This window comes from Leifsonia psychrotolerans, from assembly GCF_013410665.1.
GTDB classification, from domain to species: domain Bacteria; phylum Actinomycetota; class Actinomycetes; order Actinomycetales; family Microbacteriaceae; genus Cryobacterium; species Cryobacterium psychrotolerans_A.
In genome coordinates this window covers 170,349-285,691 of sequence record NZ_JACCFM010000001.1, presented here as the reverse complement: position 1 = coordinate 285,691, position 115,343 = coordinate 170,349, and the positions used below count along the sequence as shown (strand labels likewise).

The 115,343-nt window shown below is 64.6% G+C and carries 98 protein-coding genes and 3 rRNA genes (2 of these 101 cut by a window edge); 19 read left to right on the top strand and 82 right to left on the bottom strand.

Annotated features, from left to right (window positions below):
• Both HNR05_RS01320 and HNR05_RS01315 read left to right on the top strand, forming a co-directional pair.
• A protein-coding gene (locus HNR05_RS01320; protein WP_179577377.1) for a hypothetical protein crosses the window boundary here: on the top strand, window positions 1–671 show its 3' portion. 430 nt of this gene lie to the left of the window's left edge; only the last 671 of its 1,101 coding nucleotides appear in the window; the start codon falls outside the window, past its left edge; its stop codon occupies window positions 669–671.
• A 24-nt stretch (window positions 672–695) separates the two neighbouring features.
• Entirely contained in the window at window positions 696–881 is a 186-nt protein-coding gene (locus tag HNR05_RS01315; protein ID WP_179577376.1) for a hypothetical protein, read from the top strand.
• A gap of 177 nt (window positions 882–1,058) precedes the next feature.
• On the opposite strand, the gene der is transcribed toward HNR05_RS01315, so the two are convergent.
• From der to HNR05_RS01210, 21 genes are all read right to left on the bottom strand, one after another.
• On the bottom strand, window positions 1,059–2,573 hold the full coding sequence (der, locus tag HNR05_RS01310) for a ribosome biogenesis GTPase Der (RefSeq protein WP_179577374.1): 1,515 nt from the start codon (window positions 2,571–2,573) through the stop codon (window positions 1,059–1,061).
• Complete coding sequence (cmk, locus tag HNR05_RS01305) at window positions 2,566–3,288, bottom strand: (d)CMP kinase (protein WP_179577373.1); 723 nt, start codon at window positions 3,286–3,288, stop codon at window positions 2,566–2,568. Before cmk ends, der begins: the two co-directional genes overlap by 8 nt.
• Window positions 3,289–3,292: 4 nt before the next feature.
• Window positions 3,293–4,441, bottom strand: a complete 1,149-nt coding sequence (locus HNR05_RS01300) for a prephenate dehydrogenase (protein ID WP_179577372.1) — start codon at window positions 4,439–4,441, stop codon at window positions 3,293–3,295.
• A 10-nt stretch (window positions 4,442–4,451) separates the two neighbouring features.
• Window positions 4,452–5,279, bottom strand: coding sequence for a pseudouridine synthase (locus HNR05_RS01295; RefSeq protein WP_179577371.1), 828 nt, complete (start codon window positions 5,277–5,279; stop codon window positions 4,452–4,454).
• Window positions 5,276–5,956, bottom strand: coding sequence for an SMC-Scp complex subunit ScpB (gene scpB / locus HNR05_RS01290; RefSeq protein WP_179577370.1), 681 nt, complete (start codon window positions 5,954–5,956; stop codon window positions 5,276–5,278). Before scpB ends, HNR05_RS01295 begins: the two co-directional genes overlap by 4 nt.
• Window positions 5,946–6,767, bottom strand: coding sequence for a segregation/condensation protein A (locus HNR05_RS01285; RefSeq protein WP_179577369.1), 822 nt, complete (start codon window positions 6,765–6,767; stop codon window positions 5,946–5,948). Before HNR05_RS01285 ends, scpB begins: the two co-directional genes overlap by 11 nt.
• Window positions 6,751–7,638, bottom strand: a complete 888-nt coding sequence (locus HNR05_RS01280) for a ParA family protein (RefSeq protein ID WP_343062416.1) — start codon at window positions 7,636–7,638, stop codon at window positions 6,751–6,753. Before HNR05_RS01280 ends, HNR05_RS01285 begins: the two co-directional genes overlap by 17 nt.
• Before the next feature lie 247 nt (window positions 7,639–7,885).
• Complete coding sequence (gene xerD / locus HNR05_RS01275; RefSeq protein ID WP_179580428.1) at window positions 7,886–8,791, bottom strand: site-specific tyrosine recombinase XerD; 906 nt, start codon at window positions 8,789–8,791, stop codon at window positions 7,886–7,888.
• Window positions 8,788–9,426 carry an NUDIX domain-containing protein gene (locus tag HNR05_RS01270; RefSeq protein ID WP_179577367.1) on the bottom strand — a complete coding sequence of 213 codons (639 nt, stop codon included), beginning with the start codon at window positions 9,424–9,426 and terminating at the stop codon, window positions 8,788–8,790. Before HNR05_RS01270 ends, xerD begins: the two co-directional genes overlap by 4 nt.
• The gene (gene pyrG, locus HNR05_RS01265) at window positions 9,419–11,110 is read right to left on the bottom strand and encodes a CTP synthase (RefSeq protein WP_343062415.1); all 1,692 of its coding nucleotides are present in this window, start codon (window positions 11,108–11,110) and stop codon (window positions 9,419–9,421) included. The genes HNR05_RS01270 and pyrG overlap by 8 nt, the downstream gene beginning before the upstream one ends.
• Window positions 11,111–11,215: 105 nt before the next feature.
• Window positions 11,216–14,581, bottom strand: a complete 3,366-nt coding sequence (locus HNR05_RS01260) for a lamin tail domain-containing protein (RefSeq protein ID WP_179577366.1) — start codon at window positions 14,579–14,581, stop codon at window positions 11,216–11,218.
• A gap of 144 nt (window positions 14,582–14,725) precedes the next feature.
• Window positions 14,726–16,420 (bottom strand): DNA repair protein RecN, encoded by a 1,695-nt coding sequence (gene recN, locus HNR05_RS01255; RefSeq protein WP_179577365.1) that lies wholly within the window; start codon window positions 16,418–16,420, stop codon window positions 14,726–14,728.
• Between the two features lie 117 nt (window positions 16,421–16,537).
• The gene (locus HNR05_RS01250) at window positions 16,538–17,458 is read right to left on the bottom strand and encodes an NAD kinase (RefSeq protein ID WP_179577364.1); all 921 of its coding nucleotides are present in this window, start codon (window positions 17,456–17,458) and stop codon (window positions 16,538–16,540) included.
• A 4-nt stretch (window positions 17,459–17,462) separates the two neighbouring features.
• Window positions 17,463–18,260: a TlyA family RNA methyltransferase gene (locus HNR05_RS01245; protein ID WP_343062671.1), complete on the bottom strand. Its 798-nt coding sequence runs from the start codon at window positions 18,258–18,260 to the stop codon at window positions 17,463–17,465.
• Window positions 18,261–18,334: 74 nt separating this feature from the next.
• Window positions 18,335–18,496 (bottom strand): hypothetical protein, encoded by a 162-nt coding sequence (locus tag HNR05_RS01240; protein ID WP_179577362.1) that lies wholly within the window; start codon window positions 18,494–18,496, stop codon window positions 18,335–18,337.
• Between the two features lie 10 nt (window positions 18,497–18,506).
• Entirely contained in the window at window positions 18,507–19,541 is a 1,035-nt protein-coding gene (locus HNR05_RS01235) for an HAD-IIA family hydrolase (RefSeq protein ID WP_179577361.1), read from the bottom strand.
• Window positions 19,542–19,552: 11 nt separating this feature from the next.
• The gene (locus HNR05_RS17435) at window positions 19,553–21,517 is read right to left on the bottom strand and encodes a primosomal protein (protein WP_246318320.1); all 1,965 of its coding nucleotides are present in this window, start codon (window positions 21,515–21,517) and stop codon (window positions 19,553–19,555) included.
• 107 nt (window positions 21,518–21,624) lie between these two features.
• Window positions 21,625–21,741: ribosomal RNA gene (gene rrf, locus HNR05_RS01225) — 5S ribosomal RNA — on the bottom strand.
• Between the two features lie 168 nt (window positions 21,742–21,909).
• A 23S ribosomal RNA gene (locus HNR05_RS01220) occupies window positions 21,910–25,038 on the bottom strand.
• 473 nt (window positions 25,039–25,511) lie between these two features.
• Window positions 25,512–27,034, bottom strand: a 16S ribosomal RNA gene (locus HNR05_RS01215).
• The 16S, 23S and 5S rRNA genes sit together here, the layout of an rRNA operon.
• Before the next feature lie 592 nt (window positions 27,035–27,626).
• Window positions 27,627–29,594 (bottom strand): ABC1 kinase family protein, encoded by a 1,968-nt coding sequence (locus HNR05_RS01210; protein ID WP_179577360.1) that lies wholly within the window; start codon window positions 29,592–29,594, stop codon window positions 27,627–27,629.
• A gap of 161 nt (window positions 29,595–29,755) precedes the next feature.
• On the opposite strand from HNR05_RS01210, the gene HNR05_RS01205 reads away from it, so the two are divergent.
• The gene (locus HNR05_RS01205; protein WP_179577359.1) at window positions 29,756–31,876 is read left to right on the top strand and encodes an MMPL family transporter; all 2,121 of its coding nucleotides are present in this window, start codon (window positions 29,756–29,758) and stop codon (window positions 31,874–31,876) included.
• 358 nt (window positions 31,877–32,234) lie between these two features.
• On the opposite strand, the gene tyrS is transcribed toward HNR05_RS01205, so the two are convergent.
• Window positions 32,235–33,536 (bottom strand): tyrosine--tRNA ligase, encoded by a 1,302-nt coding sequence (tyrS, locus tag HNR05_RS01200; RefSeq protein ID WP_179577358.1) that lies wholly within the window; start codon window positions 33,534–33,536, stop codon window positions 32,235–32,237.
• Window positions 33,537–33,672: 136 nt separating this feature from the next.
• On the opposite strand from tyrS, the gene HNR05_RS01195 reads away from it, so the two are divergent.
• Both HNR05_RS01195 and HNR05_RS01190 read left to right on the top strand, forming a co-directional pair.
• Window positions 33,673–34,326 (top strand): DNA-binding protein, encoded by a 654-nt coding sequence (locus HNR05_RS01195; protein ID WP_343062670.1) that lies wholly within the window; start codon window positions 33,673–33,675, stop codon window positions 34,324–34,326.
• Window positions 34,323–34,943 (top strand): hypothetical protein, encoded by a 621-nt coding sequence (locus tag HNR05_RS01190; RefSeq protein WP_179577356.1) that lies wholly within the window; start codon window positions 34,323–34,325, stop codon window positions 34,941–34,943. Before HNR05_RS01195 ends, HNR05_RS01190 begins: the two co-directional genes overlap by 4 nt.
• A 176-nt stretch (window positions 34,944–35,119) precedes the next feature.
• On the opposite strand, the gene HNR05_RS01185 is transcribed toward HNR05_RS01190, so the two are convergent.
• The 15 genes from HNR05_RS01185 to infC form a co-directional block, all read right to left on the bottom strand.
• Complete coding sequence (locus HNR05_RS01185) at window positions 35,120–35,716, bottom strand: DNA-3-methyladenine glycosylase (RefSeq protein ID WP_343062414.1); 597 nt, start codon at window positions 35,714–35,716, stop codon at window positions 35,120–35,122.
• A 24-nt stretch (window positions 35,717–35,740) separates the two neighbouring features.
• Complete coding sequence (gene argH / locus HNR05_RS01180) at window positions 35,741–37,177, bottom strand: argininosuccinate lyase (RefSeq protein ID WP_179577355.1); 1,437 nt, start codon at window positions 37,175–37,177, stop codon at window positions 35,741–35,743.
• Window positions 37,178–37,183: 6 nt separating this feature from the next.
• Entirely contained in the window at window positions 37,184–38,383 is a 1,200-nt protein-coding gene (locus HNR05_RS01175; protein ID WP_179577354.1) for an argininosuccinate synthase, read from the bottom strand.
• Window positions 38,384–38,483: 100 nt separating this feature from the next.
• Window positions 38,484–38,912: a hypothetical protein gene (locus HNR05_RS01170; RefSeq protein WP_179577353.1), complete on the bottom strand. Its 429-nt coding sequence runs from the start codon at window positions 38,910–38,912 to the stop codon at window positions 38,484–38,486.
• Complete coding sequence (gene argF, locus HNR05_RS01165) at window positions 38,864–39,814, bottom strand: ornithine carbamoyltransferase (protein WP_179580418.1); 951 nt, start codon at window positions 39,812–39,814, stop codon at window positions 38,864–38,866. The genes HNR05_RS01170 and argF overlap by 49 nt, the downstream gene beginning before the upstream one ends.
• A gap of 59 nt (window positions 39,815–39,873) precedes the next feature.
• Entirely contained in the window at window positions 39,874–41,088 is a 1,215-nt protein-coding gene (locus tag HNR05_RS01160; protein ID WP_179577352.1) for an acetylornithine transaminase, read from the bottom strand.
• Window positions 41,085–42,005, bottom strand: coding sequence for an acetylglutamate kinase (gene argB, locus HNR05_RS01155; RefSeq protein ID WP_179577351.1), 921 nt, complete (start codon window positions 42,003–42,005; stop codon window positions 41,085–41,087). Before argB ends, HNR05_RS01160 begins: the two co-directional genes overlap by 4 nt.
• The gene (gene argJ / locus HNR05_RS01150; protein WP_179577350.1) at window positions 42,005–43,186 is read right to left on the bottom strand and encodes a bifunctional glutamate N-acetyltransferase/amino-acid acetyltransferase ArgJ; all 1,182 of its coding nucleotides are present in this window, start codon (window positions 43,184–43,186) and stop codon (window positions 42,005–42,007) included. The genes argB and argJ overlap by 1 nt, the downstream gene beginning before the upstream one ends.
• Window positions 43,183–44,238: an N-acetyl-gamma-glutamyl-phosphate reductase gene (argC, locus tag HNR05_RS01145; protein WP_179577349.1), complete on the bottom strand. Its 1,056-nt coding sequence runs from the start codon at window positions 44,236–44,238 to the stop codon at window positions 43,183–43,185. The genes argJ and argC overlap by 4 nt, the downstream gene beginning before the upstream one ends.
• A 530-nt stretch (window positions 44,239–44,768) precedes the next feature.
• Window positions 44,769–47,318: a phenylalanine--tRNA ligase subunit beta gene (gene pheT, locus HNR05_RS01140; RefSeq protein WP_179577348.1), complete on the bottom strand. Its 2,550-nt coding sequence runs from the start codon at window positions 47,316–47,318 to the stop codon at window positions 44,769–44,771.
• Window positions 47,318–48,361 (bottom strand): phenylalanine--tRNA ligase subunit alpha, encoded by a 1,044-nt coding sequence (gene pheS / locus HNR05_RS01135; RefSeq protein ID WP_179580417.1) that lies wholly within the window; start codon window positions 48,359–48,361, stop codon window positions 47,318–47,320. The genes pheT and pheS overlap by 1 nt, the downstream gene beginning before the upstream one ends.
• Before the next feature lie 101 nt (window positions 48,362–48,462).
• On the bottom strand, window positions 48,463–49,263 hold the full coding sequence (locus HNR05_RS01130; RefSeq protein WP_179577347.1) for a TrmH family RNA methyltransferase: 801 nt from the start codon (window positions 49,261–49,263) through the stop codon (window positions 48,463–48,465).
• A 106-nt stretch (window positions 49,264–49,369) separates the two neighbouring features.
• The gene (gene rplT, locus HNR05_RS01125) at window positions 49,370–49,756 is read right to left on the bottom strand and encodes a 50S ribosomal protein L20 (RefSeq protein ID WP_179577346.1); all 387 of its coding nucleotides are present in this window, start codon (window positions 49,754–49,756) and stop codon (window positions 49,370–49,372) included.
• A gap of 32 nt (window positions 49,757–49,788) precedes the next feature.
• Window positions 49,789–49,983: a 50S ribosomal protein L35 gene (gene rpmI / locus HNR05_RS01120; protein ID WP_179577345.1), complete on the bottom strand. Its 195-nt coding sequence runs from the start codon at window positions 49,981–49,983 to the stop codon at window positions 49,789–49,791.
• Window positions 49,976–50,560 carry a translation initiation factor IF-3 gene (gene infC / locus HNR05_RS01115; RefSeq protein WP_179580416.1) on the bottom strand — a complete coding sequence of 195 codons (585 nt, stop codon included), beginning with the start codon at window positions 50,558–50,560 and terminating at the stop codon, window positions 49,976–49,978. The genes rpmI and infC overlap by 8 nt, the downstream gene beginning before the upstream one ends.
• A 267-nt stretch (window positions 50,561–50,827) precedes the next feature.
• On the opposite strand from infC, the gene HNR05_RS01110 reads away from it, so the two are divergent.
• Window positions 50,828–51,184 (top strand): DUF1844 domain-containing protein, encoded by a 357-nt coding sequence (locus HNR05_RS01110; RefSeq protein ID WP_179577344.1) that lies wholly within the window; start codon window positions 50,828–50,830, stop codon window positions 51,182–51,184.
• 455 nt (window positions 51,185–51,639) lie between these two features.
• On the opposite strand, the gene HNR05_RS01105 is transcribed toward HNR05_RS01110, so the two are convergent.
• The 6 genes from HNR05_RS01105 to HNR05_RS01080 all read right to left on the bottom strand — a co-directional run bounded on the left by HNR05_RS01105 (window position 51,640) and on the right by HNR05_RS01080 (window position 56,045).
• Window positions 51,640–52,440, bottom strand: coding sequence for an SseB family protein (locus HNR05_RS01105; protein ID WP_179577343.1), 801 nt, complete (start codon window positions 52,438–52,440; stop codon window positions 51,640–51,642).
• A complete protein-coding gene (gene priA, locus HNR05_RS01100) occupies window positions 52,424–53,170 on the bottom strand; it encodes a bifunctional 1-(5-phosphoribosyl)-5-((5-phosphoribosylamino)methylideneamino)imidazole-4-carboxamide isomerase/phosphoribosylanthranilate isomerase PriA (protein ID WP_179577342.1) in 747 nt (248 codons plus the stop codon). Before priA ends, HNR05_RS01105 begins: the two co-directional genes overlap by 17 nt.
• Before the next feature lie 55 nt (window positions 53,171–53,225).
• Complete coding sequence (hisH, locus tag HNR05_RS01095; protein ID WP_179577341.1) at window positions 53,226–53,858, bottom strand: imidazole glycerol phosphate synthase subunit HisH; 633 nt, start codon at window positions 53,856–53,858, stop codon at window positions 53,226–53,228.
• The gene (gene hisB / locus HNR05_RS01090; protein ID WP_179577340.1) at window positions 53,855–54,478 is read right to left on the bottom strand and encodes an imidazoleglycerol-phosphate dehydratase HisB; all 624 of its coding nucleotides are present in this window, start codon (window positions 54,476–54,478) and stop codon (window positions 53,855–53,857) included. The genes hisH and hisB overlap by 4 nt, the downstream gene beginning before the upstream one ends.
• Window positions 54,479–54,487: 9 nt before the next feature.
• Window positions 54,488–55,585, bottom strand: coding sequence for a histidinol-phosphate transaminase (locus HNR05_RS01085; protein ID WP_179577339.1), 1,098 nt, complete (start codon window positions 55,583–55,585; stop codon window positions 54,488–54,490).
• A 118-nt stretch (window positions 55,586–55,703) separates the two neighbouring features.
• Complete coding sequence (locus HNR05_RS01080; RefSeq protein WP_179577338.1) at window positions 55,704–56,045, bottom strand: LysM peptidoglycan-binding domain-containing protein; 342 nt, start codon at window positions 56,043–56,045, stop codon at window positions 55,704–55,706.
• Window positions 56,046–56,350: 305 nt separating this feature from the next.
• On the opposite strand from HNR05_RS01080, the gene lexA reads away from it, so the two are divergent.
• Window positions 56,351–57,061 (top strand): transcriptional repressor LexA, encoded by a 711-nt coding sequence (gene lexA / locus HNR05_RS01075; RefSeq protein ID WP_179577337.1) that lies wholly within the window; start codon window positions 56,351–56,353, stop codon window positions 57,059–57,061.
• Window positions 57,062–57,151: 90 nt separating this feature from the next.
• Here the strand turns inward: lexA and metE are convergent, their stop codons facing one another.
• The 3 genes from metE to hflX form a co-directional block, all read right to left on the bottom strand.
• The gene (metE, locus tag HNR05_RS01070) at window positions 57,152–59,473 is read right to left on the bottom strand and encodes a 5-methyltetrahydropteroyltriglutamate--homocysteine S-methyltransferase (RefSeq protein WP_179577336.1); all 2,322 of its coding nucleotides are present in this window, start codon (window positions 59,471–59,473) and stop codon (window positions 57,152–57,154) included.
• Window positions 59,470–60,456, bottom strand: coding sequence for a methylenetetrahydrofolate reductase (locus HNR05_RS01065; RefSeq protein ID WP_179577335.1), 987 nt, complete (start codon window positions 60,454–60,456; stop codon window positions 59,470–59,472). The genes metE and HNR05_RS01065 overlap by 4 nt, the downstream gene beginning before the upstream one ends.
• 215 nt (window positions 60,457–60,671) lie before the next feature.
• Entirely contained in the window at window positions 60,672–62,198 is a 1,527-nt protein-coding gene (gene hflX / locus HNR05_RS01060; protein WP_179577334.1) for a GTPase HflX, read from the bottom strand.
• Between the two features lie 41 nt (window positions 62,199–62,239).
• On the opposite strand from hflX, the gene HNR05_RS01055 reads away from it, so the two are divergent.
• Window positions 62,240–62,851, top strand: a complete 612-nt coding sequence (locus HNR05_RS01055; protein WP_179577333.1) for a class I SAM-dependent methyltransferase — start codon at window positions 62,240–62,242, stop codon at window positions 62,849–62,851.
• 3 nt (window positions 62,852–62,854) lie between these two features.
• On the opposite strand, the gene dapF is transcribed toward HNR05_RS01055, so the two are convergent.
• The 16 genes from dapF to dapA form a co-directional block, all read right to left on the bottom strand.
• Window positions 62,855–63,730: a diaminopimelate epimerase gene (dapF, locus tag HNR05_RS01050; protein ID WP_425485066.1), complete on the bottom strand. Its 876-nt coding sequence runs from the start codon at window positions 63,728–63,730 to the stop codon at window positions 62,855–62,857.
• Between the two features lie 10 nt (window positions 63,731–63,740).
• Complete coding sequence (gene miaA, locus HNR05_RS01045) at window positions 63,741–64,670, bottom strand: tRNA (adenosine(37)-N6)-dimethylallyltransferase MiaA (RefSeq protein ID WP_218868939.1); 930 nt, start codon at window positions 64,668–64,670, stop codon at window positions 63,741–63,743.
• 4 nt (window positions 64,671–64,674) lie between these two features.
• Window positions 64,675–66,279, bottom strand: coding sequence for a tRNA (N6-isopentenyl adenosine(37)-C2)-methylthiotransferase MiaB (gene miaB / locus HNR05_RS01040; protein WP_179577330.1), 1,605 nt, complete (start codon window positions 66,277–66,279; stop codon window positions 64,675–64,677).
• Window positions 66,280–66,299: 20 nt separating this feature from the next.
• Window positions 66,300–67,211, bottom strand: coding sequence for a regulatory protein RecX (locus HNR05_RS01035; protein ID WP_179577329.1), 912 nt, complete (start codon window positions 67,209–67,211; stop codon window positions 66,300–66,302).
• A 106-nt stretch (window positions 67,212–67,317) separates the two neighbouring features.
• A complete protein-coding gene (gene recA / locus HNR05_RS01030) occupies window positions 67,318–68,445 on the bottom strand; it encodes a recombinase RecA (RefSeq protein ID WP_179577328.1) in 1,128 nt (375 codons plus the stop codon).
• 276 nt (window positions 68,446–68,721) lie between these two features.
• Window positions 68,722–68,946, bottom strand: a complete 225-nt coding sequence (locus HNR05_RS01025; protein WP_179577327.1) for a DUF3046 domain-containing protein — start codon at window positions 68,944–68,946, stop codon at window positions 68,722–68,724.
• 84 nt (window positions 68,947–69,030) lie between these two features.
• Entirely contained in the window at window positions 69,031–69,339 is a 309-nt protein-coding gene (locus HNR05_RS01020; protein ID WP_179577326.1) for a helix-turn-helix domain-containing protein, read from the bottom strand.
• Window positions 69,340–69,485: 146 nt separating this feature from the next.
• Window positions 69,486–70,019, bottom strand: a complete 534-nt coding sequence (locus HNR05_RS01015; protein WP_179577325.1) for a CinA family protein — start codon at window positions 70,017–70,019, stop codon at window positions 69,486–69,488.
• The gene (gene pgsA, locus HNR05_RS01010; protein WP_179577324.1) at window positions 70,012–70,617 is read right to left on the bottom strand and encodes a CDP-diacylglycerol--glycerol-3-phosphate 3-phosphatidyltransferase; all 606 of its coding nucleotides are present in this window, start codon (window positions 70,615–70,617) and stop codon (window positions 70,012–70,014) included. The genes HNR05_RS01015 and pgsA overlap by 8 nt, the downstream gene beginning before the upstream one ends.
• A 4-nt stretch (window positions 70,618–70,621) precedes the next feature.
• The gene (locus HNR05_RS01005; RefSeq protein ID WP_179577323.1) at window positions 70,622–73,492 is read right to left on the bottom strand and encodes an FtsK/SpoIIIE family DNA translocase; all 2,871 of its coding nucleotides are present in this window, start codon (window positions 73,490–73,492) and stop codon (window positions 70,622–70,624) included.
• Between the two features lie 58 nt (window positions 73,493–73,550).
• Window positions 73,551–75,179 carry an MFS transporter gene (locus HNR05_RS01000; RefSeq protein WP_179577322.1) on the bottom strand — a complete coding sequence of 543 codons (1,629 nt, stop codon included), beginning with the start codon at window positions 75,177–75,179 and terminating at the stop codon, window positions 73,551–73,553.
• Window positions 75,180–75,251: 72 nt separating this feature from the next.
• Entirely contained in the window at window positions 75,252–76,535 is a 1,284-nt protein-coding gene (locus HNR05_RS00995) for an ABC transporter permease (protein WP_179577321.1), read from the bottom strand.
• Window positions 76,532–77,239, bottom strand: a complete 708-nt coding sequence (locus tag HNR05_RS00990) for an ABC transporter ATP-binding protein (RefSeq protein WP_179577320.1) — start codon at window positions 77,237–77,239, stop codon at window positions 76,532–76,534. Before HNR05_RS00990 ends, HNR05_RS00995 begins: the two co-directional genes overlap by 4 nt.
• Window positions 77,236–78,285 (bottom strand): efflux RND transporter periplasmic adaptor subunit, encoded by a 1,050-nt coding sequence (locus tag HNR05_RS00985; protein ID WP_179577319.1) that lies wholly within the window; start codon window positions 78,283–78,285, stop codon window positions 77,236–77,238. Before HNR05_RS00985 ends, HNR05_RS00990 begins: the two co-directional genes overlap by 4 nt.
• Window positions 78,286–78,441: 156 nt before the next feature.
• Window positions 78,442–80,118 (bottom strand): ribonuclease J, encoded by a 1,677-nt coding sequence (locus HNR05_RS00980; RefSeq protein ID WP_179577318.1) that lies wholly within the window; start codon window positions 80,116–80,118, stop codon window positions 78,442–78,444.
• 29 nt (window positions 80,119–80,147) lie between these two features.
• Window positions 80,148–81,125: a 4-hydroxy-tetrahydrodipicolinate synthase gene (gene dapA, locus HNR05_RS00975; protein ID WP_179577317.1), complete on the bottom strand. Its 978-nt coding sequence runs from the start codon at window positions 81,123–81,125 to the stop codon at window positions 80,148–80,150.
• Window positions 81,126–81,192: 67 nt separating this feature from the next.
• On the opposite strand from dapA, the gene HNR05_RS00970 reads away from it, so the two are divergent.
• Window positions 81,193–83,415, top strand: a complete 2,223-nt coding sequence (locus tag HNR05_RS00970; RefSeq protein ID WP_179577316.1) for a S9 family peptidase — start codon at window positions 81,193–81,195, stop codon at window positions 83,413–83,415.
• 95 nt (window positions 83,416–83,510) lie between these two features.
• Here HNR05_RS00970 and mgrA read toward each other — a convergent pair whose 3' ends face one another.
• Window positions 83,511–84,539 (bottom strand): L-glyceraldehyde 3-phosphate reductase, encoded by a 1,029-nt coding sequence (mgrA, locus tag HNR05_RS00965; RefSeq protein ID WP_179577315.1) that lies wholly within the window; start codon window positions 84,537–84,539, stop codon window positions 83,511–83,513.
• Between the two features lie 81 nt (window positions 84,540–84,620).
• On the opposite strand from mgrA, the gene HNR05_RS00960 reads away from it, so the two are divergent.
• Window positions 84,621–87,758: a DEAD/DEAH box helicase gene (locus HNR05_RS00960; RefSeq protein ID WP_179577314.1), complete on the top strand. Its 3,138-nt coding sequence runs from the start codon at window positions 84,621–84,623 to the stop codon at window positions 87,756–87,758.
• On the opposite strand, the gene HNR05_RS00955 is transcribed toward HNR05_RS00960, so the two are convergent.
• Together HNR05_RS00955 and HNR05_RS00950 are read right to left on the bottom strand one after the other, a co-directional pair.
• Entirely contained in the window at window positions 87,759–88,565 is an 807-nt protein-coding gene (locus HNR05_RS00955) for a DarT ssDNA thymidine ADP-ribosyltransferase family protein (protein ID WP_218868778.1), read from the bottom strand. It lies immediately after the preceding gene.
• Window positions 88,566–88,794: 229 nt separating this feature from the next.
• A complete protein-coding gene (locus HNR05_RS00950) occupies window positions 88,795–92,310 on the bottom strand; it encodes a TM0106 family RecB-like putative nuclease (protein WP_179577312.1) in 3,516 nt (1,171 codons plus the stop codon).
• A 195-nt stretch (window positions 92,311–92,505) separates the two neighbouring features.
• On the opposite strand from HNR05_RS00950, the gene HNR05_RS00945 reads away from it, so the two are divergent.
• Window positions 92,506–92,790 carry a GNAT family N-acetyltransferase gene (locus HNR05_RS00945; protein WP_179577311.1) on the top strand — a complete coding sequence of 95 codons (285 nt, stop codon included), beginning with the start codon at window positions 92,506–92,508 and terminating at the stop codon, window positions 92,788–92,790.
• Window positions 92,791–92,857: 67 nt separating this feature from the next.
• Here HNR05_RS00945 and HNR05_RS00940 read toward each other — a convergent pair whose 3' ends face one another.
• A complete protein-coding gene (locus tag HNR05_RS00940) occupies window positions 92,858–93,220 on the bottom strand; it encodes a TM2 domain-containing protein (RefSeq protein WP_179577310.1) in 363 nt (120 codons plus the stop codon).
• 181 nt (window positions 93,221–93,401) lie between these two features.
• On the opposite strand from HNR05_RS00940, the gene HNR05_RS00935 reads away from it, so the two are divergent.
• The gene (locus HNR05_RS00935) at window positions 93,402–94,088 is read left to right on the top strand and encodes a DedA family protein (RefSeq protein WP_218868777.1); all 687 of its coding nucleotides are present in this window, start codon (window positions 93,402–93,404) and stop codon (window positions 94,086–94,088) included.
• A 233-nt stretch (window positions 94,089–94,321) separates the two neighbouring features.
• On the opposite strand, the gene HNR05_RS00930 is transcribed toward HNR05_RS00935, so the two are convergent.
• The 6 genes from HNR05_RS00930 to HNR05_RS00905 form a co-directional block, all read right to left on the bottom strand.
• Window positions 94,322–96,031 carry an HNH endonuclease signature motif containing protein gene (locus HNR05_RS00930; RefSeq protein WP_179577309.1) on the bottom strand — a complete coding sequence of 570 codons (1,710 nt, stop codon included), beginning with the start codon at window positions 96,029–96,031 and terminating at the stop codon, window positions 94,322–94,324.
• Between the two features lie 358 nt (window positions 96,032–96,389).
• Window positions 96,390–96,566, bottom strand: a complete 177-nt coding sequence (locus HNR05_RS00925) for a hypothetical protein (protein WP_179577308.1) — start codon at window positions 96,564–96,566, stop codon at window positions 96,390–96,392.
• On the bottom strand, window positions 96,563–96,739 hold the full coding sequence (locus HNR05_RS00920; RefSeq protein ID WP_179577307.1) for a hypothetical protein: 177 nt from the start codon (window positions 96,737–96,739) through the stop codon (window positions 96,563–96,565). Before HNR05_RS00920 ends, HNR05_RS00925 begins: the two co-directional genes overlap by 4 nt.
• A gap of 219 nt (window positions 96,740–96,958) precedes the next feature.
• Window positions 96,959–97,810: an amidohydrolase family protein gene (locus tag HNR05_RS00915; RefSeq protein WP_218868776.1), complete on the bottom strand. Its 852-nt coding sequence runs from the start codon at window positions 97,808–97,810 to the stop codon at window positions 96,959–96,961.
• Window positions 97,811–97,904: 94 nt separating this feature from the next.
• A complete protein-coding gene (locus HNR05_RS00910; protein ID WP_179577305.1) occupies window positions 97,905–98,672 on the bottom strand; it encodes an SDR family NAD(P)-dependent oxidoreductase in 768 nt (255 codons plus the stop codon).
• Window positions 98,669–99,856, bottom strand: a complete 1,188-nt coding sequence (locus tag HNR05_RS00905; RefSeq protein ID WP_179577304.1) for an ROK family transcriptional regulator — start codon at window positions 99,854–99,856, stop codon at window positions 98,669–98,671. The genes HNR05_RS00910 and HNR05_RS00905 overlap by 4 nt, the downstream gene beginning before the upstream one ends.
• A gap of 153 nt (window positions 99,857–100,009) precedes the next feature.
• On the opposite strand from HNR05_RS00905, the gene HNR05_RS00900 reads away from it, so the two are divergent.
• The 5 genes from HNR05_RS00900 (at window position 100,010) to HNR05_RS00880 (ending at window position 104,322) form a co-directional block, all read left to right on the top strand.
• A complete protein-coding gene (locus tag HNR05_RS00900) occupies window positions 100,010–100,798 on the top strand; it encodes an amino acid ABC transporter ATP-binding protein (RefSeq protein ID WP_281369776.1) in 789 nt (262 codons plus the stop codon).
• A 74-nt stretch (window positions 100,799–100,872) separates the two neighbouring features.
• A complete protein-coding gene (locus HNR05_RS00895) occupies window positions 100,873–101,829 on the top strand; it encodes a glutamate ABC transporter substrate-binding protein (protein ID WP_179577303.1) in 957 nt (318 codons plus the stop codon).
• Window positions 101,830–101,859: 30 nt separating this feature from the next.
• A complete protein-coding gene (locus HNR05_RS00890; RefSeq protein WP_179577302.1) occupies window positions 101,860–102,507 on the top strand; it encodes an amino acid ABC transporter permease in 648 nt (215 codons plus the stop codon).
• On the top strand, window positions 102,504–103,388 hold the full coding sequence (locus HNR05_RS00885; protein WP_179577301.1) for an amino acid ABC transporter permease: 885 nt from the start codon (window positions 102,504–102,506) through the stop codon (window positions 103,386–103,388). The genes HNR05_RS00890 and HNR05_RS00885 overlap by 4 nt, the downstream gene beginning before the upstream one ends.
• Window positions 103,381–104,322: an ROK family protein gene (locus HNR05_RS00880; RefSeq protein WP_179577300.1), complete on the top strand. Its 942-nt coding sequence runs from the start codon at window positions 103,381–103,383 to the stop codon at window positions 104,320–104,322. The genes HNR05_RS00885 and HNR05_RS00880 overlap by 8 nt, the downstream gene beginning before the upstream one ends.
• Before the next feature lie 8 nt (window positions 104,323–104,330).
• On the opposite strand, the gene HNR05_RS00875 is transcribed toward HNR05_RS00880, so the two are convergent.
• The 7 genes from HNR05_RS00875 to HNR05_RS00845 form a co-directional block, all read right to left on the bottom strand.
• Window positions 104,331–105,218 (bottom strand): carbohydrate ABC transporter permease, encoded by an 888-nt coding sequence (locus tag HNR05_RS00875; RefSeq protein ID WP_343062413.1) that lies wholly within the window; start codon window positions 105,216–105,218, stop codon window positions 104,331–104,333.
• On the bottom strand, window positions 105,215–106,096 hold the full coding sequence (locus HNR05_RS00870; RefSeq protein WP_179577299.1) for a carbohydrate ABC transporter permease: 882 nt from the start codon (window positions 106,094–106,096) through the stop codon (window positions 105,215–105,217). Before HNR05_RS00870 ends, HNR05_RS00875 begins: the two co-directional genes overlap by 4 nt.
• A gap of 61 nt (window positions 106,097–106,157) precedes the next feature.
• Window positions 106,158–107,426: an ABC transporter substrate-binding protein gene (locus HNR05_RS00865; RefSeq protein ID WP_179577298.1), complete on the bottom strand. Its 1,269-nt coding sequence runs from the start codon at window positions 107,424–107,426 to the stop codon at window positions 106,158–106,160.
• Complete coding sequence (locus tag HNR05_RS00860) at window positions 107,423–108,784, bottom strand: protein O-GlcNAcase (protein WP_179577297.1); 1,362 nt, start codon at window positions 108,782–108,784, stop codon at window positions 107,423–107,425. Before HNR05_RS00860 ends, HNR05_RS00865 begins: the two co-directional genes overlap by 4 nt.
• Window positions 108,785–108,801: 17 nt before the next feature.
• Complete coding sequence (locus HNR05_RS00855) at window positions 108,802–109,542, bottom strand: SIS domain-containing protein (RefSeq protein ID WP_179577296.1); 741 nt, start codon at window positions 109,540–109,542, stop codon at window positions 108,802–108,804.
• The gene (locus tag HNR05_RS00850; protein ID WP_179577295.1) at window positions 109,539–110,462 is read right to left on the bottom strand and encodes a BadF/BadG/BcrA/BcrD ATPase family protein; all 924 of its coding nucleotides are present in this window, start codon (window positions 110,460–110,462) and stop codon (window positions 109,539–109,541) included. The genes HNR05_RS00855 and HNR05_RS00850 overlap by 4 nt, the downstream gene beginning before the upstream one ends.
• A complete protein-coding gene (locus HNR05_RS00845; RefSeq protein WP_343062412.1) occupies window positions 110,459–111,205 on the bottom strand; it encodes a GntR family transcriptional regulator in 747 nt (248 codons plus the stop codon). The genes HNR05_RS00850 and HNR05_RS00845 overlap by 4 nt, the downstream gene beginning before the upstream one ends.
• A gap of 213 nt (window positions 111,206–111,418) precedes the next feature.
• Here HNR05_RS00845 and HNR05_RS00840 point away from each other — a divergent pair, with 213 nt between their 5' ends.
• A complete protein-coding gene (locus HNR05_RS00840; RefSeq protein WP_179577294.1) occupies window positions 111,419–112,012 on the top strand; it encodes a GNAT family N-acetyltransferase in 594 nt (197 codons plus the stop codon).
• Complete coding sequence (locus HNR05_RS00835) at window positions 112,009–113,031, top strand: Gfo/Idh/MocA family oxidoreductase (RefSeq protein ID WP_179577293.1); 1,023 nt, start codon at window positions 112,009–112,011, stop codon at window positions 113,029–113,031. The genes HNR05_RS00840 and HNR05_RS00835 overlap by 4 nt, the downstream gene beginning before the upstream one ends.
• A 6-nt stretch (window positions 113,032–113,037) precedes the next feature.
• Here HNR05_RS00835 and sufU read toward each other — a convergent pair whose 3' ends face one another.
• The 3 genes from sufU to HNR05_RS00820 form a co-directional block, all read right to left on the bottom strand.
• A complete protein-coding gene (gene sufU, locus HNR05_RS00830) occupies window positions 113,038–113,490 on the bottom strand; it encodes a Fe-S cluster assembly sulfur transfer protein SufU (RefSeq protein ID WP_179580407.1) in 453 nt (150 codons plus the stop codon).
• Entirely contained in the window at window positions 113,490–114,794 is a 1,305-nt protein-coding gene (locus HNR05_RS00825) for an aminotransferase class V-fold PLP-dependent enzyme (protein ID WP_179580405.1), read from the bottom strand. The genes sufU and HNR05_RS00825 overlap by 1 nt, the downstream gene beginning before the upstream one ends.
• 145 nt (window positions 114,795–114,939) lie before the next feature.
• A protein-coding gene (locus HNR05_RS00820) for a hypothetical protein (RefSeq protein ID WP_179577292.1) crosses the window boundary here: on the bottom strand, window positions 114,940–115,343 show its end. It continues 685 nt past the right edge of the window; the window shows 404 of its 1,089 coding nt (coding positions 686–1,089); its start codon lies beyond the right edge, outside the window; the stop codon is at window positions 114,940–114,942.

Here is a 115,343-nt window from a genome sequence, read left to right as displayed (position 1 = left end):
GCCAAGTGGCGAAGCTTGTGCTCCATGCTGCGGGAGCTGGCGGAGTCGATCACGCGCGATCCATCGCCAACGGCGCCGTCGGAGTGGCGCTCCCCACTGGCTGGGGCGAGGTACTCACTCAGCAGCTTCCCGACTCTGCACTCGCCCCCATCGCGACTGTCATCGCCCGCGAGGCGCTGAAGAACAGTGCAAAATTTGGAGCCGGAACTCTGGGCAAAGCGATCCCGTTCGGCCTAGGCGCGGTAGTCGGTGGGGTCGGAAGTTTCACATTCGGGCGTGACGTCGTCAAAGCCGCACACGTTGCCTTCCCTCTCGCCCCCACCGGCTTCCCCGAGTCACTCGTGGACTTCTTGAAGCCGGAGCCAGAACTCTTGGAGCCTTCACGGGCCGCACGGGCATTCCACTCTGCCGCCGAGAATGTGTCGGACTTCGGCGAGGCTGTCTGGGGCAAGACGACCGACGTTGTCGATGTCTTCCGTTCGGTGGACATCGACGGCGACGGCATACCTGACGAAGCTCGGGCGTTCACTGCGGCGAAGCACGCCGGAACTGCGATCAAGGGTGCCGCAGCCGGTACTGCCGGTGCAGTTGGGTCATTCTTCAAACGGAAGGGCGATGAGAGCGCTGCCAACGTCGATCTCGGCCCCAGCAACGAGCCTGCGAGCCCCTGACGAGCTTCGCACTCGACGGGTGCGATGAGCTCGAGACACGGTCGCGGGATCTCGACGAGCTCGATCAACGGTGGGTGGTCGATCAACGGTGGGTGGTCGATCAACGGTGGGTGGTCGTTCAACGGTGGGTTGTCGATCAACGGTGGGTGGTCGATCAGCGGAGGGGCACGATCCACAGGCCCGCTGGTCGAGCTTGTCGAGACCCCGTGAGACGACCCGTGGAACCCGACCCCGCGCATCCGTTCTGCAGATTGGCTCACGAGGTTTCGAGACGCGGTCGACTCCGTCGACGACTCCTCAACCAACGGAGGGGCGGGGCGAGGCCGACTCCGGCACACGGGCACAAAAGAGCCCGCCACGACCAGGTCGTGACGGGCTCTACACCGGCTACTTGCCGCGTACGCGCTTCTCGCGCACCCGCATGCTGATGTTGATCGGGGTTCCGATGAAGCTGTAGATCTCGCGCAGACGACGCGTGATGTAGCGACGGTACCCCGGGTCCAGGAACCCGGTGGTGAAGATCACGAATGTCGGCGGACGGCTCGACGCCTGCGTGCCGAACAGGATGCGCGGCTGCTTGCCACCGCGCACGGGGTGCGGGTGCGCCGCAGCGAGCTCGGCCAGGAAGGCGTTGAACTTGCCGGTGGCGATGCGGGTGTCCCACGACTCAAGGGCAACCTCAAGCGCCGGAACCAGCTTCTCCATGTGGCGACCGGTGCGCGCCGAGATGTTCACGCGCGGAGCCCAGGCGACGTGCGCCAGGTCCTGCTCGATCTCACGCTCGAGGTAGCGGCGACGGTCGTCGTCGATCATGTCCCACTTGTTGAACGCGAGCACGAGCGCACGGCCCGACTCGAGCACCAGGTCGATGATGCGCACGTCCTGCTCGCTGATGACCTCGGTCACATCGATCAGCACGACAGCCACTTCGGCCTTCTCGAGAGCCGCGCTGGTGCGCAGCGAGGCGTAGAAGTCGGCACCCTGCGAGAGGTGCACCCGACGACGGATGCCGGCGGTGTCAACGAACCGCCACACCTTGCCACCGAGCTCAACCTGCTCGTCAACCGGGTCACGAGTCGTGCCGGCCATCTCGTTGACGACCACGCGCTCCTCACCGACAACCTTGTTGAGCAGGCTGGACTTGCCGACGTTCGGGCGTCCGAGCAGGGCGACGCGACGCGGGCCGCCGACTTCCTGCTTAGCAACGTTCGAGATCTCAGGCAGCTCGAGCAGGATCGCGTCAAGCAGGTCGGCGACGCCACGACCGTGCACGGCCGAAACCGGCCACGGCTGACCGAGACCGAGCGACCAGAGGGCCGCGGCTTCGGGCTCCTGGCGAATGTCGTCAACCTTGTTGGCGACGAGGAAAATCGGCTTGCCGCTCTTGCGCAGCAGCTTCACGACGGCCTCATCGGTCGAGGTGGGGCCCACGTTGGAGTCCACGACGAACATGACCAGGTCGGAGAGGTCGATCGCGATCTCGGCCTGAGCGGCAACGGAGGCGTCGATGCCCTTGGCATCCGGCTCCCAGCCGCCGGTGTCGACCAGGCTGAAGCGGCGTTCGTTCCACTCCCCCTTGTAGGTGACGCGGTCACGCGTCACACCGGGGGTGTCCTCGACGACGGCCTCACGGCGGCCGAGGATACGGTTCACCAGCGCCGACTTGCCCACGTTCGGGCGGCCGACGATGGCGATGACCGGCAGAGCCGGCAGGTACTGGATGGCGTCGGGGTCTTCCGTAACCAGGCTGAGCACGTCGAAGTCTTCTTCGTCGAGCTCGTAGGCGTCTAGGCCGGTGCGCAGTGCAGCGGCACGGGCTGTCGCCAGGTCTTCGTCGAGGTTGGCCATTCGCTCGGCCAGCTCGGTGTCGACATCGGGGATGTCGTCGAATTCGTTAGTCATGCGAGTTCCTCGCGGTGCGTGTGGTGATGACGTCGATGACCGCGTCAATGGTCTGCTCGAAGTCGAGATGGGTGGAGTCGACGGTGGTCACACCGTCTGCGGCGCTCATGAACTCGACAACCTTCGAGTCAGCCGCGTCTCTCGATCGCAGCTGTTCTGCCACTGTTTCGGCCGATTGGGTCGAAATTTCTAGAGAGCGCCTAGCCATTCTAGCCTCCTCCGAGGCGGTGAGTAGAATGCGCACCTCCGCCTCCGGCTCCACGACCGTGGTAATGTCGCGGCCTTCCACCACGATGCCGGGCAACGGCTGCTCCCTGGCAATGCTCCGGAAGAGTGCCGTCAGGAACGCTCGCACCTCCGGAACGCGGGCGACGGCGCTCACCGTGGCCGAGATGCGGGGGTCGCGAATCGCTTCCGTCACGTCGGTGTCGCCGACCAGCACGGCGTATCCGTCGGGGTCGGTGCCGATGGTGTAATCGAAGTACGGCAGGGTCGCGGTGACCGCTTCGGCCTCGCTCGTGTCGACGCCGCGCTCGAGCGCGAACCAGGCGAATGCCCGGTAGGCGGCGCCCGTGTCAAGAAAACCGTAGCCGAGGCGGCGCGCGACCGCCTTGCTCACACTGGACTTGCCGCTGCCGGCCGGTCCGTCGATCGCCACGATGAGGGGAACCTGTGGCGACTCGGATGCCGCGGGGCTGGGCTCAGAAAAGGTCATCGGGTTACCCGGCAATCCGCCAGCCGCGGGCGGCCAGCTCTTCGGTGAGGCGAGAAACCACCTCGGGGAGAACAGAAATCTCAACCAGGCCGATCTGGGCGCCCGGCGAGTGCTCGAGCCGGAGGTCTTCGAGGTTCACCCCGATCTCGCCGATCTCGTGCAGCAGACGCGCCAGCTGGCCGGGAGTGTCATCGATCATCACGATCATCGAGGCGAACGTGCGATCCTGACCGTGTTTGCCGGGCAGCCGGGCCACGCCGGCGTTGCCGCCGATCATCTCCTCGGCCAGCTTGCGGCGAGCGCCGGGTGCCGTCGGCTCGGCGAGCGCGTCGATGAACCGGTCGAGATCCTCGCGGTAGGCCACGAGAATCTCCCGCACCGGCGCGGCGTTCGCCCCGAGGATTTGCACCCACAGATCCGGGTCGCTGGCGGCCAGACGGGTCATGTCCCGCACCCCCTGACCGGCCAGGTTCAGCGACGCGTTCGCGGCATTGGACAGCTGACGGCCGAGGATGGTCGAGATGACCTGCGGCACGTGGGAGACGAGGGCGACGCCACGATCGTGATCCTCCGGTGTCATCTCCACGAGCACGGCGCCCAGGTCGAGAATCAGATCGTCGATGGCGTTGGCCTTCTGGTAGCTGATGCCGCCGTGCGCGGCCACCACCCAGGGACGCCCGATGAACAGGTCGGCGCGCCCGGCGAGCGGGCCGCCCTTTTCGCGCCCGGCCATCGGGTGGGAGCCGATGTAGCGCGACACGTCGGCGCCGCGCTCGCGCAGCTCGGCCAACGGGGCCAACTTGACGCTGGCGACATCCGTCACGATCGCGTCGGGGAACGCCTCGAGTTCGCGGGCGACGATCTCGGCGGTCACGTCGGGTGGCACACAGACCACGATCAGCTGGGGGGCGTCGCCGGGAAGCGCGGCCCGCCCGGCGCCGTAGTCGATCGCAATGCTCAGGTTGGTCGGCGACGCATCGGCCAGGATCGTCTCGATGCCTCGGTTGCGCAGGCCCAGGCCCACACTCGTGCCGAGCAGACCCACACCCACGATGCGCACCGGCCCAACCAATCGGCTTTCCACCACTCGCGTTCTCCTGACTTCTTCGTTCTCACAACTGGGGGGGGGCACGGATGCCACGGGTGGCGGCATCCGTGCGGGTTTACGTCGTGTGGGGCTGGGCGTCAGGCTTCGTGTCGGCCTGTGCCGGACGCTCGTTGCGTGACACGGTCAGCAGCGCGCCGAGCTCCTCACGGGTCAACTCGCGCACGGCGCCGGCGCGCAGGGTGCCGAGGTGCAACGGGCCGAACTGACGACGCACGAGTTCGACGACCGGATGGCCGACGGCATCCATCATGCGGCGCACGATGCGGTTGCGGCCCGAGTGCAGGGTGATCTCGACCAGGCTGAACGCCTGACCGGACTGGTCGGTCAACACGCGTGCCTTGTCGGCCTTGATCGGGCCGTCGTCGAGCTCGATACCGCTCTGCAACAGGGCGACGGTCTTCGCCGTGACGCGGCCTTCAACCTTGGCGATGTAGGTCTTCGAAACGCCGAACGACGGGTGGGCGAGCACGTGTGCCAGGTCGCCGTCGTTGGTGAGCACGAGCAGTCCGCTGGTCATCGCGTCGAGACGCCCCACGTTGAACAGTCGCTCGTCGAACCTGTCGGTGAATTCGCGCAGGTCGGGGCGGCCGCTCTCGTCCTGCATCGACGAGACCACGCCAACGGGCTTGTTGAGCATGAGGTAACGCCGGCTGGTGTCCAGCTGCACGGCGATGTTGTCGACGGCGATTTCGTCGGTCTCCGGGTGGATGCGCCGGCCCGCCTCGGTGACGACCGTGCCATTCACGCGCACCCGGCCGGCGGCGATCATCTCTTCGGAGACCCGGCGGGAGGCGACACCGGCCGAAGCCATCACCTTCTGCAGGCGCACACCGTCGACTGCGGCTTCGGGGTTGCCGGCGTCGGGAGCAAAATCGCTGGTCATCGTAGATCCTCAAATCCTTCTGCGCCGTCGGTGAGCAACGGCGATATGTGGGGTAACTCGTCGAGCGAGTTGATTCCGAGCTGACTGAGCAGCAAGTCTGTGGTGGCGTAGTTGACAGCGCCCGTCTCACTGTCGGCGAAGGCCTCGGTGATCAGGCCGCGTCCGAGCAGGGTGCGCACAACGGAGTCGACGTTGACGGCCCTGATCGAGGCTACCGCCCCGCGGCTGATCGGTTGCTTATAGGCGATCACGGCGAGGGTTTCCAGGGCCGCCTGCGAGAGCCGGCTCGGGTTCTGGGTGACCACGAAATCGGCGACCAGTTCGTCGTGGCTGGCCCGCACGTAGATGCGCCAACCGCCGGCGACCTCGCGCAGCTCGAAGCCGCGACGCACCGAGCGCGTCACCCCGTCGCCACTGGTCAGCTCACCATCGAAATCTGCGACCAGCCGGGCGATGCCCGCGCGCACGTCCGGCAGGGGCGCGCCGAGCGCCGAGGCCAGGTGCATCAGACTCTGCGGCTCGTCGGCGATGATCAGGATGGCCTCGAGAGCGCGATCGAGAGCGGATGCGGCGGATGCGGCATCCGTCTCGGCATCCGTCTGGGCGCCCTGCCCGATGTCCCGCTCGACATCCTGCTCGACGTCCTGCTGCGTGGCGTTCAGCGTGTCAGGTGTCATAGTCAGCTCCGAGGGTGTCGAGGGTGTCGTCTGACCAGTTCTGCTCACCGTCGTCGGCGATCCAGCGCAGAATCAACTCGCCCAGCGGTTCGATCTGTTCGAACGAGAGCGCACCGCGCCGGTAGAGCTCGAGCACGGCCAGAAACCGGGCGATCACGACGCCCTTCTGCTCGGCGCCCGCGATAAGCTCGCGAAAGGTGAGCGTGTCGCCGCCGCGCAGCATGGCCACCACGTAGGCGGCCTGCTCCCGGATGCTCACCAGCGGCGCATGCAGGTGCTCGAGCCCGACGACGGGGATGTCCTTCGGCGTCAGGGCGAGGGTGGCCAGGGCGGCGAAGTCGGCGGGGGTCAGCGTCCAGACCAGCTCGGGGGTCTGCTGGCGGAACTTCTCTTCGAGCCGCACCGAGCGCACATGCCGGGCCGACTCGGTTTCGAGCGTGGCCTGAAACCAGGCCGAGGCCTCTTTGAAGGCGCGGTATTGCAGCAGCCGGGCGAACAGCAGGTCGCGGGCCTCGAGCAGCGCAACGCTCTCGGCGTCGACGAGCTCACCCTGCGGCAGCAGACCGGCCACCTTGAGGTCGAGCAGCGTTGCCGCAACGACGAGAAACTCGGTCGCCTGATCGAGGTTGTCGGCCGAGTCGAGCCCGCGCAGATAGCCGATGAACTCGTCGGTGACCTTACTCAGGGAGATGTCGGTGATGTCGAGTTCGTGCGTGCCGATGAGTGAGAGCAGCAGGTCGAACGGCCCCTCGAAGTTTCCGAGGGCAACGGTGAAGGCGGGAGCTGCGACCCCGTTAGGCGACAGCGCCACGCTGGATCAGTTCCCGCGCCATCTGACGGTAGGCCTTGGCAGCCGCGTGCTCCGGCGCAAAATCGGTGATCGGCACCCCGGCGACACTGGCGTCGGGAAACTTCACGGTGCGGCCGATGACTGTTTCGAGCACATCCGTGCCGAAGGCGTCGACAACACGCTCGAGCACCTCACGCGAGTGCAGCGTGCGGGAGTCGTACATTGTCGCCAGGATGCCGTCGAGCTGGATGGCCGGGTTCAGGCGGTCGCGCACCTTGTCGATGGTCTCGATCAGCAGGGCGACACCGCGCAGAGCGAAGAACTCGCACTCGAGCGGGATGAGCACGCCGTGGCTGGCCGTGAGGGCATTGACGGTGAGAATGCCCAGCGACGGCTGGCAGTCGATCAGGATCACGTCGTAGTCGGCCGAGACCTTGCGCAGCACGCGGGCCAGAATCTGTTCGCGGGCGACCTCGTTGACCAGGTGCACTTCGGCTGCCGACAGGTCGATGTTGGCCGGAATCAGGTCGAGGTTCGGCACGGCGGTGTGCTGAATCGCCTCACTGGGGTCTTTTGAACCGCTGAGCAGCAGGTCGTAGATGGTGGTGACGTCGTGCGTGGGAACACCGAGGCCGGCCGACAGGGCGCCCTGCGGGTCGAAGTCAATGGCGAGAACGCGGCGGCCGTAGCCGGCCAGCGCCGCACCCAGGTTGATGGTCGTCGTGGTCTTGCCCACGCCGCCCTTCTGATTGCAGAGCGAAATGATGCGGGCAGGCCCGTGCATCTTCAGCGGGCGGGGGTCCGGGAACGGCCTGGCGGGTCGACCGGTCGGCCCGTACTGGATTGATTCCAGTCCGTCGAGCTCGGTTACGTTATCCTGCTTACGCGCCACTGAGAGACCCTCTATCCGTTCTGCACCCATACACTCGCTCGATTCTAGCGAAGCGACACGCGCTCACCTTCGCGCATCGCCGTATTTCGGCGGGTCGGTGTGCGAATTGGCCGGGCGTGGCCACAACAGGCCCGATCAACGGTGCACGTGCACTCCGGCCTGTTCGAGCGACGGATGCTCGATTCCTCCTGTTTTCGCACCGCCCGCAGGCCGGCCCGCGCGGTTTCGACGGGGTGGACGGACGGCGTTAACGGGCGCGCGGATGCGCCGTCGTGTACATGTCCCGCAGGGTGTCTGCTGTCACGAGCGTGTAGATCTGCGTGGTCGCCACCGACGAGTGCCCGAGCAGCTCCTGCACCACGCGCACATCCGCTCCCCCAGCCAGCAGGTGGGTCGCAAACGAATGCCGCAGTGTGTGCGGCGACACGTCAACCGTCAGCTCGGCCCGCTCGGCAGCCGCCTTGATGATCAGCCAGGCGTTCTGCCGGCTCACCCGCGCGCCGCGCAGCCCCAGAAACAGTGCGGGCGTGGCGCTGCCCCGCACCGACAGAAGCGGGCGTGCGCGCACCAGATAGGAGTCGATCGCCGCGCGCGCGTAGCTTCCCAGCGGCACGATCCGCTGCTTGTCGCCCTTACCGGTCAGCCGCACCACGTCTTCTTCGAACACGTCGTCGACGTTGAGGTTCACCACCTCGGAGACACGCGCGCCCGTGGCATAGAGCAACTCGAGCAGCGCCTTGTCGCGCACCTGTTGCACGCTGTCGCCGTCGGTCGCCGCCAGCAACGCCCCCACCTCGTCGATCGTGATCGCCTTCGGCAGCCTCGAGGCCAGCTTGGGCGGTTTGGTGTCGTGCGCGACATCCGTATCGACGAGGGATTCCTCGAGCAGAAAGCGGTGGAACCCGCGCACGCTCGACAGCACCCGCGCGATCGACGACGCCGTCAGCGGCGATTCCTCCCGTGAGCCCAGCGAGCGCACGAACTCCGAGATGTTCGCTGCGGACACCGCGCCGAGCGCCGTCAGACCGTTCGCGTCAAGCCAGGCGGTGTAGATGCCCAGGTCCCGCCGGTACGCGGCCACCGTGTTGGCCGCCAGCCCGCGCTCAATCGAGACGTGCCGCAGATAGGAGTCCACGGCCGCCCCCACGCTCATCGGCTTGTTTTCCAGTGCGACGGATGCCGCGGCCACGGCTCATCCCCCGCCCCGAGCGTCGCCCAGCCGCGCGCCCGTGCGGCCTGCGCCGCCAGCACGCCGATGACGAGCGACGGGTTCTGCACGCGACGCTCCAGAACCGCGTCGACACAGTCGTCGAGTGACTCCCACCGAATCTCGATGTCGGCCTCTTCGTCGGTACGGTCAAACGCCTCAGGCAGCTCGCTCAAACCGCGGGCCAAATAGATACGAATCGCTTCATCGCTGCCACCCGGCGACGTGTAGAACTCACCGAGCACGTTCCATTCGCTGGCCGCCACGTCGGCCTCTTCGGCCAACTCACGCTTGGCCCCGTCGAGCGGCGATTCGCCGATCTCGTCGAGCAGGCCGGCCGGCAGCTCCCAGTCGCGCACGCGCACCGGATGCCGGTACTGCTTGATCAGCAGCACCCGGTCGTGCTCGTCGAGGGCCAGGATTGCGACGGCACCAGGGTGGTCGAGATACTCGCGCACGATCGTCGAGTCGCCGTAGGCGAATCCCTCGCGTCGCACATCCCAGACCTTGCCCGCAAAGACGAGCTCACTGTCGACCACGTGGGCCGGAGCGAGCTCGTCCTGCAGAGGAACGTTAGGCATCGACCTTCACTTCGAACAGACGGCTGGACTGCTGACGCTCCAGCGCCGCACCCATCAGGCCCGTGAACAACGGGTTGGCGCGGCTGGGGCGTGAACGCAGCTCGGGGTGTGCCTGCGTGCCCACGTAGAACGGGTGCACCGCGCGCGGCAGCTCGACGTATTCGACCAGCTGACCGTCGGGTGACGTGCCCGAGAACCAGAGGCCGGCCTCGGCGATCTGATCGCGGTACCGGTTGTTGACCTCATAGCGGTGACGGTGACGCTCGGATGCCTCGGGCGCACCATACATTTCGGCGACGAGTGAGCCGTCGGCGAGCGTGGCCGGGTAGAGGCCGAGGCGCATGGTGCCGCCCAGGTCGCCGCCGGCGATGATCTCAACCTGCTCCTCCATCGTGGCAATCACGGGGAACTCGGTGTTGTCGTCAAACTCACTCGATGAGGCGCCGGGCAGGTTCGCCTTGTTACGGGCGTATTCGATGACCATGCACTGCAGGCCGAGGCACAGCCCCAGCGTGGGGATGCCGTTCTCGCGAGCGAAGCGCAGGGCGCCCAGCTTGCCTTCGATGCCGCGCACGCCGAATCCGCCGGGAACACAGATGCCGTCGAGGTCGGCCAGCAGACGGGCCGCGCCCTCTTCGGTCTCGCACTCGTCGGAGGGGATCCAGTGGATCTTGACCTTGCTCTGGTGCGCGAACCCTCCGGCACGCAGTGCCTCGGTGACCGAGAGATAGGCATCAGGCAGGTCGATGTACTTGCCGACCAGACCGATGTTGAGCTCGAACTTGGGCTCGTGCACGGCGTCGAGCACCGGCTGCCAGCCGGCCCAGTTCACCGTGGATTCCGGCAGTCCGAGTGCGTCGATGATGTACGCGTCGAGGCCCTGATCGTGCAGCATGGTCGGAATGTCGTAGATCGACGGCACGTCGACGGCGTTCACGACGGCATCTTCGTCGACGTCGCACATGAGCGCGATCTTGCGCTTGTTCGAGTCGGAGACCGGGCGGTCGCTGCGCAGCACGAGGGCGTCGGGCTGGATGCCGAGTGAGCGCAGGGCGGCCACCGAGTGCTGGGTGGGCTTAGTCTTCTGCTCACCCGAGGCGTTCATATACGGCACGAGTGACACGTGAACGAAGAACACGTTGGTCCGGCCGAGTTCATGGCGCACCTGACGGGCCGATTCAATGAATGGCTGCGACTCGATGTCGCCGACCGTGCCACCGATCTCGGTGATGATCACGTCGGGACGCACGTCGTCGCTGGCCTGCAGGCGCATACGACGCTTGATCTCGTCGGTGATGTGCGGGATGACCTGCACGGTATCGCCGAGGTATTCGCCGCGGCGCTCTTTCGCGATCACCTGCGAGTAGATCTGGCCCGTCGTGACGTTGGCCGACTGGCCCAGGTTGATGTCGAGGAACCGCTCGTAGTGCCCGATGTCGAGGTCGGTCTCCGCGCCGTCGTCGGTTACAAACACCTCGCCGTGCTGGAACGGGTTCATCGTTCCCGGGTCGACGTTCAAGTAAGGGTCGAGTTTCTGCATCACGACACGCAGTCCGCGCGCGGTCAGAAGGTTTCCGAGGCTTGCTGCCGTGAGGCCCTTGCCCAATGAAGAAACGACACCACCGGTCACAAAAATGTGCTTGGTAATGCCGTCTGAGTTGTCCGCGTTTTTATTGTTCACCACGGGCCTCGATCCTATCAGTCGTGACCCTGAAGATGACCAGTGTGCGCGGAATCGGTTCGGTGCGGCGCCGCGCCGCACCGAACCGATTCCCTCGTCGGTGAGTTCTCAGCGGGTGACACCGGCCCACAGATCATCGAAAGTCACGACGATCGGCGTGGGCCGAGCACTCGAACTCAGGTAGCTGTACAGGCCGACCGAACCCCCCGTTTGCAGGGCTGCGGTGGTATCGGTCACACTCACCTGCCACCCTGTCGGTTCGGCGGAACCCGTCTTCCACGCCTTCGCGCGCACCATCGTCGGCGACGTTCCGAACGTCTGCACCTTCAGGTTCAGCGTGTCGCCGGTAGCGAAGGTGACCCCCCCCACTGTCGCAGCACCGAGGATGATGTCGGTGTTGCGTTGAGCCTGCAGCAACACCGATCCCGTCGCACTCACGACGACGCGGGCACCATAATTCGAGGTGCCGACCTGGCGTGAGATCACACCGGCATACAGACTGCTGGTGGTCTGACGCGGGAATGCGATCGCCGTGCGCATCTCGGTGTCGCTCGACTTCACCCCGTTCAGATAGATCCTGCGGTTGGCGCCGGAGGGCACCGTGACTTTCGCGGCGGTGCCGTCCACGGCGAAGGCCGACGCCGGATCCGACGTCGTCCAGACTCCCCCGGCATCCGCCGTGCCGAACCCGCCGGTGATCGTGCGCGTGAACGAGTCAGCAGCCCAGACTCCGGAGGGCGCGGTGACCGTGACGGCCCGGCTGGCGGTGCCGGTGGCGCCACGGTTGTCGGTCACCGTCAGGCTGATCGTGTACGTGCCGGCTGCCGCGTAGCTGTGGCTGGCGCTGACCCCACTGCCGGTGCTGTTATCGCCGAAATTCCACGCATACGAGCGGATGCTGCCGTCGGGATCCCGGGACGTCGAGCCGTCAACCACGACCGCGAGCCCGGTGACGGTCGCGGTCATCGCGGCGATCGGTGCCGCATTCGCCGGTCCGTCGGGGGTGTTCGCCAGCCCCGGGGTTCCCTGACTGGTCGACGCGGCGCGCCAGCTGGCAGGGTCCGCGTTGTCAGCCGTGGGCGAGACCAATTCGAGTGAGGGCCCGGTCCCGTCGGCGGCAACCGGCCACGGGGCCATATTCGAATAGGTCACCGCGTCAACGATGCGGGCGCCATCCGCCAGCACCACGGCCTCCCCGCCGTCGTCGAGCGTGCCGCTGAACTGCCCGCCGACAAAGCGGTTGGCTCCGGTATACGCCGCACGGAAGGCTTTGTCGTTGGCGACGAACACCACGCGCCCTCCGGCCGGAATCACAGTGCCCGCCTGAATGCTCAGGCCGACGGCAGCAATGCTCCAGCCAGAAATGTCGACGGCCGTCGCACTCGGGTTCGCGAGTTCGATGTACTCACCGCCGGTGCCGGACGGGTGGTACTGGATTTCGTTGATCACGACGGCGGCATTCGCCGATTGAGAAACCGGAACCAGCTTGCCGGCACCGGTGTTTCCGATGATCGCGGCACGGCGATCGGCCAGACCGGCCAGAAACGCGGTGCGAGCCGTATCAGCCGAGTAACCGCCCCATTTGGCCTTGTCCAGCTTCCAGTCCGGCGTGGTCTTCGCCGAGATCGCATCCCACTGCGCTTCAAACTTTCCCGGCGTGAGGAACTGATCCGACAGCGAACTCAACCGTCGGTAGTACATCTCACGAATCTCCGGGTAGCCGAGCATGGCCGTGGTGAACCGGTTTTGGGTATCGGGTGTGAGAAAGAGTCCCTTCCCGTCAGAGGACGGCACGGTGAAGGTCCAGTTGAGATCCCACTGCCACATGTCCCACCGGCCGGTACCGTCGGTGTCCCGGGCGAGCCACCAGTTGTACCATCCGCTGTCGGTGTGCCGGATGACCGAGTTGATGGCCATATAGTTCACCAGCTCAGGAATGTTCACGTTCTGGTAGATCCACGCTTGCTGAGCGGCCGAGGCCGGCGCGTCGACCGTGTTCCCCAGGGTGAACACATCGGAGTAGTCCTCGTCTTTGCGTGTTTTTTTGTTCAGCCATTCCTTTGAGACGAGATCGGCAACCGAAGACCTGCGGGCGACGGCTCCGCCGTCTCCCTTATAGATGGCCCAGTTGCTCACCCCTTGATCGGAACGCCATCTTTTATCCTCGGTCTCTTGAATTCGACCGAGGCTCCAGAAAGCACCGTTCCGCTGCGTTCGCACCGGAATGATGTTCAGCGCACGGTTGCCGGCGGCCTTGACCGTCGCCCAGCTCACATCGGTGAAGTTGTAGGCGTAGTTCTGCAGGGCGAACTCGTCGAGCGGGTACGGGAGCGCACCTCCGAGCGTGAACGTGTATCCGGCCGGCAACTCAACCTTCCAGTTGACCTTCGCTTCGGCCCGCGACGCATGCCCACGGATGTTCATGCGCACGTTGTCGTAGACGTCGCCGTTATAGGACCACACCGCAGCACCCTGCACATCGTCTTCCCGGTGGTGAGCCAGAAGATCGTTGTAGACAGCATCGTCCATGAACCATTCGATGACCGGCAGCTGGGTGACGACGCTCGAATTCACAACCACCACGCCTCGATAACGCATCGAGTCGCCGCTCGCCGGCTCGGAGTAAGCCACGCTCCCGGCTACGGCATCGATGCGATAGCGGATCAGTTTTCCGGCAGACTGACCGGGAATCGAGCCCGCATACACGCCGTCACCCGCTCCACCGGGGCTGGCCGCATTATCCACAAACGGAATGACAACGTCGGCGCCGAACATCACGGTGTACGTCAACGTCGCAGTTGAACCGACCTGCAGGCGAGCGCTGACGCTGACGGCCTGGTTGGCTGCGGGTCGTGCCGGCGTCGCTGTCGCTTCGGTGACCACGGGCCCAACACCGGTGCCTGCAATCGAGTTGACTGCTTTCGGCGTGCCGCCCACGGGGATGCTGGCGCCCCAGTTCTCGGCAAGCGAGTTGTCGGAGAGCAGGTCACGCAGCTCTAGTGAGGGGCCGGTTCCGTCCGGGGCGGTCGGCCACGGGGCAGTATCGGCATAGCTGACCGTGTCGATCACGGCAAGCGAGCCATCGACCAGGGTGACGGTTTCACCACTGTTGCTGAGATTTCCGCCATAGATCGCATCCGGTGCGAAGCCATGGCTGAGCTCGAACTGAGCCGCGTCTTTTCCGACGACGATGAAGCCGTTCGCGGGAACGATCAGGCCGGCCGGAAACGTGCCGGTGACGCCGGCGCTGAACGACCACCCTGACACGTCGATGTCCACGGCCGAGGTATTCGCCAGTTCCAGAAAATCGTCACCATCGAGGTCGGATCCGGCATGGTAGTTCAGCTCGGAGAGCACGATGCCACCGGGATCGGCAGAGGCTGGCACACCGGGCGAGACGATCAATGCCCCGATTCCTGTGGCCAGCGCGAGCGCGAGGGCGAGTGGGCGGATGCGGGCACGAGGAATCGCCATTGATTCGTCTCTTTCGTGAGAAAACGTGAGCATCGACGGTCGGGTTCCGTCAGCTCGCGCCGATCGGGTAAGCGGCGCTGCGGATACTTTGGCAGCACCATTCCCGCAGCGCCACCCCCGAACGGGGGTAGAAATCCGGCCCGCTTAGGGCGTGTGCGCCAGGGCGATCAGCTCGCGTGCATGCTCCAGACCGCTTTTCGAGTCGGGCAGACCCGAGAGCAGCCGTGCCATTTCGGCGGCACGTTCGTCACCGTGCAGCTGGCGAACGCTCGAGGCGGTCACCGCGCCGTCACTATCTTTCACGACCGTCAGGTGGTTGCCGGCGAACGCGGCGACCTGCGCCAGGTGAGTCACTACGATGACCTGTGCGGTTTCGGCGAGTCGCGCCAACCGACGCCCGATCTCAATCGCGGCCGCGCCTCCGACTCCCGCGTCAACCTCGTCGAAGACGAAGGTCGGCACCGGGTCCATGGCGTTGATCACGACCTCGATCGCCAGCATCACCCGCGAGAGCTCTCCGCCGGATGCGCCCTTGGCCAAGGCGCGCGGTTCGGCGCCGGCGTGCGGTTGCAACAGAATCTTCACGCCGTCCCGGCCGGTCACGGTCGGCTCTTCGCGACTGTCGATCTCGACAATCAGGCGTGCGTTCGGCATGGCCAGTGCGGCCAGCTCGGCGGTCACCGCCGCGCCGAGGGCGACACCGGCGCTCTCGCGCAGCAGGGTGATCACGCCCGCCCGCTCGTTGACCTGCTGCTCGCCTCGTTCGGTGTCGGCGCTGAGCTGATCGATACGCTCCGAGTCACTGTCGAGTTCGAGCAGCCGAGCGCTGCCGGTGTCGAGAAAATCGATGGCTTCGTCGAGGCCGCCGACATACTTGCGGGCTACGATCGCGAGCGCGGCCCGGCGCTCCTGCACGATTTCAAGCTCGCGGGCGCCGTCGGCATCGAGTTCGGCCAGGTAGCTCGACAGTTGCGCGGCAATGTCAGCGATCAGGAATCCGGCGTTGGCGATGGCGTCGACGATCGGGGGCAGTGCCGAGTCGTGGGTGGCCGCCCGTTCGAGTTGGCGACGGGCGCCGTCGAGCAGAGCCGTGGCATCCGGGAGGTCATCGGTCGAGTCTTCGGCCGAGAGCAGTTCGCGGGCCTGGGCCGCGGCCAGACGCAGCTCTTCGAGGTTGCCGAGACGTTCGGCGCGTTCGGCGAGCTCGGCGTCTTCGCCGCGCAGCGGTGCAACGTCTTCGACCTCGGCGATGGCGATGCGCAGGCTTTCGGCCTCGCGCGCGCGCGCATCGCGCTCTTGGGTGAGGCGGTCAAGCTCGGAGCGGTTGGCGTGCCAGTCATGGAACACCTGCTGGTAGTCGGCAAGGGCCGCGGCCAACTCGGGGCCGGCAAATCGGTCGAGAGCGTCGCGTTGCGCCACAGCCGAGCGCAGGCGCACCTGGTCGGATTGGCCGTGCACGACCACGAGCGCACCGCCGAGATCGCCCAGAACGGATGCCGGAGCGCTGCGTCCACCCACGATGGCCCGACTGCGCCCCTCGGCCGAGACCGAACGGCCGAGGATGAGTTCTGCGCCGTCGAGGTCTCCCCCGGCGTCACGCACACGATCGGCCACGGCACCGGCCGGATCGACGAGCCAGCGCCCCTCCACCCAACTCTGCGCCTGCCCCTGTCGCACGGTGCCGGCATCCGCTCGCTCACCAAGCAGCAGCCCGAGCGCCGTGACGACCATGGTCTTGCCGGCACCGGTCTCGCCCGTGACCGCGGTGAATCCGGGCCCGAGCGGGAGCGTTGCTTCGGCGATGACGCCGAGATCCCGAATCGACAGTTCTTCGATCATGCCCGTGCACCGGTTTCTCTGACGTGCCCACTCATACTGACGTGCCTACTCGCGCTGACGTGCCCACTCGCGCTGACGTACCCACTCGCGCTGACGTACCCACTCGCGCTGACGTGCCTACTCGCGACCAATGGGCCCCCTCCAGCCCGTGACGGGCAGGTTGAATTTGTTCACGAGACGGTCGGTGAAGGGGCCGGAGTGCAGGCGGGCCAGACGCACCGGCACGCTCGAGCGGCGGGCCACGACGCGGGCGCCGGGCGGGAGATCGTGGGCCCGACGACCATCGGCCCAGAGCACGCCGGAACCGCCACCGCGCGCCAGAATCTCGACGGCCAGCGACGAGTCGGGGCCGACAACGAGAGGGCGGGCAAAGAGTGCGTGGGCGCTGAGCGGCACGAGCAATAGTGCGTCGAGACTGGGCCAGACGACGGGGCCACCGGCCGAGAACGAGTAGGCGGTCGACCCGGTGGGCGTCGACATGACCACGCCGTCGCAACCGAAGGAGGAGAGCGGACGGCCGTCGACCTCGACGACGACCTCGAGCATGCGTTCGCGGCTGGCTTTCTCGACCGTTGCCTCGTTGAGCGCCCAGGTTTCATAGACAACCTCGCTGCCCACCTTGACGCGCACCGCGAGCGTCATGCGCTCCTCGACGGCATAGTCGCGATCCAGCACACGGCGCACGGCCTCACCGAGATCGTCGCGCTCGCTTTCGGCCAGGAAGCCCACATGGCCGAGGTTGATTCCGAGCAGCGGAGCGGAGCATCCGCGCACGAGTTCGGCGGCACGCAAAATGGTGCCATCGCCGCCGAGCACGATGACGAGTTCGAGCTCGGTGCTCGCGACCTGCTCGCCGAGGACCTCGAGCCGGTTCGCCAGTTGAGGCGCTGCGGCCAGCAGGTCGGCGCGTTCGACACTGTCGAGCACCGGGATCGCGCCGGCGGCCAACAACTGCTCGCAGACGGTGACGGCAGCCTCGAGCGAGTCGCTGCGTCCCGTGTGCGCGACGACGAGAATGTAGCGTGCTGTATCTGTCATATCGTCACACTCCCACGAGCTGCTTGATCCGGTCGATCCATTCTGTCGGATTACTGCCGCGCTCGGTGCTCATCCAGCAGAGATACTCGTGATTGCCTGCCGCACCCAAGATCGGCGAGGCGATCAGGCCGTTCGTGTGCAGACCCAGATCCCAGCCCGCCCAGAGAACGCCGGCGACGGCATCCGCTCGCAGGGCCAGATCATGCACGACACCCTCACGGATGCCGCCCCGCCCCACCTCGAACTGCGGCTTGATCAGCAGCACGAAGTCCGCGCCCGGCGCGGCCGACGCCACGAGGGCCGGCAGCACTGTGGGGAGTGAGATGAAGGAGAGGTCGGCCACGACGAGCGTGGGCCGGGTGCTGATTCCGGATGCCGCGGCCAACGATTCTGCGCTCGCGTAACGCACGTTGAATCCTTCAACCAGAACCAAGCGCGGCTCGAGAGCGAGTTCGGGCGCCAACTGCCCGTGGCCCACGTCAACGGCGATCACCTGACTGGCGCCGCGTTCGAGCAAGACTTGGCTGAAGCCACCGGTGGAAGCGCCGGCGTCGAGGGCGGTGCGCCCCGCGACGCTCAGCTCGAATGCGTCAAGCGCGGCGAGGAGTTTGTGGGCCCCGCGGCTCACATAATGATCGGTCGGGGCGACTTCGATGAGCTGGTTCGCGCGCACCTTGGCCGCCGCCTTGACGGCGGTCTGGCCGGCCACACTGACCAGCCCGGCCGCGATGAGCTTGGCCGCGATGGTTCGGGAGCGCACCAAACCACGCTCGACAAGTGCCGAGTCAAGCCTGGATTCCACCGGCAGGTCTGGTTGGCCGACTGGTTGGCCAACGGCGTCGCCGTCGACCGTAGCATCCGTCGGCACATCGCCGGTCATCGTTCGGTCACGACCGGCACGTCGCCGCCCTCGAGAATGTCACGCAGCGCATCGTGGAGCTGCGTGTACGCCGCGGCGCGCTCCTCGAGCGGCTGGCCATCGATCGCTGCAATCTGCGCGACGAGGCCGTCGTCAAGCGGAACTTCCTGCGCATCCATGGTTTCTAGGTTACCTGTCGAGATACAGTCGCTCGGGAACGTTCAGCCCGTAGATCGGTCGCCCCGACGCCCAGATCGCCGCGCAGGCGGCCCGCAGCAGGTTGATGCCGTTGTCGCCCTCGGCACTGACTTCGACGTCATTTCCGCGGATGCGCACGGTGGCGCCGGCGACGGTCGCGCTGCTTCCGTCTTTGCTCATGACCGTCTCGGGGTACGGCTCGTGCAGCTGACGCAGGTCGTCAAGAATGAACTGTGGACGCGAGGCCGCATCGGCGGCCAGAACCTGTTTCGCCTTGTCGATGCCGGTCAGTACGAGAACCGAGGGGATGCCCGCCCGGTTGGCTCCGAGAATGTCGGTGTCGAGTCGGTCACCGATGAACAGCGCCTGACTGGCACCGAACCGGTTCGTCGCCTCGGTGAAGATGGCGACCTCCGGCTTGCCCGCAACGATCGGCAACCGTCCGACGGCGGTATGCACGGCCGACACGAGGGTGCCGTTGCCCGGGGCGATGCCGCGCGCCACCGGAATCGTCCAGTCGGTGTTGGTGGCGATCCAGGGAATCTCGGCTCCGTCCGCCGCCGCATTGTTTAGAGCGAAGGAGGCCTCGGCCAGGTGCGCCCACCCCACGTCGGGGGCGAAGCCCTGAATGACGGCGGCCGGTTTGTCGTCGGCCGAGCGCGTGACGAGAAAACCTGCTTTCTCGACCTCGTTGACCAGCCCGTCCCCGCCGATCACCAGGATGAGCGCGCCGGGCGCGACCTGATCGGCCAGAAGTCGAACGGCGGCCTGGGGTGAGGTGACGACATCCGCTGCGGCCACAGCCAACCCGAGTTCGGTCAGATGGTCGGCCACCGACTGATCGGTGCGCGAGGCGTTGTTCGTGATGTAGCCGACGCGGAGCGTCTCAGCCGCACGATTCAGCGCATCGACGGCGAACGGAATCGCCGACGGACCAGCGTAGACGACTCCGTCGAGGTCGGCCAGAACAACGTCGACGCCGTCAAGCGGCGTCGACGTCACAGTCTTACGACCAAACTTCAGCAAATCTGCTCCTTCTACTCGGCCGAGGTGTCAGCGGCGCTGGCTGCGGCGGCCTTGGCTGCACGGGCGGCCCGCGCCTTTTCGTTTTTGGCGAGACGGGCGGCTTCGACCTTCGCAGCCTGGGCGGCCTCGACGGCCTGGGCCCCGTCGACGACGTCGTCATCGTCGGACGGGGCCGTCTCAGTTTCCGCAGACTCAACAGGCTCAATGGGCTCGGGCTCGACAGACTTCGGCTCAACGGCATCCGACTGGTCGTGCACGATCAACGCATCATCGGCCGCAAAGATGTCATCAGCGTCAAGGTCGTACTGCTCTTCTTCGTCGATCTCGATGATCTCCATCGTCTCGTCGTCAGCCTCGCCGAATGCGGCATCGGCCCGAGCCGCGAGAATCGTCCACTTCTCAGCGTCGGCGTCGCGGCCCAGCTCAGCCAGAACATCCGCGTAGGTGGCGAACAGCTCAGCGCTGTAGGAGAACGCCGTCTTTGTGTTGAGCTGGGGAATTTCGAGCTCGCGCAGAGCCGCTTCGGTCTCGCCGAGGTCGAGGCGCGCGCCGCACATGGCGATCGCCAGCGACACCTGCACGGATGCCGGCAGGGTTGCCCGGTCGACCGAACGCCCGAGTTCCAGCGCCCGGTCGGGGCGACCGACGCCGCGTTCGCTGTCGACCATCAGAGCCAGCTGGTCGTTGGATCCGGAGATGCGACGGTAGGTACGCAGTTCCCGCAGCGCCAGAGCGAAGTCGCCGATCGCGTAGGCGGTGATCGCAAGACTTTCACGCACGATCGCAATGCGACCAGCGCGACGAGCGGCGGAGACCACATGGGCGTGGGCTGCTTCGGGGTCGCTGTCGATCAGTCGCGCGGCCATGGCGAGGTGCTTGGCCACCCATTCGGCGTTGTCTTTGGTCAGGGTCTTGAGCTCGTTGCGCGCGAGGCGGTCGAGGTCTTTGTCTGAAACGTCGTCGGGCAGAATGGGGTCATCGTGCCGCGAACGCACGGGGCGGAGCTCGCGCTGCATACGCTGCTCGACGGTCTCCTCCTCCGCAATGTACTGGGCGTCACGGGCTTCACGGTCGTTCCGGGCTGGAGCTCCATCGCGGGTCCACAGCTTCTTGTCACCGTCGCGCGAGTCTGAATCGCGGCGCGGACGATCGCGTGAACCATCCTTGTCCCACGGCTTCTTGTCTCCGTGGTGTGCCGGACGGTCCGCACCGCCGCGATACGCGGGACGCTCGGAGCGTGCGCCATCGCGTGCCGGTCGATCGGAACGCTCGCCGCTCTTCTCCCACGGCTTACGCTCACCATCACGAGCCGGACGCTCGGAGTTGCCGCGGTACGGCGGACGCTCGCCGTCACGGGCCGGACGGTCCGAGTTGCCGCGGTAGGCAGGACGCTCGCCGCTCTTCTCCCACGGCTTACGCTCACCATCACGGGCCGGACGATCGGAGTTGCCACGGTACGGCGGACGCTCACCATCACGAGCCGGACGATCGGAGTTGCCACGGTACGGCGCACGCTCGCCCGAACCAGACGGACGATCGGAGTTGCCGCGGTAGGCAGGACGCTCGCCGCTCTTCTCCCACGGCTTACGCTCACCATCACGAGCCGGACGATCGGAGTTGCCACGGTACGGCGCACGCTCACCATCACGAGCCGGACGGTCCGAGTTGCCACGGTACGGCGCACGCTCGCCCGAACCCGACGGACGATCGGAGTTGCCGCGGTAGGCAGGACGCTCGCCGCTCTTCTCCCACGGCTTACGCTCACCATCACGGGCCGGACGCTCCGAGTTGCCACGGTACGGCGGACGCTCGCCGTCCCGAGCGGGCCGGTCCGAGTTGCCGCGGTACGGCGCCCCGCCGGAGCGGGAGGAGTTACCCTGTGATCCCTTCGAACGGTCGTCTCGGCCTGCGCCGGATGACCGATCGTCCCGGCTTCCGCCGCGTGGGTCGTTGCCATTGGATCCTGAAGGGCTCACTGTATCTCCTGTGTAATTTGATTCGCTGCGCATGGCACTCTGACCAGCGTACGCGTTAACGCAAAATGGCCACCCGACGGGTGGCCATTTTGGTGTTTCTAAGTTAAGTCCGGCGGTGTCCTACTCTCCCACAGGGTCCCCCCTGCAGTACCATCGGCGCTGAGAGCCTTAGCTTCCGGGTTCGGAATGTGACCGGGCGTTTCCCTCTCGCTATAGCCGCCGAAACATCTTGTGATGAACCACCAGGGTGGTCGTCAAGTTGTTTCAACATCTTGCGTGTACCGACTCGAAAGACGGCACTATTCAATTGTTGTTTGCCTATGAAGGCGGTTGTTCTCGACCGTACATCGAGAACCACATAGTGGACGCATAGCAGCTTATTCAAACTGAGTGTTATCAAATTATCGGCTTATTAGTACCGGTCAGCTCCATGAGTCTTTAGTCCTCACTTCCACATCCGGCCTATCAACGCAGTAGTCTAGCTGCGAGCCTCTCCCCCTAAGGGATGGAAATCTCATCTCGAAGCCGGCTTCCCGCTTAGATGCTTTCAGCGGTTATCCGTTCCGAACGTAGCTAATCAGCGGTGCTCCTGGCGGAACAACTGACACACCAGAGGTTCGTCCATCCCGGTCCTCTCGTACTAGGGATAGATCTTCTCAAATTTCCTGCGCGCGCAGCGGATAGGGACCGAACTGTCTCACGACGTTCTAAACCCAGCTCGCGTACCGCTTTAATGGGCGAACAGCCCAACCCTTGGGACCTACTCCAGCCCCAGGATGCGACGAGCCGACATCGAGGTGCCAAACCATGCCGTCGATATGGACTCTTGGGCAAGATCAGCCTGTTATCCCCGAGGTACCTTTTATCCGTTGAGCGACAGCGCTTCCACAAGCCACTGCCGGATCACTAGTCCCGACTTTCGTCCCTGCTCGACTTGTCAGTCTCACAGTCAAGCTCCCTTGTGCACTTACACTCGACACCTGATTGCCAACCAGGTTGAGGGAACCTTTGGGCGCCTCCGTTACTTTTTAGGAGGCAACCGCCCCAGTTAAACTACCCACCAGGCACTGTCCCTGAACCGGATCACGGTTCGAAGTTAGATATCCAATATGACCAGAGTGGTATTTCAACGATGACTCCACCTGAACTAGCGTCCAAGCTTCAAAGTCTCCCACCTATCCTACACAAGCCACACCGAACACCAATACCAAGCTGTAGTAAAGGTCACGGGGTCTTTCCGTCCTGCTGCGCGTAACGAGCATCTTTACTCGTAATGCAATTTCGCCGAGTTCGCGGTTGAGACAGCTGGGAAGTCGTTACGCCATTCGTGCAGGTCGGAACTTACCCGACAAGGAATTTCGCTACCTTAGGATGGTTATAGTTACCACCGCCGTTTACTGGGGCTTAAATTCTCAGCTTCGCCTTACGGCTAACCGTTCCTCTTAACCTTCCAGCACCGGGCAGGCGTCAGTCCGTATACATCGTCTTGCGACTTGGCACGGACCTGTGTTTTTAGTAAACAGTCGCTTCCCACTGGTCTCTGCGGCCTTCAAACGCTTCGGAAGTAAATTCCTACACGCCTCAGGCCCCCCTTCTCCCGAAGTTACGGGGGCATTTTGCCGAGTTCCTTAACCACGATTCTCTCGATCTCCTTAGTATTCTCTACCTGATCACCTGAGTCGGTTTGGGGTACGGGTGACTAAAACCTCGCGTCGATGCTTTTCTTGGCAGCATAGGATCACTGATTTCGCCCATACGGGCTACCCATCGGGTCTCAACCTTATATGAGAGACGGATTTGCCTATCTCTCGGCCTACATCCTTAGACCGGGACAACCATCGCCCGGCTCAGCTACCTTCCTGCGTCACACCTGTTAATACGCTAACCGCACCAGCATAGGGTCGTGTGCTAGGCCCAACGCCTCACCCCGAAGGGATCAGTCAGTGGGATTCAGACACTTAGCATCACTGGATTAGTTTGGGCGGTTTTTCGCCAGTACGGGAATATCAACCCGTTGTCCATCGACTACGCCTGTCGGCCTCGCCTTAGGTCCCGACTTACCCAGGGCGGATTAACCTGGCCCTGGAACCCTTGATCTTTCGGAGGACGGGTTTCTCACCCGTCTTTCGCTACTCATGCCTGCATTCTCACTCGTGTAGCCTCCACGGCTGGTTTACACCGCCGCTTCGCTGGCCACACGACGCTCTCCTACCCATCAACACGGCTGAACCAACACCACAAGGGTGCGGCTTACCAAAAATATCAATGCCACAACTTCGGTGGCGTGCTTGAGCCCCGTTACATTGTCGGCGCGGAATCACTTGACCAGTGAGCTATTACGCACTCTTTCAAGGGTGGCTGCTTCTAAGCCAACCTCCTGGTTGTCTGTGCAACTCCACATCCTTTCCCACTTAGCACGCGCTTTGGGACCTTAGTTGGTGGTCTGGGTTGTTTCCCTCTCGACGATGAAGCTTATCCCCCACCGTCTCACTGCTGCGCTCTCACTTACCGGCATTCGGAGTTTGGCTAACGTCAGTAACCTTTTAGGGCCCATCGGCTATCCAGTAGCTCTACCTCCGGCAAGAAACACGCAACGCTGCACCTAAATGCATTTCGGAGAGAACCAGCTATCACGAAGTTTGATTGGCCTTTCACCCCTATCCACAGCTCATCCCCTCCATTTTCAACTGAAGTGGGTTCGGTCCTCCACGACGTCTTACCGTCGCTTCAACCTGGCCATGGATAGATCACTTCGCTTCGGGTCTAGGACATGCGACTGAATCGCCCTATTCAGACTCGCTTTCGCTACGCATTCCCCTCTCGGGTTAAGCTCGCCACATATCACTAACTCGCAGGCTCATTCTTCAAAAGGCACGCTGTCACCAGAATCAGACTGGCTCCAACGGTTTGTAAGCAAACGGTTTCAGGTACTATTTCACTCCCCTCCCGGGGTACTTTTCACCTTTCCCTCACGGTACTTGTTCACTATCGGTCATGTAGGAGTATTTAGGCTTATCAGGTGGTCCTGACAGATTCACACGGGATTTCTCGGGCCCCGTGCTACTTGGGATACTCTTCGCGCCATTGCTGCATTTCGACTACGGGGTTCGCACCCTCTATGACCAGGCTTTCAATCCTGTTCGTCTATACAACGTTGTAACGCTCACTGTTCGGCAGAATCAGCAGAAAAGTCCCGCAACCCCGACCATGCAACGCCTGCCGGCTATCACACATGATCGGTTTAGCCTCATCCGGTTTCGCTCGCCACTACTAACGGAATCACTGTTGTTTTCTCTTCCTGTGGGTACTGAGATGTTTCACTTCCCCACGTTCCCTCTACCCGCCCTATATATTCAGGCGGGAGTCACCAGGTCACCTTACGGGCCTGGCGGGGTTTCCCCATTCGGAAATCCTCGGATCAAAGTTCGTTTATCAACTCCCCGAGGCTTATCGCAGATTACTACGTCCTTCTTCGGCTCTACATGCCAAGGCATTCACCGTTTGCTCTTAAAAATTTGAAATCACATGAGTTTGAATCGATTAAGTATCACGAATAAATTCGCGATCGAAATTGACCAATGATCTATGCACACTCACCCCAAAGGGCTCATGTGCTTTTGATCTTTGTAATCTATGCCCGAAGGCACAAATTTAAGATGCTCGCGTCCACTGTGTAGTTCTCAAAGTACGGGCGGTATCCCCTCCCATCCGCGGCTGCAAAACAGCTCGACTGCGAATGAAAAAAGATCCAGAGGAAAGGTTCATCAGCCCAAAGGCTCATGTTCCGGTCCCTCAGGACCCAACAGCGTGCGTCATGCAAACCCTCAAAAACCAAACCTTTCCAACCCCGCAAGGGAGCGTACTGAGTTCAACTTCATCCTGTTTGCATCAATGTCAATGTTCCACCCATGAGCGCCATCCAACCCGAACAGGTTGGTATGACTGTCAGCTGTTATCTCCCTGTATACAGAGGAGAGCTGAACGTGCTCCTTAGAAAGGAGGTGATCCAGCCGCACCTTCCGGTACGGCTACCTTGTTACGACTTAGTCCTAATCACCGATCCCACCTTCGACAGCTCCTCCCCTTGCGGGTTAGGCCACTGGCTTCGGGTGTTACCGACTTTCATGACTTGACGGGCGGTGTGTACAAGGCCCGGGAACGTATTCACCGCAGCGTTGCTGATCTGCGATTACTAGCGACTCCGACTTCATGAGGTCGAGTTGCAGACCTCAATCCGAACTGAGACCGGCTTTTTGGGATTCGCTCCACCTTACGGTATTGCAGCCCTTTGTACCGGCCATTGTAGCATGCGTGAAGCCCAAGACATAAGGGGCATGATGATTTGACGTCATCCCCACCTTCCTCCGAGTTGACCCCGGCAGTATCCCATGAGTTCCCACCATTACGTGCTGGCAACATAGGACGAGGGTTGCGCTCGTTGCGGGACTTAACCCAACATCTCACGACACGAGCTGACGACAACCATGCACCACCTGTTTACGAGTGTCCAAAGAGTTGACCATTTCTGGCCCGTTCTCGTATATGTCAAGCCTTGGTAAGGTTCTTCGCGTTGCATCGAATTAATCCGCATGCTCCGCCGCTTGTGCGGGCCCCCGTCAATTCCTTTGAGTTTTAGCCTTGCGGCCGTACTCCCCAGGCGGGGAACTTAATGCGTTAGCTGCGTCACGGAGACCGTGGAATGGCCCCCACAACTAGTTCCCAACGTTTACGGCATGGACTACCAGGGTATCTAATCCTGTTCGCTCCCCATGCTTTCGCTCCTCAGCGTCAGTTACGGCCCAGAGATCTGCCTTCGCCATCGGTGTTCCTCCTGATATCTGCGCATTCCACCGCTACACCAGGAATTCCAATCTCCCCTACCGCACTCTAGTCTGCCCGTACCCACTGCAGGCCCGAGGTTGAGCCTCGGGTTTTCACAGCAGACGCGACAAACCGCCTACGAGCTCTTTACGCCCAATAATTCCGGACAACGCTTGCACCCTACGTATTACCGCGGCTGCTGGCACGTAGTTAGCCGGTGCTTTTTCTGCAGGTACCGTCACTTTCGCTTCTTCCCTACTAAAAGAGGTTTACAACCCGAAGGCCGTCGTCCCTCACGCGGCGTTGCTGCATCAGGCTTTCGCCCATTGTGCAATATTCCCCACTGCTGCCTCCCGTAGGAGTCTGGGCCGTGTCTCAGTCCCAGTGTGGCCGGTCACCCTCTCAGGCCGGCTACCCGTCGTCGCCTTGGTGAGCTATTACCTCACCAACAAGCTGATAGGCCGCGAGTCCATCCTTGACCGAAATTCTTTCCACCCCCTGGAGATGCCTCCGAGGGTCGTATCCGGTATTAGACGTCGTTTCCAACGCTTATCCCAGAGTCAAGGGCAGGTTACTCACGTGTTACTCACCCGTTCGCCACTGATCCAAAGAGCAAGCTCTTCTTCACCGTTCGACTTGCATGTGTTAAGCACGCCGCCAGCGTTCGTCCTGAGCCAGGATCAAACTCTCCGTAAATGTTTGATTGCCAAGCCACCGAAGCGACCGGCACATCTAGTGTGTTCCACCACCGGAATAGGCGGGAAGAACACAAGTTTGAAACTGACAGAACAAATCATTACTGACTTGCTTTGTTGTTATAAATGTTTTCCAAAGGAATCTCCTACGCGGTACCCCCTAGAAAGGGACCCTACGTACGAGGTTTTTGGCATTTGACATTGTGCACGCTGTTGAGTTCTCAAGGATCGGACGCACCCAACTTCAGGCCACTGAAACAGTGACTTTCGCTCTGGGGCAACGATGCTAAAACAATTTCGCCCCACCTCCCGAAGAAGATGAAACTCATCAAACAAAGAATGAACGAACAAGTCCGTTTTGTTTTGCTTGGGATTGGTCCCGCTTGAGGCCGGCGAGCGTTTCGCTTTCCGAACCTGTGGGGTGACAAGAGAAAACAATACGCGGATCCACACACCCCCGCAAACCAGCCCGCCACCCGGGCGTGTCGGAATCCGACCCCGAAAGGACTCCCCCTCGCGGGCCCACGCATCCGTTCAAACGCACCGTCCCGCGCATCCGTTCAAACGCCTCCGCCCCGCGGCCCGCGAGGAGACTACTCGGTTCGTTGCAGGCGGAAAACGTCGAAAAGCACACGCAGGGTGAGCAGCCCCGAAAGAACAACGAGTAGGTATCCGAATACTTGGAACAGGCTCAGCGTGGGCGTGACCACCGGTCCCCCATCGCTGATCAAAAGCATCGCGGCCATGATGCCGAAGGTTCCGGCCATGAATGCCACAACGACCAGGTTGACGAGACTGCGCACGAGCGTGCGATCTCGTCGATCGGCGAAGAGTCGCACATTGACGCTGAACCGACCATCGACGAGGGCGCCGGTGATGCGATCGATCCGCGTCGGCAACCGTCGGATCAGCGGGGCGAGCGACAAGAACTCATCGCGGACGCCCGTGAACGCCGCACCCGGCGTGAAGCTGCGCTTGATGCGATCTTGGGCGAAGGCGCCGGCCGCACTGAGCATGTCGAAGCCGGGACTGAGGTGACGCAGCGTGCCTTCGACGGTGGCGACAGCCCGGAAGGCCGTCGCCAGTTCAGACGGGACCGCAATGCGATTCTCGGTGAGCATCCGCACCATCTCGGTGAAGACTGTCACGTCGAGCGAAGCGCCGGGCCCCAAACGGGTGGCGACGAAGACTCCGATCTGACGCCGCAATGACGTTTCGTCGATTTCGTCGGGCAGCTCGACGAAGGCGAGAAGAGCATCTGTGAATGCGCCCGCGTCTCCTCGGTAGAAGGCCAGAAGCACCGCACCGATCTGAGCGCGAAGTTGGGAATCGAGCCGCCCGACGGAACCGAAGTCGAGCAGTACGATCTCTCCGTCGGGGCGCAGAATGATGTTCCCGGGGTGAAGGTCCGCGTGAAAGACACCGTCATCGATGATCTGCGTGAGAGTCGAACGCAGCAACCGGCCGGCTTGCTCGTCACGCTCGGCCGCCGAATGCACCAGAAAGGCCCGTGGGTCGCTGAGAGTGTCGCCATCGACGAGTTCCATGACAAGAACCTTGCTCGTGCAAAGTTGCGCGAAATGGCGAGGGATGCCAACTCTCTCGTCGTCGTTGTGCTTGGCCTGGGTGAGCGCCATCGCGGCCATATTGCCGGCTTCGATACGATAGTCCACCTCGTCGCGCAGGCTGGCAGCGAAGGTCTCAGCCAAACCCTGCACGCCAAGATCCTTCCCCCATGCGGTGGTGCGTTCAAACTGTGTGGCGAGCCTGATCATGATGTCGATATCGCGATCGATCAGCGGGATGATGCCGGGGCGCTGAACCTTCACCGCCACCCGCTCCCCCGTTTTGAGCGTCGCGCGGTGTACCTGCCCGATGGAAGCCGCCGCAAGCGGAGTCTCGTCAAACGATGAAAAGTGTTCCTCGACGGAACCGGCGAGCTCCGCTTCGAGAAGCGCACGAACGTCAGTCCACTTCGCTGGCGGCACCCGTTGCTGCAACTGGGAAAGCTCGGCGAGGAATTCGACAGGAAGAATGTCGGTGCGGGTAGAAAGTAGTTGGCCGAGTTTCACGAAGGCACCGCCCGCACTTTCCAGCGCGCCGCGCAGCGCCCGCGCCTGACGCGTGCGTTCCGCGCTGCCGGCTGCGGTCGGCTCCGTGTTCAACCGGAATGGCACCAAGCCCTGACGCAGTGCGATCCGGGAGATCTCGGCATAGCGACGCGTGCGTTCAAACCGAGAGGTGAGCGACGGAAGCCACTGGTCGGGGCGTGGGATCGACCCGGGCGGAACCAAAATCTCGGCGAGAACCAGAAAGGCCACCGCAACAAACAGGATGATGCCGAACTGCAAGGGCAGCAGCGCAAGCGAGTATTGCTGCTTGCCCCAGACAAACTGGGATTCGAAGCCCACCTCGGCGCCGAGTCCAAGGACTCCAGCGATGACCAGTCGAATCAGACCAATTCGAACGCCGAGAAATCGCCGCGCGAATCCCGCGAGAACCATCATGAACACAATCGTGATGATGCCGACGAGCAGCAGCTCCCAAATTATGGCACCCATAAAAACCTCCATTGTTCACGTTCCTGCGGGTCACGCTAGTCCCTTCATCGGCTGAAACAGCGCCTGATCTGACCCGAGCGTGGGACTTCATACTTTTGATTGAGCCACGGGTCAACCACTTGCGCGATTCGCAGGCGAGGCTGCGCTGCTGGACTGGGTCCATGGCTACTTCTTCTCGCAGATCGTCGCTCGCAACGCGGCTCAGTTCGCGGCGCGGCGCGCGAATTTCATTGGTACTTTCGCTGCTTGGCATTGTGGCGCTGTTCGGTTTGCTGAGCGGAGCGCAAGCGCCCGCAGGCAACGACACCGCCCCGCCCAGCTCTGAATCGGCACAGGTTCAGGCCGTGCTGTCGGAGTTCCCCGGCAGCGACGAACAATCGGTCATGGTCGTCGTGACCCGAGACGACGGCGGCGCACTCACCGCGGCGGACCGCACCTCGATCGATGCGCTCGCCCCCGTGCTGGGTTCCCAGACCGGGCACGACGCGTCGCCGACGCTCGTGAGCGACGACGGCCAGGCCGCCGTCGTGCAAGTTCCGCTCACGGTGACCGACGACACCGCCGCGACCGCAGAGCAGGTGAAAGCGCTGCGCGCCACGATCGCCGATTCGTCGCTTCCAGGGATGACGGCTCAGGTCACCGGCGGCCCGGCCTTTGGCGCCGACATCACTGCCGCCTTCGACGGTGCAGACATCACCCTGCTCATGGTCACCATCGGCATCGTGGCCATTTTGCTGCTGCTCACCTATCGCTCACCGATTCTGTGGCTTATCCCCCTCGCCGTTGTCGCCATCGCCGATCGGATCGCGGGAATGGTCACCAACACCGTCGGCACCGCGCTGTCGTTGCAGTTCGACTCGGGCATCATCAGCGTGCTCGTCTTCGGTGCCGGCACCAACTACGCCCTTCTGCTCATCTCCCGCTACCGCGAAGAGTTGCTGCAGACCGAAAACCACCGCGACGCTCTCGCGACTGCCTGGAAGAAGACGGCTCCGGCCATTTTGGCCTCCAACCTCACCGTGGTGCTGGCCCTGCTGACTCTGATGTTTGCGGTCATCCCCGGCACCCGCGGCCTCGGAATCGCCTCGGCCGTCGGCCTGCTCGTTGCTCTGGCCGCTGTGCTCCTGGTGCTGCCGCCGCTGCTCGCCGTGTGCGGTCGCCGGATCTTCTGGCCATTCGTTCCGCGCCCCGGCCAGAACAAGAAGGTCGGCCGCGTGTGGGGCGCCGTCGCACAGAAGGTGGTGCAACGCCCGGTCACGGCCTTCGTCTCGGGAATTCTGCTGCTCGCCGTCATGGCCACGGGAATCATCGGCACCAGTGTCGGACTCACCCAGGTGGAGAAGTTCCGGGTCGCCTCCGAATCGGGAACCGGCCTCACCACCCTCGGCGAGCACTTCCCAGCCGGTGAGGCACAACCGATGTTCATCGTGACACATTCAGACGGGGCGGATGCCGTGTCGAGGGCGGCCGAGGGCGTGCCGGGAGTCGTGCGCGCCACATCCGTCGGTACGGCTACTGTCGACGGCGTCGAACTGACCAAGATCATGGTGACCGGAACGCCCGCGCCGGGAACCGACGCGAGTCTCGCGTTGGTCGCCGATCTGCGCGATACCGTGCACGCGGTGCCCGGGGCTGACGCTCGCGTGGGCGGAGCGGTCGCGACCGATGTCGATGCCCGAGCGGGCGCCCAACACGATCTGTTGCTCATCGCACCGCTCGTGCTCGCCGTCAGTTTCATCGTGCTCGTGCTGTTGCTGCGTTCGCTCGTCGCACCGGTCGTACTGCTAGCCATCAACCTGGCCAGTGCGGTCGCTGCCATCGGCGCGGGTGCCTGGCTGAGCCGGGTGCTCTTCGACCAGGCCGCCCTGGATCTGCAGGTTCCGTTGCTCGCGTTCCTGTTCCTCGTCGCGCTCGGCATCGACTACACGATCTTCCTCGTGCACCGGGCAAAGCATGAAGCCGTCGCGCACGGCACCAAGCAGGGCATGGCGCGTGCCGTCGCTTCCACCGGTGGCGTCATCACGAGTGCCGGAATCGTGCTGGCCGCGGTCTTTGCGGCGCTCGGTGTACTGCCGCTCGTCACGCTGGGTCAGCTCGGTCTGATCGTCGGACTCGGCGTGATCGTCGACACGCTCGTGGTGCGCACCATAATCGTGCCGGCTGTGTTCAGTCTGCTCGGCGACAAGATCTGGTGGCCGGGCACCGCTCCGGCGGACCGTCTCGACCACGGTCACCTCGACCACGGTCGCCTCGGCCGGGCTCGGCCGACCCGCCGCGCCTAACGCACGCCGCGCCGAACGCACGCCGCGCCGAATGCACGCCGCGCCGAACGCACGCCGCGCCGAACGCACGCCGCGCCTAACGCACGCCGCGCCTAACGCACGCCGCGCCTAACGCACGCTGGCCCCCGACGTTTCGTCGGGGGGCCAGCGTGCGTTCGGGCTCTCAAACCCCCGCGAGTGAGCAGTTGTTGTTGCCTCAGCGGAGCTGAGGCAACAACAACTGCTCACTCGCGGGGTGGGCGGGACCGACACCAGGCGGGACCGACACCAGGCGGGACCGACACCAGGCGGGGCCGACGCCGGGCGGGGCCGACGCCGGGCGGGGCCGGGGCCCACTCGACGGGCGGAGCGGAGGGTGTTACTCGACGAAGATTCCCGCAAGGGTCTTCTTGCCGCGGCGCAAGACCGCGACGCCGGTCGGCAACACCGACCCGGCGATCGTCGTCTCTTCGTCGGCGACCTTCACGTTGTTCAGGTACACCCCGCCCTGGGCAACGGCGCGACGGGCCTCACCGAGGCTCTTGGTGAGTCCGGTGTCGACGAGCAGCTGCGTGACCAGCGCGTTCGGCGCAGTCGTGGTGTTCGGCAGTTCGCGCAGAGCGGCCTCGAGCGTTGCCGGGTCGAGGTCGGCCAATTCGCCCAGGCCGAACAGGGCCTGCGCGGCGTTGATCGCGGCATCCGTCGCCGCTACCCCGTGTACCAAGGAGGTGACCTGATAGGCCAGCGTGCGCTGGGCTTCACGTTTGAACGGCTCGGTGGCAACGGCCTGCTCGAGACGCTCGATCTCGGCACGGTCCAGGAAGGTGAAGACCTTGAGGCGACCGATCACGTCGGCATCGTCGGTATTGAGCCAGAACTGGTAGAAGGCGTACGGGCTGGTCAGCGCGGGGTCGAGCCAGATGGCGTTCCCCTCGCTCTTGCCAAACTTGGTTCCATCGCTGTTGGTGATCAGCGGCGTACCGATCGCGTGAACGCTGGCGCCCTCCGCCTTTCGGATGAGGTCGGTGCCGCTCGTGAGGTTGCCCCACTGATCGCTGCCGCCGGTCTGCAGAACGCAATTGTGACTGCGGTACAGCTCGAGGAAGTCCAGGCCCTGCAGCACCTGGTAGCTGAACTCGGTGTAGCTGATGCCCTCGTCGCTGTTGAGGCGCGTGCTGACGGCATCCTTCTTGAGCATGGTGCCGACACGGAAGTACTTGCCGATGTCGCGCAAAAAGTCGATGGCCGAGAGCGGCTGGGTCCAGTCGAGGTTGTTCACCAGGGTCATGGCGTTCGAGCCCTCGGCACTCAGAAAACGGGAGACCTGCGCTTGCAGGTAACCCACCCACTCCGCGACGGTGTCTTTCGTGTTGAGCGTGCGCTCGGCGGTCGGTCGCGGGTCGCCAACGAGACCGGTTGAACCGCCCACGAGACCGAGCGGGTGATGGCCGGCCAGCTGCAAACGGCGCATGAGCAACAATTGCACGAGGTTCCCGAGGTGCAGGCTGGGCGCCGTCGGGTCGAACCCGCAGTAATAGGTGATCGGATCGCCCGCGAGGAGCTCGCGCAGTTCAGTCGCGTCGGTGGAGACGTGCACGAGGCCGCGCCACGTGATCTCCTCCCAGACGTTGTCGAAAGAGGGGTCGTTGGCCTGTTGGGCGAGAATACTGGGGTCTGACACGTTGCCCAGAATATCAGGGCTGCGGCGTCGGCCGTCGCCTCACCCCTGCACAATCACGTCAGGGGCACGCCGATGCTTGATTAAGCCTATAGCCTTGAATATACTAAGTTCAGGATGGAGGCTTAATAAGTTGTATGTGATCACCGCCGACCAGATCAACAGCCGTGCCGATATTGACCGAGCCGGCGCCCTTCTTCAGCTGCTCATTTCGCGCTTCGGCCCGTCCTTCGAGCTTGCACCCGATCAAACCGCCGGCGACGAAGTTCAGATGATGACCACGGATGCCGCCGTCGCACTCGAAGCGACTCTCGCCATTCATCGCACCGGTCGGTGGAGTGTCGGACTCGGGCTCGGCCCAGTGCGCACTCCCCTGCCGGCTGCCACTCGTCAGGCGGCAGGGCCGGCTTTCATCGCCGCTCGCGCCGGCGTCACGCGGGCAAAACGAACCGACACCCATTTCGCGCTCGAGAGCGCACAAGAACGTAGATCCGCCCCGACCTCGCTCGACGGCTCCGACGAAGACATGAGTGCAGCCGAGGTGGAGGCTCTGATCGGCATCGTGCTCTTGCTGCGCCAACGCCGCACGCCCGAGGGGTGGGAAGCGATCGACCTGCTGCACTTGGGATTCACCCAGGGAGATGCCGCGGAGCGCCTCGGAATTTCGACGGCCGCGATCAGCCAACGCCTGAAGACCGCGGCCTGGCGGGCCGAAACGGCGGCACGCCCCGCACTCGTTAGGCTTCTAGAACATCTTCACCGCCAGACGATTGAGACGGGCCCCTCCGCATGACGCACACCCCTGCCTTCGATGTGTTGGCTTCGCTATATTGGCTCCTCCTGGTGCTGGCCATCGTCGGTTCCCTGGTGTTGGCCGCGCTCGCCTTCAAATTGAAGAAGCAGGTGTTCGCAATAGCGTCGGCAGGCGGCCTCGCGTTCGCGTTGCTGGTGGCCGCGGCCCCGGCGCCTGCCGGACCGGCGTCATACGGCAGCCTGCTCGGCGTGTTGGCCCTCGCGTTGGCTGTGATCGGCGGCGCCCCCATTGCGACTCTTGCGCTCACGCTCTCAACCCGCAATTCGGTGGCTCCGGGTGCGCACGGCGGAATCCTCGTCGACCGTGCCGCCGGAATGGTGGCAGCGGATGCCGCCGCGTTCGCTTCTCCCGGCACCGCGATGCACGAGGTATTGCGCGGCGGGCTGGCCATTGGCCTACTTGAGCGTTTCGCTGTGGCCGGTGCGATCCTCGCTGGTTTCCCTGAGGCCATCGCCGTAGTCGTTGCGATCAAGGGCGTCGGTCGGTTCACCGAATTGGCGGCGGCCGAGGCCCGCGAGCGTTTCATCATCGGCACGCTCGCCAGCTTGATCTGGGCCTGCACCTGCGCCGCGCTGGTGCCCCTCGCCGTCGTGTAACGGGTCCACCCGTGGTCCCAGCACAGTAAATCAACTCATCGGACGCGATCGCAGAGCGCACCCAGCTCGTAACTCCTGCTTTTCGCCACCGGCCGCACTTCACCTCGTGTCGCCGTGGGCTTCTGACGCGGCCGCTCTGAAATTTGCAGGAGTTATGCGCCGAGCAGCGGGACTTTCTAATCGGCCTGTTTCGGGTGGCGTTTATAGGGCGACACGGATGCCTCCCCCGGCATCCAAAACCGCCACGGGAAGCGCTCTCCCCCGCCCTCGCCGCTGACACCGGTGCGCGGACCGGTGAGGTACTCGACCGGCTGGGCGGGCAGCACGAGGCTGAACGGCGGCTCGAACAGGTCGGCGCCGTCGTCGCCGAGCGTGATTCCGAGCGCCACCGTGAGTCGGGCCGGCCCCTGCGCCAGGTCCCGATCCCCGCGGGACGTCGTACGCCGTGCACGCGCCAGTTCCAGGCCGTCGATCACCGCGCCGGCCCGCAGCAGCAGCCCGGATGCCTGCCCCACCGGCGAGCAGACCACATTCGCGCAGACATGAAGGCCATAGCTGAAGTAGGCATAGAGGTGCCCGGGCGGGCCAAACATGCTGGCGTTTCGGGCCGTCTGGCCTCGAAACGCATGGGAGCTCGGGTCAACCCCGCCACCCTGGTAGGCCTCTACCTCGGTCACGCGCACCGAAACCCCACCGTGGCGCAGCACACTTCCCAGCAGAAAAGGAGCGACCTCGACCGCCGGCTGTTGGAACAGCGTGCGGTCGAGGCCCACGATTGACTCCCGAAAAGTGTCGAACTACGCCGTGAGTGCCGATGCCAGGGTACGCACGCGCTCCATCAGGTGGGCACGCTGCTCGGCAACGCGCACCGGTGCGGTACCGCCCTGGCCGTCACGGCTTTCGACGGAACCGCGAATGGTCAGAACCTCACGCACCGCAGGCACGAGATGTTCCGAGATCGACTGCAGCGCGGCATCGTCGACCTCATGCAGCTCGAGGTCGTGCTCTTCGGCGTATTTCACCAGCGAACCGGTGATCTCGTGCGCATCACGGAACGTGACGTGACGCTTCACGAGCCACTCGGCGACATCCGTGGCCAAGGAGAAGCCCTGCGGCGCCAGTTCGGCCATGCGGTCGGTGTGAAAACGCAGGGTCGCCACCATGCCGGTGAAGGCAGGCAGCAGAACCTCGAGCGTCTCGATCGAGTCAAAAACCGGCTCTTTGTCTTCTTGCAGGTCACGGTTATATGCGAGCGGCAGTCCCTTGAGCGTGGTCAGTAGCCCGGTCAGGTTGCCGATCAACCGGCCCGACTTACCGCGCGCAAGCTCGGCGATGTCGGGATTCTTCTTCTGCGGCATGATCGACGACCCGGTGGAATAGGCGTCGTCGAGGGTGACGAAACCGAATTCCTTGGTGTTCCAGAGAATGATCTCTTCGGCCAAACGCGACAGGTCGATGCCGATCTGCGCCGTGATATAGGCGAACTCCGCAACCAGGTCGCGGCTCGCGGTGCCATCGATCGAATTTTCGACGACAGCCCCGAACCCGAGATCGGTCGCGACCAGTCGCGCGTCGAGGCCGAGGGTGTTGCCCGCGAGGGCCCCCGAGCCGTACGGAGAGAAGTCGGCGCGTCGACCCCAATCCGCGAACCGCTCGAGATCGCGCACGATCGGCCAGCAGTGCGCCAGCAGGTGGTGTGCGAGCAGCACCGGCTGAGCATGCTGCAGGTGGGTCCGGCCCGGCATAATCGCGTCGGCGTGCACCTCGGCTTGCGCCGCCAAGGCGTCGATGAGCTCGATCAGAAGCTGCGACAGCGTCGCCGCGTGGTCGCGCAACAGCAGACGGATGAGCGTGGCGATCTGGTCATTGCGGCTGCGGCCGGCGCGCAGCTTGCCGCCCAGTTCGACGCCGGTCAGGTCGATCAGCCCGCGCTCGAGCGCGGAGTGCACGTCTTCGTCGCTCTCGGCCGGCAAGAACCGTCCGGTCACAACGGCCGCTTCGAGAGCGTCCAGGGCGGTAACCATGCCCACGAGCTCGTCGCTCGTCAGATAGCCCGCCGCGGCCAGGGCACGCGCGTGAGCACGGGATCCGCGGATGTCGTACTCGGCCAACTGCCAGTCGAAATGAGTCGACTTGCTTAGCCGAGCCAGTTCGGGCGACGGACCGCCGGCGAAGCGGCCACCCCAGAGGGCGCCTGCTTCACCGGCACGGTTTGCGCTGTCGTCGACGGCCATGGTCGCCTACTGGCCGGCGAGATCGCGGCGAGCCGAGATCTTGCTCGGCAGCGACCACAGGTCGATGAAGCCCTTGGCCAGCGACTGGTCGAAGGTGTCACCGGTGTCGTAGGTGGCGAGGCTGAAGTCGTACAGGCTCTGCTCCGACTTGCGGCCGGTGACGACGGCGGTGCCGCCCTGCAGCTTCAGACGGATGTCGCCCGAGACGTACTTCTGGGTGTGGTCGATGAACGCGTCGAGCGAACGCTTGAGACCCGAGAACCAGAGTCCGTCATAGACGAGCTCCGACCACGTGGACTCGATGGTGCGCTTGTAACGGTTCTGGTCGCGTTCGAGGGTGAGGTTTTCGAGCTCTTCGTGCGCGGCGATCAAGGCGATGCCGGCCGGAGCCTCGTAGACCTCACGGCTCTTGATGCCGACGAGACGGTCTTCGACCATGTCGAGGCGTCCGACGCCGTGCTTGCCGGCGAGGGCGTTCATGGCCACCACCATCTCGAGCGGGGTGTGCGGCACGCCATCGATGGCGATCGGTACGCCCTGGTCGAACGTGATGACGACCTCATCGGCCTCGCGGTGCACGCTCGGGTCTTGGGTGTACTCATAGAGGTCTTCGATCGGAGCGTTCCATGGGTCTTCCAGGAATCCGGTCTCGACAGCGCGGCCCCAGACGTTCTTGTCAATGGAGTACGGGTTCTTCTTCGACTGCTGGATCGGCAGGTTGTGCTGCTCGGCGTAGATGATGGCCTTGTCGCGGGTGAGCGCGAGGTCGCGCACGGGGGCGATGCTGGTCAAGTCGGGTGCGAGGGCAGCCACGGCCGCCTCGAAACGCACCTGGTCGTTGCCCTTGCCGGTGCAGCCGTGCGCGACGGAGTCTGCGCCGAGGTCTTTGGCGGTCGAGGCGAGATACTTGGCGATCAGCGGGCGGCTGAGCGCCGACACCAGCGGGTAACGCTTCTGGTAGAGGGCGTTGGCCTTGAGCGCGGGAACGATGTAATCGTTGGCGAACTCGTCTTTCGCGTCGACGACGATCGATTCGACGGCACCGCAGTCAAGGGCACGCTGACGAATGTCATCCATGTTCTCGCCGCCCTGCCCCACGTCGACGGCGAGGGCGACGACCTCCTTGCCGGTCGCATCCTTGAGCCAGCCGATGCCGACAGAGGTGTCGAGTCCGCCCGAATAGGCAAGGACGATACGTTCAGCCATGGTTCTCCTTCAGAAAAGTGATCAGTTTGAGTTTACGCAGGTTACGGACGAATGCCGGTCCTGGAGGCCTGGCCCAGGCCGGGTGGTACGGACGGCCTCGTCAGTCGTGGTCTGACGCGTCGTCGAGGTCTGCGAGGTCGGCGAGCAGGTCGTGCACGTCGGCTTCGAGTTCGATCAGCGCTGTGGTGAGTACGGTGCGCAATGCCCGGGGTGCGGCGGTGTCGGATGCTGTGGCGCCAGCATCCGCGCCGCCGATTCGGTCTCGCAGCCGGCCGAGTTCGAGCAGATCGCTCTCGTCGATCACGCCGCTGCGCGCAGCCGGACTCACCTGCGCGATGGCGTCGAGCGCCGCAGCGAGTTCGGGGGCGACCGCGGCGAGGACCGCCTCATCGTCGGTGTCGGCCTGATTCAGGATGCCGTCGATCCGGTCGAGGTGATCGGCTGCGGTATCCAAGGAAGCCCGGTCTGTTGCCGCCACGATCAGGCCGCGTTCGAGGAGGTGTTCTGCGAGTTCTGCGCCAGCAGCCACACGAGTAGCGCCTTCTGAGCGTGCAGACGATTCTCGGCCTCGTCCCAAATGATGCTCTGTGCGCCGTCGATCACGTCGGCGGTGACCTCGAAGCCGCGGTCGGCCGGGAGGCAGTGCATGAAGTGGGCGTCAGGCTTCGCGTGTGCCATCAGCGCAGCGTCGACGCGGTAGGCGCCGAGGTCGGCCAGACGGGCAGCCTTCTCTTCTTCTTTACCCATCGACACCCAGGTGTCGGTGATGACGATGTCGACACCCGTGACGGCGGCGACGGGGTCAGTGAACAGCTCGACGGAGCCGCCGGTCTGCGCGGCGATGGATGCGGCATCCGCCACGACCTGCGCGTTCGGCGTGTACCCCGCTGGCGAGGCGATACGCACGTGCATGCCGGCGGTCGCGCCGGCGAGCAGGTAGGACTGGGCCATGTTGCAGGCGCCATCGCCGAGGAAGACCAATGTTTGGCCGGCCAGGTCGCCGCGGTGCTCACGCATGGTGAGCAGGTCGGCGAGCAGCTGGCACGGGTGAAAGTCGTCAGAAAGCGCGTTGACGACGGGGACGGTGGTGCCCCGAGCCATTTCTTCGAGTCCGGCCTGGCCGTAGGTGCGCCAGACGATGGCCGAGACCATGCGTTCGAGCACGCGGGCGGTATCGGACGGGGTCTCTTTGCCACCCAGCTGACTGTTGGCGGTCGAGATGATCAGCGGGCTGCCGCCGAGATCGGCGATACCCACGGCGAACGACACGCGCGTGCGGGTCGATGACTTGTCAAAGATCACCGCGACGGTCTGCGGCCCGGCGAGCGGCTGCACCGCGAATCGGTCTCGTTTCAGTTCCACGGCCAGGTCGAGAATCTCGGCCTGTTCGGCCGGAGAGAGGTCATCGTCACGCAGGAAGTGGCGGGTCACGGGATCACTTTCGGTCATGTCTTGCTGCTCACACGGCAGACGGCGGGGATCAATCAACTCTAGAGGCTGGCGAGTGCAGCCCGGAATCGTCGCTCGAACTCGGCCAGCTCGGCGTCGTCGACGATCAGCGGCGGGGCCAGCCTGATGGTCGAGTCGTTCGGGGCGTTCACGATCAGGCCGTGGGCCTGGGCCGCGGCGGCGAGCTCGGCCGCGACCGGGCGTGCCAGTCCCAGGCCCAGCAACAGTCCGCGTCCGCGCACCTCGGTGATGAGGGGTGAGTCGATCGCGGCAATGATGCCGCGCAACTGTTCGCCACGTTTCGTTGCGTTCGCGACGAGGTCGTCGTTTTCGATCACGGTGAGCACCGCGTTCGCCGCCGCCGTTGCGAGCGGATTACCGCCGAAGGTCGAGCCGTGCTGGCCGCGCGCGAACAGGTCGGATGCGGCACCGAACGTGACGAGCGCACCGATCGGCACACCGCCGCCGAGACCCTTGGCCAGAGTGAGGGCATCGGGAAGGATGCCATCGCGCTGGTAGGCAAACCAGTCGCCCGTGCGGGCGATACCGGTCTGGATCTCGTCGAGAATGAGCAGCACGCCGTGCTCGGTGCAGAGTTCCCGAGCGCGCGCAAGGAAGCCGTCGGGTAGATCAAGCACACCGGCTTCGCCCTGCACGGGTTCGAGCACGAGTGCGCAGACCGTGCCGTCGATGGCGGCTTCGAGAGCCTCCAGCGTGCGTTCGATGTGGTCGACACCGGCCGGAACCGGCAGGAACGGCTCGCGCATGGCGGGCTTGCCCGAGAGCGCGAGGCCGGCCATGGTGCGGCCGTGGAACGAATCCTGCAGGGTGACGATGCGAGTGCGGCTACCGTCGCCCGTGTTGAGGCGGGCCAGTTTGAATGCGGCCTCGTTGGCCTCGGTGCCCGAGTTCGCGAAGAAGACGCGGCCCTCCGCCCCGGCGCCCGTGAGGCGCTGCAGCCGCTCGGCCAGTTCGATCTGCGGCGGACTGGCGAAGTAGTTCGAGACGTGGGCGAGGGTGGAAACCTGCTCGCTCACTGCGGCTACGAGTGCCGGATGCGCGTGGCCGAGCGCGTTGACGGCGATACCGGCTAGAAAATCGAGGTACTCGGTGCCATCCTCGTCCCAGACGTAGCACCCCTCCCCGCGCACCAGCATCGCGAGCGGCATGCCGAAGACGGGGAGCATCGCGTTGCTGTAGCGGGTCCGCCAGTCGGTCTGCGGGGTCTGCGCGGTCTGCGGGGTCGATTCGGTCATACTGAAACCACCTCGGTGCCAATTCCGTCTTGCGTGAACACTTCGAGCAAGATCGAGTGCGGGATGCGGCCGTCGATGATCGCGGCCTTTTCAACGCCGCCGTCGACCGCGTCCAGGCAGGCCGTCATCTTGGGGATCATGCCCGACTCCAGGCTCGGCAGCAGGGCGCGGAGCGCCTCGGTGTCGATGCCTGAAACAAGCGAGTCGCGGTTCGGCCAATCGCTGTAGAGACCGGCCACATCGGTGAGGATCACGAGTTTCGCGGCGCCGAGAGCCACGGCGAGAGCGGCGGCGGCGGCATCCGCGTTGATGTTTAACGACTGCCCGGGCACGTCGCTGTCGGGCGCAATCGACGAGATCACGGGGATGCGCCCGGCGTTGAGCTGGGTGTGCACCGCTTCCGGATCGACGCCGATGACGTCGCCGACGAGGCCCAGGTCGACCTCGATGCCGTCAAGGACGACGCCGCGTCGACGGCCGCGGAACAGGCCGGCGTCTTCGCCGGAGAGGCCGGCGGCGAGCGGACCGTGCTCGTTGATGTGACCGACCAGATCGCGGTTGATCTGGCCGGTGAGCACCATGCGTACCACGTCCATGGCTTCGGGCGTGGTCACGCGGTAGCCGCCGCGGAACTCGCTCTCGATGCCGAGGCGTTCGAGCATGGCCGAGATTTGCGGGCCACCGCCGTGCACGACGACCGGGCGGAGACCGGCATAACGCAGGTAGACCATGTCTTCGGCGAACGCGCGCTGCAGCTCTTCGCTGACCATGGCGTTGCCGCCGAACTTCACGACGATGATCTGCTCGTGAAAACGCTTGAGCCAGGGCAACGACTCGATCAGAGTGGCGGCCTTGACCGCTGCCTCGGCCGGGGTGTTGTCGCTCTGTTCCGGGATGAGTGTGCTGTCGGCGGCCATCAGCTGGAGTACGCGCTGTTCTCTTCGACGTAATCGTGGGTGAGGTCATTCGTCCACAGCGTGGCCGTGGCGTTGCCCGCATGCAGGTCGATGACGACAGAGACGGCCCGCGGGGTGAGGTCAACGAGGTCGCGCGGCTGATCGGGCTCCCCCGCCGTGCAGACCTGCACGCCGTTGATGGCGACGTCGATGCCGTACGGGTCGAAGGCGGCGTCGGCTTCGTCTACGGTGCCGACGGCGGCCAGCACGCGGCCCCAATTGGGGTCATTGCCGTAGATGGCGGCCTTGAACAGGTTGCTGCGTGAGACCGCGCGGGCGACCAGCACAGCTTCGTCTTCACTCTGTGCGTTCTGCACCGTGATCGCGACATCATGGGCGGCGCCCTCGGCGTCGGCCTGCAACTGAAGGGTGAGGTCTTCGCACAATGCGATGAGCGCGTCGGTGAATTCGGTCAGGTCGGCTTCGACGCCGCTGGCGCCCGAGCCGAGCAGGCTGACCGTGTCGTTGGTGGACATGCAACCGTCCGAGTCAAGACGGTCGAACGTGACGCGGGTGGCCGCACGGAGCGCCACGTCGAGCTGAGCCGAGCTGAGGACGGCGTCGGTGGTGATGACGACGAGCATTGTCGCGAGGCCCGGAGCGAGCATTCCGGCTCCCTTGGCCATGCCGCCGAGCGACCAGCCGCTCGGCGCGCGGTGTTCGGAGAGCTTGGGGCGGGTGTCAGTGGTCATGATGGCCTGCGCTGCGGCCAATCCGGCGTCGGCGGATGCCGCTTCAGGCGTTTTCAGCAGGGCACTTGCTTCGGCGACGCCACCGGTGAGCTTGCCGAGGTCGAGCTGCTCGCCGATGAGACCGGTCGAACAGACGAGCACGTCGCCCGCTGCAATCTCGAGAGCGGCGGCGACAGCCTCTGCAGTGGCATGCGTGACCTGAAAGCCGGCGGTGCCCGTGTAACAGTTGGCGCCCCCCGAGTTCAGAACGATGGCGCTGACCGTGCCGTCAGCCATGACCTGCTTGCTCCAGATGACCGGGTTCGCCTGGCAGCGGTTGCGGGTGAAGACCGTGGCGACGCTGCGCAGCGGGCCGAGGTTCTGCACGAGGGCCAGGTCGAGGCCACCTGACTTCTTGAGTCCGGCGGTGACACCGGCGGCGACGAAACCGGCGGGGGCGGTGACACTCACGGGGCAACTCCATTCACGCTGAGGCCCGACGTTTCGGGCAGTCCGAGGGCAATATTGGCCGATTGGATCGCGGCACCGGCGGTGCCCTTGGCCAGGTTGTCGACGGCCGTGACCGTGACGACACGACCGGCGGCCTCATCGACGGCCAGGCCGATCAAAGCTGTGTTCGCGCCCAGCACATCGGCGGTGCGCGGAAACTGGCCGGCCGGCAACACCTGCACGAACGGCTCGTTCGCGTAGGCCTCTTCCCAGGCGGCGCGCACGGCGGCAGCCGACGTGCCGGGCACGATCCGCGCGGTCGAGGTGGCGAGGATGCCGCGCGACATGGGCACGATCACCGGCGTGAACGAGATGGTCGGGGCGACGGCACCGGCCCAGCGCAGATTCTGCGCAATTTCGGGAATGTGCCGGTGTACCCCGCCGATGGCGTAGGGGTTGGCCGAGCCGAGGATTTCCGAGGCGAGGTTCGCGTTGGTGAGGCTCTTGCCGGCGCCCGACGGACCGACAGCGAGAACGGCGACGATGTCGGCGGCCTCGATCACACCGGCACGGATGCCCGGGGCCAGGGCCAGCGAGACCGTGCTGGCATTGCAGCCGGGGGCCGCGATGCGGCGCGCGCCAACGAGGCGGTCGCGTTGTTTCTGGCCCGCGGCGCCGCCCGCCAGCGGCAGCTCGGGCACGCCGTAGGCCCAGGCGCCGTAGTAGTCACCGCCGTAGAACGCCGCCCAGTCTTCTTCGCTGACCAGCCGGTGGTCGGCGCCGCAGTCGACCACGAGGGTGTCGGCGGGCAGGTGAGAGGTGAGCTCGCCGGACTTGCCGTGCGGCAGAGCGAGGAAGACGATGTCGTGCCCGGACAGGGTCTCGGGCGTGGTTTCGACCAACGTCAGGTGGGCGAGGGAGCGCAGATGCGGCTGCACGTCGAGGAGACGGGCGCCGGCGTTGCTGTTCGCGGTAACCGTGCGCACGTCGAACTCGGGGTGTCCGGCGAGCAGCCGCAGCAACTCGCCGCCTGCATAACCGCTCGCGCCCGCCACTGCCACCGAATAAGCCATGCATTAAACCTACCGGCCTCGCGGGCGGCGTGGAGCGCCCTCCCTGCTGCGACCCAGGCTCGAGACCCCGACACCGGATCTCGACACGCTCGATCAACGGAACTCCGCCGATCAACGGAACTCCGCCCGTCTCCGGGACCCCGCCGGTCGAGCCCACCCGCCGGTCGAGCCCACCCTGCTGGTCGAGCCCGTCGAGACCCCGCAAGCCGACCTCAACGCCCGACACCGGATCTCGACACGCTCGATCAACGGAGCTCTGCCGATCAACGGAGCTCCGCCCGTCTCAGGGACCCCGCTGGTCGAGCCCACCCCGCTGGTCGAGCCCGTCGAGACCTCGCAAGCCGACCTCAACGCCCGACACCGGATCTCGACACGCTCGATCAACGGAGCTCTGCCGATCAACGGAACTCCGCCCGTCTCAGGGACCCCGCAGGTCGAGCCCACCCGCAGGTCGAGCCCACCCCGCTGGTCGAGCGTGTCGAGACCCCGCCACGGGATCTCGACACGCTCAATCAACGAAAGACGGAAGGCTACTCGCGGATGGCGGCGTTGTAGCGCGCGGCCGCGACCGAGACGCCGTCGAGCTTGGCCGCACTGGCCTCAGCCGCGGTCAGAGTGCGGTCGGATGCACGGAAACGCAGCGCAAACGTCAGTGACTTCAGGCCCGAGCCGACACCGGTTCCCCGGTAGTCGTCGACGAGCTCGATGCTCTCGAGCAGGCCTCCCGCGCCATCGCGCACCGCGGCGAGAACGTCGGCAGCCGGCACCGCTTCGTCGACGACGAGCGAAAGATCCTGCGTGGCGGCCGGCATGGTCTCGACCGGGCGTGCAACGATCGTGGCATCGCCACTCTCGATGATGGCCGACAGGTCGAGCTCGGCCACGGCGACGACGCTCGGCAGGTCTGCCGCGCGGGCGACGGCCGGCAACAGTTCACCGGCGTACCCGACGACGAGAGCCCCGGCATCCGTCGTGATCGACAGCTCGGCCGTGCGGCCCGGGTGCATCGCCTGGTGCGCGCCCTGGCGCACGTGGATCTGCACGCCGGTCGCGAGAGACACCTGCGCGACGAGGGCGAGGGCGTCCTGCCAGCTCGCCGGAACCGGGTTCTGGCCGGGCTGGTGCGCAACGATGTTTCCCGTGAACACGGCGGCGAGCCAGTGCGGCTGCGGTGGGATGCCCGCATTCAATTCCGCTTCGAGGGCGGTGCTCGGGCGCACTGCTCCGGGCGGAAGCGCTGCGGCCCCGTAGGTGACGCCGGCCTCGGGCCGGAACACGAGTCCCTGCTCGAAGATCGCCAGGTTGGTCAGGCCGCGTGACCGGTTGCGGTGCGCGATCTGCAGCAGTCCCGGCACAATCGAGGTGCGCAGGAACGGCACCTCGCCATCGAGTGGATTGGCCACGCGAATCTGCGGAATGGACCCACCCGAGGCAGCCGCGACAGCCGCACCGAACAGGTTGTTCTGCTTCTCGGAGACGAACGGGTAGGCGAGAACCTCGGTGGCCCCGGCGGCGGCCAGGGTATTCGAGACGGCGCGGCGCAGGGTCTGCGGCCGCGTGAGTCCACGCCCGGGTGGGGCGATGGGCAACACCGACGGGATGCGGTCGTAGCCGACGATACGGGCGACCTCTTCGGCCAGCGTCCATTTGTCGGTCAGGTCCGGGCGCCAGCTCGGCGGCGTCACAGCCAGACCGGCATCCGTCTCGGCGAGCGAGGCGCCGATTTCGGCCAGCGAGGTGCGCACTTCCTCCGACGTGTACGTGAGGCCGATCAGGTCCGAGATGAACTCGGTCGGCAGGGCGATGGCCGTGGCCTCCGGCGTCGAGTCGTGCAGCGAACCGAGATCGTCGGCGACTCCCCCGGCCAGTTCCACGAGCAGCTGCACCACACGGGCGGCAGCCACCGGCGACACGGCCGGGTCGACGCCGCGTTCGAAGCGCTTCGACGCCTCACTCGGCAGCTTGTGACGGCGGGCCGCACGGGCGATCGACACGGGGTCGAACACGGCGGATTCGACGAGCACATTCGTCGTCGTGTCGCTGATTTCGGTGCTTGCGCCACCCATCACTCCGGCCAGGCCGATGGGGCCCGACTCGTCGGTGATCAGCAGATCTTCGCCGCTCAGCGTGCGCGTGACAGCGTCGAGCGTGACGATCTTTTCGCCCGGCGTTGCCCGGCGCACGGTGATGCCGCCGGTCAGCTTGTCGAGGTCGTAGGTGTGCACGGGCAGGCCGAGCTCGAGCATGACGTAGTTGCCGATGTCCACCGGGAGTGAGATCGAACGGATGCCGGCCAACTTCAAACGCGCGATCATCCACGCGGGCGACGGCCGGGTGGGGTCAACGCCGCGCACCGCACGCGTGGTGAACACGCTGCAGCCGACACGACCGCGGATCGGCGCGTCGTCGGCGATGGTCACCGAGAACTCGGAGGCCGGAGTGATCGGCGCGATCGCGAGCGCCGGGTCGCGGAACGCCGCGCCCGTTGCGTGCGAGTATTCGCGGGCAATGCCTCGGATCGAGAACGCATAGCCGCGGTCCGGCGTCACGTTGACCTCGACGGCCGCATCGTCCAAGCCCAGAAGGCTGAGGGCATCCGAGCCGACCGCCGGGTCGAGGCCCAGCTCGGTCAGGCGCAGGATGCCGTCATGCTCATCACCGAGGCCGAGCTCGCGGGCCGAGGCGATCATGCCGTCGGAGACATGGCCGTAGGTCTTGCGGGCGGCGATCGGGAACGGGCCGGGCAGCACCGAGCCGGGCAGGGTCACGACGACCTTGTCACCGGGGAAGAAGTTCAGGGCGCCGCAGACGATGCCGTGCACGGCCGGGCCGCCGTCGGCGGCCAGTTCGACGCCCTCGGGCGCAACACGCACCTGGCACCAGCGGATGGTCTTGCCGTTGGACTGCGGTTCCTCAACGAAGTCGAGTACCTGACCGACGACGATCGGGCCGGACAGATCGAAACGGTGGATCTCTTCTTCTTCGAGACCCACGCTCACGAGTGCGGCGTGAATGTCTTCGGGGGTGGTGCCGGGCTCCAGGTCGACGTACTCGCCGAGCCAGCTCAAAGGAACGCGCATCAGACGTTCATCCCATACTGCTGGCTGAACCGAACATCGCCTTCGACCATGTCGTGCATATCCTTCACATCGTTTCTGAACATCAGTGCCCGCTCGACGCCGACGCCGAAGGCGAACCCGGAGTACACCTCCGGGTCGATTCCTGCGGAACGCAAAACGTTGGCATTCACCATGCCGCAGCCGCCCCATTCGATCCAGCGCGCGCCGCCCGAGAAGGTCGGATGCCAGAGGTCGAGTTCGGCGCTCGGCTCGGTGAACGGGAAGTAGTTGGGGCGCAAACGCACCTTGGCTTCGTCACCGAACATCGACTTCACGAAGTGGTCGAGCGTGCCGCGCAGGTGCGCCATCGTCAGGCCCTTGTCGATGGCGATGCCCTCGACCTGGGTGAAGACCGGAGTGTGGGTGGCGTCGAGCTCGTCGGTGCGGTAGACGCGGCCGGGCGCGACGACGTAAACGGGGAGCTCACGGCCGAGCAGCGCACGCAACTGCACGGGTGAGGTGTGGGTGCGCAGCACGAGGTGCGCATCCGTCGGCTCGATGAAGAACGTGTCCTGCATGGCGCGAGCCGGGTGGTCCTCGTCAAAGTTCAGGGCGTCAAAGTTGAACCATTCGCTCTCCAGCTCGGGACCTTCGGCAACCTCCCAGCCCATTCCGACGAAGACGTCGGCGATGCGCTCCTGCAGCAGGGTGAGCGGATGCCGCGCCCCCGCACGCCAGGTGCTGGCCGCGGCGGTGACGTCGACGGCTTCGGCGGCCAGCTGGGCCGTGGCCTCAGCCTCGACGATTGTGGCTTCCCGCTCGGCCAACGCCTGGTTCACCCGACCGCGTGCCGCGCCGACGAGCTTGCCGGCCGCCGCCTTCTGGTCGTTCGGCACGCTGCGCATGAGTGCGTTGAGCTTCGCCAGTGGCGAGCCTTCTGCGGTGTGCTCGGCGCGCACGGTCTTCAGTGCAGCGGAATCGGTGGCTGCGGAGAGGGCGGCGAGTGCGGCGTCGACGGCCGCGCTCACGCCTGATTCGGTAATTTCAGCGGGGTCGCTGTTCATGGGCTCTGACACGAGACCCAAGTTTAGTGCGAAGCTCCAGGTACGACAGCGGCGTCCCAGACGAAAGGCAGGGACGCCGCAGTGACACAGCGAAGCTGACGCTACGCGCGCTGAGCGAATGCGCTTTCGTACAGGCAGACGGATGCGGCTGTGGCGAGGTTCAGCGACTCAGCCTGGCCGTAGATCGGCACCGAGATGGCCCGATCGGTCAAGGCCAGGTCGTCGTCGGTCAGGCCACGGGCCTCATTGCCGAACAGCCACGCCGTCGGCGCCGACAGGAATCCCGCTTCGCGGGCCACGAGCAGGTCGTCGCCCTTGATATCGGCGGCGATCACCTGAAGACCGGCGGCACGGGCACGGTCCCGAACATCCTGCAGCGTGGCACCAACGGCGACGGGCAGGTGGAAGATCGAGCCCGTCGTGGCCCGCACCACCTTGGGGTTGTAGAGGTCAACACTGCGGCCCGTGAGGATCACGGCGTCGGCACCCGCGGCATCCGCTGCCCGGATGATGGTGCCGGCATTACCGGGATCGCGCACCTCTTCGAGGATGGCGATCAGCTTCGGCTCATTTGCGAAGATCTGCTTGACCGACATCGGGAACTGGTGCATGACCGCGATGAAGCCCTGCGGGGTGACGGTGTCGGCCATCGCCTCGAGCACCTGCTCGGAGACGAACTCGATTTCCAGGTCGGCTTCGTGAGCGAGGCCGGCAATGGTTGTGTAGCGCTCAAGCGCTGTCGGGGTTGCAAACAACTCGACGACAAGGTCGGGGCGGAAGGTCAGGGCCTCAGAGACGGCCTGCGGGCCTTCGAGCAGGAAGAGGCCCGTCTCGTTCCTGTCGGCGCGCTTGGCGAGTTTTGCAACGGAACGGACGCGCGGGGAACGGGGGTTATCAAGCATGCACCCAGCTTACGCGGTGCCGGAACACGCGGTGCAGAGACACAGAACGGGAGCGGGCAGATGCCCGCTCCCGTTCGGAGGTGTTACGAGGTGCGCGAGGTAAAGACTACGCAGCAACCTTCGGAGCCGAGGTGTCGGCCGGAAGGGCCTTCTTGGCGGACTCAACGAGTGCGGCGAAGGTGGCCGGCTCGTGCACGGCCAGTTCGGCCAGCATACGACGGTCAACCTTGATGTCTGCAAGACCGAGGCCCTGGATCAGACGGTTGTAGGTCAGACCGTTGGCGCGCGATGCAGCGTTGATGCGCTGGATCCACAGGCGACGGAAGTCACCCTTGCGGGCACGACGGTCGCGGTAGCTGTATACCAGCGAGTGTGTGACCTGCTCTTTTGCCTTGCGGTACAGGCGCGAACGCTGTCCGCGGTAACCCGAGGCGCGCTCAAGAATGACGCGACGCTTCTTGTGGGCGTTGACGGCCCTCTTTACTCTTGCCATTTTATATATTCCTTACGAGATGACGGGGGGTCTTAGTGACCGAGAAGCTTCTTGGCGGTCTTGCTGTCAGCCTTTGACAGGACCTGGTCCTGGTTCAGGCGAGCCTTGCGCTTGGCAGACTTGACCTCCAGGTTGTGACGCATTCCGGCCTGCTGCTTCATGACCTTGCCGCTGCCGGTGATCTTGAAGCGCTTTTTGGCCCCGGAGTGGGTCTTCTGCTTAGGCATTCTTTTCCTCCTGTTTCGCTGCCTTGTCGGCAGCACGGTGTGCGAGGGCCTCGCCCTTGACCTCTGATTTGTTCTTCAGAGGGCCAATGACCATGACCATATTTCGACCGTCGATGGTGGGGGTCGATTCAACCGAACCGAACTCCGCCACATCCTCGGCAAATTTTTGAAGCAGACGTACACCCTGATCCGGACGCGACTGCTCGCGCCCGCGGAACAAAATCATGGCCTTGACCTTGTCGCCGGCCTTCAGGAAGCCTTCAGCGCGCTTGCGCTTGGTCTCGTAGTCGTGCTTATCAATCTTGAGGCGGAAACGAACCTCTTTCAGGATCGTGTTCGCCTGGTTGCGCCGGGCTTCTTTAGCCTTCTGCGCAGCCTCGTACTTGAACTTGCCGTAGTCCATGATCTTCGCAACCGGCGGCTTGGACGTGGGAGCGACCTCGACGAGGTCGAGATCTGCTTCCTGTGCCATGCGCAGGGCAACATCAATGGCCACAACCCCGATCTGCTCTCCGGCTGGGCCGACGAGACGAACTTCAGGGACGCGGATACGGTCATTTGTACGGGGATCGCTGATGCGTCGCTCCTCTTTCTCAATCTTCGTGGCTACTGGCAGGTGACGGATGTCGCCCGAGACGAAGTGAGAAATCACGTCAATCGCATGCCCGAAGAAAACTTCGCCACACGATTCACGACACCCTAACTACTGTCTTGTGCCAAAAGACACCAGAACAGCGGAGTGCAAACAACCCGGTAACCTAGTTAAGCGGTCAAGCGCGGGTGGGAGATTATCCACTTTCGTACCGGGGCCAAAGCCCCGGAGCCGCGTCGAGTCTAGCAGAGGATGGCAGTGAGTAACACATTTGATCAGGATGACGCGGCGCAGGCCACTCGGGACATCGCCGATGTCGCCGCAGTAGAGGTCATTACGACCACGGCAGTGCACCTGATGAGCGCGGCAGCCGTGAAGTGCGGACTGGCCGACGACCCCGAAAACCAGACCGACCTCGACGAGGCCCGCAAACTCATCACGGCCCTCGCCGGCCTGGTGACGGCATCCGCCCCCGACATCTCGGACATGCACGCGCGGAGCCTGCGCGATGGCTTGCGCTCGCTGCAACTCGCGTTCCGCGAGGCGAGTGCGATTCCCGACCCGATCGGCAAAGGCCCCGGCGAGAAGTACACCGGGCCGGTCAACTAGCCTGCGGATCTCGACACGCTCGATCAGCGGATTCGCTTGACACCCGCCGCTGGTCGAGCCCGTCGAGACCCCGCACGCCGCCACCACCGCTGGTCGAGCCCGTCGAGACCCCGCACGCCGCCCCCCAGAAGCGATCACCCGATCTCGACACGCTCGATCAACGGGATGGCTCGGTTCAACATCACCACCGCTGGTCGAGCCCGTCGAGACCCCGCACGCTGCCCTCCAGACGCGATCACCCGATCTCGACACGCTCGATCAACGGGATGGCTCGGTTCAACATCACCACCGCTGGTCGAGCCCGTCGACACCTCGCACGCCGCCCCCACCGCTGGTCGAGCCCGTCGAGACCCCGCACGCCGCCCCCACCGCTGGTCGAGCCCGTCGACACCCCGCACGCCGCCCCCACCGCTGGTCGAGCCCGTCGAGACCCCGCAGTCTGCCTGAGCGAACTCTTAGTCCCGAGCCGAGGCGACCAGCTGCACCCGTAGCGAGTCAACAGCGGTGGCGATGATGTCGTTCGCCGACCACCGTGCGGCCAGGCGGGCCAAAACGGCATCGAGATCGGCCTGAGTGAGACCATCGATGAGTTCGAGCCGCACGATCAACTCGGGTCCGGCCAAGCGTGCGTCCGGGTCCCCGGGTGCCAAAGCGACGCGAAGAACAGACAGTTCTGAACCGATCGACGCAGCGAACGCATCCGCCACGCTCTGGCTCGCATAACTCGGCGTCCACGGCAGCGACTGAGCGACGGCCCACAGCGCAGGGCGGCGCACGACAAACTCGGTCGCTGCCGTCGGGTCGAGCACGACGAGCTCGGTTTCTTCTTGAGCGGCAGCCAGCGCCACGCGCACGGCGTCGGAGGGCACCGGACGAGCGTTGGGATTCCACGCGGCCATCGCCGCCGTCGACGAAAACACCGGCAGCACAGTGCGACCATCGGGACCGGCGACGGTGATGATCGAGAGTTCCTGACTCTTGTCGATGATCAGGCCGTGCTCGGAAGTTCCGGCCTCACCGAGTTCGCTGACCAAAGGAATCAGCAGTCGGGAGCCCCGCAGGGCGTCAACGACGGCCTCCTCGCCGACCTCACGGGAGCGAAAAGCGCGTAGTGCCTCACTCAGCGCGGCGGGAGCCTGTCCGTCGTCGTCGGAGTGCTCGTTGGTCTCAAATTCTCGGCCGGCCCAGGGCTGCCCGGCCGAATCGGTCGGGCCTGTGGGCTTGCCGGTCGAGCCGAGATTATGAGCCGGAGACATCCAGCGCCTCGGGCAGCGTGAAGGCACCGGAATAGAGCGCCTTTCCAACGATCGCGCCCTCGAGACCCAACGGCACAAGTTCGCGAAGTTCCAGAAGGTCGTCGAGGCTCGAGATACCGCCCGACGCGATCACCGGACGGTGGGTGCGTTCCATGACCTGGCGCAGCAGGTCGATGTTCGGGCCTTGCAGCGTTCCGTCCTTCGTGACGTCGGTGACGACGTAGCGCGGGCAGCCGGCATCCTCCAGGCGATCGAGCACCTGCCAGAGATCCCCGCCGTCTTTCGTCCAGCCACGAGCAGCCAGAGTCGTACCACGCACGTCGAGCCCCACGGCAATGGCCTCACCGTAACGCGCGATCACGCTCGCCGCCCATTCGGGGTTTTCGAGCGCCGCGGTACCCAGGTTGATGCGCTTCACACCCGTGCCGAGCGCCGCCTCGAGCGACTTGTCATCACGGATGCCGCCCGAAAGCTCGACGTTGACGCCGCGCACCTGCCGAATGACCTTCTTGATGACGCTCGTGTTGTTGCCACGTCCGAACGCGGCATCCAGGTCGACGAGGTGAATCCACTCGGCGCCCTGGGCAGCCCAGTCTGCGGCGGCGTCGACCGGATCGCCATAGCTGGTCTCTGTTCCCGCCTCGCCCCGGGTGAGTCGAACGGCCTTGCCGCCCGCCACGTCGACGGCGGGAAAAAGCACAAGACGGGGCGTTGTGTTGAACTCACTCATGGGATGTCCTCAATAGAAAAAGACGCGCGCACGCGGGCGAAACGAACACTCGATACTACCCGCGCAGGGAGCCGAGCCAGTTCGCCAGCAAACGGATGCCGGCTTCGCCGGACTTCTCGGGGTGGAATTGTGTGGCGGTGAGGGGGCCGTTCTCGACGGCGGCCAGAAAACGGCCACCGTGCTCAGCCCACGTAAGCCGAGGTGCTGGGAACGGTGGCATGACGTCGAGCGTCCATTCCTGGGCGGCGTACGAGTGCACGAAATAGAAGCGTTCGTCGCGCAGGCCCTGGAAGAGCACCGAATCGTCGGGAGCGTCAACGGTGTTCCAACCCATGTGCGGCAGCACAGGAGCGGGAAGCTCGGTCACCGTTCCCGGCCACTCCCCCAGGCCTTCGGTGTCGACGCCGCGCTCGACTCCATGTTCGAACATGACCTGCATCCCCACGCAAATACCGAGCACGGCGCGGCCGCCGGCCAGTCGCCGGTCGATGATCTCGTCACCGTAGACCGCCTTCAACGACGTCATAACGGCATCGAACGCGCCGACGCCGGGAACGACGAGGCCGTCGGCCTCCAGCGCGGTCTTGCGGTTGGCCGTCACGGTGACGTTCGCGCCAGCCTGCTCGAGAGCCTTGGCCGCGGAGTGGATGTTGCCGGTGCCGTAGTCGAAAACGACGACGTTGGTCACAGAGCACCCTTGGTGGAGGGGATGCCGACCACGAGCGGGTCGAAAGCCTTGGCCTGACGGAAGGCACGCGCGAAGGCCTTGAACTCGGTCTCGGCGATGTGGTGGGGGTCACGCCCACCCAACACACGCACGTGCACGGTGAGGGCCGCGTTGAACGTGATGGCTTCGAAGACGTGACGCACCATGGAACCGGTGAAGTGACCACCGATCAGGTGATACTCGAAACCCTCCGGCTCGCCCTCGTGCACGAGATACGGGCGGCCGGAAATGTCGACGACGGCTTGAACCAGCGCTTCGTCGAGCGGAACCGTCGCGTCGCCGTAGCGCGAGATACCGGACTTGTCGCCCAGCGCCTGTTTGATGGCCTGGCCGAGCGCGATACCGATGTCTTCCACCGTGTGGTGCACGTCGATGTCGGTGTCGCCGGTGGCCCGTACGGTGAGGTCGGTCAGCGAGTGCTTCGCGAACGCCGTGAGCAGGTGGTCGTAGAACGGAACCGTCGTCTGAATGTCACTGACACCGGTGCCATCGAGGTTGATGCGCAGCTCGATGCTCGACTCGCTCGTCGCGCGGCTGATCTGCGCGATACGGGGGGCTGGTTCCTGTGCGGAAGAAGTCATAGCGCTAGCCTATTCCGCTCGGCTGACGGTCGGAGCACCGAGCCGCGAGATGGCGGCCAGAAAGGCTGTCGTCTCGGCTTCGGTTCCAGCACTCACGCGCAGGTGATTCGGTATTCCGATATCGCGAATCAGGACTCCCTCCGCGAGGAGCGCCGTGAACGTCGCACCTGGATCTTCGACGCCGCCGAACAGCACGAAGTTGCTGCCGGTCCGGTACGGCCGGTACCCCAGGTCACGCAATTCCGTCACGATACGGTCGCGCTGAACCCGGATGTCGTCGACCATCGCCAGCATCTCGGCCGTGTGATCAAGGGCGGCCGTTGCTGCGGCCTGGGTGAGCGCGGAGAGGTGGTAGGGCAACCGCACCAAACGAAGGGCATCGGTCACCGCAGGATCGGCGGCCAGATAGCCCACCCGCGCGCCCGCAAAGGCGAAGGCTTTACTCATGGTGCGGGAGACCACAAGCCGTTCGCGCCCGGGGAGCAGACTGAGCGCCGTTGGCGCCTCCGCCCCGCCGAATTCCGCGTAGGCCTCGTCGACGACGACAATTCCGTCGGTCGCGTCGTAGACCGCCGCGATCGTCTCGAGCGCGAGCGGTGTGCCGGTGGGGTTGTTGGGCGAGCAGAGAAAGACAAGGTCGGGCTGCGTCTTCGCCACCCAGGCGGCCGCGGTGTCGGCCGACAACTCGTAGTCGGCGTCGCGTTCGCCGGCCACCCACCGGGTGTCTGTTCCCGACGCCAAAATGGAGTACATCGAATAGGTCGGGTCGAAACCGAGAAGGGTGCGGCCCGGGCCACCGAACGCCTGCAGAACCTGCTGCAAGACCTCATTGGAGCCGTTCGCTGCCCAGATGTTCTCGGCTGTCAGTCCGTGACCGAGATAATTTGCCAAGCTCTCGCGCAGTTCGGTGAACTCGCGGTCGGGATACCGATTGACCGTGAGTACCGCTCGTGCCAACGATGCGACGATGTGGTGCGCCACAGCCTCGGGAATGGGGTGAGTGTTCTCGTTCACGTTGAGGGCCACCGGAACGTGAAGCTGCGGTGCGCCATAGGGAACGAGTCCACGCAGATTGTCGCGCAGGGGAAGGTCATTGAGGCTGGTCACCCGTGCAATGGTACCGGGCAGTTCTGAGTTGCAAACGAGTACGACTCATTGGTGCTGGCACGTCCGGCTACCTCCCGCACCCTTCCGCCGGCCGCGTTCGCGTGCCCGGCGGGATGTACTAGTCGGACGCGGGAAGCGCGAGGCGCTGCCCCGGGACCACGTCGGCCGAGTCGAGCTGGTTCAGGGCAACGATCTCGGCGATCACGTCGCGCGGATCGTCGTGCGGTGCCAGACGCTCGGCCAGCTGCCACAGCGACTGGCCTGCCGTGATTGTGACGTAGGAGAACGTGTGAGTTTTCGTGCCGGCCCCCGAGGCGAGCGCCGCGCCGCCGTTCAGCGCTGCGGCAAGAACCACGGCGACCAGCGGCGCCGCCGCGAGTGTGCTGAAGACGAGGCGACCGCGCCGGGTCAGACGCAGCCGGGTGGTGCCAATGGATCCGTGCGGAGCAGTGGTGCTCATGGTGAACCTCCTGGTAAGTACGCATCCGACTCTCGGCCGGGAGAGCCGGATGCGAATCTTTGTTCCGAATATATATTCGATTCTTCGAACAATCAACCTTGTTTACGGATATTTTCGAAAAATCGGCCGCAACACACTCGAATAAGTGTTTGTTTTCGGGGCGGACGGGGTTACAGTTTTGTTGACGGCTCGAACACAACCAGATACCACCGACATTCCCGAGAAACAGCCCCGGCTGAGACTCTCGAATTCGACAGGGCGACAGCCGGTCCAACGGCAGATTCATCGGCGCGAGGAGCATTGAGATGGCGAAAGAAAGCAGCAATACGCGCGACAAGGGCGGCACCCGACGTCGCAAGAGCTTGAGCGAGAAACAGCTCGCGATTCTCGACGTGATCCAGCGATCCGTGAGCCGCCAGGGCTATCCGCCAAGCATGCGCGAGATTGGCGACGCGGTTGGCCTTGCATCCCTGTCGAGCGTCACCCACCAGCTCAACCAGCTTGAACTCAGCGGCTACCTGCGGCGGGACCCCAACCGCCCCCGGGCTCTCGAGATCCTCATTGAACTGCCCCAATCGGGCGACGACACATCGGGTGCGCCCGGCGACTCGGACATCCTGGGTGGATCGATCCAGATCGGAGATGCCGCGATGGTTCCGCTCGTTGGCCGCATTGCCGCCGGCGTCCCCATCACGGCAGACCAGCAGATCGACGAGATTTTCCCCCTCCCCCGCCAGCTGGTGGGCAAGGGCGACCTGTTCATGCTCAAGGTCGTCGGTGAATCAATGATCGATGCCGCAATCTGCGATGGCGACTGGGTTGTCGTGCGTCAGCAGAAGACGGCCGAGAATGGCGAGATCGTCGCTGCAATGCTCGACAACGAGGCCACTGTCAAGGTGTTCCGTCAGCGCGATGGCCACACCTGGTTGCTCCCCCGCAACACGAACTTCGAGCCCATCATGGGCGACCACGCAGAGATTCTCGGCAAGATCGTCGCGGTACTGCGCTCGGTCTAGCTCGCCTCGACTGCCGCGCCTTTTTCCGCGAGTCTGCAGGGGTTGGTTGCCCCACTGACCGAGGCACCAACTCCCGCAGACTCGCGGTGCTTAACCGGCGACTCGCGCGCGCACCTGCCGTGTCGCCGCAAGCACATTGGTGAGCGATTCGACGGTTTCGGCGTAGCCGCGCGTCTTCAGCCCGCAGTCCGGATTCACCCAGAGCTGACGCTCGGGAAGCGCTGTGAGGGCTCGTTCGAGCAGATCGACCACCTCGGCCACGCTGGGAATACGCGGAGAATGGATGTCGTAGACGCCCGGACCGATCCCGTGATCGAAGCCGCTCGTGCCGAGATCGGCCACGACCGCCATCCGTGAGCGTGCCGCCTCGATGCTGGTCACATCGGCGTCCAGGTTGCGGATGGCATCGATGACGACACCGAACTCCGAATAGCACAGATGGGTGTGGATCTGGGTGGCGGCCGAGACGCCCGCCGTCGCCAGACGGAACGCTCCCACTGACCAGTCGAGGTAGGCGGCCTGATTCGCCCGCTTGAGCGGAAGAAGTTCCCGGAGCGCCGGTTCGTCGACCTGGACAATCTGAATTCCTGCGGCCTCTAGGTCGGCGATCTCATCGCGCAACGCCAGCGCGACCTGCCGCGCCGTGTCGCCGAGTGGCTGGTCTTCTCGCACGAACGACCACGCCAGAATCGTCACCGGTCCGGTCAGCATGCCCTTGACTGGCTTAGCCGTGAGGCTCTGAGCGTAGCTCGCCCAATCGACGCTGATCGGAGCCGACCTCGACACGTCACCCCACAGAATCGAGGGGCGAGTACACCGAGATCCGTACGACTGCACCCAGCCGTTGGCCGTGGTCGCAAAGCCCTCGAGGTTTTCAGCGAAATACTGCACCATGTCGTTGCGTTCCGGCTCTCCGTGCACAAGCACGTCGAGCCCGATCTGTTCCTGTAGGGCGATCACCCGTGCGATCTCGGCACGCATCAGACCGCGATAGTCCTCGGCTGAGAGCGTTCCACGCAGGTGCTGGGCGCGCGCTCGACGGATGTCGGTGGTCTGCGGGAACGAACCGATTGTGGTGGTCGGCAGTGCAGGAAGTCCGAGTGCAGCATCCTGTGCCTCAACACGGTGCTCGTAAGACCCGCGTGTGAAGTCGGTTCCGGTCAGCGCCGCCGCGCGCGCACGCACGCTGCTGTCGCGCACACCCGGTGCATCCTGGCGAGACTGTAGCGCTGCAGCGGCGGCGGCCAGGTCCGGTGAAATTGCAGCCTTGCCGTCAGCCAGACCCCGCACAAGAGTCGTCACCTGAGCAACCTTCTGGTCGGCAAAGGCCAACCAACTGAGGAGGCCGTCTCCCAACGCCGGTTCGTCGTCGATGGAGTGGGGAAGGTGCAGCAGGGAGGTCGAGGTCGACACCGCGAGATGCGCAACCTGGGCCGCGATTGCCTGCGCCGTGTCGAATGCGGCGTTGAGGTCGCCGCGCCACACATTGTGGCCATCGATCACGCCCGCCACCAGTGTCTTCGTACCGAGTCCCGAGAGATCAAACGGCGTTTGGCCCCGCACCAGGTCAAGCCCGACGGCCTCGATCGGCGCGTCGGCGAGAACCGGAAACGCGTCGTCGAGGCTGCCGTACGGCGCGGCAACAAAGATCGCCGGCCGCGTAGAGAGATGACCGAGGGTGTCGGTCGAGTGGCGAAGCGCCGCCAACACCGTGGCACGGGGCACAGGGATGCTCTCTGAAACCAGCCCCGGCTCATCAAGCTGAACCCACTCTGCTCCCGCTTCGGCCAGCCGACCAAGAAGTTCGCTATAGACCGGAAGGAGGTCTCTGAGCCGATCCAGCGGCAGGAACCCCTCCGGCGCCGCATCGCTCGGCTTCGCGAGCAGGAGGAAGGTTACCGGGCCGACGATGACCGGGCGGGTGAGGTATCCGCCCTGCTTCGCCTCAACAAACTCGCGCACGATCCGGTCGCTGGCCAGTGAAAAACGCGTCTCAGGCCCGATTTCAGGCACGAGGTAGTGGTAGTTCGAATCAAACCATTTCGTCATCTCGAGCGGCGGGTTTTCGCCATCTCCCCGTGCCAGCGTGAAGTAGGCGGCGAGGTCGATCGTGCCATCGGCGCCCAGGAGTGAGGCAAAGCGCTCGGGCAGCGCCCCGACGGTGCACAGGGCATCGAGAACCTGATCATAGAAGGAGAACGTCTCGGGAATCGATGAATCGGCGCGCCCCAGCCCGAGTCCCGTCAGGCGTTCCCGAATGTCAGCGCGCAATCCGGCGGCGGTGCTCTCCAGCTCGTCCGCGGTGATCGTGCCGGCCCAGAAGGCCTCGACGGCGCTCTTCAACTCACGCCGCGGCCCGATGCGGGGGTAACCGAGAATTGTTCCGGTGGGGAAAACCGCTGTCTTTGTCATGCCGACTCCTTGACCTGTTGGACGATTGGTGAATCTGCGGGCAGAGCGCCGGAACGCCGAAGGACGTGAAGAACTGTGTCATGTTCGTTGAAGGCATAGAGGTGAAGCCCGGGAGCGCCGCCGTCAATCAGCTGTGTGGCCAAGCGCGCAGCGTGGCGGATTCCGATGTCGCGCTGGCCCTCGACGGTCGGTTCGACGTCAAGCTCGATCGCGAGCTCGGAGGGCAGCTCTTCGCCGGAGAGCTGAAGAATGCGCCGCAACCGGGCTGGACTCGTCGCCGGCATGATGCCGGGAAGGATCGGGAACTCCACCCCGGCGTGTCTGGCCCGTTGGATGAAGCTCAGGTAGTGATCGGCATGAAAGAACAGCTGAGTAATGGCCAGATTGGCGCCCGCCGCCTGTTTTGCGAGCAGCGTGTCGATGTCCTGCGTCGTCGACCGCGAGCGGGGGTGCCCGTTGGGGAAGGCCGCGACCGCGATGCGCACCTTGGCTCGCTCGGTGTGTAGCGTTCGTGCGCCCGGCTGGCCGGGTACCGGGCTCTCCCGGTAGGGGACGCGTTCGGCCTGCACGCGATGAATCAGCTGCACGAGCTCGCCCGCGCTGCGCAGATCGCCGAGGTAGCCTTCGCCCTCCGCCAGCCCCGCTGGGGCGTCACCCCGCAAGGCAAGAAAGCTATTCACCCCGGCGTCCAGAAATTCACGGATCAGCCGGCTCGCCTCGGCGTGAGATGACCCCACGCACGTGAGGTGGGCCATTGGATCAACTGTCGTCTCAGTCAGGATGTAACGCAGCACGTCGAGCGAGGAGGTACGCGACGACCCGTTGGCCCCGTAGGTGACCGAAATGAACTCGGGCCCCGCTGCAGCAAGCGTGTCGATCGTGTGGGTCAGAGCCGCGGCTGCGGCGGCGCCACGCGGGGGATAGAGTTCGAACGAGAAGGGCAGGCCGCTTCTGGGCAGGTCTGGCACGCTCGCTGCAGTCATGGTTCCCTCATTCAACACACGCCAAGCAGCACCTTCTCTGAGGTGCTGTGCGGCCGGATGGCCACCCCCGTGCCGGCAGATGGGCAGGGGTTTCTAGCGGGCGGATGCCGGGCTCGGCTGTCGCTCTTCGTCACCGCCTGTCGTGGCTGGAAACGATTGAGTGAAACTCTAACAACGCCGATTCTGGACGGGGGCGACTGTGACTTTTTGTGTCGTTACGCGGTGATCGAACCGGTGATTTTATAGGCAGAGAACTGCGCTGCGATGTCGGGCATCACGAGCGCTTTAACGAGCGTGCCGTTCTCGGCGTACTCGGTCGACAGAACCTGACCATGCTCATGCAATGAGGAAATCAGGTCGCCTCGGTCATAGGGAACGAGCAGATCGAGTTGAACCTGCGGGCGCGGCAGCAGTTCGGCAACAGCGGCCAGAATCTCGTCGATTCCCTCTCCGCTGCGGGCCGACACGAAGACGGCGCGCGGTTCGAGTCCACGCAGCAGAAGACGGTCGTCATCACTGATCAAATCGCTTTTGTTAAAGACGACGAGCTCAGGAATTTCGCGTGCGCCCACCTCGCCAATCACCTCTCGCACTGTGGAGAGCTGGCTGGCGGGGTCGGGGTGGGACCCGTCAACGACGTGCACGATGATGTCGGAGTCGGCGACTTCTTCGAGGGTCGAGCGGAAAGCCTCGACCAATTGGTGGGGCAGGTTGCGTACGAACCCCACGGTGTCGGTGAGCGTATAGAGACGTCCGTCGTCGGTCGTCGACTTGCGCACCGTGGCATCCAACGTCGCGAACAAGGCGTTCTCGACAAGCACGCCAGCGTTTGTGATGCGGTTGAGAATGCTGGACTTGCCGGCGTTGGTGTAGCCGACGATGGCCACGGATGGCACGGCGTTGCGCTTGCGATTGGCCCGCTTGGCCTCGCGCGCGGGCTTCATCTCGACCATCTGCTTACGCAGCTTTGACATGCGCGTGTGGATGCGACGACGGTCGAGTTCAATCTTGGTCTCACCGGGGCCACGGGAGCCCATTCCGGCGCCTGCGCCACCCACCTGGCCACCGGCCTGGCGCGACATCGAGTCACCCCAGCCGCGCAGGCGGGGAAGCAGATACTGCAACTGCGCGAGTTCGACCTGCGCCTTGCCCTCACGACTCTTGGCGTGCTGGCTGAAGATGTCGAGGATGACTGCGGTGCGGTCGATGACCTTGACCTTGACCGCGTCTTCCAGGGCACGCCGCTGGCTGGGCGCCAGTTCGGTGTCGGCAATCACTGTGTCGGCGCCCATCGCCTGCACGACCGAGGCGAGCTCCTGCACCTTTCCCTTGCCGAAATAGGTGCTGGCGTCTGGCTTCGCGCGGCGCTGCATCAGACCGTCGAGCACGGTGGCCCCGGCCGTCTCTGCCAGGGCGGCGAGCTCACGCATGGAGTTCTCGGCGTCATTGATCGTGCCCTGCGTATACACCCCGATCAAAATGACGTTTTCAAGACGCAGCTGTCGGTACTCGACCTCCGTGACATCTTCGAGTTCGGTGGAGAGGCCGGGAACACGCCGGAGCGCATTGCGGTCGGCCCGCTCAAGTTGTTCGCCGTCATGGCCACCGTCGGCGGAATCTGCCTGCAGTGCCTGGGCGGATCCGCTGGTGAACAACGAGTAGCCTGAAGCCCGGGATTCGGCGCTAGCCAGCACCCGTGCTACTACATCGTCGTCGTCGTGGGGCTCGGTGGTTTCAGTCATCGCTTTAACCCTAGTTCCTCGAACTCCGATAGGTTCCATCTATGGCATCCGAGCACTATTTCTCTTCAGCGTCGGACAGCGAACTCACACTACGTCAGATCACCGTGCACCTCGCTGGCCGAGCACACACGGTCACGACAGCGAACGCCGTCTTCAGTCCCGAGCACGTCGACACGGGCACCCGGGTATTGCTCGACAACGCTCCACCCCCGCCCGTGAACGGCAATTTTCTTGACATCGGCTGTGGTTGGGGGCCGATCAGCCTGCACCTGGCCCTGACCTCCCCCGAGGCCACAATCTGGGCCGTGGACGTCAACCAGCGCGCACTCGATCTGGTGCGCCGCAATGCGGCAGCTCTCGGGCTGACCAACATCCGTGCGGTGCTCCCCGAGGAGGTTCCCGATGACGTCTCGTTCGCGACGATCTGGTCGAACCCGCCGATTCGGGTCGGCAAAGTGGTGCTGCACTCACTCATGACGACGTGGTTACCCCGACTGTCGCCGGGCTCGGATGCCTGGCTTGTCGTGCAACGCAACCTGGGCTCCGACTCGCTGCAGCGCTGGCTCGGCGAGAATCTGAGCGAGGAGTTCGCGGTCTCACGCGACTCGACGAACAAGAGCTTTCGGTTGCTGAAGGTTGCGCGCGACGCGTAGCGCTCAACCGAGGCCGAGCACTCCGTCGAACACGAGCTCGGCCGGGCCCGACAGCGACACGTGCTCGCCGTCCTCCGTCGGGAACATGCGCACGCCGAGCACACCACCTGCAACCTCGACGCGCCATTGGTTTGGCGCCCCGGCACCGGCCCAGTGCCGTGTCGCGAGAGCCGCCGCGACCGCGCCGGTCCCACACGAGAGCGTCTCGCCACTGCCCCGTTCGTGCACGCGCATGCGGATGCGACCGACACCGTCGACGACGAGAGGGTCGCTCGGCACGACGAATTCGACGTTGGTGCCGCCCGCGGGTTCTGGATCGAGTTGTGGAATGTAGCTGAGGTCCGCCGCGTCAAGCTCGGCGTCGTCGGCGAGTGCGACGACGACGTGCGGGTTGCCCACGTTGATACCGAGGCCGGGGCGGGCGACGGGCAGATTGCGCGCCCGCACGAGCGGTTCACCGCCAGCGAGCTTCCACCGACCCAAGTCCACCTGAAAGCCCGTGCGGTTGCGTTGCACATCGCGCACGCCGGCGCGCGTGCCGATCGCGAGAGTATCGCCGGGCTCGAGGGCGACCAGGCCCTGATCGATCAGATAGCGGGCATAGACACGGATGCCGTTGCCACACATCTCCGAGACGGTACCGTCGGCGTTCCAGTAGTCCATGAACCACTCTGCGTCGGCGTCTTCGTCCAGCGACGCCGCACCGGCGGCAAGTTTGCTGGATCTGACGGCACGAATGAGGCCGTCACCGCCCACACCGAATTTGCGGTCGCAGACCGCCTGAATCTGGGTGGGGCTGAGTTCGTTCTCACCCTCGGGATCGGCGAACAAGACGAAATCGTTCCCGGTGCCTTGGCCTTTGGTGAAGTGAAGATCCATGACGCTCAGTTTAGGTGGCGGCGCCAGCGGCGAACTCATCGACGAGCCGCAGCGCCACAGCGCCCCGATCCGGGTCGGCTGCGGTGAGCCAGCGGGTGTCGACTGCGCGCTTGAACCAGCTCACCTGACGGCGCGCATAACGACGCGTAAGCTGCTGCGTCTGTTCGATCGCCTGCTGTTGCGTGAGCGTGCCGTGCAGCTGTCCGAGGGCCTGGGCATAGCCGATGGCCCTGCTCGCCGTCACACCGGTCTCGAGGCCCGCGGGTATCAACGATGCAGCTTCGGCAACCAGGCCGCTCTCCCACATGCCGAGCACTCGCTCGTCCAGGCGCGGGGTCAGCTCCTCACGTGGAGTCGTGAGCCCGACCGTGAGCGTCTCGCGCCAGTAGACCGGTTCGTCGGGCAGCGCCGCGGCATGCGGCGCACCAGTGAGGGCCACGACCTCGAGGGCGCGCACCAGCCGGCGTCCGTTGCTCGGTCCGATCCGCGTTGCGGCGTCGGGGTCCACGGCTTTCAAACGAGCGTAGATGGCGCCGGGGCCTGTTTCCGTCAGCTCGGCCTCGAGTTCTGCCCGCAGTATCGGGTCTGTGCCCGGGAACTGAAAGTCGAACACGACGGACGAGACGTACAGGCCCGAACCGCCGACCAGAATCGGCACGGCTCCTCGAGCCAGGATGCCGTCTATCGCCGCCCGGGCATCTCGCTGGTAGTTCGCCACGGTCGCTTCGTCGGTGACCTCGAGCACGTCGAGGAGGTGGTGGGGAACGCCGCGCCTTTCGCTGACGGCAAGCTTCGCAGTGCCGATGTCCATGCCGCGATAGAGCTGCATGGCATCCGCGTTGACGATCTCGGCGCTCTGCCCCCGGGCGGCCAGGAGTTCGGCCACGTCAAGCGAGAGTTCGGATTTGCCGGTCCCTGTGGGGCCGACGATCGCGAGCAGCACTCTAGCGTTCTGAATCGTCGGCGTTATAGATCGGAATCGTCGTCGAGCCACCCTGCACGCGCAGCGACGGCAGACCGAGTGACACACGACCGGCCGTACCCGAAGCAGCTGGCCCGGCGGGCGTGGGAACACCGCACGACTCGGTTTGCATGCGATCCCACGCGTCTCCGGCGATCGTGCGACGCACCCGCAGCGGGGCACCGTCGGTCGAATCGGCGAGCAGATGGAACGGTGCAGCCTGCGTGACGACGACGGTGACCATATCGCCGGGGCGGGGAACCTCACTTCCGGCCGGCACGTCGAAGTGCACGAGTCGACTGTCGGGTGCGCGCCCGCTCATGCGGTGGGTGTCGGCATCTTTGCGACCTTCGCCGTTGGCCACCAACAGCTCGACCTCGCGGCCGATCACCTTCGTGTTCTCTTCCCACGAGATGCGGTTCTGTAGCTCGACGAGACGCTCGTACCGCTCCTGCACGACCTCCTTGGGGATCTGATCGGGCATCGTTGCCGCCGGAGTACCCGGTCGAATGGAGTATTGGAATGTGAACGCCGTCGCAAACCGGGCCTCTTCGACCACGCGCAGGGTGTCAAGAAAGTCTTCTTCGGTCTCGCCGGGGAAGCCGACAATGATGTCGGTGCTGATCGCTGCTTCCGGCATCTGGGCGCGCACGCGCTCGAGGATGCCGAGGAATTTCGTCGACCGGTAGGAGCGGCGCATCGATTTGAGGATCTGGTCGGAGCCGGACTGCAACGGCATGTGCAGCTGCGGCATCACCGCTGGAGTGTCGGCCATGGCGTCGATGACGTCATCGGTAAACGCGGCCGGGTGGGGGCTGGTGAAACGGATGCGCTCCAGCCCCGGAATCTGACCGGCCGCACGCAGCAGCTTGCCGAACGCCAGGCGGTCTCCGAACTCGACGCCGTACGAGTTCACGTTCTGACCGAGAAGAGTCACCTCAATTGCGCCATCATCGACGAGGGCCTGAATTTCGGCGAGGATCTCGCCCGGGCGGCGGTCTTTCTCTTTACCGCGGAGCGCCGGCACGATGCAGAAGGTGCAGGTGTTGTTGCAGCCGACCGAAATCGACACCCAGCCGCTGTAACTGGAGTCACGTTTGGTGGGCAGGGTGGAGGGGAACGTCTCCAGGGACTCGAGAATCTCGAGTTGCGCCTCACCATTGTGGCGGGCGCGTTCGAGCAGGCTGGGCAGTGCACCCATATTGTGCGTGCCGAACACGACGTCGACCCAGGGGGCTTTCTCCAGGATGGTGTTCTTGTCTTTCTGGGCCAGGCAGCCGCCGACGGCGATCTGCATGCCCTCGTGCCGACGCTTGACCGAGGCCAGGTAGCCGAGGTTGCCGTAGAGCTTGTTGTCTGCGTTCTCACGCACCGCACAGGTGTTGATCACGACGATGTCGGCTTCGGTTTCGGCAGCGACTGCCACGTAGCCGGCGGCCTCCATCGAACCCGAGAGGCGCTCAGAGTCATGCACGTTCATCTGGCAGCCGAATGTGCGCACCTCATAGGTGCGTGCGCGTCCGTCGTCATCGAATGCTGCGCTCGAACGGACGATCGGGGTCGGCGCTGCCAAGGTCTCACTGCTCATAATGAGCTAGTTTACGTTCCCTACCTGAACCGCACGCCCGGGGCCCGGCCACCGGCGCGACGTGAGGCCAATGCGGCGGTGATTGCAACACGTACGGCAGCCGAATCGTACCCCTTGCGCAGGAGAAAGCCAGTGAGCCGACGGTCAATCGTCTGGTCGTCAAAACGGTCGAGTTGACGGATGCGCGCACACGCCAGCTCAACGGCGCGCTCGGTCTCGTCATCGGGTAGTTCCTCGAGTTTTTCTTCGATCAGGAACGGGTCGAGCTTGCGCCGACGCATCTCTGACTCGACGCCCGAGCGTCCCAGCCCCTTGCGCTCGTGGTGGCTGTGAATGATCTGGTCGGCGAGTCGCTCTTCGTCGATGTAGTGTAATTCGGCGAAGCGCTCAAGAATCTCGTCGACCTCGTCAGCATCGATGTCTGTGCCGGCTAACACCACACCCGCTTCGGCGCGCGAGAGCGAACGACTGCGCAGCCGCCGGAGCAGAAGTTGTTCTGCCCGTTCTCGTTCCTCCGCCTGATCGAGCGGGGCTTCCCCGACGTCGCGAACATCGTTGTTTGCGCCGTCGTTCGCGCCGTCGTTCACGTCGTCGTTCACGTTGTCGTTCACGTTGTCGTTCACGTCGATGTTCACGTCGATGTTGGCGACTCCTTCAGGAGTACGTGAGGTGCTCTGAGAGCTGGCCCGGGTCGCTTCGGCACCGCCCGCGGCCAAATACCACTCGGGCTTTTCGCATGTCATGCTGCGAAGCGCGCGCACGGGTCGACTGCCCTCATCCCCGGTTGCCGGAGCGGACGCCTCCCCCGCAGCAGAGACCCCTTCCGCGGGTGCCGCTCCCGGAGTGGAGCGGGAAGCAGCGCTCCGCAGATAGGTCACGGGTGCCAGACCCGGAGTCGTGGATGTGTCGTCGACGGGTTCGAAGTGGACCATTCCCGTGACCTTCCTTTCGGTACTTCACTGCTGACGTTCGGTGAAACCGTGATGCCCCGTTCAGCGCAGTGCGGCGAACGGGGCATCACGGGAGGGGCGAAGAAACCTAAGCGCTCTTGCGAGCCGAGGCCTTGGTGGCCACCACAGGCGCGGTTCCGTTGGCCTGAGCCTCAGCGGCCGCCGCAGCCGCGGCTTCGGCGGCCGCCTTGTCGGTGGCGGCCTTGGCTGCGATGCCCTCGGCACCGATACCGAGTTTGTTGAGGATCTTGGTCTCAATCTCCTGCGCGATGTCGGGGTTCTTCAGCAGGAAGTTTCGCGAGTTCTCTTTACCCTGACCCAACTGGTCACCGTCGTAGGTGTACCAGGCGCCGGACTTCTTGACGATTGCCTGGTCCACCCCGAAGTCGATCAGGCTGCCTTCACGAGAGATACCGACGCCGTAGATGATGTCAAATTCGGCCTGTTTGAAGGGCGGTGCCATCTTGTTCTTGACGACCTTGACCCGGGTGCGGTTACCAACCGCTTCGGTGCCGTCTTTCAGGGTCTCGATACGACGGATGTCGAGGCGTACCGAAGCGTAGAACTTGAGCGCCTTACCGCCGGCAGTGGTTTCGGGGCTACCGAAGAAGACACCGATCTTCTCGCGCAGCTGGTTGATGAAGATCATCGTGGTGTTGGTCTGGCTGAGCCCACCGGTGAGCTTGCGCAGCGCCTGCGACATGAGGCGAGCCTGCAGGCCGACGTGGGTGTCGCCCATCTCGCCCTCAATCTCGGCGCGCGGAACGAGCGCCGCGACGGAGTCGATGACGATCAAGTCGATCGAGCCACTGCGCACGAGCATGTCGGCGATTTCAAGCGCCTGTTCACCCGTATCGGGCTGGGAGACCAGGAGCGCATCGATGTCGACGCCGAGCTTCTTAGCGTATTCCGGGTCGAGGGCGTGCTCGGCGTCGATGAAAGCGGCGATGCCGCCGTTGCGCTGAGCGTTGGCGATGGCATGCAGGGTGAGCGTGGTCTTACCCGACGACTCCGGGCCGTAGATCTCAACGATGCGACCGCGCGGCAGCCCCCCAACGCCGAGCGCGACGTCGAGCGCGATGGATCCGGTGGGAATCACCTCGACAGGCGCACGGTCATCGCTTCCGAGGCGCATGACAGAGCCTTTTCCGAATTGGCGGTCGATCTGGGCGAGAGCTACCTCGAGGGATTTCTCGCGATCTGCTGCTGAGGGCATGTCGGTCTCCTTCTTTCCGTGCGTCGGTCGCCTATAGGCTGTCGCGTCATTCCCCGGGATAACCCCGGTGAACTCTCTCGACAAGGCAAGTGCGGTGTCTTGATGACGAGTGCGACTGTACGCCGAGCCTCCGACAGTGAACGGAGTGCGCGAAAAACAGTGCACAACCGTTTTCGAGGCCTGCTGTTGAGGAGTTTACCAAGATGCGAACAGGTCTTCGAGTGGCTCGCGGCGTGTCGGGCCAGAAAAGTCGACAGTTGTCGCGCAGCGAACGACCTACTGCTGAACGACTGGACGCCCCACGCCGTACCAACGACTCTCGGGAACATCGGTCTCTGCGCACAGCGCCAACCACACCTCACGTGCGGGAACCCCACCGGCGAGGGCCTGTTCGGCCGTACGCCCGCCCAACGGAGTCAAGATCAGATCATTCGTGACCACGCGGCCGTAGCCTGCACCGAATTCGTCGCTGACCGCTCGGCGAAACTCACTCAGTTTCATCGACCGTGCCGCCGGGGCGAATCGGTGTGGCACGCCGCGCGGAACACGACGTGAGTGCTGACATTCATTCTGCGTAAGAGGCGCTTAGCGCACCATCATGTCGACGTCGAACTTTGCCACAAGCTCGTCTGGCACTGTGTCGGGGAACCTGTCGATTCCTTCGATCACGGCTAGACGGTCGCCAACTTCACGCATGATGACCGAAATGGGAGTATCTAGCGCATCTGCAACCGAGGCCAGAATCTCCGAAGAGGCTTCTTTCTGACCACGCTCGACCTCACTCAGATACCCGAGAGCCACACTGGCTTTGCTCGCGACCTGGCGGAGAGTACGACCTTTTTGCAGGCGGAAGTCCCTGAGCACATCGCCGATTTCCTGACGAACAAGAATCATCGGAACCTCCTTCTCTTGCCACTCAAACTCGTGGGCCCGTGTGGCGGATGGCCAACATTACTACATACATCCGACACTATGACACTACCGAATTGGACTGGACGTTATTTGTTAATCTGCTGTCTGTAACCCAGTGATTCTGGGAACTATTCCGCCAATGTCTGCGCTATCAGCTGACGCACAGCTTCGACTGTACGCACGACGGTTTCTGAACGTATCGACGCACGGTCTCCCGCAAGCTGCAACGCGACGACCTGGGATGCTCCGTCCATCGAGACTCCGATGAAGACGGTGCCGGGCTCCTGCCCATCTTGAGAGTCAGGGCCTGCCACGCCCGTCGTCGCCACACCGATGTCTGCGCGTCGCCCGTCGACCGCAACTGCGGTGCGCACGCCGACCGCCATTTGCAGCGCCACGTCGGGATGCACGGCGCCGTGCACCGCGAGCACTGACACGTCGACCCCGAGTAGTGTGCTCTTCAATTCGGTGTGGTAAGCGACTACTCCCCCATTGACGACAGCGGATGCGCCGGGAATGCGGGTGAGCTCGGCCGTCACGAGACCGCCGGTGAGCGATTCAGCGACGCCGATCGTCATGCGCGCGGCGCGCATCGTCTCGATCAGATCGGCCGTGGCGTCAGTGGAATCACCAAGATCAGTGGCATCAGTGACGTCAAGCATCGCGCTTCACACGGCCCTCTCGTCGGGCGGCGAGCAGATAGTCGAACCCGGTGACCACGGTCATGATGAGCGCAAGCGCCATCACCACGGCGTTGAACCCATGCACCCAGTCGCCAAAGACGAGCCAGAGCGGAACCAGATAGAGCGAGATGGCGACCGATTGCAGAATGGTCTTGAGCTTGCCGCCACGTGAGGCCGGAATCACCCGGTCGCGCAGCATCACGAAGCGGAACACTGTGATGCCAAGCTCGCGCACCAGGATGACGATCGTCACCCACCACCACAGCTCGCCGAGAATCGACAGTGCGACCAACGCTCCGCCAGTGAGCACCTTATCGGCGATCGGGTCAAGCAGCTTTCCCAGATCGGTCACGAGACCCTGGCGGCGTGCGATGGCTCCGTCGATGCCGTCCGTCGCGATCGCCACGATGAAGAGACCGGCTGCCCACCAGCGGAGGGCGCCGTCATGGCCGCCGTCGGCCAACAGCATCCAGATGAACAGTGGTGCAAGAAGTATTCGAACGACGGTGATGGCGTTCGGCAGGTTCCAGTTGCTGGGAACTGCGGCGGGGGTATGAGGGGTGTCGGGTGTGGCCATCGTTCTAATCCCTGTCCGTCAAGTTCCAGGCGTCTTCATCATCGGAAGCCTCGACCTCAGGATAGCCCTCGGTCATACGGCCAACCGGGTCTTCGGCGTAGCGCGGGTCTGGTGCCTCGATTGGCGCGGCCGCGGCGGGTGAAGACGCCGCAAGCGCGTGCTGTTCGGCATCGGAACCACGCAGGCGTGCGAGCACACTCGGCAACTGCTCGGCATTGACGAGCACATCGCGCGCCTTCGATCCCTCGGAGGGGCCGACGATTTCACGCGATTCGAGCAGATCCATCAGGCGGCCTGCCTTCGCGAACCCGACACGCAACTTGCGCTGGAGCATCGAGGTCGAGCCAAACTGGGTCGACACAACGAGTTCGGCCGCGGCGAGCAGCAACTCGAGATCATCACCGATGTCAGAGTCGATCTCTTTGCGCGCCGCCGTTGCCGCGACATCCGCCCGATACTCGGGGCGAGCCTGCCGCGTGACGTGCGCGACGACCTTTTCGATCTCGGCTTCGTTGACCCAGGCTCCCTGCACGCGCACGGCCTTCGATGCACCCATCGGAAGGAACAGCGCGTCGCCCTGGCCGATGAGCTTGTCGGCCCCGGGCTGGTCGAGGATGACCCGGGAGTCGGTGACGCTCGTGACAGCGAAGGCGAGCCGAGAGGGCACATTGGCCTTGATCAAGCCGGTGACGACGTCGACCGACGGACGCTGGGTAGCCAACACCAAGTGGATGCCAGAGGCGCGAGCGAGCTGGGTGATGCGCACGATCGAGTCTTCGACGTCGCGCGGCGCAACCATCATGAGGTCGGCGAGCTCGTCGACCACGACCAGAAGGTAGGGGTAGGGCTTGAGTGTGCGCTCGCTGCCGGCCGGAAGCACGATCTCGTTGCCGACGACAGCCTTATTGAAGTCGTCGATGTGACGGAAGCCGAAGCTGGCCAGGTCGTCGTAACGCATGTCCATCTCTTTCACCACCCAGGCCAGCGCTTCGGCGGCCTTCTTCGGGTTGGTGATGATGGGGGTGATGAGGTGGGGAACCCCGGCGTACGGTGCCAGCTCGACCCGTTTGGGGTCGATCAGCACCATGCGCACCTCGCTGGGCTTGGCCCGCATGAGGAGACTCGTGATCATCGAGTTCACGAAGCTCGACTTACCGGAACCGGTCGAACCGGCCACGAGAAGATGGGGCATTTTGGCGAGGTTGGCCACGACGTAACCGCCGCCGACGTCTTTGCCGACACCGATCGTCATGGGGTGCGTGCTGCTTGTCGCTGCCCCGGATCGCAGCACGTCACCGAGCGTGACGATCTCGCGGTCGGTGTTGGGAATCTCGATGCCGATGGCGCTCTTACCGGGGATGGGCGAGAGGATGCGCACTTCATTCGAGGCGACGGCGTACGACAGATTCTTGCTGAGCGCCGTGACCCGCTCGACCTTGACGCCGGGGCCCAGCTCGATCTCGTACTGGGTAACGGTGGGGCCTCGCGAAAAACCGGTGACCTTCGCGTCGACGTTGAACTGGCGCAGCACCTCGGTAATCGACGTGACGATGTCATCGTTGGCGGCGGAACGTGCCTTCGCCGGAGGTCCGGCGACAAGCGTGGCCGTTGAGGGCAGCAGGTACGGCAGTGTCTCGTGCGGCTCGTGCGGCAGCGGGACCATTCCCCCGGAATCGGGGTTCTCGAGTGTGTCAAGACCGGCAAGCTCGTCGGTGACCCCCGACGGGTCATCGCCCGTGAGGCCCGTCGTCGGGGCGTGTGGGGCCACGGATTCGGGGACGAACCGTTTGACGGCTTCTTCGGCGTTGGCCAACTCGTCGAGCACTTCAAGCACCTCGGTGCCCGCATAATCGGGTTCGACCGGATGCGGGGTGTGCGGGACGCGCGCCGTGGCCTGCTCGAGCGGAGTGTCGAACCCGCCGCGCACGTCGCCGGCGCCGAGTAGCGTCGCCATCGGGTCCGGGTCTTCGTCGTGCGGATCGGTGACCATCGCACCACCGAAATCAGGGTCTTCCTCACGCTTGCTCGTGTTGCGTCGCCACCAGGGCAGAGCACTCGGGTCTTCGTCGTTGCCGTCATCGTCGACGCCGTCGAGCTCGACCTGAGCGGTTTTCTCGAGCTTGGCCGCCTTCTGGGCCTGTCGCTCGTCTGCGTCGGGCAGTTGCGCCCCGAAGAGCCACACGTACAGCTCTCTGGCCCGCTCGCCGACCTTGTTCGGTGGTGTCTTGGTGATGATGAAGAGGCTCAGGATGAGCAGCAGAATGACCACGATCGTCGCGCCGATCGAGGTCGTCAGCAGAATCAGCGGGGCCGCGATCATCCAGCCGATCACGCCCCCCGCGAGAGCCAGGGTGGCCATTCCCTGGCTGGGTTCCGGCTGGCCTCCGAAGATGTGGCAGAGGCCGGAGACCGAAACGAGCAGCACTGACAGTCCGATTCCAATGCGCCCGTTGTCGTGCACGGAACTTGGTTTGCGGAACAGCCAGATCGCGAAGATCAGCATGATCACGGGCAGCGCGAAGGCGACGCGGCCGAACAGACCGCCGAACGTGAAGGCATCAAGGGTCTGGGCGACGGAGTCGTTGATCAGAAACCATTCGATGACGGCGCCAGAAATCGCCAGCAGCACCAGAAAGAACGGCAGGCCGTCGCGGCGTTCGTCTTTCTGCAGTTTCTCGGGGCCGAGCGCGCGCGCTGCCCCACCCGTGAGGTGTGCCAGCGCCATCCACATGCGCACAGGCACGGATACCGGGGGTTCTTGAACGGGGAATTTGACGGTTTTCTGCGCTGCCGTTTTGGCCGCCGGCTTCCGCGTGGTGCCGCCTGACGCGGCCGCGTTGCGGGCGCGGCCGGTCGACTTAGTGCTCGTAGCCATGTAAACAACGGTACAGCCGCCCACCGACACTGGCCGTACCCCACGCCCAAGAGCGCAATCAGCCGGTCTTCTCGCCCACCCGGCGAACCGATCGGGGTTTTCGCTCGGGGCGCGCCGCAGGAATGCCGCGCGCGAAGAGCAGCGACGCAATGGCGACCACGATGAGAGCGAAGAACGACAACCGCAACGACGACACCTGCGACTCCGTGTAGAGCTGGGTCAGCGCTGACCCCTCGCTCGAGGACAGCCCGGCCTTCTCGGCAATCGCCGTGACCTGATTGACCGGCACGATGCCGATGCCGACCGAGCTCTGCTCGGCGACCATGCCCTTGACGTTGTTGGGCAAGGAGCTCGAATTAACACTCCCCACGAAGGAAGCCGACAGGGTGGCGATGAGCACTGAGCCGATCAGGGCCGTCCCGAGTGACGAGCCCAGGTTCTGGAACACTCCTTGCAGGCCGCCCACCTCACTCGTCTGTTCGGCGGTGACACTGGACATGTTCACGTTGCCGAGTTGCGAGGCAAGCAACCCCAGTGCCGCACCGGCGAAGAACAACCCAATGCCGAAGGCCCATCCCTTGAGCTCTGACGAGACCGAGCTGAGAAGCAGGAACGACGACGCGATCAACACGAACTGTCCAAGGATCACGATGGCACGCGGCGACCACAACCCGGAGAGACGCGTACCCACGATCGAAAACAGGATCAGCGAGATCGACAGTGGAAAGATGCGGATTCCGGTCTGCAACGCATCCAGGCCCAGCGTCATCTGCAGGTAGATCGGGATCATGAAGAACAGGCCGCCGGTGATGGCGTATTGCGCCCCGAGCACGCTCAGCCCACTGCGCAGCGACCGGATGCGAAACATGGAGACCTGCACGAGCGGCGCTCGACCCCGTGCCACCAGATGCTCCTGCCGCAGGAAGAAGAACCACAGCAGCACCGCGCCGACGATGATGCAATAGGCCGTCAGCGAGATGCCCAGCGGGGCGATCGGGGTGTTTCCGATCTGCGGTGAGTGGAGGGGGCGCACCCAGCCCCAGGTCTTGCTCTGCAGCATCCCGAACACGACGAGCACGAGTCCGGCCGCCGAGAGGAGCACGCTCGACACATCGATCCGCACCTTCTGGGGCACGCTCGTGTCGGCCACCCGACGCACGACGAAAAGCAGGAGCAGCATGATCACGGTCTCGCCTGAGAAGACGTACCGCCAACTCAGGTAGGTGGTGAGGAATCCGCCGATCAGAGGGCCTGCGGCGACGGCCGCGCCCGAGATCGCACCGATCATGGCAAAAGCGCTGACGCGGTCCTTTCCCTCGTAGTTGCTCGCCACGAGTGCCGCGATTGCGGGAATCACGAGTACGGCGCCCAAGCCTTCGATCACCGACCAGCCCAGGAACAGCACTACGATATTCGGGCTGAGCGAGGTGATCAGCGAGCCGAGCGCGTAGATCAGTGTGCCGATGACGAAGGCGCGACGCCGCCCCCAGACATCACCAAGCTTGGCCCCGAGCAACATGACGGCCGCCATGGTGAGGGTGTAAAACGTGATCGCGCTCTGCATGGCCGAGACCGACGTGTCGAGGTCTTTCACGACGGTCGAGATCGACACGTTCATCACCGTGCTGTCGAGCACCATCACAAACTGGGCGATGCCCAGGATGATGACCGCAGTCCATTTCTTCACACTCGCCTCCCACAGTTTCGGCAAGCCACTCTCGTGCGGAACTGTAGCAGGATGAGCAAATTTCGGCAGATATTAGTAGCGGATCGCGTCGATCACCTTCACCCGCACCGCCACGAGGGCGGGCAGCAGGCCCGCCAGTGCACCGACCGCCGTCGCCGAGACGAGACCAAGAATCGCGGCTTCCACAGGGAACGGGGGAAAGTCGGTGACCATGCCCTGGCCGATGAACTCCTCGACCCAGGGGTTCTTCACAATCAACACTGCCGCGATCACCCCGAACAGGCCGGCCACGACCGTCGCCACGACACTCTCCATCATCACCGAGAAGAACACTCGACCGGCCGTCGCACCAAAGCTGCGACGGATGCCGATTTCACGGATGCGCTGCTTGAGCGTGACCATTGCGATGTTGACCAGCCCGAGCGCGCCGAGCAGCAGCACCAGTCCGGCCACTCCTCCGACCATGAGCTTCATCGGCAGAAACGGGTCCATGCCGTCGTTGTATGCCGCGTAGTCCTGGCGGTTCACGTAGACACTCGCGTCCTCCCCCAGGCCGCCCTGAATGTCGCGCTGCAGCAGCTTCTCGAACTGCGTCGAGAGTTCTGGTGGCACCCAGGCCTCATACATCGGCGGTTGCTGGCCCATTCCGTAACTCATGCCCATGCCGCCCAAGGCGACGCCGCCTCCGCTCGGCGGGGCCGGTGCCACGGCCGGGGTAATCGCCTGCATGGCGTCGGTCAACAGATACATCCCGGGCTCGCTATCCCATTGCGATGACGGGTAGACACCGACAATCACGGCCGTCGTGTTCTGTTGCCCGATCAGGGACACAGTCGGGTTGTTCGCCAGCGCCGGGCTGCCGAGGCGGCTGTAGAACACCTCGTTCACGACCACGGCCGGTGCGAGGCGCTCGACGTCTGCAGCGGCGAACCACCGGCCCTCTGTCAGGCGCACCCGGTGCATTGTGGCGTAGTCCTCGTCGACGCCCTTGGTCGGGACATTCGCCGCACCGTCGGCGAATTGCACCAGGTTACTGCCGGAGATGACGCGGGTCGAGAAGGTGATGTCGTAGCGTTCCAGGGTGCTCGCCCAGAGCGCGTTCATCGTCTCGGGCGCCGGCGGACTGCCGTCACTCAGCGACGCGTTCACCTGCAGGTTGGCGGGACGCCCGCCGTAGGTCTCCTGCTGTTCGACCATGGATTGCCCGGCCACTGCACCGAGCCCGACCACCGTGGTGATCGCGCAGACGGCGACGGCTACGCCGATGAGGGACATCATGACGCGCGTCTTATGGATGCGCACCTCTTGCCAGGCTTCGACAAACGCGCCGTAGCTGCCGCTCAGAAACCGCCTCATGCCGGCACCGCCTCGAGGTGTGAAACCACCGGGGTGAGCACGCCGTGGTCGAGGCGGTAGTGCGTCGACGAGAGTTCCGCGATGGCCGGATCGTGAGTGATAGTGACCAGTGCTGCGCCGGATGCCGTGGCCACCTCATCGAGGAGGTGCATGACCGAGGCACCGGTCTCAAGGTCGAGGGCGCCGGTCGGCTCGTCGGCCAAGATCAGACGTGGCCCCCGCACGAGCGAGCGAGCGATCGCCACCCGCTGCTGTTCACCGCCCGACAATTTGTCGGGCAGGGCCTGTGCGCGGTTGCCCAAACCGACCCGTTCCAGCATCTCCCGGGCGATCTTCGAACGTTGCCAGAACTGCCGCCCTTCGGCGTAGAGCAGCGGAGTCATCACATTCTCGAGTGCCGTACGGCCCTGCAGCAGGTTGAACTGCTGAAAGATGAAGCCGATGTCGCGGCCGCGAGCACGGTCGCGGGCGGAGGCCGAGAAGGACTTCACGGGCTTGTCGTCGAAGAACATCGCCCCGGTGGTCGGCTTGTCAAGCAACCCGAGCAGGTTCAGCAGCGTCGACTTGCCCGAGCCCGAACGGCCCACGATCGACACACGGTCGCCGACCGACACGGCGAGATTCACACCCGAGAGAATGGTCAGCGACGGCCCCTCGACGAGTTCCACCGTGCGAGTGACCTCCTCGAGGCGGAGGAGCGTCATCGGCCCATTCCCATGTCGCCGCCACACTCCACGCTGCCGTCTGCGTTGGTCACGCAGCCGTTCTCATCGGGAGTGACCGCGCCCGGCACGAACTGGTTGATCAGGTCGCCGTCTGCCAGTCCGCTCGAAATTTCGATACTCGTTCCATCGGTCATTCCGAGAGTGACCGGGCGCTCCTCGGTGGTTCCGTCGGGTAGAACAGCCCAGACAATGCCGGTCTTGGCCGAGCCCTTGACCGCGGTGGTCGGAACGACGAGCACATTCTCGGCCTTTCCACCGGCGATGGTGATCTGGGCGGCCAGACCCGAGAAGACGGTGACGTCCGACGGGATGCCACAGCGCACGGTCGTGCCCCCACCCGCCGACCCCGTTCCGCTGTCGCCCGGCGCGCGGCCGCTGTCGGCGCCGGCCAGCGGCGTCGTGATCGACAGGTTCGTGCAGGTGAACGGCGCCGGCCCGTTGGTAATGGTGATGGAAGCCTCGGTCGGCTGATTGAGCAACCGATACTGCTGGTCGGGGCTGAGCGAGCCGCTGACCGAGAATGACGGCGGCGCGATCTGCCCGCCGGTGTCGCCGACCGCCACGGATTGGCCGGGCAGCACGGTCAGGGAGCTGAGCACGCCCGCGATCGGCGCGAAGACCTTGGCGTACGTGATGGTCGGGCGCGGCTGAGTCACGATCACCATGCCAGTGGCGTCCGTCGTCTCGACCGGCTCGCGGATGGTCTCCACCTTGATGTCGTAGAGCGTGTCGCCCTCAGCGACGGTCTGACCGGCCTGCGCGAAGACCTCATCGACCGTGCCGACGCCCGTGGCGCGCACGGGAACGGCCGGGTCGGCCTGCACCGTGCCGGGCAGCGTGACGTCATTAGTGATGGTGCCGAGCGCGACTGGAATCTGCGGTTCGACGATCTGACCGGTCGGAACGTTCGGGTCGCTCGCCTCCGCGCCGCTCGGAAAGAATGCGAGTTTGACCAGTGCGGTGGCGATAGCGGCGACCAACACGATCCTGATGATCGGAAAAATCCATGTGCGTGCGACGTTCAACGAAGCTCCCCCAATTAATGGCAATTGGGTCGATCCTATGGGCAGCACGTCCGCGCGCGAGGCCGAAACGAGCGATATCAGCCTGGAGGATGATCCCTCCACAAAAACTGCCGGCCCGGGATCAACCCGGGCCGGCAGCGAGCAACAATGCGAAAGCTACGCCTCGATGACCAGCGGAACGATCATCGGACGGCGACGGAATGTCACGTTGACCCAGCGTCCGGCGACACGACGCACCGACTGCGCCAGCGCGTGGGTGTCGCGCACTCCGTTGCCGGCGGCCTCCGCGAGTGCGGCCTCGATCTTCGGTTTGAGGGCGTCGAAGACCGAATCGTCTTCGGCGAAGCCCTTGGCGTGGATCTCAGGACCGGTGATGACCTTGCCGGTGGACTTGTCGACGACCACGATGATCGAGATGAAGCCTTCTTCGGCGAGGATGCGGCGATCCTTGAGATCGGCATCCGTGATCTCGCCGACGGTGGAACCGTCGACGTAAACGAAGCCGAGGTCGAGCTGACCCACGATCTTCGCGACGCCGTCGTGCAGGTCGAGAACGGTGCCGTCCTCAGCCAGGAACGTGTTTTCTTTGCGCACGCCACTGGAGATCGCGACGTTTGCGTTGGCGACGAGGTGACGGTATTCGCCGTGCACCGGAAGCACGTTCTTCGGCTTCACGATGTTGTAGATGTAGAGCAGTTCGCCGGCGGCGGCGTGTCCGGAGACGTGCACCTTGGCGTTGCCCTTGTGCACGACGTTGGCGCCGAGCTTGGTCAGTCCGTCGATGATGCGGTAGACCGCGTTCTCGTTGCCGGGGATGAGGCTGGACGCCAGGATGACGGTGTCACCCTCGCCGACCTCGATCTGGTGGTCCCTGTTGACCATGCGCGCGAGAACAGCCATCGGCTCGCCCTGTGATCCCGTCGACATGTAGACGATCTTGTTGTCGGGGATGTTGCCGGCCTTCTTGAAGTCGATCAGTACGCCTTCGGGCACCTTGAGGTAGCCGAGGTCGGCGGCGATCGTCATGTTGCGCACCATCGAACGACCGAGCAGTGCGACGCGGCGGCCGTTGGCGTGGGCAGCGTCGAGCACCTGCTGCACCCGGTGCACGTGGCTCGAGAAGCTGGCCACGATCACACGGCGCGGAGCGCGGGCGATGACGTCGTCAAGCACCGGGCCGATGGAGCGTTCGGTGGGCGTGAAGCCCGGAACGTCGGCGTTGGTGGAGTCGGTCAGGAAGATGTCGATGCCCTCTTCGCCGAGACGCGCGAAATCGCGCAGGTCGGTGAGACGGTTGTCGAGCGGCAGCTGGTCCATCTTGAAGTCACCGGTGTGCAGCACGGAGCCGCCGTCGGTGAAGATCGCCACAGCGAGCGCGTCGGGAATCGAGTGGTTCACGGCCACGAACTCGAGATCGAACGGGCCGAGCTTCTCTTCCTGGCCGCCCTTCACCTCAAGGGTGTACGGCTTGATGCGGTGTTCCTTGAGCTTGGCCTCAATGAAGGCCAGCGTCAGGGCTGAGCCGATCAGGGGGATGTCGGCGCGCAGCTTCAGCAGGTAGGGAACCGCACCGATGTGGTCCTCGTGACCGTGCGTGAGCACGATGCCGAGGATGTCTTTCAGCCGGTGCTTGATCGGCGTGAAGTCGGGCAGGATCAGGTCGACCCCGGGCTGGTGCTCTTCGGGGAAGAGCACACCACAGTCGACGATCAGGATCTTGCCGTTGATCTCGAACGTGGTCATGTTGCGACCGATTTCGCCGAGACCACCGATCGGGATGATGCGGAGTGTGTCCGGTGCAAGCACCGGCGGGTCGTATACGTCGTTGGGCATATGCCCTCCTCAGGTGTTTATGTGCGCGTTCAGCGTGTGGTGCCGGCCACCTTCGGCAACGCGCCACCAGCGGCGGCGTTGCGGTCGGGGCGGAAGTTGGAAAAGTCGACGCCGGGAATATTTTTCACCAGGTCTATTTCGTCTTCGATCTGTGCGGCTTCCCATTCTTCGGGGCCGACCAGGGGAAGACGCACGCGCGGGCTCGAGATGCGTCCGAGTCCGTGCAGGATGTATTTGGCCGCCACGGTTCCGGGAACGTGCGTCATCACGGCCCGGACGAGCGGTTCGAGCTGCTTGTGAGCAGCGGTGGCTGCCTTCAAATCGCCCGCGTTGACAGCGTCGACCATCTGACGGTACGGCGTTGCAGCGATGTTCGCGGTGACGCCGATCAGGCCGGTGGCACCGATCGACAGGTGCGGCAGCACGTTGGGGTCGTCGCCCGAGAAATACATCAGGTCGGTTTGGTTGAGCACGCGGCTCACCTGAGCCAGGTCGCCCTTGGCGTCTTTGACCGCGAGGATGTTCGGGTGTTTCGCCGCACGCAGAATCGTCTCGTAGTTGATCGGAATACCGGTGCGACCCGGGATGTCATAGAGAATGACCGGCAGATCAGTCGCGTCCGCGATCATGCGGAAGTGTGTGAGAACACCGGCCTGCGTGGGCTTGTTGTAGTACGGCGTGACGATCATGTTGCCGTCGGCGCCGGCCTTCTCGCTCTGCTTGGCGAGGTGGATGGCGTGAGCGGTTTCGTTCGACCCACCGCCGGTGATGATCTTCGCCCGGCCGGCTGCAACATCCTTACCGACCTCGACCAAACGGATCTTTTCGGGGTCTGTCAGCGTTGACGTTTCACCCGTGGTGCCGGTCACGACGATGCCGTCGGCGCCCGCGGTGATGACGTCGTCGATGTGCTTTTCAACGTCGGCCCAGTTGACCTCTCCGTCAGCGGTGAACGGAGTCACCAGAGCGACGAGCACCTGTCCGAAGGGATTAGAAGTAGTAGACACGAATTACAGGGTATCGGTTCTGACTGGCGCTACGCGCGCCGCGCACCTCCGAAGTACGCTCAATGGCATGATCATTCCTCCGGTCGCCGCACAAAAGCCCGTCAAACGCATCCACCACAACGACGTCTACGTCGACAACTACGAGTGGTTGCGCAATAAGGAAGACCCTGAGGTGATCGCCCATCTCGAGGCCGAGAACACGTACACGGCCGCGCGCACGGCGCACCTGGAGCTCTTGCAAGAGCAGATCTTCGAGGAGATCACTGATCGCACCCTCGAAACCGACCTGAGCGTTCCCGTGCGCAAGGGCGAGTGGTGGTACTACACCCGCACTGTCGAAGGTCTCGACTATGGCATTCACTGCCGCGCGCCGATCGAGAGCGCCGACGACTGGGAGCCCCCGGTGATCGTGCCGGCGCCCGCTGGCGCTGTTCGCACCGTCGGGACATCCTCCTCCGCCGCCAGTGCCCCCGGTCTGCCCGGCGAGCAGATTCTGCTCGACGACAACGTGGAATCCGTTGGGCACGAGTTCTTTTCGCTCGGAAGTTTCGACATCAGCGCCGATGGCGGCCTCCTGGTCTACAGCGTCGATACGGACGGTGATGAGCGCTACACGATTCGCATTCGAGACATCGACCCCGCGCGCATCCGTCGCCCCGTCAGCGTTGCGGATGACGGTGATGACGATATCGATCTGTCGGCGAACAACCTCGCCGACGTGATTCCGAACACCGCCGGCGGAGCTTTCTTCGACCCCAGCGGACGATACGTCTTCTATACAACGGTCGACGAGGCGTGGCGTCCCGATACCGTCTGGCGCCACGAAGTCGGCACGGAGGCCGACGCCGACGTGAGCGTCTTCCACGAACCTGATGAGAGCTTTTGGGTCGGCGCCGGCCGCACCCGCAGCCGCGCATTCCTGGTGATCGAGGCCGGTTCCAGCGTGACCAGCGAAACGCGTCTGCTGGCCGCCGACGATCCGACCGGCGAGTTTCACGTCGTCTGGCCGCGCCGCGACGGCGTGGAGTACGACGTCGAGCATGCGGTCATCAATGGGGTCGACAGCCTCCTGATCGTGCACAACGACAACGCGGTCAACTTTGAACTGGTCAGCGTGCCCGCTGCCGACCCGCAGGGCGAGAAGCGGGTGTTACTGCCGCACAACCCGGCAATTCGCCTCGAGAGCGTCGACGCGTTTCGAGACTTCGTCGTGGTCGAATACCGCAAAGAAGGGCTCACGCGGGTGGCGGTCGCGCGTCGCGACGACGACAAGACCGTCGGTTTGAAGGAGCTCACCTTCGATGAAGAGCTCTTCTCGGTGGGCACGATGGGCAACCCGGAATGGGAGCAGCCCACGATTCGACTGAGTTACACGAGCTTCGTCACCCCGTCGAGCGTCTATGACTACGTCGTGGCGACCGGCGAGCTGAAGCTCCGCAAGCAACAACCGGTGTTGGGTCATTTCGCCCCCGAGCTGTTTGAGCAGCGCCGCGAATGGGCAGTTGCCGACGATGGCACGCGCATCCCGATTTCCCTCGTCTACCGCCGCGATCTGGTGACGCCGGGCACGCCTGCGCCCACGCTGCTCTACGGCTATGGCGCCTACGAACACAGCGTCGACCCCGGGTTCGGCATTCCACGATTGAGCCTGCTCGACCGCGGGATGATCTTTGCGATCGCTCATGTGCGGGGCGGCGGCGAGATGGGACGGCTCTGGTACGAAAACGGTAAGAAGCTGAACAAACGCAACAGCTTCACCGATTTTTCGGCCTGCGCCCAACACCTGATCGACACCGACTACACCTCGCCCGACCGTTTGGTGGCCGACGGCGGCAGCGCCGGTGGCTTGCTGATGGGAGCCGTGGCGAATATGACCCCGCACCTGTTCTCCGGCATTCTCGCCGGGGTGCCGTTCGTCGACGCGCTCACCTCGATCCTCGACCCGTCGCTTCCGCTGACGGTGATCGAGTGGGACGAGTGGGGCGACCCGCTGCATGATCCAGAGGTGTACGCCTACATGAAGTCGTACTCGCCAGTCGAAAATGTGCGCCCGGTGCACTACCCGCGAATCCTGGCCACGACGAGCCTCAACGACACCCGTGTGCTCTATGTGGAGCCGGCGAAATGGGTGGCAAAGCTGCGTGAGGTGAACGCGGATGTGCTGCTCAAGACCGAAATGTCGGCCGGGCACGGCGGCGTCTCAGGCCGTTACAACGCGTGGCGCGAGCGGGCCTTCGAGTACGCCTGGATCATCGATGCGGCCCGCGCCCGGCCGACCGGCGAGGGGTAGGCCTGGCCTGGCCCGGCCTGCGACCGCGAGTTACCACACACCGCCCCATGAAACGCGACCATGGGGCGGTGTGAGGTGTTTCGCGAGGGCCGTCGCTACTTGACCGCGCTCGAGGACGCCCACAGGTTGATGCCCTTGTCGGTAGCGTGCTCGTCGATCGCCGCGAGTTCCTCGGCCGTGAACGACAGGTTCGCGAGTGCCGCGACGTTCGACTCGAGCTGGGCGACGGAGGATGCACCGATCAGAGCCGTCGTCACCTCGTCACTGCGCAAGGTCCACGCCAACGCCAGCTGGGCCAGGGACTGGCCACGGGCCTGTGCAATTTCATTGAGCGCGCGGATGCTGCCCAGGGTCGCCTCGTCGAGCATGTCGCTGCGCGCCGACCCCTCGCGGGCGACGCGGGAGTCGCTCGGGATACCGCCGAGGTAACGGTCGGTGAGCAGGCCTTGCGCGAGTGGCGAGAACGGGATGCAGCCGACACCGAGGTCACGCAGGGTGTCGAGCAGACCGTCTTCGATCCAGCGGTTGAACATCGAGTAAGAGGGCTGGTGAATCAGCAGCGGGGTACCGAGGTCGGCCAGGATGCGTGCGGCCTGCAGCGTACGCTCCGGCGAGTACGACGAGATGCCGGCGTAGAGCGCGCGGCCGCTGGTGACGGCCGTGTGCAGCGCGCCCATCGTCTCTTCGAGCGGGGTGTCGGGGTCGGCGCGGTGCGAATAGAAGATGTCGACGTAGTCAAGGCCCATGCGATTCAGCGACTGGTCGAGGCTCGCGAGCAGGTATTTGCGCGAACCGAGGTCACCGTACGGGCCCGGCCACATGTCGTAGCCGGCCTTGCTGGAGATGATCAGCTCATCGCGCAAGCCCGAGAAATCTTCGCGCATGATCTGGCCGAAGTTCGTCTCGGAGCTGCCGTAGGGCGGACCGTAATTGTTGGCGAGGTCGAAGTGGGTGATTCCCAGATCGAAGGCTCGACGCAGAATCTCACGCTGGGTCTGAAGCGGCGTGTCGTCGCCGAAGTTCTGCCAGAGGCCCAGCGAAATGGCGGGCAGCTTCAGGCCGCTCCGTCCGACACGTCGGTAGGGCATCGACTCATAACGATCGTCTTTGGGTACATAAGTCATGGATCCATGGTGGCACCTCACGAGCGCAAAGCGGAATCGACCTCAACGCCGTGTGTCGCTGGTGCGTGAGAGCATTGACCAATGTCGACAGACGAAGCGGCCGCAGGTGCGGGCCACGGCGAACCCGCCTGGAAACGGGCCGTCGACTCGCTGACCCACGTGGCGACGGCATCCGCTGGCTTCGGCTATGCGCGTGTGGCTGAGGCGGCCACGGCGAGCGCCGCCCTCCCCGGGAACGCGGTTCCAATGGCTCTGCAATTTGAGCTGCGAGAGCAGATGCCACGCACGCTGGAACGCTGGAGCGGACCGTCGGCGCGCACCGTCATCAACCCTGAATCCGGGTCACCTCGTTTTCGGCTCGGGGTGCGCCCGGTCATGCGTGGTCGCACCGGCAACTGGGTGAAGGGCGCTTTGACCTGGACCAACCTCAGCCATCAGGGCACCCGACTGAACCTGGCACGGCAGCATCACGAGTGGTTCAGCCAATTTGTGGCGCTGCATCGGGCCGTGCGTACGCTGTATTACGGGCAGGAGACCGACTGGCTCTACCTCGACGAGTTCACGAGTCCGCTGCTGTGGCAGTTGCTGCACGAGGCCGAGCGCCTCGGCATTCCCCTCGTCGGGTCGGCGAAGGACTCCGTCATTGTCGTCGGGGCCGAAGCGCGGCTCAGTTTGGACGCCACGACGGATGCCGCCCCGGACGCCACGACGGATGCCGCGCCCCAGGCCACGCCGACACCATATGCGTCAGTGGCGGGCCTGCGTCTGCGCACCGCGCTGACCATCGATGGCAGCCCGTTCTCCTCCGAATTCGCCGGAGCCATCGGGGATCACGGTATCTACAGTTATTCGTTCGCCGCCGGCACGGTGTTCACCCTCGCGCCCTCCCCCGCGGCGCTCACCCCCGAGCAACGTGCCCTTCTCGGCCAGAGCGCCACCGTCCTTGTGCCCGCACACGATGTGCCGGAGTTCATGACCGGCTTTTACCCCACGCTCAATCGGGTGCTCACCGTCACCAGCTCAGATTCCTCGGTGCACTTCCCCGAGACTCCACGGCCCACGCTGGTGCTTGTGGCCAGCTACCGACCGAAGCAAACGTTGCACCTCGCCTGGGAGTGGGAGTACCCCGGCAGTGCGCAGCCCCGGCGACCGCTCTATGCCTCCGCGAACGTGTCGGCCCCCGCCGCCGAGCGCACTGAGCGGGACAGCCGCGATCCCGAGACCGAGCAGGCCGGCCTCGACGCCGTCGAGCAGACGCTGCCCGCCGAGTTCGCACCGCTGAAATCCAGCATCGTGCTGCAGGGCATCGACGCCGCCGAGTTCAGCGCACACCTTCTCGGCGAGATCGAACGGCTGCCAGGCGTGCGCATCGAGATCGTGGGAGAGCGACCCGACTACCACGAGCTTGACGACGCACCCACTCTGAAGTTCACGACGGTCGAATCTGAGCAGCGTGACTGGTTCGATCTCGGCGTGCTAGTCACCGTTGCAGGGCGCAGCGTTCCGTTCGGCCCGCTCTTTGCCGCGTTGGCGAAGGGTCGCAAGAAACTGCTTCTCGTCGACAACTCCTATCTTTCGCTTCTGCGCCCCGAGTTCGAACAGCTGCGCGAACTCATCGACGAGGCCAAATCACTGCAGGAATGGGAGACCGGGCTGCGCATCAGCCACCACCAGGCCGCTCTCTGGGCCGACTTCGAAGATCTGGCCGACGAGACCGAGCAAGCGCTCTCATGGCGCCGCACCGTGACCGGGCTGAATGACCTCGCGAGCATCGAGCCCACTCCCCTGCCCGCGGGTCTCCGTGCCGAACTGCGCCCGTATCAGGCCGACGGCTTCAGCTGGCTGGCCTTCCTCTGGCGCAACCGTCTGGGCGGCATCCTGGCTGATGACATGGGCCTGGGCAAGACCCTCCAAGCCCTCACCCTCATGCTGCACGTGAAGCAGACGGATGCGCGGGCTCCCTTCCTGGTTGTCGCCCCCACCTCGGTCGTCTCGAACTGGGTGTCAGAGGCCGGTAAATTCGCTCCCGACCTCGTTGTGCGTTCGGTCACCGCCACGAGTTCGGCTCGGGGAACGGCGCTTGCGGATGCCCTCGAAGCGGCACCGGATGGAACGCGCGGCCCGGTCGACGTCATTGTCACCTCGTACACGCTGTTTCGGCTCAATTTCGAGAGTTATCAGGCCCTCCCCTGGGCCGGCCTGATTCTCGACGAGGCCCAGTTTGTGAAGAACGCGGGAAGCCGGGCTCACGCCTGCGCCGTCGATCTCGACACCCCGTTCAAACTGGCCATCACTGGAACTCCGATGGAGAACAACCTGTTGGAGCTGCGGGCATTGTTTGCCGTCGTCGCACCGGGGCTGTTCCCATCCGCCCGTAAATTCACCGAGGACTATGTGCGCCAGATCGAGCTCGGCACCAACCCGGGCCGGCTCACGAAGCTGCGCCGTCGCATCCGGCCGTTTCTGCTGCGTCGCACCAAAGAGCTCGTGGCCAGCGATCTGCCGGCCAAGCAAGAGCAAACGCTCGAGATCGAGCTGAACCCGCGGCATCAGAAGCTCTACGACACTTTTTTGCAGCGTGAACGGCAGAAGTTGCTCGGACTGCTCGAGGATCTCGACACAAACCGGTTCATTGTCTTTCGGTCGCTCACGCTGCTGCGCATGCTCAGCCTCGACGCGTCACTGGTCGACGACACGTATGCCACGGTGCCCTCGAGCAAACTCGACGCCCTCTTTGAACAGCTCGAAGATGTGCTGGCCGAGGGGCATCGAGCACTTGTCTTCAGCCAGTTCACCTCATTTTTGAAGAAGGCTGCGGCCCGGCTTGATGCGCTCGGCACACCCTATTGCTATCTTGACGGCTCGACTCTGCGGCGCTCGGAGGTCATCGATCGATTCAAATCCGGCCAGGCTCCGGTCTTTCTGATCAGTCTGAAGGCCGGCGGCTTCGGTTTGAATCTCACCGAGGCCGATTACGTGTTCATGCTCGACCCGTGGTGGAATCCGGCGAGTGAAGCGCAGGCCATCGACCGAACGCACCGCATCGGCCAGACCAAGAACGTGATGGTCTACCGTATGGTCGCAGCGGGCACCATCGAAGAGAAAGTGATGGCGCTGAAGGCCAAGAAAGCCAAGCTGTTCACGGCGGTCATCGACGACGACGACGTGTTCAGCCCGGCGCTCACGGCCGACGATATTCGTGGGCTCCTCGACGCGTAGCTATCCGTCGAGTGAGTCGTCGTCGCTCGGCAGGAACCACGGCGGGTACACGGCGACCTTCGTGCGAAAGCCGGAGGGCTTGAGAATTCCCTTGACGGTATCGCGCACCCGGTCGTTTGCCACGCCGATGAGCATGATCTGATCAAACGGGAACGTGCCGTGCACGAGGAATTCTGCCTCGAGAATGGCTCCGCTTGCGGGGTTCGAACGCACGGTGTGCAACAGACGCTCGGCACCGTCGCGTGTTGCGCCGAAACGGGTGCGTTCCAGGGCTGCGTCCGCGTCGGTCACGACGATGGCCGTATCGTCTTCCGGGACATCGCCCGGGTGAAGCGCCGTGGCGTTCTTGACGGCGCTCACCAGAATCACGAAGTCCGCAGCTGCGGCATCCGTTGCGGTGGTCGTCAGCCGCGGGTCGATGGCGCCCGAACGGATGCTCTCCCACACGCTCGCGTCTGGGGAGAGGAAGAAGGGTACGTAATCGGCGACGCTGGCACTGTCGTCACCGGCAATGTGGGTAGAAGCACGCCATGCGCGATTGCCCTCGGACGAGATGTCGACGACGGGAGTCGTGGCCGTAGCGCCCTGCATGGCATTGACTGCGCCGCTGACCAGGATGTCGGCCAGGTTCTTGATATGGGTGACGTGGTAGATGCGCTGGTCACCGACTTTGACTGCAGCGGACCGCACCGGGGCCGCAGCCTTTGCGCCAGCCGAAGTCTTGGGCGCGACCGGGGCCGTGCGGAGAGTCGTCGGTGCAACGCGCTCGCGTGCCTTGCTGGCACGCTGAGATGGGTTCGACACCACACGCGCGACCTCAGGAACGGCTTGGGGGAAGCAGCTGGCGCACTCTCGGTCAGCCAGTCCGTGGATACATTCGTCGCTCAAGGTAATGCCTTTCTGATGTGGAGCCCGTTACCTCGAAGATCAAGATTTGAAAACCACCTGTTAACGTTACGCGGGTTTCGCGACACCCAGATACCGTTGGGGGTCAGATCCCCTCGAATTCACGACGATTTACAGGAATCTGTGACTTTTACACCCCTGACTCGACCAGCGTAATGAACGCACTCAGCTCGGCGACTCCGGCCGGAGTGACCGGCAGGCTCTCGGCCAACCCCGGCGAGTAGACCAGGTAGGCCGCCCACTTGGCCCGGGAAATGGCCACGTTCAACCGGTTCTTCATGATGAGGAAGCCGAGTCCGCGTGGCACATCATCGGCCGACGAGGCGGCGAGCGTCACCATCGCGATGGCGGCCTCTTGGCCTTGGAATTTGTCGACGGTACCGACACGCACCCGAACAAAGCCGGCCGTTGCCAGTGCGTCTTTCACCGTGTTCAGCTGCGCGTTGTACGGCGTGACGACGATGAGGTCGCCTTCGTCGAGCACATCGTCGAGGCGGTGGTCGGTCGGGTCGCTCCAGCGCGTACCGAGCAGCGATTCAACCAGCGATACCACCTGTGCTGCCTCTTCAACCGATTCCACAGCATTTCCGACGTGGTGCACTGGAACGATATGCAGGCCCGGCGTGACTCCGTCGAGGTGGCGCGTCGATGCAGACTCATGCGAGTGCAGCTCACCCTCATACGACAAGCGAGATACCGGTGCCGTCACCGCCGGGTGCATCCGACGGCTCTCGGCCAGGAAATATCCCAGCGAAGCCGGAAGCACATCGTGACCGGCACTCACCCAGCCCAGTGCCGACTGATCGATCGGCTCGGGATGCGTGCCCTGGCTCACCTGAGGCAGTTGCTGCGGGTCGCCGAGCAGCAGCAGGTTCGTTGCAGCGACGCTGGCCGCAATCGTGGAGGCCAGGGAGAATTGGCCGGCCTCATCGACGACGAGTAGGTCGAGGCTGTGCCGCGGCACCCGCGCCGGATTACTGAAGTCCCAGGCAGTGCCACCGACCACGAAACCGGTGTCGGCGTGGTCAAGCGCAAACAGTAGCTGCCCGTTGGCCAGGAGTGCCGTATACGGGATTTCGGCCGTCTCCTCATCGTCGGAACCGGCCTTCGATCCGCCTGACTTGGCGACCTTTCCCACCAGGTCACGGTCGAGACCGGCTTTGACCACCGCGGCGAGCAGATTCTCGACCACGGCGTGTGACTGTGCAACAACTCCGATCTTCCAGCCATGCTCGCGGACGAGCGTCGTGATCACGTGGGCTCCCAGGTAGCTTTTGCCGGTACCAGGAGGACCCTGCACTGCAAGGTATGACGCATCGAGGTCGAGCAGGCTACTGATCACGGCCTTGATGCGCTCGTCACCCTCGGGAGAAGCCGAAATGGCGGCCAATGCACCCGATCGAGTGCGCGGTGCGACGCGACGCAGGATGTCGACCATCGGCTCCGCCGGCCACTCCGGCTGGGCGTCGATGATCGCCTCGGCCCACTCTTCGATTGCCGGCTTCTGCTGCCCGGCCGGTGGTGGTGCGCTCGGCGCGAGTGCCGATGGCCGCTGGCTGTGGGGGTCGACGTCTTTGGGCAGCGTCTCTTCGATCAGGATGGCCCCGTCATCAGCAACCTCGAGCACCGTGACCGTGCGCGCACTGCGCGCGCCGGGCGCGGCCTTCGGATCGGGGTACGGGCCCGGGTATTCGTAGAGCAGATAGGGTCCGGCAGAGTCACCCGGTTTGATGCTGCTGCCCGGGGCGAGCCGACCGCGCAGCCAGAGGTGCCGGCGGTCGGTGCGCTGCCGCCCCTCACGAAACCAGTCGGTCTCGACACGGACCTCGTCGATGCGCAGTACGTCGCGGGTGTCTTCCCATTCATCGATCGGCTGCTCGAGCCGGGCAAAATGCCCCCACCAGAAGCTCTTGTGTTCGCGTTGGTGGTAGTCCAGGGCGGCCGCCGCGAACGCCGCCGCCGTCTGGTCTGCCGTGCGGTCGGGGTGAAGCGGATCTCCGGCACGAGCCAACAACGCGTCACGGAGGGGGGATTCGGGCAACTCCCCCATTTCGTCGACCACGCCGGTGAGCCCGATGGGCACGCCGCTCGCTCGGGCCTGCTCACGCAGCCAGTCGCGCAGTCGCAGCGTGGAGACGCAGTCGTAACGGTTGTAGTCGGCAATCGAGTCGAGCATGCGCTGAGCCTCGGTCGTCTCGCCGGCCAGATACAGCTCCCGCGCATCGGCGTATTCGGTGATCGAGGCAGCCGCGTTGGTCACCTCACCGGTGCGCAGCTCGGTACCCATGTAAAGCGGCTCGAGCTTCTTGATCGAATAGGAACGCGACCCCACCCGCAGTGCTTTACGAACCAGCGGGTAGAGATCGACGAGGGCATTGCTGCGCAGTAACTGGTCGATCTCATGCTCACCGACCCCGTGCCGAGCCGCAATGCTCAGCAGGTGCGTGCGTTCGTAGGCCGCGTAATGGTAAATGTGCATTCCGGGAAACTCGGCACGTCGCTTCGCCAGATAGTCGAGAAAGTCACGCAAAGCCTGCCGTTCTTCGGCGAAAGTGTGCGCCCAGAACGCGCGAAAACTGCCATCCGTCTCGACAAGACCGAAGAGGTAGTCGAGCCCCCAATGCTCGGCCGTGCCCTCGGTGTACAGCGGGTCGCCCTCAAAATCGAAGAAGATGTCACCCGGGTTCGGCGTGGGCAGCACGGCGAGTGCCGCCGGGTTGCACACCTGTACGGGCGGCGGCTCACCGGGAATCGCGCCCACCTGCAGCTGGGCTTGGTTCCGCAACGTCGTGAGGGTGTTCTCGGCGATGCCCTCGACCGATTGGCCCGACACCCCCGAATCGGATGCCGCGAGCTCATCGATCGTGTGGATTCCCGCGGCTGCGAACCGCGCTCGCTGGGTGACGCGCATGCCTGCCACCAGAAGCAGGTCGCGGTGGGATTGCACCTCTGCCTCGCAGCTCACACACCGGCCGCAGACGCTGTACCGCGTGTCGCCCCAGGAGACTGGCTCGTCGGCGGCGATCCGCTCGTCGATCATCTGCAGCAGGCGTGCACGCCGAGCGCGGTAAACCGGTGCGATGTCGGAAAGCCGGTGCACACTCACCGATCCGTCGCCGAGCAACAATTCAGCGGTGGCTGCGGGCCTCACTCCGATGCGCTCCAGCTGCTCGGCATAGGCAGCGAGCTGCAGCAGCGCCGTCACCGTGGCCCGTCGCGCAAGCTTGGTATCTTGAATCAGATAGCTGCCGTCGGACTGCCGCAGGATGAAGTCGGCGAAGCCAATGAAGCTCTCGTCGAAAAAGGTGGCCTGAAAGACCAGATCAGCACCGCTGGCGAACGCCCGCACGGTGTCGTCGGCCACAGCCTCGATGGACTCACGGTCCATGCGCGTGGGCCGAGCAATTTCGACAACACCTGCGCCGGACTGCTTCGGGCCAAACTTCTGACGATAACTCTCGAGCACGCGTAGCTCGTGGGCATCCCCCAGCCTGGCGGTGCGCTCGAGCATGGCATCCTCGGGTTCGATCGAGGCCGCACGGCGCCCCAGCTTGGTGTCGAGTCGGCGCAGAAAGGCGAACTCACACGTTGAAGCGGCAGTCAGATCGCTCGCACTGGTGATGATGCTGCCGTCGAGTACAAACATGTACGCCCTCTCGTTGCGCTTGCCTCGAGCGTAACGGCGACCCCCGACAACGGAGCTGTTCGCCCGGGTCCGTTCGCACCGCTTCGCACTCGTGGCGGTTCCCCTCCGAGCACCGCCGGCCCCGGCCATGTTGCGTGGTGGAGGTCATCGCCCGACACTCTGCCGGTGTCAAGCCTGGCTGGCTAGCATTGCCGTATGGCTCACGTTTTCGCACACGAACCGGATGCCCGCCGCTACACACTACTCATCGATGGAGCGCTGGCCTGCGTTGTTGATTACACAATTGTGAATCAGTCAATTTCACTTCCGCGCACATTCACGGTGCCCAGCTTTCGGGGACGGGGTTTTGCCGGCGACCTGGTCGAGTTCGCAGTGAACGATATCGAGGCGACGACCGAATTCCGCATCGTACCGATGTGCTGGTATGTCGGCGAGTGGTTTGACTCGCATCCCGAACGAGGGGGCCTCCTCACCCGTTAGAGCGACACGAAGCGCCCGCTGCATGAGGCAGCGGACGCTTCGGATAACGATCTGTCGTTCGGCGTGATTAGCCGTTGATCAGAGCGAGCTGGGCGGCTGCGTTGGACGCGCCACCAATGATTCCGAGTACCCACACGACGAGGGTGACGATCCAGGCAACCTTCTTGTTTGCGGCATAGCCGGCAAGCGGCAGGCCCTGCTTGTCGCGGGTCGCACCGACAAGAACAATAATGAGGTCGATCAGCGTCCAAATTCCAAAGCCACCGAGCGTGATCAGCTTCAGAATGCCGGTGCCGATCTTGCCCAGGTAGAACCGGTCGATGCCCAAGGAGCCGAGCAGCATTGCGAGCAGCCAAGTGACTACAAAGGATTTCTCCGACTCGTTCTGGTGCGCTGCAGTTGTGTACGGCTGATTCTGAACGTTGGTCATTCTCTCTCCATCGATTGTGAGGTGAACAGGGAGAAGCAGACCATCCCCCCGATGTACAGCTACGCAGCCGATCCCGGCGCGCATCTCGCAGTGTAGCGGTGTTCATATCTCATGCTGTAGCAGCACGCACATAGTTCTGACGACTGACGACGCGTCGACGGCCCTTTCCTAGCCTGAAATCATGCCCTTCATCGACTCGCTCAATGCGCTCATCGTCCTGCTGGCCGATTCACCCTGGGTGTATCTCGTCGCGTTTCTCGTCGTTCTCATTGACGGCTTCTTTCCTCCGTTGCCCAGTGAATCTGCTGTCGTTGCCCTGGGAGCCCTGGCCATGGCATCCGGTTCTCCCCATCTCATTGGCCTGATCGTCGTGGTCGCGGCCGGTGCAGCCGCTGGGGATGCCGTCGCTTACGCAATCGGTCGAGGCCTGGGCGGGCGGCAGTTTCGATGGATGCAGCGCCCACGTGTACTCGCTGCCATCGAACGTGCAATGTTCGCTCTCGACCGACGCGCCGCAACGCTGCTCCTCACTGCTCGCTTCATTCCGGTGGGCCGGGTGGCCGTCAACATGACGGCCGGCGCAACCGGGTTCTCGTTTCGCCGTTTTCTGCCGCTGGCTGCCCTCGCCGGGCTGTGCTGGTCGGTTTACTCGGTGCTCATCGGGGTACTGGCCGGGGCTTGGTTGACGCACAATCCGGCCCTGGGGGCTGTGCTGGCCGTTGTGCTCGCGGTGGTAGTCGGCTTCATGCTTGACGTGGTGATCTCCCGCCTCGCCCGGCGCCGAGAGACACCGCGCAGCGCTTCGAGTGAGCCCGACGACGCTGCGCGCCCTCCTGCTTTGGCCATCGTCGCCACCACAGGTGGATGACTGTGGATGCCCGCTACGACGAGTCACTCCGCCGCTGGCATGTCGTTGCTCATCTGTTCTGGCGGTTGAGGTGTGGCAACTTCGGCGCAGCGAGTAGGGCGTGGAGACTGGGGCGTGGAGACTGGGGTGGGCGGATGAGGCCCGTCGGGCGAGTCGCGGCGGGTCGGTCGCGGAGGTTCAGTCTCGGCGCATCAGTCGCGCCGCATCAGTCGCGCCGCATCAGTCGCGCCGCATCAGTCGCGGCGGTGGGTGTCGGTGCGGTGGCGGTTGGCGTCGCGCCAGGTGCGGCTCGGGTCGATCCAGGCCGGGGCTTTGACCTGGGGGCGGCCGTTGACCATCATGATCTCCCAGCCGGACGTTTCGATGGTGTGATGATGCCGCCAACACAACGCCACACCATTGTCGACCTCAGTGACGCCGCCTTTGCTCCAGGGGATCACGTGATGAAATTCGAGCCACTGTGTGGGGGCGTCGCAGCCGGGAACGCCGCAGCCGCCGTCGCGGGCGAGGATCGCCCGGCGTTGGGCACGGTTGAACAGTCGTTGCGGATCGGTCAGGGTGAGAACCTCACCGTTCGGACCGAACAGAACCGTTTGGGTGCCTCCGGCACACATCATCTGATCCACCGTGCGAAGCGAAATGGGGGCGTCGACACCATCGATCCAGCCGACACCGCGACCGGCTTCAATATCGTTCACGTTCACATGCACCACCACCGTCGGCGGTGCACCACCAATGCTGGGAGTGTTATCGGCCTGAGCCAACTGGGTGAACATGCCGCGCAGAATATCGGCCCGCTTCTCACCGGCCGTACGGGTGTCGACATCATCGAACTCGTGCCCGGCCGACCCGGGAAGAGGCGCCTCGGCCGAGGCTGAACCCTGACCGTGGTCGTCATGGTCGTGGTCGTGGTCATCGCGTTCGTGGTCACGGTCGTCGTGCTCGCGGTCGCGCTCGTCGTCCAAGTCGTGTCCGTCGGGACCGTCGTGAGAATCCTGCTCGGAGCGGTCGTCGTGCTCGGCGCGGTCGTCGTGCTCGGAACGGTCGTCGTGCTCGGAACGGTCGTCGCGTGCCTCATCGCGGGCTTGTTCGGCGGCGGTCGGGAACGCGGGGGTTTTGCGGGCGGCGATGAAGGCGTCGAAGGTGAGGTTCATGATTCCGTACAGATCAGGAGTCACACCACCCCGCACCGGATAGATTCCGTCTTTGAAGCGGCCGAAACTGATCGTGCTCGTCGCCTCACCCTCGACCTCGTTCGGCGCCACCCCGTCGGGGTCCAGCGCCGCCTGCCACTGCAACAGCTGCACCCGCATCGAGTCCGCCGAGAACGCAAAGCCCGCGCCCGGCTCACCCTCATTCTCGGCCGTAATCGTGCCCGTCGCCGCAGACACCAGAGCGCGTTCCGCAGCCGCAAGATCATCGGGGGCGACACGCGGGGAGATCTCCGCCAGACCGGACATGATCACCTCCGCCGCATCCACCCCCAGCAAGCCCGAAGCGACCGCGGCACCGACCGTGGGGAACAGGGCGGGGATGATCGTTCCGACGTGCTGCGTGTCCCGCATTCGCAAACCGAGGGCGCTGCGGCGTTTCGCTTCCCGGCCGGAGATGCGGGTGACCCGGGTGATCAGGTCGACGCCACTGGTGCAGCCCCGCTTCGCTGCGAGGGAGTCCCGGCCCAGCCACCGGCCGGAGCGTTCCTCGACCGTCGCCGCCACAGCCACCCGTCCCGCATCAACCAGCCGGCCCACACCTTCGAACGCACCGAGCACACCGAGTAGGTCGTCATCGGTGAACCGGTCGGGGCTGACCGTTCCGAGCCCCGCCCACAGCGCCTGCGTCTGCTCGAGCACCGCCAGCACCATGGCCGCGGTCGGTGCCGACGCACCCGGGGCGGGCGTCGGCTCCGGGGCGGAGACGGGGGGTGGGAGGGTGATTGACATAGCTCTATTCTCCCAAAGAACGAACATGATTACGAGCTTTTCTCAGTATAGGTGGATAAGTTCTCGAAGCTGTGTCTGTGGAGGGATCGAGAACTTGAGGCGGCCAAAAACTCGCCCGCGGGTCTCGAGGGTGGCGCGCAGGATCTCGACACGCTCGATCAGCGGAAGGGGTGCGGGCTCGAGCGCCGAACCGTGGGTCGAGCTTGTCGAGACCTCGTTCCTCGGTTTCGGGAGTGGCTCACGGGATCTCGACGAGCTCGATCAACGGCGTGGGCTGGATCTGCGGAGGGGCGAGGGGTCGATTGCCGAACCGTGGGTCGAGCTTGTCGAGACCACGGTCTACGGTCTCGAGGGTGGCTTACGGGATCTCGACGAGCTCGATCAACGGCGTGGGCTGGATCTGCGGAGGGGCGAGGGGTCGATTGCCGAACCGTGGGTCGAGCTTGTCGAGACCACGCTCCCCCGTCTCGAGGGCGGCTCGCGGGATCTCGACGAGCTCGATCAACGGAAGGGTACGGACTCGAGGGTGGCTCACGGGATCTCGACGAGCTCGATCAACGGAGTGGGCTCGATCAACGGAATGGGCTCGATCAACGGAATGGGTTCGATCAGCGGTGCGGGCTGGATCTGCGGGGTGGGCTGGATCTGCGGAAGGGGCGCGGGACCGGTTATTGAACCGTCGGTCGAGCTTGTCGAGACCGCGGCCACGGTTCTCGAGGGTGGCTCGCGGGATCTCGACAGGCTCGATCAGCGGCGTGGGCTGGATCTGCGGGGTGGGCTCGATCAACGGACGGGTGCACGGTCGGGAGGGGGATCTCGACGGGCTCGATCAACGGCGGAGTGCACGGCGGGGTGCACGGCGGGGTGCACGACGGGGTGCACGACGGGGCGATCAGCGGGGTGGGGACGGTCAGCGGAGTAGGACGATCAACGGGAGGCAAGCAGCCGAGCCAGCGTGCCGCGCATGACCTGCTCAAGCTCGGTCGCCGACACCGCCCGCACAAACCAGTCGGGCACGTCGAAGAGCTGCTCGGCGGCGAGAGCGCCGAGGCCCGGCGCGAAGTCGGAACCCCACAGCATCCGCTCGGCACCAAACTCCGAGAGCACGTGAAGGGTCTCGTCCTGCGCTCGAGAGTGCGGGAAAACCGGATCGATGGCGTAGAGTCCGGACAGTTTGACCAACACACTCGGGCAATCGGCGAGGTCACGCACGGCTGCCGCACGAGCCACCCACTCATCCGAGTGGCCCTCAGCAGCTCCAGGAGAGGTGCCCGCAGCAGGATCAGCAGCAGGGTCAGCAGCGGGACCCGGCAGCCCCAGGTGACTGAGGAGCGTGGCCCCGCCCCGGCGTCCCCGAATAACCTCACGCACTCCCGCGATTCCGGCCGGGGTGACGTTGAGGCTCAGCAGCGCATTCGCCTCATCGAGCACCCGCCAGACGTCAGAATCGAAGGCGTTCACGGCCTCGCCATCGGCCCCCAGCTCAAGCGAGAATCCGGCGGCCCCGGCCTCGAGTGCGTCCGCGACCTGCGCGGGCAGAAGCGGCTCCGCCGGGTCGAGAAAGAGCAGCGGCGCGATCCAGTCATGCCTACGCGCCAGCGCCAAGATGTAGTCATTGTTGCCCGCGAATCGCGGCTCACCCTCGACGCCGATCACAAGGGCATGCTCGATCGAATACCGGGTGCGGATCTGTTCGTAGTCGGCCAGCTCGGCACCGGCTTCGCGCGTTCCCGAAAAGCCATACTCGAAGAGATGGATGTGCGCGTCGGCCCGATTCATCGGCGACGGCACCCGAGACTCGACGGCGTCCGAGGCAGGCAAGGCAGGCAAGGCGGCGCCAGGGGCGTCACAGAACATGGAGGCCCGGAACGCATCAGAACAGCGTGTATCCGCCATCGACCGTGACGATCGAGCCCGTCATGAAACTCGATGCCTCGCTGGCCAGAAAGATCACAACCGGCCCGAGCTCGGCCGGCATCCCATAGCGCTTCATCGCCGCCGGTTCGACGCACCACTCCCGATATTCCGGCTGATCCACCGGCGACATCTCCGTCAGAAAGTAGCCCGGCGCCAGGGCATTGACACGGATGCCGTACGGAGCCCACTCGGCCGCCAACGCCTTCGTCAGCTGATGCACGGCCGCCTTCGACGCCAGGTAGGGCGCCTGCCAGCGCGGTCGATTCACGATGTCTGCCGACATCGAGCCGACGTTGACGATCGTTCCGCCTCCACGCTCCGTCATCCGTCGGCCGACCGCGCGGCTGACGAACCAGACGCCGTCAACGTTGGTACTCATCACCTCGCGCCACTTCTCGTCAGGCAACTCCAAGGCCGTGCCGCTCACTCCGATGCCCGCATTGTTCACGAGCACGTCGATCGGTCCGAGCGCCGCAGTGATCTCTTCGATCGCGCGCTCCACGTCGTCGACATCGGTCACCTCCAGCCGCACGCCGACGGCTCGAATCCCCTGCGCCTGCAGTTCATCGGCGACAGCCCGCGCCGACTCGATCGACCGGGAGGTCACGGCTACGGCCGCTCCCGCCTCTCCGAGCGCCTGAGCCATGGCTCGCCCGAGCCCGCGACTGGCTCCGGTCACGAGGGCGACCTTGCCGGCCAATGAAAACGCGGACAGCGCGCTCATGCCGTGGCCAGCGTGTCGTTGATGGCCGCCGCGTCAAAGAGGTGGTCGAGCATCATCCAGGCAGCTCCGATCACACCGCCGCGCGCCTTCGTCTCGCTCACCACGATCTCGAGATAGTCCGTCGCCATGGGCATGCATTCGGTGTAGATCGCCGAGCGCAGACCCGCCACGAAAGCTTCGGCCTCGCTGAGCGCACCACCGAGCACCAGGCGTTGCGGGTTGAAAAAGTTCACGATCGTCGCGAGCACCCCACCCGTGCGGGTTCCCGCCTCGCGCAGCGTCTGCGTGGCGAGCGGATGCCCGTTCTCGGCCAACGCAATCACCTCGGCGGTGTTCGACACGTCCACCCCCGCGGCGCGCAGGCTAGTCACGATCGCCGCGCCTCCCGCAACCGCGTCGAGGCAGCCCCAACGCCCGCACGAACACAGGGTATGCGGAGCGTTCGGAACCGAGACGTGGCTGATGTCACCGGCAATGCCCCGATGCCCGTTATGCAGGGAACCCGCGGCAATCACACCGCAACCGATACTGGAGCCCGCCTTCACGAAGACAAGTTGGTCGACGGGCTCCGACAGACTCACATATTCGCCGATCGCCATGAGATTCGCATCGTTGCCCACGAGGGCCGGCACACCACTGAGCGAGCTGAGCAGGGCCGCGGCGTCAACACCGTTCCAGCCCGGCATCCGCGACGGCGAGACGAGGGTGCGACCGCGTGACTCGACCGGGCCGGGCAGACCCAACCCGATCGCGCGCAGCTCCTGCCCCTCGGCCGCACTCTCGGCGACCATCGACGTCGCCTGGTCGGCAATCCACTGAAGAATGCGCTGGGGGCCGTCGGCGATATCCATCGGCAGGTGACGTTCGGCCAGGATGGCGCCGGAGAGATCAAACAGTGCGAAAGAGGCGTGGTGCGCGCCGAGGTCGACGCCGAGCACCGCGCCGCTCGTCGGATTCACCTCGAGGTGACGGGGGCGGCGCCCTCCGCGCGAGTTTCCCTGCCCACCCTCGCGGAGATATCCGCTCTGAATCAGCGATTCAACCCGCGCCGTCACGGTCGACGGGGAGAGCCCGGTCGAGCGCGCGATATCGGCGCGGGACGCCGCGGAGCCGGACCGCACCAGATTGAGAATTCCGCCCGGGGACGAGTCGTGGCTGAGCACGGGTGCGAACGCTGGAGTCATCGTCAGTGAGCCAATCCAAGAAGAAGCAGTTGTCTGACTTTACTTTACTAAGTTCCTGTGATTATTGGAGAAAGTAATTCCAAGATTGCACATAGTCGAAAGAGTACGTACTATTGCCTGACTACTGGATCGCCGACGATACGAGGATTTTTTATGGCTGCGAACACCGGGCACACATCAGGCTCCGCCGAAGCGACAACAGCGCGCCCTCCGATGGTCAGCCTGAATGCAATCAACAAGCACTTCGGTGAGAATCACGTTCTCAAGGACATCAGCCTCGACGTCGCCCCGCGTGAGGTCGTCGTGGTTGTCGGGCCGTCCGGCTCGGGCAAGTCCACCCTCTGCCGCGCGATCAACCGCCTCGAGACCATCGACTCGGGTGACATCAAGGTTGACGGCGTCTCACTTCCGAAAGAGGGAGTCGCGCTGGCCGAACTCCGCGCCGACGTCGGAATGGTCTTCCAGTCGTTCAACCTCTTCGCCCACCGCACGGTGCTCGACAACGTGACGTTGGCGCCGATGAAGGTACGCAAGATGAAGAAGTCGGTGGCCGAGGCTGAGGGCATGGCACTGCTGGAGCGCGTCGGCATCGGCGCCAAGGCCCACCAGTACCCCGCCGAGCTGTCGGGTGGCCAGCAGCAGCGCGCCGCAATCGCCCGCGCCCTCGCCATGGCCCCCAAGGTCATGCTCTTCGATGAGCCCACCTCGGCGCTCGACCCCGAGATGGTCAGCGAGGTGCTTGACGTCATGGTTTCGCTCGCCACCGAGGGCATGACGATGATCGTCGTCACCCACGAGATGGGCTTCGCCCGTCGTGCCGCCGATCGTGTCGTCTTCATGGACGGCGGACAGATCGTCGAACAGAACACCCCCGCAGACTTCTTTGACAACCCTCAGACCGATCGTGCGCGTTCGTTCCTGGCTTCCGTGCTGCCCCACTGACGGGGTCGGCACCACACCAGATTCGACCGCGGTCCGCGACGGTTTACCCCACCAAGAAAAAGGATAGGAAGCATATGTCAGTCACATCACCATGGCGCAAGAAGCTCCCCGTAGCCGGAGCGATTCTCGCTGCGGTCGCGCTTACCCTCACCGCCTGCTCCGGCGGCGGAGACGCGGTTCCCGGCGCAGCAGCCGGTTCCGACGCGCCGACGTCGAACCAGTCGGCCTTGTTCAAGGATGCTCCGGTCGCCGCGGCATCGCTGATCATTCCCGACTCGACCATGGCCAAGATCAAGGCTCGTGGCAAGCTCATCGTCGGCGAAGCGCTTGACGCTCCCCTGCTCTCGCAGCAGGACCCGTCGAACCCCGACAGCGTCACCGGCTTCGATGCCGACCTGGCGAAGCTGCTCGCGATCTACATTCTTGGCGAGCCCAACGTCGAGATTCGCCCGCCGGCATCCGAAACGCGTGAAGCGCTTCTCGCCAACGGCACCGTCGACGTCGTGTTCAACACCTACACGATCACCGAAGAGCGCGCCACCCAGATCGACTTCGCTGGCCCGTACTTCAGCTCAGGCCTGGCCGTCGCCGTCAAGGCTGACAACAAGGACATCAAGGGCATCGATGACCTCGCGGGCAAGACCGTGATCGTCGGGGCAAACACCCCGGCCGTGACCGCCGTTCCCGAGAAGCAGCCGACCGCCACTCTGGTGTCGTTCGCCACCGACCCCCAGGCCGTTCAGGCTCTGATCCAGGGTCGCGGCGACGCGTACGTGCAGGACTACACCCTGCTCGCCAGCGATGCAGCAGCCAACGACAAGATCAAGGTCGTCGGTCAGCCGTTCACGAGCGAGCCGTACGGCATCGGTCTGAAGCACGGTGACACCGACTTCAAGAACTTCATCAACACGTGGCTCACCACCATCCAGGAAAAGGGCCAGTGGGGCCAGGCGTGGAAGGGCTCGCTCGGCACAGTTGTCGACTCCGAGATCCCCACCCCTCCCGCAATCGGCTCAGTTCCCGGTTCCTAACGAGTAAGGCAGCGCCACGAACGGCATCTGATGAATATTCTGTCTCCTGAAAATATCGGGCTCCTGCTTCAGGCGCTCGGCACGACGCTCATGATGGCCGTCGTGGCCGGTATCGGTTCCCTCATTCTTGGGGTTCTGATCACGGTGGCACGGGTAAGCCCCATCCCGATCTTGCGGGGGGCCGCCTTCTGCTACGTGCAGTTCTTCATCAACGTGCCGCTTTTGGCGCTGCTTATTCTCGCCGTCTTCGCCCTGCCCGACGCCGGCTTGATACTGCCGCTCGTGCCCACCGCCATCATCGTGCTGACCTTCTATGAAGCGGCATATGTGGCGGAGGCCGTGCGCAGTGGTATCAACACCGTCGGCGTCGGCCAGGTCGAAGCAGGACGTGCGCTCGGGCTCTCGCTCGCGCAATCATTCCGCTACATCGTCATTCCACAGTCTCTGCGCGCCGTCGTTCAGCCCCTCGGCAACGTGATGATCGCCCTCGCCATGAACACCGCCCTGGCGGCCGTCGTCGGCGTGGTCGAGCTGACCAGCCAGGTGAACAAGATCAACCTCGTCTACGCACAGCCCATCGAGATCTTCACCGCGGCCGGACTCGTCTATATGGCGATCGCCCTGGTGATCGGTGTCAGTGCCGGCTGGATCGAACGAAAGGTGGCGATCGTCCGATGACTCAGTCACGTCACAGCGCTGCAAGCTTTCTCTACGAAGAGCCCGGCCCCCGCGGCCGCCGCGCCATCCGGATCGGTTCCGTCCTCAGTGTGCTCGTGCTGCTCGGCCTCCTCGCCGCCGGCCTCTGGCAGTTCGGTTCACACGGCCAGCTCGATGCCGACAAGTGGACGCCGTTCGCCTCCTGGTCCATCTGGCAGTACCTGTTCGTCGGCCTCGGCGGCACACTCGCCGCCGCCGCCCTCGTCGCCCTCTTCGGTTCGGTCTTCGGCATCGTGCTGGCACTCGGCCGCCTGAGCCCCGTGCGTCCCATCCGCTGGTTGTCGTCCGGTTACATCGAGGTCGCCCGTACCGTTCCGGTGCTGCTGCTGATCTACCTGATGCTCTTCGGTCTCCCCCAGCTCGGCATCAACTTTCCGACGCTCTGGCAGTTGGTCATTCCGCTGACCATTGCCAACGCCGCCGTCTTCGCCGAGATCGTGCGCGCCGGCATCCTGAGCCTGCCCCGCGGCCAAGCGGAAGCCGCACTCAGCCTCGGCCTGCGCAAGAACCAGTCCATGCGCTACGTCGTGTTGCCGCAGGCTCTGCGCAACGTGACGCCGTCGCTCGTGAGCCAGCTGGTCAGCCTGATCAAGGACACCTCGCTCGGCTACATCGTGGCCTACACCGAGTTGCTCTATCGCGGCCAGGTGCTCTCGGCGTTCAACCACCTGCTCATTCAGACATTCCTCGTCGTCACGCTGATCTACTTGGTCTTCAACGGCAGCCTGTCTGCCCTGGCCACCCGGCTGCAGAAGCCCGGTCGCCGTCGTCGGCCGGTCGCACCGCTGGCGACAGCCTTGCCGCTGCCGATCGGTCACTCCACCCAGGACACCCATGAATAGTTCGGATGCCGTGGTGCTCGCCGTCGATGTGGGCGGCACCACGATGAAGGGCGCCGTCGTCACCGTGGGCGGCGAGACCGTCGTCACCGCGACTCGCCCGACCCCCGCGACCGACATCGTCCGCGCTCTGGTCGACCTGCTCGAACACCTCGCCGCGGAAGCCGCTACGCGCGGCCTCAGCGTCGAATCGGCCGGTGTGGTCACACCCGGCATGGTCGACGAAGAGACCGGCACCGTGCTGTTCGCGTCGAACCTGAACTGGCGCGATGTGCCACTTCTCGCTCAGTTGCGCAGCCTGCTTCCCTTCCCCATCGCCGTCGGGCACGATGTGCGTGCGGCCGGGCTTGCCGAGAAGCTGCTCGGAGCCGCTCGTGGCTCTGAGAACTACGTGCACATTCCGATCGGGACCGGCGTAGCGGCGGCCCTCGTCTCGTCGGGGCGCACTATCACCGGCGCCCTCGGCGCCACCGGAGAGTTCGGCCACATCCCCGTTATCGCAGGCGGGGAGCCCTGTGTCTGCGGGCAAAATGGCTGCCTCGAGGTCTACGCATCCGGTGGCGGCGTCGCAAGGCGCTACGTTGCTGCCGGCGGTGAGGCGCTCTCGACGCGGCAGATCGTCGCCCAGCTCGGTGTCGACCCGATCGCCGACGAGGTCTGGGGTGATGCCGTGCGCGTGCTCGCCCAAGGCCTGACCATCATGACGTTGCTGCTCGACCCCGACATCATCGTGCTCGGCGGCGGCTTCTCGCAGGCCGGTGCGGCGTTGCTCGACCCCTTGCGGGTCGGCCTCGCCAACGGATTGGCCTGGCGGGATGCTCCGCGCGTGGTGCAATCACAGCTCGGCAGCGAGGCGGGCCGCATCGGCGCATCCGTTCTGGCCATGCAGGTCGCCGGACATGAGGCGCGCCTGGCCGAATGGGCCGTCGCCCACTAGCGAAACCGCTACTTAAGGCTGCCGGCCGTGATCCCCTCAACGATCTGCTTGTTGAACACGATGTAGATGACGATCATCGGCAGCGTGACGATCGACAGCGCCGAGAAGAGCAGCCCATAGTCGGTGACATACCGGCTGGAAAACGCGAGCAGCCCGGTGGGAATGGTCTTCAACGCGTCATCCTGAATGTAGAGCAGCGCCAGCAGGAACTCGTTCCAGCACGACAGCGCTGAGAAGATCGCGACCGTCGCCAGGCCGGGGCGAAGCAGTGGCACGACCAACGACCAGAACACTCGGAGGTCGCCGGCGCCGTCGATGCGGGCCGCCTCGAAAAGCTCATCGGGAAGCGCGTCCAGGTAGACCTTGAGCAGGTAGACCGCCAACGGCAGGCCCATCGCCGTGTAGGGCACGATCAGCGCCCACCGGGTGTCGGTGATGGCCAAATCGGTGAACATCGTCGCCTGGGCAATGAAGTAGGACTGCAGCGGCAGGAGCAGGCCGAGCGCGAGCAGACCCATCATCAATTCGCGACCAGGAAATCTGTACCGGCTGAAGGCGAACGCGGCGCCGACTCCCAGCAGCAAGATCGCGAAGACGGAGCTGCCGGTGACGATCACACTGTTGAGCGCATACTGGCCGATATGTCCCACGTCCCACGCTTCGGCCCACCGGGTGAAATCAATCGCGGTGGGCAGGGCGAAGGGGGAAGAGAAGATTTGGGCATTGGATTTGAAGCTCGAGAGCACCATCCAGACCATCGGAAAGAAGAACACGACGGCGATGGCGATGAGCCCGAGCATCACCAGCAGCCCTGGGATCCGGCGCACCCGGGCCCTCTCGAGGTGGCGGTCGTGCAGGGTCGTCTCGATGGGACGCTGTTGCAGGGTCGCACTCACGGTCGGCCTCCTTCTCTGCGACGCCCGGTGAGGCGCACGAACACGAGGCCGAAGCCGACGATCACTGCGGTCAGCAGAACTGCCATGGCAGAGCCATAGCCGACCTTCCCGAAGCTGAACACGGTCTTAACGAGGTACGTGGTGGGAATCTCTGTCGCGCCGTAGGGTCCCCCGTTTGTCATGACGTAGAACAGGTCAAAGCTCTGAAATCCCCCGGTCACGCAGAGCAGCACGGCCACGATCACGGCGTTACGAATCATGGGCACTTTGACACTGCGAAAGATGCGCAGTTCACCGGCACCGTCCAAGCGTGCGGCCTCGATCACATCACCCGGAACTTGACTGAACGCGGCATAGAAGATTGTCATGTAGAAACCGGCATACACCCAGCCAGACACGACGCTGATTGCGATGAGCGCCGTCGAGGTGTCCCCCAACCAGACGCGCTGGAATTCGGCGAGCCCGAACGTTTCCAGCGCGGCGTTCAGCAGGCCGAAATCCGCATTGTAGACAAAGGCCCAGAGCACGGCGACGACGACCATCGGCAACATCACCGGGGTGAAGATGGCAACTCGAAACCACAGAGAACCGCGCCGGATCCCGCCGACTAAACCGGCCAGAACCAGGCCGACCGCGACCTCTAGCACCAGGGTCAGCGCGATGTAGCCGATGACGTGCACGAAGGAGGCGCGAAAGGTCGCATCGTTGATCGCTGCGATGTAGTTGTCGAACCCGACGAAGATCTTCTCTCCGTAGCCGTTCCATGTGGTGAAGCTGTAGCCCACGGTGTTCACCACCGGCAGCAGAACGGCGAACCCGAAGACCAGGAGTGCCGGAGCGAGGAACAGGTAGGGCGCCAGCGCCCACTTCTTTTTCATCTGACCCCTTCCCAGGGAGTAACCGGCCGCCTGCATTCGGGTTGCAGACGGCCGGAGTCAATTAGCCGAGTTTCTTGTCGATACCGGCCAACGCGTCGGCCGGCGACGTCTGGCCCCCCACGACCTCGGCCAGTGCGCTGTAGAGCGCGTTCGCCATTTCAAGTTCGTAGCCGTTGTCGGGCGGGAGCACGATGGCGGGCGCGCTGGCGAGCAGCGCCGTCAGCCGCGCGGTGCGGGAGTCAATGCTCTGTGCACCCGACGCAGAGAGCGTCATCGGGGTCACCTCGGCTTCGATGAACTCCGCAACGAAGGTGTCGCTGTTCAGCAGCGCCAAAAATTCGGCCGCGGCATCCTGCTTCGTGCTCCTCGCGTTGACGATATAGCCGGTGACGACACCGATCACGCTGTCTTGATTCCCAACTCCGGGCATGGCCGGCAGGTTCACATAATCGAAGTTCAAGTCGGGAGCTTCGTCAATCGCCCAGCTCACCAGCCAGGAACCGATCGGATGCATGGCCGCCTTACCCTGGAAGAAGAGCTGAGCCCCTTCGTTGTCGTCGACGGCGTTGACGCTCTCATTGAGGCATTTGTGCTCGGTGAGTTGCGTGACATAACCGAACGCTTCTTCCCACTGCGGCGTGGAGAAGGGCGCTTCGCCGGCGAGAGTCGCGTTGTAAACGTCTTCGCCGACGACGCGCGAGGCGAGGTGAGAAAGCCAGTTGCCCACTGCCCAGAGGTCTTTGTTTCCGGAGGCAATCGGCGTGATGCCCTTCGCATTCAGCGTGTCGCAGGCAGCGAGGAGCTCGTCCCAGGTGCTCGGTGGGGTGAGTCCGGCCTCGGAAAGGATGTCGGTGTTGTACCAGAGCACATTCGTCACGTCGGAGGAATACGGAACCATGACGACCGTGCCGTCGATGGTCAACGAGTCAAACACGCTCGGGTCGAAGAGACCGCTGATCGGTCCGGTTGTCACGGCCTCGGTGAGATCAGCGGCAAAGCCATCGTCGTACCGCTGCTGGAGCCGTTTACCGGCCCATTCGAAATAGATATCCGGTGCCTTACGACCATTGAGCAGGTTGGGCAGGCCGATCGTCTGATAAAGGTCGTCATCGAGATAGTTCATTTCAACCGTGTAGCCCGGGTTATCGCTCTCGAATTGTGCGGCGACGTTGTCCCAGACTCGAATCTGCGCTTCACCCGGTGATCCCATGGCGATGCGCAAAACAGTGTCGCTGCCACCTGAACCGCCCCCGGAACATCCGGTGAGGGCGAGCGCCCCTGCGCTGAGCAGGGCGAGCGTGCCAATTGTCAGTGTGCGAAATCTGGTCATGATGCATCCTTTGCTGTCGACAGTCTCGGTGGTGCAGGGATTTCGTGGCGGGCGTGCTGAGGTGCGGTGAGTTCGGCCAAGGTCATGTCGAGCAAGTCGCCGAAGACCCGGCGATTCGCTGCACGAAGGGCGGTCAGGTAGCCGATCAGTTCAGTGGGCCCGTCGGTTTCGAGACGGTTCTCCCGGGCCAGCTCGGCCACCCGCGCGAGCGCGTCGGCCCCGATACCGAAGGATTCGATCCACGGGCGGGCTTCTGCGATCAGGGCCGGGTTTACGACGGGCCCGTTCAGGAGGTGATCTGCCGCAACCTGCATCCGATGGGCAACGTCGGCGAGTGCGGCCGCCGCAGCGTGCCGGTCATCGAACCGGTAACCGTACGCAAACGCGTCGAGGGCACGGGTGAGGGCGGGGGCATCCTCCGCACTTAAGCAGGAGGAACGCACAGTGTCGGCAAAAAGTGCGTATGCGGCAAGATCGGCGTCACCGACGACATCCCGAAGCGCGCGCATCCAGCTCTCCTCGGCGTTGTATTCCTCTGGAGCACTCAGGTACTCGGCAATAGTGGCAAAGGCGATCTTCGACGATTCGAACAGCTCCATCCCGTTCGAGATCACGCCGGTGGCGAAGCGATACAGGTGCCGGTCACGCCCCTGATACGGACCGATATGCAACTCATGCCCCATCGCGACGTCATTGACCGGATAGTTGTCCCAGTAGGTGACCGGGCGCAGAGTGGAGCGGGCGAAGAGCGCGGCATCGGCCAGATCCAGCGTTGCGGAGCAGATCGCTCGTCCACTCCAGAACAGATCGATGCGAGGGTCGATCCCGTGGCCCAACCGCGTGATGTAGTCCTCGTCGCCGGAGCCCCAATAGACGGTGGGACACACGATGAGAGAACGGGTGGGCCCGAGGTGTGTGAAGACAGTCCCGATCAGGGAGCGATGCGCCTCGACCAGATCGGTGAAGGCGTCTCTATCGGCCGGATGCTGCAGGTCGATGGGGATGTCGTCGAGCAGCAGCCCAAACGTCTCGACGCCGAGCGCCGCAACGGTGTCGTACTTGGCGGTCAGCGCCGCGTGGTCCGCGGCGCTCGAGTATTCGATGGAGAGCCCGGGTGAGAGGCAATAGACGAATGTGACCCCGTGCCGGCGGCACTGGTCCACCAGCCTTTTCAGTCGTGTCAACTCCTCGCCGAGGTAGGGCTCGCGCCAGTCTTCCCGCACCAGCGGGTCGCCTTTCGGCGCGTAGACGAACGTGTTCATGCCGCGCGCGGCAACGAACTCGATCAGTTCGAGGCGCTGCGCGTCCGTCCACGGCCGCCCGTAGAAGCCTTCGATCACGCCGCGGATGGCGAACATCGGCTCGCTGCTCCCGCTCACCGGAGCACGCCCTGGCCGATGTAGCGAGAGTTCGCGGCGTCGCCGCCCGCCGTATTGCTACTCGAGTACACCTCGGGTACGACTCCCCGCTCAACCATCAGCTGCACCGCTTCGGCGACCATTGCGTTCAGGATCGCGGCCCCCACCACTGTCGAGGTCGGAGCCACCCGGGTGTCGAATCCGCGGATTGACACCGCCGCATCCCCCACGCATCCGCCATTGTCGATCACGATGTCGGCCAGCTCATGCAGCCTCGGCTGTTGATTCGAGCGGGCCTGGACGGATGTCGAGTGCTGCAGACTCGTCACGGCGATCACCGACACACCGCCCTGTGTGACCCGTTGCACCAGCTCGGACGAGACGGCGTTGCTGCCGGAGTTCGAGGCGACGATCAGAACGTCGCCCGGAACGATTGGGTGATCGAGAAGCAGCGCGTCGGCAAGGCCACTCAGCCGCTCGAGCGAGGTGCTGAGCGGCGCGCTGGAGTGAAGCATGAGCCCGTCGAAAAGGATGGGGCTCACCCGCACCAGCCCGCCGGCCCGGTAGAACAGCTCCTCGGCGAGCATGTGCGAATGACCGGTCCCGAATACATGCACGGTGTGCCGGGCAGCCACGGTGTCGGCGACGAGATGCGCCGCAGCACTGATCTGTGGCCATTGCGACTCGCACAGCCGTGTGATCAGCCCCTGGGCGAGTTCGAGGTACCGCATTCCAGCCGACTCGGGCACCGTGTTCATGTCGACGTTCCTACTTTCCACACGTGGATCAGGTCCAGATAGCGATCGGTTACACCGGTCACTCCGATTCGGAGGGCGCCGTCGAGAGCCGACGCCTCGACGGTGTGCGATCGCACATCTTCGGTTGCGAGCAGCAGATCGAGTCGCTGCCGCAGCGGTCCGTGCCCGACGAGTAGTCCGCCGCCAAGGGCCACGGGCGTCGGCGAGCCGTTGGCCCAGAGCACCCCAGCCCGGATTGTGCCGAACAATTCCTCGGCCGCAGCATCGAGAATCACGCCGGCCGCCGCATCACCGGCATCCGCGGCCGCCTGCACTGCGCGGGCGAAGTGGGCGATCATGTTCACCGGCCGTGCGGCACTGTGCAGCCGGATGGGCAGCGTGGCCAGATCGCCGAATTGCTCGGTGGCCAGCGTCGTCAAGCGCGTCGCACTCGCACGCCCGTCGGTCGCTTTCAGTGCGGCGCGAAGGCCCCGGCTCCCAACCCAGAATGCCCCACCGGCGTCTCCGAGCAGGAACCCATGCCCGTCGATCACCCGCGGCCTACCGATCTCCGGAACGGCCAAGCAGGCGACTCCGGTGCCGGCGATGAGTGACACACCGTGACCACCCGACAGCGCACCGGCGTGGCTGGTGACGGTATCGTCGGCCAGCCACACGTCGGTGGCGCCGGTCGCTTCGGCCACGAGGGCGCTGAGGCGATCCGCCTCCGCGCGATCGAAGGGCGCCGTCGTCAAACCGAGCACGACCCTCTCAACCGGGGCGAATCCGGCGCGGCGCCAGCCCTCGATGACGGCATCCGCCACGCCCACAACGACGTCACCCTCCAACCGGCTGACCCCGGCGACCTCCACGATGTGCGCGTGTTCGGAATGTGCCAGTCGAATGCCCGACTGGCCGCCGTCGACTCCGAGAACCCTCATCGCCCACCGGCCTTGCTCTGCACAACGGTGAAGGCACCGCCTGAGATATCCGCCGTCAACTGATACTTATCGCCGCGATAGCAGCAACTGGCGATCATGATCACGTGCCCGCGAGAATCTGAATCGACCATGCGGATGCGCAGGCAGGCTTGCCCCTCGGCAAGAGTGAGCAGCTCTCGAACCCGCGCATCCGGCAGCATCGGTTCGATCGAGACCTGGGCGGAACCGGTGACGATGCCGTGGCGCGCAGCGAGCAGTTCATACAGCGAACCGTCGAGGTCGGCACTCGTGAGGCCGGGAACCAGAGATTCGGGGATCCACACGGTTTCCACCGCCATCGCCTCACCGCTGGCCAACCGCAACCGCGCGAAGCTGACCACGCGGGTGCCGATGGGCACCTGAAGTTGCGCCGCGATGCCCGCATCCGCGTCGGTGATCCGAAAGGCGAGCATGCGGCTACCGGGCACCAAGCCTCGGGCCCGCATATCTTGGCTGAACGAGGTCAAGCCGAGCAGACGCACGAACGGCTGCGGGGTGACATAGGTTCCCGAACCATGTCGGCGTTCCACCAGACCCTCCGTCACCAGGGTGTCGACGGCGCGGCGAATCGTCATTCTGGCGACTCCCCAGCGGATGCTCAAATCGCGTTCGCCCGGGAGGCGATCGCCGACCGAAGCCTCGGCAACGAGTTCTCTGAGCTCGGCGCGCAGCGTGTGTCTGGTCGAATCATCGGTGATGGCCACGCAGACAGTAGAGCGTACTTACGACCGGGCGACAAGGATGGCTGTAGACCACTTGAGCGATGGCGCACCCCCGGCCAGCTGCCCACCCCCGGCGATCTCAGGCCTGTTTCTGCGGCACGTTCTGGTCTTTGGCCGCCGACCAGCGAGACCACTCCGCGACGAGGCGGAACTTTTTAAGTAGACCACTTGCGTCGGCACGCTAGGGTGGGCGCCATGAGCGAGATGCACCGGGCGACGTGGGCCGATCTGCCGAGCCTGTACCGAATCTGCTTTGAGACGGCGGAGCGCACGCCCACGGGTAGCCTGCTGCATCAGCATCCCGATCTCCTCGGTCACGTCTACGTCGGACCGTATCTCGTCCGCGAGCCTGACCTGTGCTTCGTCGTCGCCGACGAGGCGGGCGTGGGCGGCTATCTGCTCGGCACCGCCGACACACGGGGCTTCGAGGACTGGGCCGAGGCCGAGTGGTGGCCAGCCCTGCGGCTGCGCTACCCCGACCGCGGCGGATCAACCAGCGACGATGAGCTGATCCGTCAGATTCACGCGCCGGTTCGAGCACCCGAGTCGGTGGTCGCGGACTTTCCCGCCCATCTGCACATTGACCTGATGCCCCGGCTGCAGGGTCACGGCTCTGGGCGAGCCTTGATTGACGCGGTTCTGGCGGAATTCCGTGGCCGCGACGTACCCGGCGTGCATCTGAATGTCGGCGCGGAGAACCACAATGCCATCTCCTTCTACCAGCACCTGGGTTTTCAGCAGGTGGAGGTGGGCGAGACGTCGCTCTATCTGGGAATGAGGCTGTCGTGACCTTTCCGCACCCCCGTGTCGTACCGCTGCGCGGTGGGCCGCAGCTGAGGTGGGGCGTGCTCGGCCCCGGTGGCATCGCCACCGACTTCGTCAGTACTCTGCACGCCCACACGGACCAACGAGTGACCGCCGTTGGCTCTCGCTCTGCAGCCCGAGCCGAGCACTTCGCCCGTACGCACGGCATCCCGCGGAGCTATGGTTCCGCCCAGGGGCTCGTCGACGATCCCGAGGTCGACATTGTCTATGTGGCTGCACCGAATAGCCAACATCGACCGCTCGCCCTGCAGGCGATCGCGGCCGGCAAACACGTGCTGGTCGAAAAGCCCATCGGGGTTGACCACGCCGATGCACTGGCCATCGCCCAGGCGGCCCGGGCTGCCGGGGTGTTTGCGATGGAAGCAATGTGGAGCAGATTTCTGCCGCAGACGGACGTGATCCTCCAGTTGCTCGAGTCCGGCCGGCTGGGCACGGTGACTCTCGTCACCGCTGACTTCGGCGCGGATTTCGGCACCGATCAGACGGTACCGGTCTTTCGACCCGAAACCGGGGGCGGGGCGATGCGCGACATCGGAATCTACCCGGTCTGGTTCGGACGGTTCGTGCTCGGGCACCCGCAGGAGATTGTGGCCCGCGGACAGCTGACCGATTCGGGCGTGGACGGGCAGGTGGCCATGATCTTCACCGCAGCTAATTCCGCCCAGGCACTCCTCTCCACGACGATGCTCGCCGACACCCCGACCGAGGCCACGATCAGCGGCACCCTCGCACGCATCGAGGTGCGGAGCCCGTTTCTGATGCCCGACGGATTCGACCTGGTCACCGCGGATGACCGCCAGAGCTGGACCGACGAGTCGGGGCTGCGCCTGCGGGACGGCCTCTGCTGGCAGGCGACCGCCATCGCTGCGCATGTTGCTGACGGCCTGACCGAATCCCCGTTGCACACGCTCGATGATTCGCTGGCGATCATGGAAATCATCGATGAGGTGCGTCGCAGCGTGCACGAGGCCGGACAATCCTGAGTAGGCTCAGCGCGCAGCGGCTACATCGGCCAGGCAGCCCTCTGCCGCCACCCAGGCGAGCATCGCGCATTTGACGCGCATCACGAATTTCGAGACGCCCTGGAACACAACGGCATCGCCGAGCACGTCCTCGTCGGGATCCCCGATCCCCCGCGAACGCATCATCTCGCGGAACGCATCAATGGTCGACTGAAGTTCGGTCGTCGTCAGACCCGGGGCCAGCCCGGCCAGCACGGATGCCGATGCCTGGGAGATACTGCAGCCCGCTCCCGACCAGGCCAGCGACCGCACCCGATCGGTGCCCGGTTCAAGCGCCAGCTGCAGGGTGATCTCGTCGCCACAGCTCGGGTTGCGCTCGAACCTCTCGGCATCCGCTTCGTCGAGCTGCCCGAATCCGGTGCGCAGTTTCGAATGATCGAGAATGACCTGCTGGTAGAGGCCGGCGAGTGCGTCGCTCATCATGCCTCCCCGAAGTAGGCGCGCACCTGCGCGACGGCGGCGAGAAAACGGTCGACCTCGGCCTCGGTCGTATACAGGTAGGCGCTGGCCCGCGTGGTGGCGCTGAAGCCGAGCCGGCGGTGCAGCGGTTGGGCGCAGTGGTGCCCGACCCGCACGGCGATTCCGTGCGCGTCGAGGAACTGGCCCACGTCGTGGGCGTGCACATCGGCGACGTCAAAGCTGACCAGGCCCGCTCGAGGCACTCCGGCGGCGGGGCCCACGACACGGATGCCGGGAATCGACGCCAGGCCCTGCAGCATCCGTTCGGCGAGTTGCTCTTCGCGTGCCTCGATTCGGTCAAGGCCAACGCCCTCGAGGTAGCGCACGGCCGCGGCCAGTGCGACGGCCTGTGAGACGGGCTGCGTGCCGGCCTCAAAGCGTTGCGGGGCCGGCAGGTAGTCGGCTTCGTGCATGGTGACGGTGCTGATCATCGATCCGCCCGTGCGAAACGGCGGCAGCGCGTTCAGCAGTTCGGCGCGACCATAGAGCACACCGATACCGGTCGGGCCGAGCATCTTGTGGCCCGATAACGCCGCGAAATCGATGCCGAGAGCGCGCACGTCGAGCCGGCGGTGCGGGGCGGACTGGCAGGCGTCGAGCACGACGAGGGCGCCGTGCGCATGCGCGAGGGCGACGATCTCGGTGACCGGCGCGACGAAACCCGTGACGTTCGAAACGTGTCCGATCGCGATGACCTTCGTCTTTTCACCGATCACGGCGGCTGCATCGGCGACCGTGTAAATGCCGTCATCGTCGACGGGAATGAAACGCAGGGTCGCGCCGGTCTGGGCGGCAAGCTCTTGCCACGGGATGAGGTTGGCGTGGTGCTCGGCCTCGGTCACGACGATCTCGTCGCCGGTAGTCAGGGCAAACCGCTCGGCGGCCGCCCCGCCGCGGCCGTGGCTGGCGTTGGCCATACCGTAGGCGACGAGGTTGAGGGCATCGGTCGCGTTGGACGTCCAGACGATCTCGTCGACGTCCGCGCCGACGAACCCGGCCAGCGTCGCCCGCGCGTCTTCATAGGCTTCGGTGGCCAGTCCGGCCAGGGTGTGGGCGCCGCGGTGCACTGCCGCATTGCTGTGAATCAGAAACTGCAGTTCGGCATCCAGAACCGACTGCGGACGCTGGGCCGTCGCGCCGGAGTCGAGGTAGGCCAGCGGCTGATCGTTGACGGTCTCGGCGAGCGCCGGGAAGTCGGCACGGAGCCGGGCGACCTCTGCCTCGGTCAAGGGCACGGTCAGGGGCTTGGCCATCGGCTCGGTCATCGGCTCTCGGGTGACGCCGGGTGCGGGTAATGACACTGACTGCCTTTCGTTGCGGCTGCGGCCCACCCTGCAATCGCTGGTGTGTCCGCCTGCTACAACCATTCTCCCGTGGCTGGTGTTCCCCAGCATCCGAAACTGCGGCCGGTCATACTCTTCTTGGGCCTTCAAGCCAGTAGACGGGGCTGTTCACGTCGACACTGATCCGGGTGTGGCTCGGAGCCGTTTCCGTTGCCTCCACGGTACTGGCGCGCACTACCATCCTGTACCCCGCTTCATTTTGCATTGTGAAGCACACCGATTCACTTCCCCAGCCGCGGCAGGGTGGCCCATACGTATCTTCGAAGTGGGCTGGCCGCCACGCCTGCTCCTCGACAACGCGCTGTAGGGTCGGCGCAATGTCCTCTGGGCTCTCATCCGTGAGTTGCGTCCACATGACATCGACTGTGTATTGTGAGCCATCGCGCCCGCGGTAGGCCTCGTTCCCGTCCCTCCTCCTTTGGTACTCCTCGTATTCATCGATCACCTCGGGAATCGACGAGACGTTCTCGG

Excerpts from the sequence above, each read along its gene's own strand:
- HNR05_RS01315 (WP_179577376.1), top strand. The coding sequence starts at position 696 with ATGAGCTCGAGACACGGTCGCGGGATCTCGACGAGCTCGATCAACGGT.
- der (WP_179577374.1), bottom strand. The coding sequence starts at position 2,573 with ATGACTAACGAATTCGACGACATCCCCGATGTCGACACCGAGCTGGCC.
- cmk (WP_179577373.1), bottom strand. The coding sequence starts at position 3,288 with ATGACCTTTTCTGAGCCCAGCCCCGCGGCATCCGAGTCGCCACAGGTT.
- HNR05_RS01300 (WP_179577372.1), bottom strand. The coding sequence starts at position 4,441 with ATGCCGCCACCCGTGGCATCCGTGCCCCCCCCCAGTTGTGAGAACGAA.
- HNR05_RS01295 (WP_179577371.1), bottom strand. The coding sequence starts at position 5,279 with ATGACCAGCGATTTTGCTCCCGACGCCGGCAACCCCGAAGCCGCAGTC.
- scpB (WP_179577370.1), bottom strand. The coding sequence starts at position 5,956 with ATGACACCTGACACGCTGAACGCCACGCAGCAGGACGTCGAGCAGGAT.
- xerD (WP_179580428.1), bottom strand. The coding sequence starts at position 8,791 with ATGAGCGTGGGGGCGGCCGTGGACTCCTATCTGCGGCACGTCTCGATT.
- HNR05_RS01270 (WP_179577367.1), bottom strand. The coding sequence starts at position 9,426 with ATGCCTAACGTTCCTCTGCAGGACGAGCTCGCTCCGGCCCACGTGGTC.
- HNR05_RS01260 (WP_179577366.1), bottom strand. The coding sequence starts at position 14,581 with ATGGCGATTCCTCGTGCCCGCATCCGCCCACTCGCCCTCGCGCTCGCG.
- recN (WP_179577365.1), bottom strand. The coding sequence starts at position 16,420 with ATGATCGAAGAACTGTCGATTCGGGATCTCGGCGTCATCGCCGAAGCA.
- HNR05_RS01250 (WP_179577364.1), bottom strand. The coding sequence starts at position 17,458 with ATGACAGATACAGCACGCTACATTCTCGTCGTCGCGCACACGGGACGC.
- HNR05_RS01240 (WP_179577362.1), bottom strand. The coding sequence starts at position 18,496 with ATGGATGCGCAGGAAGTTCCGCTTGACGACGGCCTCGTCGCGCAGATT.
- HNR05_RS01210 (WP_179577360.1), bottom strand. The coding sequence starts at position 29,594 with ATGGGTGCCATAATTTGGGAGCTGCTGCTCGTCGGCATCATCACGATT.
- HNR05_RS01205 (WP_179577359.1), top strand. The coding sequence starts at position 29,756 with ATGGCTACTTCTTCTCGCAGATCGTCGCTCGCAACGCGGCTCAGTTCG.
- HNR05_RS01190 (WP_179577356.1), top strand. The coding sequence starts at position 34,323 with ATGACGCACACCCCTGCCTTCGATGTGTTGGCTTCGCTATATTGGCTC.
- argH (WP_179577355.1), bottom strand. The coding sequence starts at position 37,177 with ATGGCCGTCGACGACAGCGCAAACCGTGCCGGTGAAGCAGGCGCCCTC.
- HNR05_RS01175 (WP_179577354.1), bottom strand. The coding sequence starts at position 38,383 with ATGGCTGAACGTATCGTCCTTGCCTATTCGGGCGGACTCGACACCTCT.
- HNR05_RS01160 (WP_179577352.1), bottom strand. The coding sequence starts at position 41,088 with ATGACCGAATCGACCCCGCAGACCGCGCAGACCCCGCAGACCGACTGG.
- argB (WP_179577351.1), bottom strand. The coding sequence starts at position 42,005 with ATGGCCGCCGACAGCACACTCATCCCGGAACAGAGCGACAACACCCCG.
- argC (WP_179577349.1), bottom strand. The coding sequence starts at position 44,238 with ATGGCTTATTCGGTGGCAGTGGCGGGCGCGAGCGGTTATGCAGGCGGC.
- pheT (WP_179577348.1), bottom strand. The coding sequence starts at position 47,318 with ATGCGCGTTCCTTTGAGCTGGCTCGGCGAGTACGTCGACCTGGAGCCC.
- pheS (WP_179580417.1), bottom strand. The coding sequence starts at position 48,361 with ATGAACAGCGACCCCGCTGAAATTACCGAATCAGGCGTGAGCGCGGCC.
- HNR05_RS01130 (WP_179577347.1), bottom strand. The coding sequence starts at position 49,263 with ATGCTTGATAACCCCCGTTCCCCGCGCGTCCGTTCCGTTGCAAAACTC.
- rplT (WP_179577346.1), bottom strand. The coding sequence starts at position 49,756 with ATGGCAAGAGTAAAGAGGGCCGTCAACGCCCACAAGAAGCGTCGCGTC.
- rpmI (WP_179577345.1), bottom strand. The coding sequence starts at position 49,983 with ATGCCTAAGCAGAAGACCCACTCCGGGGCCAAAAAGCGCTTCAAGATC.
- HNR05_RS01110 (WP_179577344.1), top strand. The coding sequence starts at position 50,828 with ATGGCAGTGAGTAACACATTTGATCAGGATGACGCGGCGCAGGCCACT.
- HNR05_RS01105 (WP_179577343.1), bottom strand. The coding sequence starts at position 52,440 with ATGTCTCCGGCTCATAATCTCGGCTCGACCGGCAAGCCCACAGGCCCG.
- priA (WP_179577342.1), bottom strand. The coding sequence starts at position 53,170 with ATGAGTGAGTTCAACACAACGCCCCGTCTTGTGCTTTTTCCCGCCGTC.
- hisB (WP_179577340.1), bottom strand. The coding sequence starts at position 54,478 with ATGACTTCTTCCGCACAGGAACCAGCCCCCCGTATCGCGCAGATCAGC.
- HNR05_RS01080 (WP_179577338.1), bottom strand. The coding sequence starts at position 56,045 with ATGAGCACCACTGCTCCGCACGGATCCATTGGCACCACCCGGCTGCGT.
- lexA (WP_179577337.1), top strand. The coding sequence starts at position 56,351 with ATGGCGAAAGAAAGCAGCAATACGCGCGACAAGGGCGGCACCCGACGT.
- metE (WP_179577336.1), bottom strand. The coding sequence starts at position 59,473 with ATGACAAAGACAGCGGTTTTCCCCACCGGAACAATTCTCGGTTACCCC.
- HNR05_RS01065 (WP_179577335.1), bottom strand. The coding sequence starts at position 60,456 with ATGACTGCAGCGAGCGTGCCAGACCTGCCCAGAAGCGGCCTGCCCTTC.
- hflX (WP_179577334.1), bottom strand. The coding sequence starts at position 62,198 with ATGACTGAAACCACCGAGCCCCACGACGACGACGATGTAGTAGCACGG.
- HNR05_RS01055 (WP_179577333.1), top strand. The coding sequence starts at position 62,240 with ATGGCATCCGAGCACTATTTCTCTTCAGCGTCGGACAGCGAACTCACA.
- dapF (WP_425485066.1), bottom strand. The coding sequence starts at position 63,730 with ATGGATCTTCACTTCACCAAAGGCCAAGGCACCGGGAACGATTTCGTC.
- miaB (WP_179577330.1), bottom strand. The coding sequence starts at position 66,279 with ATGAGCAGTGAGACCTTGGCAGCGCCGACCCCGATCGTCCGTTCGAGC.
- HNR05_RS01035 (WP_179577329.1), bottom strand. The coding sequence starts at position 67,211 with ATGGTCCACTTCGAACCCGTCGACGACACATCCACGACTCCGGGTCTG.
- recA (WP_179577328.1), bottom strand. The coding sequence starts at position 68,445 with ATGCCCTCAGCAGCAGATCGCGAGAAATCCCTCGAGGTAGCTCTCGCC.
- HNR05_RS01025 (WP_179577327.1), bottom strand. The coding sequence starts at position 68,946 with ATGAAACTGAGTGAGTTTCGCCGAGCGGTCAGCGACGAATTCGGTGCA.
- HNR05_RS01020 (WP_179577326.1), bottom strand. The coding sequence starts at position 69,339 with ATGATTCTTGTTCGTCAGGAAATCGGCGATGTGCTCAGGGACTTCCGC.
- HNR05_RS01015 (WP_179577325.1), bottom strand. The coding sequence starts at position 70,019 with ATGCTTGACGTCACTGATGCCACTGATCTTGGTGATTCCACTGACGCC.
- pgsA (WP_179577324.1), bottom strand. The coding sequence starts at position 70,617 with ATGGCCACACCCGACACCCCTCATACCCCCGCCGCAGTTCCCAGCAAC.
- HNR05_RS01005 (WP_179577323.1), bottom strand. The coding sequence starts at position 73,492 with ATGGCTACGAGCACTAAGTCGACCGGCCGCGCCCGCAACGCGGCCGCG.
- HNR05_RS00995 (WP_179577321.1), bottom strand. The coding sequence starts at position 76,535 with ATGAGGCGGTTTCTGAGCGGCAGCTACGGCGCGTTTGTCGAAGCCTGG.
- HNR05_RS00990 (WP_179577320.1), bottom strand. The coding sequence starts at position 77,239 with ATGACGCTCCTCCGCCTCGAGGAGGTCACTCGCACGGTGGAACTCGTC.
- HNR05_RS00980 (WP_179577318.1), bottom strand. The coding sequence starts at position 80,118 with ATGCCCAACGACGTATACGACCCGCCGGTGCTTGCACCGGACACACTC.
- HNR05_RS00970 (WP_179577316.1), top strand. The coding sequence starts at position 81,193 with ATGATCATTCCTCCGGTCGCCGCACAAAAGCCCGTCAAACGCATCCAC.
- mgrA (WP_179577315.1), bottom strand. The coding sequence starts at position 84,539 with ATGACTTATGTACCCAAAGACGATCGTTATGAGTCGATGCCCTACCGA.
- HNR05_RS00960 (WP_179577314.1), top strand. The coding sequence starts at position 84,621 with ATGTCGACAGACGAAGCGGCCGCAGGTGCGGGCCACGGCGAACCCGCC.
- HNR05_RS00950 (WP_179577312.1), bottom strand. The coding sequence starts at position 92,310 with ATGTTTGTACTCGACGGCAGCATCATCACCAGTGCGAGCGATCTGACT.
- HNR05_RS00945 (WP_179577311.1), top strand. The coding sequence starts at position 92,506 with ATGGCTCACGTTTTCGCACACGAACCGGATGCCCGCCGCTACACACTA.
- HNR05_RS00940 (WP_179577310.1), bottom strand. The coding sequence starts at position 93,220 with ATGACCAACGTTCAGAATCAGCCGTACACAACTGCAGCGCACCAGAAC.
- HNR05_RS00935 (WP_218868777.1), top strand. The coding sequence starts at position 93,402 with ATGCCCTTCATCGACTCGCTCAATGCGCTCATCGTCCTGCTGGCCGAT.
- HNR05_RS00930 (WP_179577309.1), bottom strand. The coding sequence starts at position 96,031 with ATGTCAATCACCCTCCCACCCCCCGTCTCCGCCCCGGAGCCGACGCCC.
- HNR05_RS00915 (WP_218868776.1), bottom strand. The coding sequence starts at position 97,810 with ATGAATCGGGCCGACGCGCACATCCATCTCTTCGAGTATGGCTTTTCG.
- HNR05_RS00910 (WP_179577305.1), bottom strand. The coding sequence starts at position 98,672 with ATGAGCGCGCTGTCCGCGTTTTCATTGGCCGGCAAGGTCGCCCTCGTG.
- HNR05_RS00905 (WP_179577304.1), bottom strand. The coding sequence starts at position 99,856 with ATGACTCCAGCGTTCGCACCCGTGCTCAGCCACGACTCGTCCCCGGGC.
- HNR05_RS00900 (WP_281369776.1), top strand. The coding sequence starts at position 100,010 with ATGGCTGCGAACACCGGGCACACATCAGGCTCCGCCGAAGCGACAACA.
- HNR05_RS00895 (WP_179577303.1), top strand. The coding sequence starts at position 100,873 with ATGTCAGTCACATCACCATGGCGCAAGAAGCTCCCCGTAGCCGGAGCG.
- HNR05_RS00890 (WP_179577302.1), top strand. The coding sequence starts at position 101,860 with ATGAATATTCTGTCTCCTGAAAATATCGGGCTCCTGCTTCAGGCGCTC.
- HNR05_RS00885 (WP_179577301.1), top strand. The coding sequence starts at position 102,504 with ATGACTCAGTCACGTCACAGCGCTGCAAGCTTTCTCTACGAAGAGCCC.
- HNR05_RS00880 (WP_179577300.1), top strand. The coding sequence starts at position 103,381 with ATGAATAGTTCGGATGCCGTGGTGCTCGCCGTCGATGTGGGCGGCACC.
- HNR05_RS00870 (WP_179577299.1), bottom strand. The coding sequence starts at position 106,096 with ATGAAAAAGAAGTGGGCGCTGGCGCCCTACCTGTTCCTCGCTCCGGCA.
- HNR05_RS00865 (WP_179577298.1), bottom strand. The coding sequence starts at position 107,426 with ATGACCAGATTTCGCACACTGACAATTGGCACGCTCGCCCTGCTCAGC.
- HNR05_RS00860 (WP_179577297.1), bottom strand. The coding sequence starts at position 108,784 with ATGTTCGCCATCCGCGGCGTGATCGAAGGCTTCTACGGGCGGCCGTGG.
- HNR05_RS00855 (WP_179577296.1), bottom strand. The coding sequence starts at position 109,542 with ATGAACACGGTGCCCGAGTCGGCTGGAATGCGGTACCTCGAACTCGCC.
- HNR05_RS00850 (WP_179577295.1), bottom strand. The coding sequence starts at position 110,462 with ATGAGGGTTCTCGGAGTCGACGGCGGCCAGTCGGGCATTCGACTGGCA.
- HNR05_RS00840 (WP_179577294.1), top strand. The coding sequence starts at position 111,419 with ATGAGCGAGATGCACCGGGCGACGTGGGCCGATCTGCCGAGCCTGTAC.
- sufU (WP_179580407.1), bottom strand. The coding sequence starts at position 113,490 with ATGAGCGACGCACTCGCCGGCCTCTACCAGCAGGTCATTCTCGATCAT.
- HNR05_RS00825 (WP_179580405.1), bottom strand. The coding sequence starts at position 114,794 with ATGACCGAGCCGATGGCCAAGCCCCTGACCGTGCCCTTGACCGAGGCA.